Raw genomic sequence first — 110,092 nt, 5'->3', positions numbered from 1 at the left:
AGATCTCCGGCGTCGTCACCGTGGTGGTCAGGCCCTGCAATTCCAGCGGCAGGGTGTTGCGGCCGCCGATCGCCTGGCTGGTGCGGGCGAGTTCGTCGAACGACAGGGTGAAGCCGAACAGCGCGACGCCGACGAGCGCGGGCGCGAGGATCGGCACCACCACGTGGCGCAGCGTCTGCGGACCGCTGGCGCCGAGGTCGCGGGCGGCCTCCTCGTAGGCCGGGTCGAACCGGTTGAAGACCGCGAACATGATCAGCAGGCCGAAGGGCAGCGTCCAGGTCAGGTGCGCCCCCAGCGCCGAGGTGTAGAGGCCCATCAGCGTGCCGTGATCCTCCAGGACCCCCCAGCCGGTGGCGGCGGCGAGCGCCTTGATCGCATCGTCGAGGAGCCGGAACTCCAGCCCTATGCCCAGCGAGACCACGATCGAGGGCACGATCAGGCTCGACACCGCCAGGGCGAAGACGAGGCCGGCCCCCCGAAACCCCTTCCGGAAGGCGAGGCCGGCATAGAAGGCGATCGTCACGGTGAGCACCATCACCACGAGGCCGAGGGCCAGGGAGCGCCGCAGAGCCGCCCAGATGTCGACCACGCCGACGCCCTCCCACAGCTTGGCGAACCAGTGGGTCGACACGCCGTTCATCGGGAAGGTCAGGCCGCCGGAGGGCCCCTGGAAGCTCAGGGCCAGGATGGTCAGCGTCGGCCCGTAGAGGAACAGGACGTAGAGGGCGAAGACGCCGGCCAGGAGATAGAAGGCGAGGCCGCGGGGCCGGTCCATCGCTACAGCTCCCGCCGGAGGTCGATCATCCGGGTGAGTCCCAGGATCATCAGCAGCACGGCAGCCAAGAGCACCATGGCGTTAGCCGCGGCCGCCGGGAATTGCAGGTAGGCCATCTGCACCTGGATCACCTTGCCGACGCTGGCGATCTGCTGGCCGCCCATGACGCCGACGGTGACGAAGTCGCCCATCACCAGGGTCGTCACGAAGATCGTCCCGATGGCGATGCCGGGCTTGGCCAGCGGCAGGATCACGGTCCAGAGGATCTGCGCGCCGGACGCGCCGCCGTCGCGCGCCGCCTCGATCAGGCGCCGGTCGATCCGCGCGAGACTGTTGAAGATCGGCACGATCATGAACACCGTGTCGAGGTGCACGAAGGCCAGGACCACCGCGAAGTCGGAGTAGAGCAGGCCCTCGATCGGCGCGCGGATCAGCCCGAGGGCACGGAGCGTGTCGTTGACGAGGCCGTTGCGGCCGAGCAGCGGGATCCACGAGATCATGCGGATCACGTTCGAGGTCCAGAACGGGATCGTGCAGAGCAGGAACAGCCCCATCCGCACCGTGCCGGAGCGGATGTGGAAGGCCAGGAAGTAGGCGATGGCGAAGCCCAACGGCAGGGTGATCGCCAGCGTCAGCGCGACGAACTTCACCGTCGAGAGATAGGTGCGCAGCGTGGTGCAGAGGTCGGCGGACAGGCAGCCGTCGAAGACGTCGGCGTAGTTCTGCAGGGTCAGCGCCGGGATGATCTCGTACTCGTTGTACTCCCACAGCGAGACGATCCCGGTGAGCACCAGCGGCACCACCAGGAAGACGAGGAAGACGAGGGCCAGCGGCGCGGCCTGGAGATAGGCGAGGGTGCGCCGGCGCGGGCGGCCCGCAACGGTGGGCGCTGCGGTCCGCGCGGCGGTCTCGGCGGCGGGCAGGGCGAGATCGGTCATTGGATTCGCCCCACGCGCGCCGCCGCTTCCCTCCCCCTCTGCGGGCTCCGATGTTGACACATCGGCTTCCGCGAGGCGCACCGCGCCCCCTCTCCCGCACGGGAGAGGGGGCCCGCGTTCCATCCGGCAGCCGCGTGGCCGCGCAGAACGGGCGTCTCCGAGGGCCCGCGGAGGGAGAAGGACGGGGAGGGGGCGCCCACCGCCCTCACGCCGCGATGAACTCGTTCCACTTGCGCACCATGTAGGTGTTCTCGTCCATCACGGCGTTCCAGCAGGCGACCGCGCCCATCCGCGCGTCGAAGGAGCCGCCGTCGCGGGTGGCGCCGGCCTTCTCGATCAGGGTGCCGTCGGGACCGAGGATGTCCTTCTCGGCGGGCTTGCCCTCCATCCAGAAGGCCCATTCGTAGGGCTGCATGTTCGCCTGTGCGGTCTCCAGCACCGCCGAGTAGTAGCCCTGCCGGTTCAGGTAGGCCCCGGCCCAGCCGGACAGGAACCAGTTGATGAAATCGTAGGCGGCATCGAGCTTCTTGCCGCTCAGGGTCTTGGGGATGCCGAAGCCCGAGGCCCAGGCCCGGTAGCCTTCCTTCAACGGCTGATAGGTGCAGGGCACGCCCTGCGCGCGCACCTTCGTGACGGCGGGCGACCACATCGACTGGATCACCGTCTCGCCCGAGGCCATCAGGTTCACGGATTCGTTGAAATCCTGCCAGAAGGCGCGGAACTGGCCGGCGCGCTTGGCCTCGATCAGCACCTTGATGGTGCGGTCGATCTCAGGGCGCGTCATGTTGCCCTTGTCGCCATAGGTGTAGTCGCCGGAGGCCTCCACCACCATCGCGGCGTCCATGATGCCGATCGACGGGATGTTGAGGATCGAGGCCTTGCCCTTGAAGGCCGGGTTCAGGAGCTCCTTCCAGCTCGTCACCGGGATCTTGATCAGGTCCGGCCGGATGCCCAGCGTGTCGGCGTTGTAGACGGTGGGGATCAGCGAGATCCACTCGGTCTGTTCGCCGGCAAATTTTTTCGAATCCTGGCCCTCCAGATAGAAGACCTTCCGGGGGGCCGTGCCTTGGTCGCCGATCTTCCGGCCCCCCACCTCGCCCTTGGTGAAGATCGACGAGATCTTGTCGGCCAGTTTGATCCGTTTGGCGTCCATGCCCTGGAGGTTGCCGGAGGGCAGGATCTTCTTGAGGCTGAAATACTCGGTGTCGACCAGGTCGAAGGAATTCGGCTGGGTGACGACGCGCTTGGTCACCTCGTCGGTCACCACCGGTATGTACTCGATGGTGAGGCCCAGATCCTCCTTCACCTTCCTGGCGATGTCGGCGGACTGGTTCACCGCGGTGCCGAGGTAGCGCAGGGTCACCGGCTCGGCGGCGTGCACCGCCGGGAAGCCGGTGACCGGCGTCGCGGCCAGCGCGGCGGCCCCCTTCAGGAGCGTGCGCCGGCTCGGCTTCGAGAAAGCATCCATCGTCGTCTCCGTACCGGTTACGCGTCGAGGCGGTGGGCGGCGGCCGCGTCCCAGCCGACCGGAATCGTGTCGCCCGGGCGCAGCGGGCGGGCCGCGAAATCCGCGTCGCTGAGGATCGCCGTGAGGGCGGCGGGGCTCTCAGGCGCGCGCTCCAGCCCCTCTGCGTCGAGGCCGACATGGACGCTGGTGCCCTGGTACTCGACAGCCACCACCCGGGCCGGCCGCGCGGCGGGGCCGGCCTCGGCGCCGAGGCGCATCCGGTCCGCCCGCACGGCGATGAGCCCGTCGGGCAGGCGGATCACGTTGTGGCCGCCGATGAACCGGGCCACGAAGGCGGTGGCCGGCCGCTCGAACACGGTGCGCGGGTCGGCGGCCTGCTCGATCCGCCCGGCATTCATCACCACCACGAGGTCGGAGAGCGCCATCGCCTCCTCCTGGCTGTGGGTGACGTGGATGAAGGTGAGGCCCAGCTCGGTCTGGATCCGCTTCAGCCCGACCCGCATCCGCACCCGCAGGAACGGGTCGAGCGCCGAGAGCGGTTCGTCGAGGAGCAGCACCTTCGGGCCGGTGACGAGGGCGCGGGCGAGCGCGACGCGCTGCTGCTGGCCGCCGGAGAGCTGGGCCGGCAGGCGCCCGGCGAGGTGGCCCATCTGCACGAGGTCGAGCATCGCCATGGCCTTGGCCCGGCGCTCCGCCTTGCCGATTCCGCGCATCCGCAGGCTGAAGGCGACGTTGTCCCGCGCATCGAGATGCGGGAACAGGGCGTAGCTCTGGAACATCATGGCGGTGCCGCGCTCGGACGGCGCCGCGTCGCCCACCGCCTTCGGGCCGATCACCACGTCGCCCGCGCTGGCGCGCTCGTGGCCGCCGATCATCCGGAGCGTCGTGGTCTTGCCGCAGCCGGAGGGGCCGAGCAGGCAGCAATAGGCCCCGGACGGCACCTTCAGGTCGATGGCATCGACCGCGGTCGCCGCGCCGTAGCGCTTGGTCAGGCCGATCAGTTCGACATTCATGTGAGGCTCGCCTGCTTCCGGCGATGTGCAAGATACAAGAGTGGCACGATCACTCTTGAAGGCCGCGACACGCCCCCTCTCCCGTGCGGCAGAGGGGAGGGGTGAGGGACGAGAACGTTCAGGACGGGGCACACCCTTGCCGTGCGCGCCCTATCCGGACGCCGCACGCCCCTCACCCTGTCCCTCGCCCGCACGGGAGAGGGGACCCGCGCTCGATCCGGTCGACGCCGCGTCCGCAACATCGATTCCCCCTGTGTCGCCCGCCATCCGACACCGGAGAGCAAGCGGCGGGCCAAGGCTACGCCTCCCGCCGCTCGGCCGGATCGACCGCCCTGTCCAGCACCCGCCCGCGGCCCGGCTCGGACAGGACCCGGCCGTCCTCGGCGATGACCTGCCCGCCCGCGATGGTCATCACCGGCCAGCCGGTGACCTCGAACCCCTCCCAGGGCGTGTAGTCGGAGCCGTGGTGCAGATTCGCCTGGCGGATGGTCTCGCGCCGCTTCGGGTCCCAGAGGGTCAGGTCGGCGTCGAAGCCCGGGGCGATCGAGCCCTTGCGCGGGTAGAGTCCGTAGAGTTTCGCGTGGTTCGTGGCGGTGAGCGCGGCGAACTGGTTGAGGCTGATGCGCCCCTTCGAGACGCCCTCGGAGAAGAACACCGGCAGCCGCGTCTCGATGCCGGGGATGCCGTTCGGGATCCAGCGGAAGGAGGTCTTACCCCGCGGGTTCAGCTTGCCCTGCGGGTCGTCGTAGCGGAACGGGCAATGGTCGGACGAGACCACGTCGAAGATCCCGCGTCGGATCCCCGACCACACCGCCTCCTGGCTCTCGACATCCCGCGTCGGCGGCGAGCAGACGTATTTCGACCCCGCCATCGGGTCGTCCTGGCCGAGCCCCTTCATGTCTTCGGCCGTCAGGGTCAGGTATTGCGGGCAGGTCTCGGCCCGGATCTTCAGGCCCCGTCCCTGAGCCCAGGCGATCTGCTCGGTGGCCTCGCGGCCCGAGACGTGGACGATCACGATGGGCAGGTCGATCAGCTCGGCGTGGCTGATGGCCCGGTGGGCCGCCTCCCGCTCGACGATCTCGGGGCGCGACAGGGCGTGCCCATAGGGCCTGGTCTCGCCCGCCCGCTCCAGACGCTCGCTGAGGTAGCGGATCGCGTCGTAGCCCTCCGCGTGGACCATGACCCGGGCGCCCTGCCGCCGCGCGACGTGGAACACGTCGAGGAGCTGGCGGTCGTTCAGCACGAGGTCGTCGTAGGTCATGAAGACCTTGAACGAGGTGTAGCCGTCGGCGACCAAGGCCGGCAGCTCCTGGCCGAGCACCGCCTCGGTCGGGTCCGAGATGATCATGTGGATCGCCACGTCGACGTGGCACTGGCCCTCGGCCCTGGCCCGGTAGGCGTCGACCGCCCCGCGCAGGGAGGCGCCCCGGGGCTGGAGCGCGAAGGGCATCACGCAGGTGTTGCCGCCGGCCGCCGCCGCCCGGGTGGCGCTGGCGAAGTCGTCGGCCATGACGATGCCGGGGCCCGAATCCTGGGCGATGTGGACATGGCTGTCGATGCCGCCGGGCAGGACCAGCAGGCCGGAGGCGTCGATCACCCGGGCGGCGTCGGCGATGCCCTCGGCCACAGCCACGATCCGGCCGCCGCGCACGCCGACATCCGCCCGCACCGTGTCGCTCGCCGTGACCACGGTCCCGCCGCGGATCGCCAGGTCGAATTCGGGCATGATGCGCTCTCCTCCGCGCCCGCGGGCGCCTGTCGGGACGGGCGGATGCATCGTCCGCGCCGATTCGGACGATGCGAGGAGGGCACAGCCATCCGGCGGGGTCCAGAGCGTGGTCGGGGGATCCCAAAGGGCTCACCCCTTGGGCAGGGGTTCGGGGGCGGTGCCCCTGAGGCCCCAGGGCTCCGCCCTGGACCCGCGAAAGGTCACGGACCTTTCGAAACCAAGATTTGGGTTCGGAGATTCGAGGGCGCGGCGTCGTGGAACTGACGCCAGACCCGCCGCATGTGGCGGGCCGAGCCGAAGCCCGCGCGGTCGGCGACCTGCTCCAGGGCAAGGTCGGTCTGGGCGATCAGGTCCCGGGCCAGCGCGATCCGGGCGCGGTTGACCGCATCGGTCACCGTCATCCCGGCATGGACCCGGAACAGCCGGGCGAGGTTGCGCGGGCTCGCCCCGGCGAGGCGGCCGAGGATCTCGGGGGACCAGGCGCGGGCGGGTTCGGCGGTGATCGCGTCCTGGGCGCGGTGCACCACCGGGTGCAGGTGGCTGCGGCCTTCGAGCCAGGGTGAGAGCTGCGGGTCGTCGGGGCCGCGCCGCATGTAGACCACCAGGGTCCGGGCCGCCGCCAGCGCCGCGGCCGGGCCGGCCCATTCGGCGACGAGATGGAGCATCAGGTCCACGCCCGCGGTCACGCCGGCGCTGCTGAACCGGTCCCGGTCCTGCACGAACAGCCTGTTCTCCAGCACCCGCGCCTGCGGCGCCAGGGCGGCGAGCCGGGCGCAGCTCGCGTGATGGGTGGTGCAGGCATAGCCGTCGAACAGGCCGGCCCGGGCCGCCAGCAGCGTACCGTCGCAGACCGTCACCAGGGTGTGGCCCGGCCGGACCGCGCCGCGCAGCCAGTCGACGATCCGCGCTTCGGCGGCGCCCTCGTCCGGATCGGCCTCGCCGCCGAGCACCCGGGCCGACGCGCCCGGCACGAGCACCACGGTGCCCGGCGCGATCGCCTCCGGCAGCGGCTCGGTGCCGCCGAGATCCAGACCGATCGAGCAGCGGGTGCGCGCCTGCGGCGCCACGTAGCGCACCGAGAACGCGACCCGCTCCTGAGCCGCCCCGGCGATGCGCAGGACCTCGACCGGTCCCGCGAGGTCGAGCAGCAGGGTGCGCGGCGGCAAGACCACGAGGACCGGGATGCGCCGCGCCGTCCCGCTCATGCCGCGACCGGCAAGTCCCGACCGGCGAGCGCCTGCTCCACCGTGGCGATGCGGGCGAAGCGGTCCACCAGCACCAGCTCGGTGCGGGCCTTGATGTCGTCCGCCGTGAACCAGCGTCCGGACGGATGGGTCATCGCGAAGGTCAGCGTCGCCTCGGTGACGTAATCCACCTGCCAGCCGCTGTCGGAGGCGTGGCGGGTGGTGGTCTCGCAGCATTGCTCGGTGCGGATGCCGGACACGATCAGGCGCCGTATGCCCTGCTGCGTCAGCCAGCCGGGCAGGCCGCTATCGACCAGGGCACTGTGCCGACGCTTGTGGAAGATCGCCGTCGGCGCGATCACGATCGGCTCCAGGGTGCGGACATGGCCGGAGGCGGCGGCGAAGGGACCGCTCTCGGCGAGGTGGAAAATCTGCAGGATCGGAATCCGGCGCGCCGCGGCACCGTCGATGAGCGTCTGCAGGCGCTCGGTGAAGGGCGCGACATCGGCGTCGTTCCAGAAGGGCCTGTGCCGGAAGGATTCCTGGACATCGATGACCAGCAGCGCAACATCGGACATTTCGTGTCTCCCGCTCGGTGAAGCGAGCCGCAGGATTCCTCGGCTTGACCCTGGGCGAAAGAAACCGCGCTGCCAGCCAGCGGACATATCCGGCCAATCTCCGGCGAGCAGGAGCACCGCATGACGGACCATCCCAGGACGATCTTCGTGCTGACCGGGGCCGGCGTCTCGGCCGAGAGCGGGCTCGGCACGTTCCGGGACCGCGGCGGGATCTGGGCGCGGTTCGACCCGATGCGGCTCGCCACCCCGGAGGCCTACGCGGCCGACCCCGACACGGTGCTCGACTTCTACGACCATCGCCGCCGCGGCGCGGTCGCGGCCGAGCCGAACGCCGCGCATGTCGCTCTGGCGCAGGCCGAGGCGCGGCTCGCCGCGCGGGGCGGGCGGCTGTTCCTGTGCACGCAGAACGTCGACGACCTGCACGAGCGGGCCGGCTCGCAGGCGGTCACCCACATGCACGGCGAATTGCTCAAGGCGCGCTGCTGCGCCTGCGGTGCGGTCACGCCGTGGCGCGCCGACCTGAGCCGGGCCGATCACTGCCCCGCCTGCGGCGCGTCGGGCCGGATGCGGCCGGACGTGGTCTGGTTCGGCGAGATGCCGATGCACCTCGACGCGATCGAGGCTGCGCTGGCCGGGGCGGACCTGTTCGTGGCCGTGGGCACGTCGGGGGCGGTCTACCCGGCGGCGGGCTACGTCCGGCAGGCCCGGGCGCTCGGCATCCCGACCTGCGAGGTCAACCTGGAGCCGTCCGACAACGCCGACGCCTTCGACGAGGCCCGGTACGGGCCGGCGAGCGCCGCACTGCCGCGCTATCTGGCCGAACTCGGCCTCTAGGCGGGCCCGGGGGCGGCGGCGCGGGTCCATGAGGGTCCATGCGGGGACTCGGGACGGGCGACGGCCGGGTCCGACCGCGCGGCATTCGCGACCCGGTTTGCCAAGCTGTTGTGAGAACAGGATTTTTCGATCCGTGATCGCCCGGCTCCGGCCAGGATCAAAATCTTAAATGACGCGAATCACATCGGCGCGAGCTGTCAAGAACTGGTCGGGCAGTTGCCCACGGGTTACAACAGTCAAGCTCGGGATCGGCGTCGCGGCCTACCCGGGCGTTCGTTGAAGCCACAAGGGGAAGCAACTACCCATGCAGCACTTCACCGTAACCGACCGCGAGCGTGACACCGTCCTGGCGGCGCTGCGCTATTACCAGTTCTACCGGATGCAGGGTCATCCGTTCGATCCCCGCCAGGATCACCTGATCGACACCATCGCCGGCCGGGCCGGCGAGGCGCTGGACCTCGCCGAGATCGACGATCTCTGCGCCGGCCTGAACGGCAACCGGCACGCCCTCGCCGCCGCGGCGGCGGCCTAAGCACCTTCCGGGGCGGCCGAGGCCGTCCTCGACGACCCCGCGGCCGGCCCAGGGATGGGGCCGGAGGACGGGCCACCTCCGAGATGAGCGGGCTACCGCCGCCGGAGCGAATCCTCCTCACCGGGGCCGGGCTTCGCGCCCGCACGACACCCTGCCGACGCGCATCCGGGCCTGCCCGCAGCGCGTCGGTCCGACGGGCGGGGCCGCGCGGCGGCCCCCCCGAAAGGCCGGTTTCGCATCCCGTCGAAACGTGGCCTAACGGATGCGCGACGGCCGCAGAGCCGCGCCTTCCGGGAGCGCCGAGGCCGATGATGCGGACGGGTTCGGGATGGATCCGCCGCGGCGCGCTGCGGGGCGCCGGCCTCCTGCTCCTCGGGCTGGCGCCCGCCAAGGCCGCACCCGAGAGCGTCGCCACCGCGCTGGTCGTCTCGGTGGACGTGTCGCAATCCGTCGACGAATCCCGCTTCCGGCTCCAGATGGAGGGCATCGCGGAGGCCTTGGAAGATCCGTCGGTGATCGGCGCGATCACCGGCAATCCGGGTGGGATCCTGTTCGCGATGGTGACCTGGGCGGACCGGGCGAACCTCGCGGTCGGCTGGCGGCGGATCGCCAACCGCGTCGATGCTGCGGCGACCGCCGCCCTCGTCCGGGCCACGCCCCGGCAGGCCGGCGAGTTCACCTGCCTCGGCCAGATGTTCCGCACGGTGACCGACGCCGTGCTCCCGACGCTCCCGATCCCGGCCGAGCGCGTGGTGGTCGACGTCTCCGGCGACGGGATCGACAATTGCACCGACGCCGACAGCCTCGCGGAGGCGCATGCGGCGCTGCTCGCCACCGGCGCGACGGTCAACGGCCTGCCGATCCTGGTGCCGGGCGAGAACGACGTGGTCGGGGCCGGGGCCTATCGGGCGCCGGGCTACGGCCTGCTCCCGACCCCGCTGCCGCAGGAACGCACGAGCCTGGAGCAATGGTACCGCGCCCACGTCATCGGCGGCCCGGGGGCGTTCCTGCTGGCGGCCGCCGGCTACGGCGATTTCTCGCGGGCGTTGCGGCGGAAGTTCGTGATCGAGATCAGCGCGCTGGGCCGGTGAGGGCGGCAAAGCCAGCCAGGGCTCACGTCGAACCCTTCCCCTCATCCTCAGGTGACCGCGCAGCGGGCCTCAGGATGAGAGAGGTGGCTTGGATCGATGCGGGAGCGGCCAGCCTCGCGCATCGAACCCGTCAGCCCGTTTTATGAAGTGCCTCAGGGTGTCTTCTTCAACTGCTGCTCGACGCGGGACAGGGCCGCCTCGCAGCCCTTGGCGTCACCCTTCGAGTCGGCCGTGCGCGCCTCCTCGAGGGCGACCTGCGCCTGCTGGGCGGCATCCGCCCCCTGGCCGGCCTGGGCCGACTTCTCCGGCGGCGCCTCGGGGGATTCCTTCGCCCGCTGACCCTCCGTGCCGGTGACCCCCTCGCCGCCGCGCTTGGCGGCATTGCCCTGGCCGCTGGTCGAGGCGGAGATCGACTGCCTCATCTCGGACTGAACCCGCTTGGAAACGCTGTCGATCCGGTCGCCGCAGGGCGAGGCGAGGGCCGGGGCTGCCGTCAGGATCAGGGTCAGGCAGGCCGTCAGGGCGGGACGCATCATCGGGTCGGGTACTTTCCAAAAGAATGGGGCCGCAGGTTCCCCCTGCGGCCCCAACGTCTCGCGACGGGTGACGGTTCAGGCGCTCAGCTGATCGCGGATCGGCAATTGCCGGACCCGGCGGCCGGTGGCCGCGAAGATCGCGTTGGCGATCGCCGGCGCCACCGGCGGCACGCCGGGCTCGCCGACGCCGCCGAGCGGCCCGTCCCAATTGCCGGTCGGCACGAGGTGCACGCGGACCACCTTCGGGGCGGCGTCGATCCGGAGGACCTCGTAGCCGTCGAAGTTGTTCTGCACCGCCCGGCCCTGCTTGAAGGTGATCTCGGAGGTCAGGGCGAGCCCCATCCCCATGACCACGGCGCCTTCCATCTGCGAGCGGATGCGCTCCGGGTTCACCTGCGGCCCGCAATCGACCGCGATGTCGATCGCCTTCACCTTCACCTGGCCCTTGTCGTCGACCTCCACCTCGGCCGCCACCGCCGTGTAGGTGACGAAGCTGTAGTGGCCGGCGATGCCGAGGCCGGTGCCCTTGGGCATCTGCCGCCCCCAGCCCGCGCCCTTGGCGGCCGCCTCGATCACGCCGCGCAGGCGGCCGGTCTCGATCGGGTAGCGCTTCGGGTCCTCGCCGTAGTTCCAGACGTCGCCGATCTCGGTCGGGCTGATCTTGCGATCGGGTCCGATGAGGTCGAGCAGGTACTCCTTCGGCTCGCGGCCGGCGGCGTGCGCCAGCTCCGAGACGAAGGACTGGATCGCGAAGGCGTGCGGGATGTTCGACACCGAGCGGAACCAGCCGATGCGGACATGGGCGGCAGCCTCGGGGTTCTCCAGCCGCATGTTCGGGATGTTCAGCGGCGTGTTGACCAGCCCCATCCCGAGCTCGAATGGCAGCTCGTGCTTCGGATCGGGCGCGAAGATCGAGCCGATCGTCGGCGCCACCGAGCGGTGCAGCCACGCCACCGGCATGCCCTTGTCGTCGAGGCCGGCCTCCAGATGCTCCACCGAGATCGTGTGGTAGAAGCCGTGGTGCAGGTCGTCCTCGCGGGTCCAGGCGAGCTTCACCGGGGCGCCGCCCACGGCCTGCGAGCAGAGCGCCGCCTCGACCACGTAGTCGGGCTTCGACTTGCGCCCGAACCCGCCGCCGAGCAGCGTCACGTTCACCTTGACCTTGTCGTCGGGCAGCTTGAGCGCCTTCATCAGGCGGTCGTTGGCCGCCTGCGGACCCTGCGTGCAGGCCCAGGCCTCGCAGAACCCGTCCTTCACGCGGGCCACCGCGGCCGGGGGCTCCATCGGCGCCTGGGCGAGGTGGGGCACGAAGTACTCGGCCTCGACCTTGGTCTTGGCCTTGGCGAGGGCGCCGTCGACGTCGCCCTGCGTGCGCACGACCTTGCCGGGCTTGCGGGCCGCGGCCTCCAGCTCCTTGCGGAACGCGTCCGTGTCGTAGCCGGCGTTCGGACCGTCGTCCCAGGTGATCTTGAGGGCGTCCCGGGCCTTCAGGGCCGCCCAGGTGTTCTTGGCCACCACGGCGACGCCGCCGAGCGGCATGAACTCGGACGGGATCGTGCCGCCGTCGATCTTGAAGATCTTCACGACGCCCGGGACCTTCTTGGCCTCGCTGTCGTCGAAGGACTTCACCGTGCCGCCATAGACGGCCGGGCGCGCGACGACCGCGTAGAGCATCCCGTCGAGCTTGGTGTCGAGGCCGTAGACGGCCTTGCCGGTGGTGATGTCGAAATTGTCGATCAGCCCGACCTTGCCGGTGCCGATGTAGCGGAAGTCCTTGGGGTCCTTCAGCTTGACGTCGGTGGGCACCGGCAGCTCGGCGGCGGCCTGGGCCACGGCCCCGTAGCCGAGGGTGCGGCCCGACTTGGCGTGGGTCAGGGTGTGGTTGACCGCCGTCACCTCGGAGGCCGGCACGCCCCATTGCTTGGCCGCGGCCTGGATCAGCATCAGCCGCGCGGCGGCGCCGGCGTGGCGGAAGTGCTGGAAGAAGTGGCGGGTCGAGCGCGAGCCGTCGGTGTCCTGGTTGCCGAAGCGGGTCTCGTCACCCCAGGCCTGGACCACCTTCACCTTCGACCAGTCGGCCTCCAGCTCGTCGGCGACCGTGAAGGCCACCGAGGTCCGGATGCCCTGGCCCATGTCGGAACGGTGGTTGGTCACCGTGACGGTGCCGTCCGGCGCGATGGCGACGAAGATCTTCGGATCGTCGCGCCAGCCGTGCGGCATGCCGTCGGCGCCGAATTTTTGGGCCTTCTGCTCGGCGGTCTGGGTCTCGTCGGCTCGCGCCGGACGCAGCGAGAGGGCCAGAACGAGAGCGCCGGCGCCGCCGAGGATCCCGCGGCGGCTGACATTGTCGAGGGCCGGCTTGGTGCCGGCGGCGAGCTGGGCGCTCATCTTCGCGTCGTGGATCACAGGCGCTCTCCCTTGGTGGCGGGCGCCGGCTGGCCGGCAGCCTGATGGATCGCGGCGCGGATGCGCGGGTAGGTGCCGCAGCGGCAGATGTTGCCGCTCATCGTGTCGTCGATGTCCTGATCGGACGGCTTCGGCGTGTCCTTCAGGAGCGCGGCGGCCTGCATGATCTGGCCGCACTGGCAGAAGCCGCACTGGGCGACGTTCTGGTCGCGCCACGCCACCTGCACCGGGTGGTTGCCGTCCGGCGACAGCCCCTCGATGGTGACGACCTCCTGGCCGGCGGCGGCCGAGACCGGGGTGATGCAGGCACGGGTCGCCGTCCCGCCGAGATGGATGGTGCAGGCCCCGCAGAGCGAGACGCCGCAGCCGAACTTCGTGCCGGTGAGCCCGAGTTCGTCCCGCAGGTACCACAGTAGCGGCATGTCGGGGTCGCCGTCGAAGCTGCGCGCAGCCCCGTTCACGGTGAGTTTGATCATCGTTGCGTCCTGTCTGGCGGCGCCGGAGCGGCGATCAGTCGGGTCTGAGCCGGGCCGGAGGCCAAGGCCGGATTTGCCAGCTAACGTTCACCGATGCGGCCGGGCCGCCGGGCTAACGCTCAAGCTCAGAATAATAAGTATTCTAAATCAGGCCTCGGGCCGGGCGCAACGCAGGGACGCGGCCGGTCATCCGCGAGTGGTTGCGCTCAGGACATGCCGCGTGCGGCGGCGCACATCGTCAGGGCATGCGATCACAGGCAGCATGCCTCACGCGGGGCACGACGTGATCCACGACCGCGCGCACCCGGTGCGCGTGGCGTGCCGGGTGGCTTCGCTCCGCTCGCACAGGGAGCGCAGGGCCCTCGCTCCTCGAGACCTTGTCCGCGCCGATCGGACGCGCGTGGCCGTTCTACGGAATAGGAGAGCCGGCCCATGCCCGAGCTTTGCCCCCACCCGGGTGCCGGTCTCGTGGGCCGCGCTGACCTTGAGGTCGATGCCGGTCCTCTGCATCGCTAAGTGGACGGCCCGCAGCGCATCGACGCCGGCCCCGAAATTCTCGCACGGCTCTTCGGGCCGGCCGATCGTGAAGCGGCAGATCCCGTGCCCGTCCGTGTCTTCCGGCGCTCGAGCCGGACCCGCGCCAGGAATGTCCGCCACCGGCCCGCGGATCGTCAGGATGCGCGTGCCGATGACCATGGCGGCGTGGTCCTCACACCGTGACCTGCGTGCCCACCTCTACGACCCGCCCGGTGGGGATCTGGAAGAAGTCCGTGGCGTCGTTCGCGTTCTTGGCGAGGGTGATGAAGATCCGGTCCTGCCAGAGCGGCATGCCCGAATGCGCCGCCGGCCGGATCGAGCGGCGCGACAGGAAGAACGACGTCGCCATGATGTCGAACTTGAAGCCCTGGCGGCGCAGCAGCACCAGCGTCTTCGGGATGTTCGGCGTCTCCATGTAGCCGAACTTCATCACGACCCGGTAGAAATGCGGGCCCACCGGCTCGATCCGCACCTTGTCGGCCTCGTTGGAGCGGGGCGTGTCCACCGTCTCGACGGTGAGGATCACGTTCTTCTCGTGCAGCACCTTGTTGTGCTTGAGGTTGTGCAGGAGCGCGGCCGGGGCGATCTCGGGATCGCTCGTCAGGAACACCGCGGTGCCGCGCACGTGGTGGGGCGGGCTCTTCTCCAGCATGCCGACCAGTTCCACCAGCGGCACGTCGGTCTTGCGGGTCTTGTTGAACAGGATCGTGACGCCCCGCACCCAGGTCCACATCAGGATGATGAGGCCGCCGGCGAGCAGCAGCGGCACGTAGCCCCCTTCCACCACCTTGATCAGGTTGGACAGCAGAAACAGGAACTCCAGGACGATGAAGGGCAGCATCACGGCGGCCGCCGCCACCGGCGACCATTTCCACATGCGCCACATCACCAGGAAGGTCAGCGAGGCGGTGAGCAGCATCGTGCCGGTCACCGCTATGCCGTAGGCCGAGGCCAGCGACGAGGAGGTCTTGAACAGCACCGCCAGCAGGACGACGCCCACCATCAGCAGCCCGTTGATCTGCGGCAGATAGATCTGCCCGGCATGCGACTCGGAGGTATGGCGGATCTCCAGTCGCGGCAGCAGGCCGAGCTGGATCGCCTGCCGGGATAACGAGAAGGCGCCGGTGATCACCGCCTGGCTCGCCACCACGGTGGCGATCGTGGCGAGGATCACCATCGGCAGCAGGCCCCAGGCCGGCACCAGCTGGAAGAACGGGTCGGCGGTGTCGGGCTTCTCCAGTACCAGGGCCGCCTGCCCGAGATAGTTGAGGGCGAGCGCCGGGAAGACGAGGCCGATCCAGGCCAGCTGGATCGGCTTGCGGCCGAAATGGCCGAGATCGGCAAACAGGGCCTCGGCCCCGGTCACCGCCAGGAACACCGCGCCCAAGGCCACCAGCGCCCCGGTGCCATGGCCGAGCAGGTAGTTCACGGCGTGCCAGGGATTGACGGCGCGGAACACCTCCGGGTGCAGGCCGATATGCGGCAGTGCCGCCAGCGCCATGGCGAGGAACCACACGATGGTCACCGGCCCGAAGAAGGCCGCAACCTTGCCGGTGCCGCGGTTCTGCACGAGGAACAGCGCGACGATGATCACCACGGTGATCGGCAGCACGTAATCGTCGAGGGCGGGGGTGACGAGCTTCAGGCCCTCCACCGCCGAGAGCACCGAGATCGCCGGGGTGATCACCGCGTCGCCGTAGAACAGCGAGGCGCCCATCAATCCCAGCATGAACACGATGCGCGAGCCGCCCAGCGCCTTCCGGGCGAGCGCCATCAGCGAGAGGATGCCGCCCTCGCCGTTGTTGTCCATGCGCAGCAGGATCGCGACGTATTTCACGGTCACGATCATGAACAGCGCCCAGAGGATCAGCGAGACGGTGCCGATCACCTCCTCGGGCAGCAGGATGCCGTCGGTGCGGGCGGGGACCAGCGCCTCGCGGAAGGCGTAGAGCGGGCTGGTGCCGATATCCCCGTAGACGACGCCGACGGAGCCGACGAGGAGCGTCCAGAAGCCGGCATGGCCGTGGCGCGTCTCCGCCTTCTCGGGGGCATCGAGGGTGCCGGAGGTCGCCGGCCCGTGCATGGGCGTCTGGCCGGCCGTCTCGTCGGACGCCGCGGCGGCCTCCCGCGCGGCGTCGGGCGCTGCGGGCGCGGGCTGGGCTGCTACGCCGGGTGCGAAGTTGTGGCTCATGGGGATGTCGGAAGCTCGGGCGTGGCCGGCGCTTCGCGGTTCGGCTCAGGGGCCAGTCGGGGCCGGGCAGAACACGCGAACACTCCGCCGAACCGTGCGGGCCGGCCACCGGGCCGACCGCTCGCGGGATCGTGTGGCCTTGCTATCATGCCCTCGTGCGGCCGGAAACCGTGTGCCTCTGCGAAGATCGCGGAGCTGGGTCTCGGTGCGATTCAGGTCCGAATGCGATGCGCCGGAGGCGCGACACGCTCGCGCGCCGGCCCGATGCGCCTCCGGATCAAGCGCCTGAACCGACGCGGGTTCTTGTTTCCGGGCCCGCCCATGGAGCCCCGGAATGCCGGTGCGGCGGGAGGTGTCCTCTCGGGCGAGGACAGACTTCACCGAGCCGCGACGGGAGCGGGCCGGGGGTGTTTACCCCCGCACCGCGCCTCACTCGGCGGCGGTGCGCGTCCCGCCCTGCTGACCGAATCGGCGCTGGATGTAGTCGATCACGATCGTCTCGAAATCCTTGGCCAGCGTCGGGCCGCGCAGGGTCATGGCCTTCTTGCCGTCGATGAAGACCGGCGCGGTCGGGGTCTCGCCGGTGCCGGGCAGCGAGATGCCGATATCGGCGTGCTTCGATTCGCCCGGGCCGTTCACGATGCAGCCCATCACGGCGACGTTCAGCCCCTCGACGCCCGGATAGGACTTCTTCCACTCCGGCATGGAGGTAACGATCCAGTTCTGGATGTCCCGGGCGAGTTCCTGGAAGGTGGTCGAGGTCGTGCGACCGCAGCCCGGGCAGGCCGCCACCATCGGCACGAAGGTGCGGAACCCCATCGTCTGCAGGAGTTCCTGGCTGGCCTTGACCTCGACGGTCCGGTCGCCGCCGGGCTCTGGGGTGAGCGAGTAGCGGATCGTGTCGCCGATGCCCTCCTGGAGGAGCACGCCGATGGCGGCGGAGGCGGCCACGAGGCCCTTCGAGCCCATGCCGGCCTCGGTGAGGCCGAGATGGATCGCGTAATCCGAACGGCGCGCCACCTCGCGGTAGACGGCGATCAGGTCCTGCACGGCCGAGACCTTGGCCGAGAGGATGATCTTGTTCTGCGGCAGGCCGAGTTCCACGGCGCGGTCGGCCGAGCTGATCGCCGAGCGGACCATCGCCTCGCGCATCACCGCCCGGGCATCGATCGGCCGCGGCGCCTTGGCGTTCTCGTCCATCAGGTGGGTGAGCAGCTCGCCGTCGAGCGAGCCCCAGTTGGCGCCGATCCGCACGGTCTTGTTGTGCTTGATCGCCTGCTCGATGATCGCCGAGAACTGGGTATCCTTCTTGTCCTTGAAGCCGACGTTCCCGGGATTGATCCGGTACTTGGCGAGCGCCTCGGCGCAGGCCGGGTGGTCGGCGAGCAGCTTGTGGCCGATGTAGTGGAAGTCGCCCACCAGCGGGACGTGGACGCCGATCCGGTCGAGGCGCTCGCGGATCTTCGGCACCGCCGCCGCCGCCTCGTCCCGGTCGACCGTGATGCGCACAAGCTCCGAGCCGACCCGGGCGAGCTGGGCGACCTGCGCCACCGTGGCGTCGATGTCGGCCGTGTCGGTGTTGGTCATCGACTGGACGACGATCGGCGCGCCGCCGCCGACCGTGACCGCGCCTTCGCCCTCGCCGACCGTCACGCCGACGGTGCGGTGGCGCGGCGCGGGGCCGGCGATTTCCGGGCCGCCACCGGCCAGCGGGTTGTCGGCGGCAGGGCTTTCGGAACGGGTGGCTTCCATGACTTCCATCGTGGACCTTCGCGGGCGCGCCTCACGGGACGCCGGAGCCTGAGGGCTGCCGGGTCTGTCCCGGGACACGCTTCGCCGGAACTTCGGGGCTGTCGCGGGTTAGCTGCGGACGACCCGGCGCCGCGTCAAGCCGGCGCCACGCAGGACAGCATCGCGCATGACAGCATCGCGGCTGTCATGTCGTATCCGGGCGCGGATGTCGAGTTTGCTGCACGTCCGCGCGGCGTTTGCCTTCGGCGGCATCGGGATTTCGTCCGCCTCTGTTGCCGATTCGCTCGGGTCGGCGGGGGCGCGGGCCGCGGGCCGCGGGCACGGCCGACGGTTGATGCTGCAATGCAGCATCCCATCTAAGCGGCCGGACCAGGAGGCCGACATGAGCGAGCAATCCGGCGGCGAGCCGCACAATCCGGCCACCGCCGTCCCCGAGTCACCCGTCTCGGACGTGATCGAGGCGCAGTCCGCCCAGGGGTCGGGCCACGTGCTGGCCGGGCCCAAGGCCGAGAAGCCGGTGGCCCTGGCGCTGCAGGGCGGCGGTGCGCACGGCGCCTTCACCTGGGGCGTCCTCGATGCGCTGATCGAAGATGGGCGTCTGGGCTTCGAGGCGGTCACGGGGGCGAGCGCGGGAGCGATGAATGCCGTCGTCCTCGTGGATGGCTGGCTCAAGGGCGGCCCGGACGGAGCCCGCGAGGGTCTGGAGCGGTTCTGGCGCGAGGTCAGCCTCGACGGCGACCTGGGCCCGGCCCAGCGCAACTTCGTCAGCGGCCTGTTCAGCCTGTGGAAGGGCAATCCGGTGGCCGAGTTCTGGGCCAAGATGCTGGCGCCGAGCCCCTACGTGTCGAACCCGCTCAACATCAACCCGCTGCGCAAGGCGCTGGCCGAGCAGGTCGATTTCGACCGCCTGCGCGAGGCCGACACGGCGGGCCTGTTCGTCTCGGCCACCAATGTCTGGACGGGCAAGCTCGCGGTCTTCGAGCGTGAGCGGCTGACCGTCGATCACCTGATGGCTTCGGCCTGCCTGCCCACCGTCTTCCAGGCGGTGGAGATCGACGGCGTGCCTTATTGGGACGGCGGCTATCTCGGCAATCCGCCGCTCTACCCCCTGCATCGCGGCGCCCAGACCCGCGACATCGTGCTCGTGCAGATCAACCCCGTGGAGCGGCGGGAGACCCCGCGCACGGAAGCCGAGATCCGCGACCGGCTGAACGAGATCACCTTCAACGCCAACCTGATGCGGGAATTGCGGGCGATCGACTTCCTCGACGGGCTGATCGAGGAAGGCGTTCTCGGTCAGGGCCAGTATCGCCGGGTCCTGGTGCACCGCATCGACGGGACCGACGCATTGGAGGACTACAACGCCGCCTCCAAGCTCGACGCCCGCTGGACCGTCTTCAAGCGCCTGCGCGACAAGGGCCGCGCCGCCGCGCAAGCCTGGCTCGCGGAGAATTATGACGCAGTCGGCCGAGACTGTACGGTCGACCTGCAGCAGGCATATCAATGAGGTGATCCCCCGTCCGACCTGGCCCGTTGCGGCCGCGGGACGTCCGAGCCGGAGACCTGCCATGACGCTGCTGCGCCGCGAGGCTCTCATCCTGATCGGTGCCGGCCTTGCCGGCACCGCCCGCGCCGCCGAGGCCATGCGGGCCACGGACTTCGCCTTCGAGACGCCCGAGGGCGCGCCGATGCCGCTCTCGGCCTATGCGGGAAAGCCGATCCTGGTGGTCAACACCGCCACGGCCTGCGGCTATGCCGGGCAACTCTCCGGGCTCCAGACGCTCTGGACGCGGTTCGGCGACCGGGGGCTCACGGTCCTGGGCGTGCCCTCGCCGGATTTCGGCAATCAGGAGCCGCTGGACGGCCCGGCCATCGCGGAGGCTGCCCGGAAGAATCACGGCGTCACCTTTCCGCTCACCGCCAAGACCCGGGTGAAGATGCCGGGCGCCCACCCGTTCTATCGCTGGGCAGCGGCCGAGCGCCCGGCCGAGACGCCGCGCTGGAATTTTCACAAGTACTTGATCGCCCGGGACGGCACCCTGGCGGCGGCCTTCGCCACGCAGGTCGAGCCGACGGATCCGCGGGTGATCTCGGGCATCGCGGCAGCCCTCGATCAGGCCTGACATCCGAGACCCGGCCGACAGGCGGGATTAAAAGGCCGCTGCCTCGCGTTCACATCCCATGGCATCGGACAAGAACACGCGCCCGGACCTCCTCGACCTGATGGTGCCCCTGCGGCGCTACGCGCGTTCGCTGACCCGCGACGCGTTGCGGGCCGACGATCTCGTGCACGATACCCTGGTGCGGGCGCTGGAGATGCAGGGCACGCTCCGGCCCAACACCAATCTGCGCACCTGGATGATGACGGTGCTGCACAACGCCTTCATCGACGAGCAGCGCCGCCGGCAGGTCGAGGCCCGTCACGCCGACACGCTGGTGCGGATGACCGAGGACATGGCCCCGCCGGCCCAGGAGGGGCAGGTGCGCCTCGCCCAGATTCGGCAGGCGTTCCTCAAGCTGCCGGAGGAGCAGCGCGCCGCGCTCCATCTCGTCACGCTGGAAGGCATGGCCTACGCCGATGCGGCCGCCGTGCTGGGCATTCCGATCGGCACATTGATGTCCCGTCTCGGCCGCGGCCGGGCGGCCCTGCGGGCTTTCGAAGAGGGGACGCGGGCCGACCGGGCCTCCGGCGAAGGGGAGCCGTCCCGGGCACCCGAGACGCGCCGCGGGCCACCCTCAACCCTCCGGCTCGTCGTGTCCGACGAGCCGAAAAGCGGGTCCAACTGGCACCTCCGACGCGCCGTCGGCGAGAGCTGAGGACCGCGCCGACACAGGTCCGGCGCCCGCGGGCGCCGGTGCCGATTGAACGATTGCGACCGGCGGATCGCCTCCGGGCACGCTGGATTCGAGGACTTTCACGATGATCGATCCGATCACAGACGACGATCTCATCGCCTTCGTCGACGGGCAGATCGACCCGATGCGCCGTCTCGACGTCGAGGCCCATCTCGCGGCCAACCCCGAGGCCGCGGCCCGGGTGATGGCCGAGATGCACGATCGCGACGCCCTGCGGGCCTGTTTCGAGCGCGTTCCCGGCCCCGGGCCGGACCGGAACGTCGTTCTGGCGCGTCGCTTCGACCGGAATTTGCGCTGGCGCCGGGTCGCCTCGCGCCTGAAGCGGGCCGCGGCCATCGCGGTGCTCGTGGGGGCGGGCTGGCTCGCCCATGACGAGATCGGCCGCTTCGGCGTTCCCGACACCCAGGCGGCGACGCCGGACCCGGCCCTGATCGCGGATGCGCGCCAGGCCCGAGTCGTCGCGCAGCTGCGCAAGAGCATGGGCGGCCAAGCCGACGATCCGGTCTACGACCGGCCGCGCCTGCGCTCGGCGACGGGCATCGATCTCCCGGCCCTGCCGGATGGCTGGCGCGTCCGTGACATCCAGGTCTTCCCCGCCCGGCACGGCACCGGGATCGAGGTCGCCCTGGAGGCCGGTCGGTTCGGCGAGGCGTCGCTGTTCGCCACCCGCGGCATCCGCGGCGGTCCGACGACGCTCACCGGCTCGGATGACGGCGACGTCGTGTCGTGGAATGCCGGCGACACGGCCTACGCCCTAAGCGGCCCGCGGGACGACACGGATCTCCGGCAGGCGGCGCGCCTCCTCGGCGCGGCGATCCGCTGACGGCGTCCCGGCGGCACCCGGCCGGAGGGCGCTGACCCCGCCCCGGCCCCCTCGACAGGGCGCCCCGGCGGGTGCCAAAGATCGGCCATGCAGGCCGCGGATTCAGCACGGGACGATGACGGGCTCGCCGCCCTGTTCGAGGCCGCCCGGGCGGTGCGTGACCGGGCGCATGCGCCCTATTCCCGCTTCCCGGTCGGTGCGGCGCTCCGCGACGAGCGCGGCGTCATCCATGCCGGCTGCAACGTGGAGAACGCCGCCTACCCGGTCGGGACCTGCGCGGAGGCCGGAGCGATCGCCGCCATGGTGGCGGCCGGAGGCCGGCGCATCGCGGCGATCCTGGTCTGCGGCGACGGCGTCGGCCTGGTGACGCCCTGCGGTGCCTGCCGCCAGCGGATCCGCGAGTTCGCCGGACCGGACACGCCGATTCATGCCGCCGGACCGGGCGGCGTCGCCCGCAGCTTCACCTTGGCGGAGCTGCTGCCGGAATCCTTCGGCCCGGAGACGCTGGGTGAGTGAGGCGGCTGCCTGCGACGCCCTGCGCGACGCCGGTTTCGCAGGACCCTACGCCTGCGCAGTGGTCACCGGCACCGGCCTCGGCGGCATCGCCGCCGCCCTGACGGATGCCATCGTCGTCGACTACGCGGCGATTCCCGGTTTTCCGGGGCCGGGCGTCAGCGGTCACGGCGGCCGGCTGCACCGCGGTCGTCTCGCAGGTCGGCCGGTCCTGATCTTCGAGGGGCGGGCCCACGCCTACGAGCGCGGCGATCCGGCGGTGATGCGGGTGCCCCTCGCTTGCGCCCGGCACCTCGGCGCCCGGCGTCTGCTGCTCACCAACGCTTCCGGATCGCTGCGGCCTGGGACGGGGCCGGGCAGCCTCGTGCTGCTCGCCGACCACATCAACCTGTCCGGCCTGAACCCGCTGATCGGCGAGGCCAGCGACGCCCGGTTCGTGCCGATGACCGCGGCCTACGATCCGGATCTGCGGACGCGGCTGCGCGCGGCGGCGGCGGCCTGCGGCCTGCCCCTCGGGGAGGGGATCTACGCATGGTTCTCCGGCCCGAGCTTCGAGACGCCCGCGGAGGTCCGGATGGCCGGCATCCTGGGGGCCGACCTCGTGGGCATGTCCACGGTGCCCGAGGTGATCCTCGCCCGATTCCTCGACCTGCCGGTGGCGGCGGTCTCGGTGGTGACGAACCTCGCGGCCGGGATCGCCGGGGGCGCGCCGCACCACGCGGAGACGAAGGCGGTGGCGGCGCGGGCCGCGGAGGATCTCGGCCGCCTGATCCGGGCCTTCGTGGCCCATCTGCCCGATGGAGAGACCGCCGATGACTGAGTCCGAAGCCGGCGCGGTCGCCCGCCGGGCCCTGCCGCTCCTCGACCTCACCGATCTCGGCGAGACCTGCACCGAACCCAGGATCGACGCCCTCTGCCGGGACGCGAAGCGCGGCGGCGTCGCGGCGATCTGCGTCTGGCCGCGCTTCATCGAGCAGGGGGCGCGGGCGCTCGCGGGCACAGGCATCCGGATCGCCACGGTGATCAACTTCCCAGACGGTGGCGAGGATTGCGCCCGCGCCACCGACGACACCGCCGAGGCCCTGCGCGACGGGGCGGACGAGATCGACCTCGTCCTGCCCTACCGCGCCCTGTTGCGGGGCGAGGCGGCGATCGCCCGCGACATGGTGGAGGCGGTGCGCGACACCTGCGGCTCCGCGATCCTCAAGGTGATCCTGGAGACGGGCGAGATCGCCGATCCCGATCGGATCCGGGAGGCCAGCCGGATCGCCCTGGAGGCGGGCGCCGACTTCCTGAAGACCTCCACGGGCAAGAGCGCGGTCTCGGCGACGCCGGAGGCTGCCGAGGCGATGCTGGATGAGATCCAGGCGAGCGGCCGGCCCGCCGGCCTCAAGGTCTCCGGCGGCCTGCGCAGCATCGCCGACGCAGCCACCTACCTGGCTCTTGCCGACCGCCTCATGGGTCCCGCCTGGGTGAGCCCCAAGACCTTCCGGCTCGGGGCGAGCAGCCTGTTCGCGGCCTTGATCCAGGCCCGGGAGTCGTGAACGTGCGGCTGCCTCAGGAGACGATCCGGGCCAAGCGCGACGGCCTTCCCCTCGACCCGGAGGCGATCGACGCTTTCGTCCGTGGCCTCACCGACGGCACGGTGGGGGAGGGGCAGGCGGCGGCTTTCGCCATGGCGGTGTTCTTCCGCGGGCTTTCCCTTCCGGAGCGGGTGGCCCTGACCCGCGCGATGGCCGAGTCGGGCCGTGTCCTCGCCTGGGATCTGCCGGGGCCGGTCCTCGACAAGCACTCGACCGGCGGCGTCGGCGACGCGGTGAGCCTGCCGCTGGCGCCGATGGTCGCGGCCTGCGGCGGCTACGTGCCGATGATCTCGGGGCGCGGCCTCGGCCATACAGGCGGGACGCTGGACAAGCTCGGCAGTATTCCGGGCTATGACGCGACGCCCGGATTGGACGCGTTCCGCAGGGTCGTCCGGGACGTCGGCTGCGCGATCATCGGCCAGACCGCTGACCTCGCCCCGGCCGACCGGCGTCTCTACGCGATCCGCGACGTGACCGGCACGGTCGAGTCCCTCGACCTGATCACCGCCTCGATCCTGTCGAAGAAGCTCGCCGCCGGGCTCGACGGGCTGGTGATGGACGTCAAGCAGGGGGGCGGGGCCTTCATGGCGACGCTGCCGGAGGCGCGGGCCCTGGCCGAGAGCATCGTCACGGTGGCGGAGGGCGCCGGCCTGCGCACCGCCGCGCTGATCACCGACATGGATGCGCCGCTGGCCAGTGCGGCCGGCAACGCCGTCGAGGTCGCCTACGCGATCGCGTATCTGACAGGCGACCGCCGCGAGCCGCGCTTCCACGCGGTCACGCTGGCACTGGGAGCCGAGATGCTGGTCGTCGGCGGTCTGGCGCCGGACCGCGACAGCGCCGCCGAGCGACTGGAGCAGGCACTCGCGTCGGGCCGGGCGGCCGATTGCTTCGCCCGCATGGTCAAGGCTCTCGGCGGGCCGGGTGATCTGCTGGAGAGGCCGGCAACCTATCTGCCCGCGGCGCCGGTGCGGCGGCCGGTCCACCAGGAAGGGACCGTTGCGGCGGTCGCCACACGGGCTTTGGGCCTGGCGGTGATCGGGCTCGGTGGCGGGCGGACGCAGCCGGGGGACTCCATCGATCCGCGTGTGGGCTTCACGGATCTCGCCGGCCCCGGTGCGTCCGGTGGCCTGCTGGGGGTCGTCCACGCCGCCGATGAGGCCTCGGCGGATCGCGCGGAGGCTGCCTTGCGCACCGCCTACCGGATCGGCGACGCGCCGTCGGAGCGGCCGCCCGTCATCGAACGGGTGAGGGCGGCATGAGGGCCGGCATAAGGGCCGGCGCGCGCCCCGCCTGAGCGAGACGCACGCCGTCAGTGCTTACCAGCGGCCGTAGCCGTGGCGATGGCCCCAGCCGCCGTGATGGTGGTGACGCGGGCCGAAGCCATGGTTGCGCCAGCCGTAATGGCGTCCCCGTCCCCAGCCGCCATGATGATGATGGCGCGGACCGAAGCCATGGTGGCCCCAGCCGCCGTGACGGGGACCGTAGCCGTAGCCATACTGGACGGTGTGGATGTCCCCGCTGTCAGCCTGAAGCCCGGCGTCGAGGCTCAGCGGAGCGGCCATGGCCGGGGCCGCAAAGGCCAGCCCGCCGAAGGCAAGGGCGGCTGCAAAGCGGGTCCGTGCAGTCTTGGTGAACATCGGCGCTTTCCTGTTCCACGCCGGCCGCGTTGGCGCGTCCGGCCGTGTCTCAGGTATGTGCCTTTCAAGTTGACGCAAACGTGACCTGTTCGCTCAGGCCGTGTTCATGTCAGGGTCGGCGATAGACCCAGACCCGGGCCGGGGGCAGGTTCAGCCAGACCCGGTTGGAACGGTCGGCGGTATAGCTGCCGGCTTCGCAACGGGCCGGGATCGGCGGCACGACCGCGTAGGTGAACTGCACGAACGGAGCCCCCGGCCGCATCAGGTCGTGGGCGGTGTTGAGCAGGTCCAGCCGCTGCTCCAACGGCTTGGTGAACAGCGGCAGGCTCGAGATCGTGGCCGCCGCGGGCTGCGTCAGCACGTCCTGAAGGCTCGCCCGCATGTTGTAGGCATCGCCCTGAATGACCCGCACACCGGGGAAGCGGTGGGTCAGGAGGCGGCAGAAATCGGGATTGAATTCCACGAGGATCAGGCGCTCCGGCGCAACGCCGCGCCGGATCAGCGCTTCGGTCACGGGACCGGTGCCGGGGCCGAGTTCGACCACCGGTCCTTCCAGGCGCGGGTCGACATAGGCGGCCATGGTGCGCGCGAGCATCTTGCCCGACGGCGTCACCGCACCCGTGACGAGGGGCCGCTCGAGCCACGAACGCAGGAACCGAGCCTCGTCCTCCAGGGGGTCGCGCCGCGGCCCGAAAATCGCGCTCCTGCCGACAGGAGCCTTCGCGTTGGGACGGCGGAGCGGCGGCAAGTCCTGGATTCCTTGATGCCGAATGAGAATGAAAGGCTGAAGAACGGCGTTGTCTTACAGTCAAGGCGGCGCGTCGCCTAGGGGACCCAAGCCACGCCGGCCGCTTGCATAACGGGTCTTCCCAGGATTCGGATCCGGCTCACGGCCGGACCGCGCCCCCGAAGAAGTCCCGGACCTTCGAGAAGAAGCCGGCGGATTCGGGATGATTCTCCGGCGAGGCCGACTGATCGAACTCCTGGAGCAACTCGCGCTGGCGCTTGGTCAGGTTCTGCGGGGTCTCGACGAAGACCTGGATGTAGAGATCGCCGACCTCCCGCGAGCGGAGCACCGGCATGCCCTTGCCCTTGATGCGGAACTGCTTGGCGGTCTGCGTGCCCGCAGGGATGCGCACCTGCGTCTGCGAGCCGTCGATCACCGGCACGGTGATCTCGCCCGAGAGGGCGGCCGTCACCATCGAGATCGGCACCCGGCAGAACAGGTCGGCCCCGTCGCGCTGGAAGAATTCGTGCTGCTTGATCGACAGGAAGACGTAGAGGTCGCCGGCCGGCCCGCCGCGCAGGCCGCTCTCGCCCTCGCCGGCGAGCCGGATGCGCAGGCCGTCATCGACCCCCGCGGGCACGTTGATGGAGAGGGTGCGCTCGCGGTTGACGCGGCCCGCGCCCTGGCAGGACGTGCAGGGATCGTCGACGATCTCGCCGCGGCCGTGGCAGTTCGGACAGGTACGCTCGATGGCGAAGAAGCCCTGGGCGGCCCGGACGCGGCCGTAGCCCGCGCAGGTCGGGCAGGTCCGGGGCTTCGAGCCCGGCTTGGCGCCCGAGCCGTCACAGGCCTCACAGGTCACCGAGGTCGGGATCCGGATGGTCTCGGCCTTGCCGGTGAAGGCCTCCTCCAGGGTGATCTCGAGGTTGTAGCGCAGATCCGCCCCGCGCTCGCGGCCCGGTGTGCCGCCGCGCCCGCGCGCGCCGCCGCCGCCGCCGCGGCCGTCACCGAAGAAATTGTCGAAGATATCCGACATGAAGTCGCCGAACTCGTTGCCGAATCCGGGACCGCCGCCCCCGCCCTGGCTGAAGGCCGCGTGGCCGAACCGGTCGTAGGCGGCACGCTTCTGGCCGTCGGAGAGGCACTGATAGGCCTCGTTGATCTCCTTGAACTTGATCTCGGCGTCCTTGTCGCCGGGATTGCGGTCGGGATGAAAGGTCATCGCGAGCTTGCGGAAGGCGACCTTCATCTCGCTTTCCGTGGCGGTCTTGGTGACCCCCAGGATCTCGTAATAGTCCCGCTTCGACATCCCAACCCGTCTCCGGACAATCCATCCGCGCCCTGTCTCGGGGCGCGGCGCGGCCGCCTCGCAGGAGGCGTCCAGACGGCGCCGTGATCCCTGGACCCCGCCGCGCCGACGCCCGCCGCGGCGGGGCTTCGGGACGCGGGTTTGCGCAGGATGTGCGGACCGATGCACGTCGCGATTCGCGCTCTAGCACGGGCTGGCAGCCCGCGGCTCCGATCCGGGCGATATCCCGCGTCCTGCGGCGCCTGCGCAACAGCGCGTGTCAAGCAAAGGCGGGGCCGGATCGCTCCGGCCCCGCACGGTCGTCTCCGACCCGCGCCTCAGGCGCGCTTCTTCTGGTCCTTCTCGTCGACCTCCTGGAAGTCGGCGTCGATGACGTCGTCCTTCTTCTCGGAGGCCGCCTCGGCACCGGCGTCGGGGCCGGCCGCCTGATTGGCAGCGTACATGGCCTCGCCGAGCTTCATCGAGGCCTGCATCAGGTCCGTGGTGCGGGCCTTGATCGCCTCGACATCCTCACCCTCGAGGGCGGTCTTGAGCGCGGTCATCGCGGTCTCGATCGCGCCCTTGTCGGCGGCCGGGACCTTGTCGCCGTACTCGGTCACCGACTTCTCGGTGGCGTGGATCAGGCTCTCGCCCTGGTTCTTCACCTCGACCAGCTCGCGGCGCTTCTTGTCGGCCTCGGCATTCGCCTCGGCGTCCTTCACCATCCGGTCGATGTCGGCGTCCGACAGGCCGCCCGAGGCCTGGATGCGGATCTGGTGCTCCTTGTTGGTCGCCTTGTCCTTGGCCGTCACGTTGACGATGCCGTTGGCGTCGATGTCGAAGGTCACCTCGATCTGCGGCATGCCGCGGGGCGCCGGCGGGATGCCGACGAGGTCGAACTGGCCGAGCAGCTTGTTGTCGGCCGCCATCTCGCGCTCGCCCTGGAAGACCCGGATCGTGACGGCGTTCTGGTTGTCCTCCGCCGTCGAGAAGGTCTGGGACTTCTTGGTCGGGATCGTGGTGTTGCGGTCGATGAGCCGGGTAAACACGCCGCCCAGCGTCTCGATGCCCAGCGACAGCGGGGTCACGTCGAGGAGCAGGACGTCCTTGACGTCGCCCTGGAGGACGCCCGCCTGCACGGCGGCGCCGATGGCCACGACCTCATCCGGGTTGACGCCCTTGTGGGGCTCCTTGCCGAAGAAGGACTTCACCACCTCCTGGATCTTCGGCATGCGGATCATGCCGCCGACCAGCACCACCTCGTCGATCTCGGAGGCCGAGACGCCGGCATCCTTGAGCGCCTTGCGGCAGGGCTCGATCGTCCGCTGCACCAGATCGTCAACCAGCGACTCGAACTTCGCCCGGCTGAGCTTCAGCGCGAGGTGCTTCGGGCCGGTGTTGTCGGCGGTGATGTAGGGCAGGTTGATCTCGGTCTGGGTGGCCGAGGACAGCTCGATCTTGGCCTTCTCGGCCGCCTCCTTGAGGCGCTGGAGGGCAAGCTTGTCCTTGGTCAGGTCGATGCCCTGCTCCTTCTTGAACTCGGAGGTCAGGTATTCGACGATCCGGTTGTCGAAGTCCTCGCCGCCCAGGAAGGTGTCGCCGTTGGTGGACTTCACCTCGAACACGCCGTCGCCGATCTCGAGGATCGACACGTCGAAGGTGCCGCCGCCGAGGTCGTAGACCGCGATCGTGCCAGCCTTCTTCTTGTCGAGGCCGTAGGCGAGCGCCGCCGCGGTCGGCTCGTTGATGATGCGCAGAACCTCGAGGCCCGCGATCTTGCCGGCATCCTTGGTGGCCTGGCGCTGGGCGTCGTTGAAGTAGGCGGGGACGGTGATGACCGCCTGCGTCACCGGCTGGCCGAGATGGGCCTCCGCGGTCTCCTTCATCTTCTGCAGCGTGAAGGCGGAGATCTGCGACGGCGAATACTTCTTGCCGTCCGCCTCGACCCAGGCGTCGCCGTTGTCGCCGCGGGCGATCTTGTAGGGGACGAGGCCCTTGTCCTTCTGGGTCAGCGGATCGTCGTAGGTGCGGCCGATCAGCCGCTTGATGGCGAAGAACGTGCGCTCGGGGTTCGTGACCGCCTGGCGCTTGGCCGGCTGGCCGACGAGCCGCTCGCCGTCATCCGTGAAGGCGACGATCGACGGCGTGGTGCGCGCGCCTTCCGAATTCTCGATGACCTTGGGCTGCGTGCCATCCATCACGGCCACGCAGGAATTGGTGGTGCCCAGGTCGATGCCGATAACTTTACCCATGGCGGGATCCCTCTTTTCGTCGCGTTCAAGCAGACCGCCGAGCCCCGAAGCAGCTCGGCCCATGGCGGTGTACGGAGGTGATGTGAGTATGGGACCCGGGCCGGATCAAGGGCCGTGAACGGCTGAAACCCAGCGCGCAATCCCGCGTCGAGGGCGATATAAGAACCCCGTTCCGGGCTCGCAAGGCGAAGCCTGCGCGGCGGCATTCATCCCGCACAGGCGCGCCATATCCTTGTCATTCCGGCAGGATCTCGCCGCAGGGCCGCCCTCTGCCGGGCGGCGTGACTGCATTTTGTTGCTCCGCTGCCACGTCGGCGCCATCGACGCCGTGTTAACGCTTCGACAAGGGGTTGCGCGTGGCCCCGCCACTTCGTGTCCCCGTCGTAGAGTCCGATGCGCCCGATCCGCAGTCTCCTGCTCCCGATCCTGGCGGTCGCCGTCGCGGCGCCCGGGATGCTCGCCGCCCCTCCGGCGCAGGCCCAGAATTTCTTCGAGCGCCTGTTCGGCATCAAGCCGGAGCGGCCGCCGGTGCCGCCCCGCGGCCTCCCGGAGGCGCCGCCGGCTCCGGCCGCGCCGGGCGAGCCGGGCCCGTCCGCGGCCCCTGAGGCGCCCCGGCCCGCCCCTGCGCCGGCCCGCCCGATCGTTCTGAAGACGCCCTCCGAGGACGGCGTGATCGGCCAGGATCTGCAGCTCAACGGCCTGTCCGGAACCCTGAAGCTGGAACGGTCCGGCACCGCCGTCACGGCGCGGATCAAGCTGCCGGGGACCAAGATCTCGCAGCCGGCGGAATCGTGCACGGTTCCCCTCGCCGGCGGCAACCCGGTGACGCTCAGCGCCGAGGGCAAGCCCGAGGGCGTGCCGCGCTTCGAGGCGGCCGGGGCCGAGTGCCCGCTGCGCTTCGATGTGACCGAGGGCGGCGTCCTGGTCTCGAGCCTCGGTGCGGGCCCGATCTGTACCTTCTCGGCGGCGGATTGCGCCACGACGCCGGTGGGCCTCTGGGGGCCGGCCGCCGCCACCCTGATCCCGCGGGCCGGCGAGTTCGACACCGCCCGGGGCGTCGCCGACAAGGCTGTTCGGGACAATTACAAGCTGATGACCCAGCGCGCCCGGCGCGAGGACGTGCGGCCGATCGTCAGCGAGCAGGCGGCCTTCTCGTCGGATCGGGAGCAGCTCTGCCGCACCTATGCGCGGGAGGGCACGCACGGGTTCTGCCACCTGCGGGTGACGGAGAACCGCGCCCTGGCCCTGGCGACCCGGCTTGGCGCCAACACGGCGACGCCCACGGCCGCCGTCGCGCCGCGCAGGCCGCGTCCCAAGCCCGCCGTCGAAGGCATGAACCCGGACGCGGCCGGCGGCGGCGACGTGCTTCCGGAATAGGTGGAGGCGCGGCGCGCCGGCTCCGTCGGCCCGGCGCTCTGACGCCCGCGGCATCGCGAGCGCAGGGCAGCGGCTCAGGGCGGCAGGAGGCCGGACAGCCTGCGACCAGACAGCCTCAGACCGGACAGCCTGGGCCGGCGGGATTGCCCCGCTCGCAAGCACCGGGGCGCCGCAAATCTCCGAAGTCGGTGCCGATCAGGCCCGGCCGGCGGTCATCGACAGCATCGCCGGGTCGATGCCGTTGGCCCGCAGGGCGAGGTCGTACTTGGCGTCGAGGTCGGCGTTGAAGATCAGGGCCGGGTCGGCCGGGCAGTTGAGCCAGCCATTGGCCATGATCTCGCTCTCCAGCTGCCCCGCCTGCCAGCCGGCATAGCCCAACGCCAGCACGGCGCTCGCCGGCCCCTCGCCGCTGGCGATGGCGCGGAGTATCTCCACGGTCGCGGTCAGGCAGATTCCGTCGTCGATGATCAGTGTCGATTGCTGGATGTGGAAATCGTCGCTGTGGAGCACGAAGCCGCGCCGTCCCTCCACCGGACCGCCCATCAGGACCGGCATGTGGCCGACCCGCTCGCGCAGGCGAATCGCATCCGCCTCGGGCGCCACGTCGAGCTGGACCAGGAGGTCCGGCATGCTGATGTCGGTCGCCGCCTTGTTGACGATGATGCCCATCGCCCCGTCGGCGGAATGGGCGCAGACATAGATCACCGAACGGGCGAAGCGCTCGTCGGCCATGCCGGGCATGGCCACGAGAAATTGCCCGTCGAGGAAGTTCGGACCCGACAGCTCCGTCTGAAGCGGCGACGCGGCCTTGCCGGCCAGCGAAGACGCTGCCGACGGGGGATCGGGCCTGCGGTGCGGAGGGTGCGCCATGCCGTCCATGCTACGCCCCGTCTCCTGGTTGTCCAGCGGGCAATAGGGACGCAGCAAGCCTCCCCCAAGCTTGTGCGCGTCGCAATCCGTGTCCCGCAATGCCGTAGTCGGTCCGGGCCGCGGCCGGCGCGGTTGCGGCCGCGGCCCGATGGTCACGGCGGGTGTCGTGCCCTCTCCCGCTCTCGACGTTGGGGAGCAGAGGGCGCGGATCGAGCGGTCTCACAAGATCAAGCGCCTCGTCATCAAGCGCCTCGGCCCGTGCGTGTGGTTCAAGCCGGACTGGGCCGCATCCTCGACAGGCATCCCCTGCCACGCTAGGTCAGGCGCGCTGCTCACGCGTGCCATCCCAGCGCGCGACAACGAGGGACCCGCGATGATCCAGGTCGGCGACCACCTGCCCCAGGCCACCTTCCGGGTGATCGGCCCCGAGGGCCCGATCGCGCGCACCACCGACGACGTGTTCAAGGGCCGGCGCGTGGTCCTGATCGGCGTGCCGGGCGCGTTCACCCCCAGCTGCCACCGCAACCACCTGCCGGGCTTCGTCACCCACAAGGACGAGATCCTCGGACGCGGCGTCGATGCCATTGCGGTGACGAGCGTCAACGACGTGTTCGTGCTCGACGCGTGGTCGAAGGCGAGCGGCGCGGAAGGGCTGGAATTCCTGGCCGACGGCAACGCCGATTTCGCCAAGGCCATCGGCCTCGAGATGGACGGCACGGGTTTCGGCCTCGGGATGCGCTCGAAGCGCTACTCGATGCTGGTGGAGGACGGCGTCGTCCGGATCCTCAACGTCGAGGAGACGCCCTCGAAGGCGGAGGCCTCGGGCGCCGAGGCCCTGCTGAAGGTCCTCTGACCGCGCCGCGCTCCGCGGATCGGCCCTTTTAAGGCCACGATCCATCCGCTTGTGTCGCCGGGCTTTGCCCGGAGACCGGCCCCGAGGACCGCATGGCCTTCCTGAACGATCTGCCCATCGCCGAGCTGATCGCGAATTACGGTTACATCGCGATCTTCGTGATCATCACCCTCGAGAGCGCCGGCGTGCCATGCCCCGGCGAGACGGTGCTGATCTCGGCCGCCGTCTATGCGGGCAGCACCGGCAATTTGAATATCGGCCTGGTCATCGCCGCGGCCGCGGCGGCGGCGATCCTGGGCGACAATGTCGGCTATTGGGCGGGGCGGCGCTGGGGCATGCCGCTGCTCCTGCGCTACGGTCACCTCATCGCCCTCGATCACGGGCGGCTCAAGCTCGGCCAGTATCTGTTCCGCCGGCACGGCGGCAAGATCGTGTTCTTCGGCCGCTTCACCGCGATGCTGCGCGCCTACGCGGCCGTCCTCGCCGGGGTCAACCGTCTGGATGCCCGGCGCTTCTTCGCCTTCAACGCCCTCGGCGGCGTCGTCTGGGCCGGCAGCATGGGGATCGGCTCCTACTATTGCGGGCGCCAGATCGAGCACATCGTCGGCCCGGTCGGCCTGACCCTGCTGGCGCTCGTGGTGTTCGGAGGCCTGGCCCTCTGGCTGTTCGTGCGTCGGCACGAGGCGCGGCTGCTCAGCGAGGCGGAGACCGCCATCCCCGGGCCGCTTGCCTGACGACCGTCACGCCTCCGCGAGATCGTGCGCGTCGAGGGTGTCCAGCGCCTCGTGATGCATCAGGAGCACGCCGGTCGCCGTGGCGAGCCGGCGCGCGGCCGGGGTGAAGCCGGCATTGGAGACCACGGCGGCCCGGTCCCCGTCCCAGTAGCGCAGCGCCGCGGCCGCTTCCTGCACGGCGGCGTTGCCGACGGGCTTGCTCAGCCGCTTGCATTGCACCACGAGGCGCAGGCCGTCCTGCACCGCGACGATGTCGGCGCCCTGGTCGCCGCTCGCCGGCGTCCGGTGCGTCCGCCAGCCCGCCCGGGTCAGGCGCTCGGCGCAGTAGCGCTCGTAGTCCAGTCCGTCCCCCGGCGCCTCGTCCTCCTCCGGGAGGGCGACGGCCGCCGCCTCGGCCTCGATGATCGCCAGCATCCGCGCGTGCTCCACCTCGGCGAGGTCGGCGAAGCGGGGGCCGAGCTGCGGCAGGACGGTCCGGTCGAGAAAGTAGTCCCGCTCGCGCAGCCAGCCGTCCTCGATCCAGTTGCCGTAAGGATCGCAGTAGCTCTCCTGACGCCGCCGCAGTGCCAGCGTGTCGGCATGCGCCCGGGCGATCCGCCGCACCCGGGCACGGAAGCGGCGCTTGCGCCCGAGATGCCGGAGCAGGACCAGGACGAGGGCCAGGCCCGTCGCGGCCAGGGCCGGCCGGCCGTACCAAAGCTCGAACGGAAGGCCGATCACGGCCGTCCAGAACAGGCGGGCAACGGGATTGGGCTTGCCGGGCATCGGGTCTCTGAGGCGCTGACGGGCCCCTGACCCTCGCAAGCTTGGCTTGCCCGATGCCTAACCCGGATCCGAAAGCTGTGGACGCGGTCGGCGCGCCCTCAGCCCTTCCGCCGCTGGTGGCCGAGGCCCATGCTCTTGGCGAGACTGGAGCGCGCCGCGGCGTAGTTCGGCGCCACCATCGGATAATCGGGCGGAAGGCCCCATTTCGTCCGGTATTCCTCGGGCGTGAGGTTGTAGTGCGTGCGCAGATGGCGCTTGAGCGACTTGAACTTCTTGCCGTCCTCCAGACACACGATGAAGTCGGGCTGGACCGAGCGCCGGACCGGCACGGCCGGCCGCAATTCCTCCGTCTGCGTGATGGCCGGCTCGCCGAGACCGTGCAGCGTCGCGTGGATGGCCGCGATGAGCCCGGGCAGCTCCGGCGCAGGCACCGGATTGTTGCTCACGAAGGCCGACACGATGTCGACGGACAGCGCGAGATAGTCCGGTTGCCCTTCACCCGTGGCGTCCATCCCATAACCTCCTGTCGATCCCGGCTCGCCGCCAACCCGAGGTGCCGGCCGGAATCTGTCTCTGCTCAACCCGATACAGGGTAGTTAAGCAGCAGTTACTATGGTGGTGGGAATTTAATAGCAAGACCAATCTACACACGCCCACAACTGCCGTCTTGGAGTGGATAAAGCGCGCTGGATATTGGAAAAAAGGCAGTCGCCAACGATGCCGTCGGGGCGATCGTTCGGTGTCCCAATGTCGCGTGCCGCTCGGGCGTTGCAGGCGCGCCGGATCGCGCCATCTGAGGGAGCGGCGGGCGTTCCATGAGCCGTGCCCGATCGGACGAAGCGGGGGACCAGATGCGTGCCGGCACGAACGGCCTGCGGAAGCTCATCCCGTGACGGCGGCGCAGTGAGCCGCCGGTCATGAGCACTTACCGGTTCGACAAACTGTTGGCGCCCCGGTCGGTCGCCCTGGTGGGTGCGGTCGCCCGCGTGGGCTCACTGGGGCGCAGCGTGTTCGACAGCCTGCGCGCCGCGGGCTTTCCCGGCGCGATCCTGCCGGTCCAGCCCGATCAGGCGACGGTCGAGGGGCTGCCCTGCGTGCCCAGGGTCGCGGATCTCCCCGTCGCCCCCGATCTCGTTCTGATCGCGGTGCCGCCGCCGCGCGTGCCCGAGGTCGTCGCGCAGGCCGCCGCGATCGGCGCCGGGGCGGCGGTGATCCTCACCGCCCGGCTCGGGTCCGAGCCGGACGATCCCGGCCCGATCGCCCACCGGATCGCCCGCGCCCACGGCCTGCGCCTGCTCGGTCCCGACAGCGCCGGCCTCGCGGTGCCGGGTGCCAAGCTCAACGCCAGCCTGTTCGCCCATGCCCCCGCTTCCGGCGACCTCGCCCTCGTCTCGCAATCCGGCACGGTCGCGGCCGCCATCGTCGCCTGGGGCGCCCGCCACGGGACCGGCTTCTCGGCGGTTCTGTCGCTCGGCAGCGTCCTCGATATCGGCGTGGCCGATTGCCTCGACCACTTCGCTGCGGATTATCACACCCGCGCGATCCTGCTCTGCCTCGACAGGGTCGCGGATGCCCGCCGCTTCATGTCGGCCGCCCGGGCCGCCGCGCGGGCCAAGCCCGTCGTGGTGCTTCGGGCCGGCCGGCACCGCCCGGACACGCGCGCCGCCGCCACCCATACCGGCGCCCTGGCCCGTCCGGATGCGGTCTACGCGGCGGCGTTCCGGCGGGCGGGCCTGCTGGCCGTGCCGGACCTCGACGCGATGTTCTCTGCTGTGGAGACCCTGGGGCGCCAGCGGCCCTTCCCGGGCCACCGGCTGGCGATCGTGTCGAACGGCCGCGGCATCGGGCTGCTTGCCGCGGATTGGCTGATCGAGCGGGCCGGGACCCTGGCGGCGCCCGCCGAGGCGGACGGCCGCGCGCCGGGCAACCCTCTCGATCTCGGCATCGATGCCGCCGGGCCGGCCTTCTCCGCCGCACTGGCACCCCTGCTGACCGATCGGACGAGCGACGCCGTGCTGGCGATCCACGTGCCCACGATTCGTTCGGAGGCGGGCGCGGTGGCGCGTGCCATCGCCGAGACGGTCGAGACCGCCCGGGCCGGCCAATCCCGCAAGAAGCCCGTCTTCGCGGTCTCGCTGGGCGACGCGGAGGCGGGGCGCGAGACCTTCGCGCAGGCCGGGATCCCGCACTTCACCACCGATTCCGAGGCGATCGAGGGCTTTCTGCACCTCGTGCGCTACCGCGAGGCGCAGGACGATCTGATGCGCACGCCGGACTCGCTGCCGCGGGACTTCTCCCCCGACACGGCGCGGGCCCGCTCGATCGTCGCCGGGGCGCTGCAGCAGGGGGCCGCCTGGCTCGACCCGGTGGCGGTCAACGGCCTCTTGGAAGCCTACGGGATTCCGACCGTGCCGATCACGCTGGCGCCCGACAAGGATGCGGCGGCGGCGGCCGCGTGGCCGATCATCGCGGCGGGCGGAACGGTGGCGCTGAAGGTCGTCTCGCCGGACGTGGTGCACAAATCCGACATCGGCGGCGTCCATCTCGACCTGACCAGCGAGGCCGACGTGGCGGACGCGGCCCGCAGCATCCTGGCCCGCGCGCGCCGGGAGCGGCCGGATGCCCGGGTGACCGGTTTTGCCGTGCAGCCGATGGTCCGCCGCGGCCAGCGCCGCGAGCTGATCGCCGGGCTCGCCGAGGACGCGGTGTTCGGCCCGGTCGTGGTCTTCGGCCGGGGCGGCACCGCCGTGGAGGTGATCGACGACCGCGCCCTCGGCCTGCCGCCGCTGGACCTGACCCTCGCGCGCGACCTCATCGCCCGCACCCGGGTCGCGCGGCGCCTCGAAGCCTACCGCGACGTGCCCGCCGCCGATCTCGGGGCGATCGCGCTGACGCTGGTGAAGCTGTCCCAGCTCGCCGCCGACCTGCCGCAGGTGCGCGAACTCGACATCAACCCGCTTCTGGCCGACGAGACCGGCGTGCTCGCCCTCGACGCGCGGGTCCGGATCGGGCGCGCCGAGCGCGGAGCCGACGGACGCGGCCATCCGCGCTTCGCGATCCGGCCCTACCCGGCCGAATGGGTCCGGACGCTCAACCTCAAGGACCGGACGGTGCGGGTGCGGCCGGTGCGCCCGGAGGACGAGGGCCTGTTCCTGACCTTCTTCAAGGGACTCGACCCGGAGGATCTGCGGCTGCGGTTCTTCGGCCCGGTACGCGAGTTCAGCCACGCCTTCCTGGCGCGTCTGACGCAGCTCGACTACGCCCGCGCCATCGCCTTCGTGGCCACGGAGATCGAACCGGGCGGCGGCGAGCGCATGCTCGGCGCCGTCCGGCTGCATGCCGACGCCAACCATGAGAGCGGCGAGTACGCGATCGCGGTCGGCCGCGATGCCCGGGGGACCGGCCTCGCCTTCGCGTTGATGCGCCTCATGATCGATTGGGCGCAGTCCGAGGGCATCAGGCGGGTCGAGGGCACGGTGCTCGCCGAGAACCGGCCGATGCTGGCGGTGTGCCGCCGCCTCGGGTTCACGCAGGGGCGGGATCCCGACGACCCGGGTCTCGTGAAGGTGCACCTCGATCTCGCCGGCAGTTAGCGGCGGCGCGACGAGGCCGGACCCGACATCGGCCGTGCCGATGCCGGGAGGCGCGGCTCAGTGGCCGCTGTCGGTGGCGTTGCGGGTGGTCTCGTAGAGGAACCACGTGCGCTCCTCGGACTGGTCGATCCATTCCTCCAGCTGCGAGGTCGTCGCCACGTCGCCCGCCTCGTCGGTCACGCCGTGGAGCGTGCGCATGTTGGCGGTGAGGGCCTTGTTGTCGTCGCGCAGCTCCTTGAGCATGTCGAGGGGCGAGACATACTCGGCATCGTTGTCGGCCACGCGGGTCAGGCTCTTGGCCTGGCCGAGCGAGCGCAGCACCGTGCCGCCGATCTTGCGGGCGCGCTCATTCACGGCGTCGATGATCTCGAAGATCTGAGCGGCCTGCTCATCCAGCAGGAGGTGGTAATCGCGGAAGTGGGGTCCGCTCATGTGCCAGTGAAAGTTCTTGGTCTTGATGTAGAGGGCGAACAGGTCCGAACTCAGGATCGTCAGGCCCTCGGCGATCGTCCGCACGTCGTTCGGATCGAGGTCGGTCGGGGTGTTCAGCCGCGCGCTCTCGATGCGGCTGCTCGGCTTGGCCTTGGCCATGGTGGTCTCCAGTCTGATTCCGTGGCTCGGCGCGTCGCCCCGTCTCGCTGAAAACGGGCCGATGCGCGTTCCCTGAGCCAATGACGGGCCTGCCGGGAGGTTCCGGTGGACCGAGAATCGCATGGCTGGGTTGGGCTTAGCGGATAGGTTCGACAGATTCCAAACTATGGCGCTCGGCGGCCGAGCGGCCCACCGCGGGCTTCGCCGGGGTGGGTTTGACTGCGGCGGGCTTGGTCGCAGCGGCCCGCGCCGGGGCCGGCTTCGCGTCGTGGGCGGCGCCGGGCCGGGGCGCGGTCGGCGCGGCACCGGCGGAGGCCGGCTTCGCGGAGGCCGCGTCCGCACCCGGGGGTGCTGCGGGGGGGATCGCGCCGGTGGCGGCCGGTTCCGGAGCCGGCGTGTCGAGGGCGTAGATGTCGTCGCGGAAATGCGCCTTCCCGTCCGGCGTGGCGAAGCCGGTGAGATACACGAAGACGACCGGGACTGGCTTGGCGAGCTTGATGTCGCGGCGCTCGCCATCGGCGATCCCGGTTTCGATCTCGATCGGGCCCCAGTTGGTGCCCGGCCCGTTGGGCCCGTCCGTGCCCTGGAGCAGCCAGCCGACGAGTTCCTTCACCTGGCCCACCCGGACGCAGCCGTGGCTGTGGAACCGCACGCTGGCGGCGAAGAGGGATTTTGCCGGCGTATCGTGCATGTAGACGGCAAAGCGGTTTGGCATGTCGATCCGCACCTGACCCAGCGAATTGTCGAAGCCGGAATCCTGCCGCAACGTGTAATTGACCGCCTTCTCGCCGGCCCAGTCGATCCGGGTCGGATCGACCTCGCCCGAGGGGCCGAGGATCCGGATGTGGTTCTTGGCGAGATAGCCCGGATTCTTGCGCATCTGCGGGATGATCTCGTTCTTCACCACCGAGGCCGGGACGGTCCAGGTCGGATTGAAGTTGATGTCGGTGATCCGCGTCTCGACCGGCGGCGTGGCCTTGTCGGGGGAGCCGACCACCGCGACGTAGCGGCGCGCAACGGCGCCGTTCTCCACCGCCTCCACGGCGGCGGACGGGATGTTGACCACGACGTAGCGGTCGCCGAACGGGAATTTCGAGCCCATCAGCCGGGCCGCGGAGGCGGCGAGCTGGCGCTGGCGCACCGCAGCCGGCACGTTGAGCGCATTGATGGTGAGCCGGCCAAGTATGCCGCTGTCGGGGAGGCCGTGGCGCGCCTGGAACGCCGCGATCGCCGCCACCAGGGGCGGGTCGAGGCGGTCGTTCGGCGGGGCATCCGCCGGCAGGTCGCCGGTCAGCGTCAGATGGTGGCGCAGGGCGGGGATCGCCGGATTGCGTTCGCCGGGCTTGAGGCGCGCGAGGTCCTCGGGCAGCCGCTCCCAGCCGCCGGCCTCCGCGAAGGCCGCGTAGCGCTCGGCCGCCCGGAGGGTGTCGAGGAACGTCCGGGGGGTCAGCGTCGGGTTCGGGTCGGTGGAGACCTTGGCGTAGACCAGGGGGGCCGGCTCGCGGGATTTCTTGGCCGCCTCCTGAGGCTTGGCCTGCTGGGTTTTGATGTCCGACGACTTGGTGTCCTGAGCCTTGTTGTCCGGGGATTTGGCATCCTGGGCCTTGGCATCCTGCGCCTTCCCCTGCGCCGGGACAGGCTCCGGCGCGGCCTCGGCCGGCTTGGTTTCAGGGCGCTTGGCATCCGCCGCCTTGCCGGCCGTGCCCTTCGCCTCACCCTTCGCCTCCGGCATCCGGGGCTCCTGGCCCTTCGCGGCCTCCCCTGTGGCGGCGGGCGGCACCGCGACCGGCACGGCGAGCGGCGGCACCGGGCTGCCCTGCACCGCGCCGGCACCCTGCGCCAGGGCCACGGCTGGTGCGCCGAGGAGCGCCAGCAGCGACAGGCCCGCGCCCAGGGCGGCGTGCGGGCGGGCGTGACGGCGGGGCGGGACCGGGACCATACGCAACACTCCCGACGGCGCCCGAGACAGGGCGGTCGGGCAGGATCATGGACGGCCGTGGTTACCAATCTCCTCCGGTGTTGCCGGGGCCTTGAGTCCCGGATTCACCATCCGGACACTGGTCCAGCCGCTCAGCGTGCCGTGCGGATGTCCGTCCGCACGGAAAGGGCGCTTATGCTGGGCCCCTGACGCGACAGGAGATCGACCTCCGCCATGCCGGATTCCGGGTTACTGGTCCCGAAGACGATGCCCTACCTGCCTCAGCTCGACGGGGTGCGGGCGCTCGCCATCCTGATCGTGTTCGCGGCCCATTGCGGCTACAGCCACGTTGTGCCGGGCGGCTTCGGCGTCACCGTCTTCTTCTTCCTCAGCGGCTACCTGATCACCACGCTCCTGCGGATCGAGCGGGCGCAGACGGGCGCGGTGTCGCTCCCGGCCTTCTACCTCCGGCGCAGCCTGCGCATCCTGCCCCCGATGTACCTGACCCTGCTCGCCTCCGGCGCCCTCTACGGGGCGGGATGGCTGGACTGGATGCACGTCGAACCGGCGGCGATCCTCGGACAGGCGACGTTCCTGACCAACTATCCCGGCCTGTTCGGCACCGAGGCGGTGCTGCCGGTGCCGCTGTGGAGCCTCGCCATCGAGGAGCACTTCTACCTCGTCTTCCCGCTGGCCTTCGTGCTCTGGCTCGGGCGCCTCCGGCCGCGCCGTGCGGCTCTGGCCTGCCTGGGGCTCTGCGCGGTGGTGCTGGCGATCCGGTGCGAGAACGTCTGGCGGCTGCCGGATTACAGCCTGAACTACAGCTGGACCCACACGCGGATCGACGCGATCCTGTTCGGCTGCTGCCTCGGGTTGTGGAACAACCCGGTGGTCCCGGCCGACCGGGCGTGGCGCCCCACGGCCTGGCACGTCGCGGCCAGCCTCGCGGTGATCCTCGGAACCCTGGCGGTCCGCGAGCCCGCCTTCCGGGAGAGCCTGCGCTACACGCTCCAGAGCGCCGCCCTGTTCGTGCCCTTCGCGTACCTGCTGCACGGCGAGGGGCCTATGGTCCGGCTGCTCGCCAGCCGGCCGATGCGCCAGCTCGGGCTGTGGTCCTACAGCTTCTACCTCGCACACATGACCGTGGTGGCGCTGGTGCTGCACGTGAGGCCCGGGCTGCACGGCGTCGGGCTGATGCTGGCGGCCTTCCCGGTGACGCTGCTGTGGTGCTGGGGGATGTACGCGGTCGTCGAGCGCCCCTGTGCGCGCCTTCGCCGCCGGCTCCTCGCGGACCGGCCGCCGGAGCCGAGCCTGGCCGAGGACGGACGCCGGGCCGGCGTCACGCCCGCCTGAGCGTCTCGCGGGCGGCTTTGTGATCCGGCGCGGCCTCGAAGGCCGCCTTCATGGCGTGCCACAGGGGCTTGCGCCGGAACTGCGCGTCGAGGGGCAGGGCCCGCTGCGGCAGGCCATCCGGCCGCTTGCGGTAGGGATGGTCGTTCAGCCACGTGTCGGGGTCGTAGATGTCCCAGGTCAGGACGTCGAGGCAGGCGGGCTCGTCCAGCACCACGTCGAGGTAGCGCCGGGCGTAATCGGCCACCTTCCGGTCGCGGGTCGCCACGTCGGACGGGAAGGCGCGGTCGTCGATGTCGAGTTCGGTGATCGCGATGCCGAGCCCCATCTGGCCGATCTCCCGGAGGAAGCGCCGCAGCTGGCCCTGGTCGATCGGGATCGTGCTGGTGAGGTGCGACTGAAGCCCGAAGCGCCGGATCGGCACGCCGCGGGACCGCATCGCCTCCAGGCGGCGCAGGACCTTGGTGCGCTTGGCCTCCATCCAGGGCACGCCCTGCTCCACCGCGTCCTCGTTCCAGGTGCCGGCGGCCGCCGGGTCGGTCTCGTGCAGGATCCGGAACGCGAGGTCGACGTAGCCGGGGCCGATCGCGGCGAGCCAGGGCGAGTCGCGCAGGCCCCCGCCGCGGTCGGGATCGGCCTCGTTGCCGAAGATCTCGTTGACCACGTCCCAGGCGACGATTTGGCCCCGGTAGTGGCCGGCCACCGTCTCGATCCAGCGCCGCATGAAATCCTCGGCCTGGACGGCGCTCGCCCGGCCGAGCAGCGGGCCGACCCAGGGCGGCAGCGCCGCGTGCCAGACGAGCGTGTGGCCGCGCATGCGCTGGCCGTTTCCCCGCGCGAAGCGCAGGATCGCGTCGCCGCGGGCGAAGTCGGTCTTGCCGGGCGCGGGCAGGACCTCCTCCATCTTCATCTCGGTGCCGCAGACGAGGATGCCGCATTCCCGCGCCACCGCCTGCCGGTAGGCGGGCGTCGAATCGAAGCGGTGGAACGGGACCTCGCAGCCGTAGAGCAGGCCCTTGGCGGCCGCCGCGGCCTGGAGGCTGTCGCCCGACCAGGACGGACGGCCGAGGGGACCGAACCCCGCCGGGCCGGCCGCACGCGCCGCATGGGCGAGGCCGAGGGAGGCCGCACCGGCGAGGATCGACCGGCGGCTCGGGGGAGGGGGCATCCGGGTGCTTCGTTCCGAAGGGTGTCCGGTCACCCTAGCAGAAGCCGCCGCCGCGGCGATCCGCGGGTTCTGCCGGGTCGCGGGATCCGGCTCGAACTCGCCTTCCGTCCGGCTCGCCCCATCTGAAGGGCGCCACGCCTCCGAGGATCCGTAATGAGCCAGAACCCCGCGATCAGCCCCGGCCGCAGCGCGGTCGTCACCGGCGCTGCGAGCGGCATCGGGCTCGCCGCCGCGCAGGCCTTCGCGCGGGCCGGCATGAACGTCTGGCTCGCCGACCTGCCGGGGCCGGCCCTGGACGCGGCCCGCGCCGCCGTGGCCGAACTCGCCGCCGTCGAGGTCCGGGCCATACTCACCGACGTGTCGGATCGCGGGGCGGTGGAAGCCCTGGCGGCTGCCGTCGCCAAGGCCGGGCCGCCGGCCCTGGTGATGCTGAATGCCGGCATCGAGGCCGGTGGGAAACTGTTCTCCGACGCCGACACCTGGACGCGGATCCTGGGCACCAATCTCGGCGGCGTGGTCAACGGCATCCACGCCTTCGCGCCCGGCATGATCGCGGGCGGCAAGCCTGGGGCGATCATCGTCACCGGCTCGAAGCAGGGCATCACCACGCCGCCGGGCAACGCGCCCTACAACGTCTCGAAGGCGGGGGTGAAGGCGGTCACCGAGGCGCTCGCCCACGAGCTGCGCAACCGCGAAGGATGCCGGACCACCGCCCACCTGCTGATCCCGGGCTTCGTCTATACGGGCCTCACCAAGGCCCGGGGCGTCGCCGAGAAGCCCGCGGGAGCCTGTACGCCCGACGAGACCGTGGCCTTCATGCTGGAGCGGCTCGCCGCCGGCGACTTCTACATCCTCTGCCCCGACAACGAGACCACCCGGGCGCAGGACGCGAAGCGGATCGCCTGGGCGGCGGGCGACATCATCGAGAACCGGCCTGCCCTGTCGCGCTGGCACCCGGATTTTTCCGAAGGCTTCAAGCGGTACATGGAGGGGTGACCCATACGGCCTCGCTCGGCCCTGGGTCACTTCGCTCCGCTCGCGAAGACGGGGGAGCGAGACTCGACGCGTGGCTGCGCGCGGGTTGCCGCGTTCACCGTCCTTGCGAGCGCAGCGAAGCAATCCAGGGAGCCGCGACGCCGGACCTGTTCACGCGAGATCTGGATACAGGTCGTTCCAATCCGGATTCATCGCCTTGATCAGCGCGAGCTTTTTCTTCCGTGAGCCCGCCTTGATCTGCTTCTCGCGCGTGATGGCCTCATTCATCGTGGGATAGCGCTCATACCAGACGAGGCGCTTGCAATCGTAGCGGCTGGTGAAGCCCTGGAGCAGCGCCTCGCGATGCTCGTAGACCCCGCCGGGCGAGGTTGGATGTCACGCCGGTGTAGAGCGTCCCGTTGCGGCGGCTCGCCATGATGTAGACGGCCGGCTCACGCATCGTGCTGCCTTTCGGCGTCGGCGCGCGGCCCTGGGTTGCTTCGCCGTGCTCGCAAAGACGGAGCGTGACGTCATCGGGTTGCCCAAAGCTGTCGCGGCCGCGCCCCGGCCCGGGCAGCGCTGGTCCGCGCCCCGAGTCTGGCGAAGCCCTTGCACACGGGCTAGGTCAGTGCGACGCAGCCGCCGCACGAGACCAGCGCACGACAACCGGGAGCCGCACTTGGCCACGATCATTCCCGTCGCCTCCTTCGACTGCGTCGTGTTCGGCGCGACCGGCGATCTGACCGCGCGAAAGCTTCTGCCGGCCCTGTTCTACCGCTTCCGGGACGGGCAGATCCCGGAGACGAGCCGGATCATCGGTGCCTCGCGCTCGGAATTGTCCCTCGACGCCTTCCACGAGCATGCCCGCGACGCCCTGAAGCGTTTCGTCCCCGCCGCCGACCTGTCGGAGGACATGCTCCATCGCTTCCTCGACCACGTCGACTACGTCGCGGTCGACGGCGCCGGCGACAGCGGCTGGACGGACCTCGTGGCCAAGCTCGACGAGCGGCCCGACCAGGTCCGGCCCTACTACCTCGCCACCTCGCCCGACCTCTACGGCTCGATCTGCCGCAACCTCGCCGCCCACGGGCTCGTCGGCGAGAAGTCCCGCGTCGTGCTGGAGAAGCCGATCGGCAAGGACCTGAAATCGGCCCGGGCGATCAACGACGCGGTCGGCGAGGTCTTCCCCGAATCGCAGATCTTCCGGATCGACCACTATCTCGGCAAGGAGACGGTCCAGAACCTGCTCTCGCTCCGCTTCGCCAACACGATCTTCGAGCGGCTTTGGACCTCGGACGTGATCGACCACGTCCAGATCACGGTCGCCGAGACGGTGGGGGTCGAGGGCCGGGCCGGCTACTACGACACGTCGGGCGCGATGCGCGACATGCTGCAGAACCACATCCTGCAGCTCCTGTGCCTCACCGCCATGGAGAGCCCGCTCAACCTCGAGGCGAACTCGGTCCGCGACGAGAAATTGAAGGTGCTCCGCGCCCTCAAGCCGATCACCACGCACGATATCCAGAGCGTGACGGTGCGCGGCCAGTACGTGGCGGGCGCCGTCGACGGCAAGCCCGTCGAGGGCTACCTCTCCGAGCTCGGCCACGAGAGCCGGACCGAGACCTTCGTCGCCATGAAGGTCGAGATCCAGTCCGGCCGCTGGGCCGGCGTGCCGTTCTACCTGCGCACCGGCAAGCGCCTGCCCCGGAAGCTCTCGGAGATCGTGGTGCAATTCCGCGCCTCGCCGTTCTCGATCTTCCCCGAGGAGGCGTTCGGCCGCGAGCCGAACCGCCTCGTGATCCGCCTGCAGCCGCAGGAGGGCATGAAGCTCGAGGTGATGACCAAGGATCCGGGCCCCGGCGGCCTGCGCCTGCGTCCCACCGATCTCGACATCTCCTTCGAGGAGACCTTCAAGCAGCGCTATCCCGACGCCTACGAGCGCCTGCTGATGGACGTGGTCCGCGGCAACGCCACCCTGTTCATGCGCCGCGACGAGGTCGAGGCCGCCTGGGCCTGGGCGGACGGCGTGCTCAAGGCCTGGGCCGACCGGCCCGAGGCGCCCCGGCCCTACCCGGCGGGGAGCTGGGGGCCGACCGCCGCCATCGCGCTGATCGAGCGCGACGGCCGGACCTGGCACGAGGAACTGCGGTAACGACGGTCTTCGGCTTACGGCCAAGCTGCCTTGATACGGTCAAGCCAGATGTAAAATCTGTCTGCGCCGTCGGATACCGCCCCGCGAGAGGGCGGATACGGCGCAGCACGAGGGATCATCAATGCTGGACAATCATCACGACGCGGCCGCTCAGGCCGAGCGTCGCCTGGAGCGTTCGGTCGCCGCCGCCCTGCGCGTCATCGCCGCCGCCCATGTCGAGCGGCAGGCCCCGCCGGTCTCCGCCGCCCGTCGCCGCCTGAGCGAGGTCTACGGCGCCACCCGCCTGGCCCGCCGCCTGGAGCAGGAGCGCCGGACCGCCTGAGCGTTCGCGGCCCGAACCGTCGCGCCGCGCCCCGGTCGGAGCGGCGAGACCCGGCGTCGCGCTGCCCCGGGTCGCTTCGCGTCGCGCGCGATCACGGGGTTACAGGGCGGCGTCCCAGGTCTCGCTGAGGGGCGTCGTCCCGCGGACCAGCCGGGCGCGCAGCACGACGTCGCCCGCCGGCATCGGTTCCGGCGGGCGCCACTCGACATAGATCCGCCAGCCGCCGGTCTGCGGCACGAAGTTGGCCACCGGCTCGTGCATCGTGCCGGCACTGGCCGAGACCTCGGCGGTGACCGCCTCGTCGGCAGATTTCGGCAGGCCCGGACCCTCGAAATCGATCACGCAGAGCCGCCGCTGCGGGCTCGGCGGGGTGATGGGGCGCAGGCGTTCCGCGGACCCGAATCGCGTCGAGGTCACCCGGGCGAGGGCGGCGTCCGGGATCGCCGGCACGGGCTCCGCCCCCACCGTGGTCAGGCCGTAGGCGAGATGCAGCGGCGCGCCGGGCTGCGCCGGCGCCGCGGGCACGAAGGCCGCCACGATGTTGTCCATGTACTCTTCGCCCGACGGGATCTCGAAGAGCTGCACGGCGCCGTTCGCGAAGGCGCCCCCGGCGGGATCCGGGGCCACCCACAGGCCCGGACGCGCCTCGTGCCGCGCCTCGACGTCGAGATAGGCCGCGAAGGTCCGCTCCCGCTGCAGCAGCCCGAAGCCGGCGAGTGGCCGGGCCGCGAAGGCGGAGATCTGCGGCTGCTTGCGCCCGTTGACCAGGGGCCGCCAGATCCGGTCGACCCGCGCCGAATCGGCCCCGGCCGCGACGCAGAGGCCGTCGGAATCGTGGACCTGCGGCCGGAAATCGTCGAACGGCTTGGCCCCCCGCGCCCCGGGCCCGTTCTGCCCGTACAGGAACATGCTGGTGAGGGGGGCCAGCCCGAGCTTCGCGATCGACCGGCGTGGATGGAGCGCCGCGGTGACGGCGATCCGCGCCGGGTCTCCGGGGCTGATGGCGAACCGGAAGGCGCCTGCCACGCTCGGGCTGTCGAGCAGCGAGAGCACCGTCAGGGTGCGGGCTTCCGGTTCCGGTTCGCAGATCCAGTGGGCGACGAAGTCGGGAAATTCCTCGCCCTCCGGCGCGCCCGTGCCGATGGCGAGCCCCCGGGCCGAGAGCCCGTATTCCTGATGGGCCGCGCGCAGGCGGAAATAGGAGGCCCCCAGGAAGACGAGAAACTCCTCCTGGAAGCCCTTCGGTCGCCAAGCCGGCGTGTCCGGGAAGGCGTAGTGCAGGCGGAAGCCCGCGAAGCCGAGATCCGGCGCGAAGCTCTGGCCGGCGAGCCGCCGGCCCAGATCGAACAGGCGGGTCTCGTAGGGGATCGGGCGCGCCGGCCCGCGCCGCGGCTGGAGGTAGAGCGCCACGCGCTTGCGCTGCAGGAAGCCGCGGTGGAACAGCTGGGCGCTGAAATGGTCGCCGAGGTGCAGGCTCTCGGCCGGACGGAAGGTGATGGCGCGGTAGCCGTCGTAGTCGAGGGCGGCGAGCGCCGGCGGAAGATCCTCGGGCGGGGCGGCATAGGGGGCCGCGGCGAGACGTGCCGCCTCCGCCGACAGGGTTTCGAAGGTCATCGCGCCCCCCTGCGGCGGAAGCGCCGGCCCGGCCCACGTTCTGGACCCATTCAGATCAGCCGCGCTAGGTAGAACCGTGCCGGCAGCCGCGGCCAGAGCTGTTCGAAGAACGCGGCGTCGGGAGGGGGGATTGATCCGTTCGGCTTCCGGCGGTCTGCGCTGCCGGGTCGGCTCCGTGTCCTCACCCCGCACATCGGTATCCACGGTCATCGGTTCCCGGCCTCCGACGGCCGGGCGGCCGGCAGCCTTCCACGGTCGAGTTCCTCGCGCCATGTCCTCACGCGTCACCTCCTCCGCCGAGCGGTCGCACCGGAACGCGGATCCCGCCATACCCGATCCGTCGGACGCCGCATCCTGTCGCGAGGTCTGGACCGGCGCGGGCCGCGGCGCCCTGCGCGCCCGGCGCCTGGCCCTGGCCGTCCCGAGCCTCGGCACCGCCGGCGGTCTCGTGTGGCTCGCCGCGCTCGCCTATCCGGCGGGCGTCAGCCCGCTTGCCTGGGCGGTCCTGGTTCTGTTCGGCCTCGTGATGGGCTGGCAGGCCTTCGTCGCCTGCCAGTACGTCTACGGGTTCGTCGCTTCCCTCCTGGGCGACCGGGCGAAATCCGCGCTGGAGCGCCGCTCCGAAGCGGCGGGTGCCGGGCCGGCCGGGACCGGACGCACTGCCGCCGTGGTGGCGATCCACGCCGAGGACGCGGTCGCGGTGTTCGCCCGCCTGCGGGTGATGGCCCGCTCGCTGGCCCGTACCGACGCGCAGGGCATCGACATCTTCGTCCTCTCCGACACGCGGGACGGGGCGATCGCCGCCGTGGAGGAGCACGAATTCGCGCGCATCCAGGCCTGGGCGGCACAGGATCCGGCCCTGCCGCGGATCCGCTACCGGCGCCGGACGGAGAATCTCGGCCGCAAGGCCGGCAACATCGGCGAGTTCTGCCGCAGCTACGGTGGCGAATACGCCTTCATGATCGTGCTGGATGCCGACAGCCTGATGACCGGCGCGGCCATGACCCGGCTCGTCGGGCTGATGCAGGCGAGCCCCCGCACCGGCCTGATCCAGACCGTCTCCTACGCGGCCGGTCGCGACACGCTCTTCGCCCGCATCCAGCAATTCGCCGTCCGCCTCTACGCGCCGCTGGCCTTGCGCTGCCTGGAGACCTGGCAGGGGCCGGAGGGCAGCTACTGGGGGCACAACGCGATCCTGCGGATCGAGGCCTTCGCGGAGAATGCGCAGCTCCCGAAGCTCCCGGGCCGGGAGCCGCTGGGCGGCGAGATCCTATGCCACGACATCGTCGAGGGCGCGCTGATGGTCCGCGCCGGTTGGGAGGTGCGGCTCCTGCCCGAGATGGGCGGCACCTGGGAGGAGATGCCCACCAACCTCATCGACCTGCTCGGCCGCGAGCGCCGCTGGTGCCAGGGCAATCTCCAGCACCTGCGCGTACTGCCCTGGGCGGGCCTGCACGCGGCGAGCCGCTGGCATCTCCTGGTCGGGATCCTCTCCTACGGGATGCTGCCGCTCTGGATCGCCTTCCTCGGCCTCGCCGCGTGGCAGGCCGCCCGGACCGGCGATCTCGGCCTCCTGGCCTACGGGCTGACCGGGCAGGGCGCGGCCGCCCACGCCCTGGCCGCCCTCAGCCTCGCAATCCTGGCCCTGCCGAAGCTCCTCAGCCTCGTCCATGTTCTGGCATCGCCGGAGCGCCGGGCGGCCTTCGGCGGCACCCGGGCGCTGCTCGCGAGCGCCGCCCTGGAGCAGGCGGCGTGGGTGTTCCTGTGGCCGGTCCTGACCCTGTTCACCGCCGGGGCCGTGGTCTCGACCTTCTTCGGCCGGGTGGTGCGCTGGGAGACGCAGGATCGCGACGATCGGCAACTGTCCTGGGCGGAGGCCTTCCGGCTCCAGGCGGACGCCGTGGTGGTCGGCGGGCTGATGGTCTTCGCGCTGCTCCTCGTCGGGAACGCGTGGCTCGCCCTCTGGATGGCGCCGCTGGCCCTGGCGCTCCTCACGAGCCCGGCCCAGAGCGTCTGGACGAGCCGGGCCGATCTCGGCCGCGCCGCCCGGGCGCGCGGCCTGTTCCTGAACGCCGACGACACCGCGCAGGCGCCGGAGCTCGCCGAACTCGCCCAGCTCCGCGGCCTGCCCTCCGCACCGGCTCCGCTCCGGACGCTCCCCCGCGAGCCGGCCATCTGGCTCGCCGCCGACGAGGCCTGATCCGGGCGCCGGTCGCGGGCCGTCGGTCGAGCCGGCCCTCGCCGTCGTCGCGCGCAGCGAAGCGCCCCAGGCGCGCAGGGCTGAAGGACCTGCCACGCGGACGGGATTGCCTCTCTCGGCGCGCAAGGACGGTGGTGCCGGCGCCATCGACCGGAGACGGGATGCGAGCAGGCCTTCGCCGGCGGGGCGAAGGCACCGGACGCCGGGACCGTCGGCATTCATCCCGGGGCTACGGCCAAGCTGCCACAGTGTTGCCATCGAGTCACGGGCGGGCGGAACCGCCCGGGCGGGGCGGTTTCAGGCTTGGATTCGAGGCGCGAGCGTTTACCCCTTGGCGAGGATCGGCACGGCATCGTGCCCCGGTATTCGCCGCGTTCCCGCCATAGTCCGCGCCTGCCCCGAGAGGCTTTGATGCGTCGTTTTCTCCCCGCCCTGATCGGGCTTTTCGGCGTGGCCGCCTCCGCCGCGCCGGTTCTGGCCTACGAGATCGACCCGCTGACCCGCCAGCCCCTGAACGACGCGCTCACCGTGCGCGTGCGCCCGCAGGCCGTCGAGACGGTTGCGGTGCCGGTGGCGAACGCCTCGCTCAACCCCGCCGACCCGCTGAACGCCGACGCCGCGGTCCCGCAGATGTCGGCGATCCCGCGCGAGACGGTGGCCTATAACGGCCCCTACGGCGCCGGCACGATCGTCGTCTCCACCGCCGAGCGGCGGCTCTACTACGTGCTGGGCGGCGGTCAGGCCCTGCGCTACGGCGTCGGCGTCGGCCGGCCGGGCTTTACCTGGGGCGGCGTGCAGACCATCACGATGAAGCGCGAGTGGCCGGATTGGCGCCCGCCGTCGACCATGCTGAAGCGCCGGCCCGACCTGCCGCGCTACATGAAGGGCGGCCTCGAGAACCCGCTGGGCGCCCGCGCCATGTATCTCGGCGGCTCGATCTACCGGATCCACGGCTCCAATGAGCCGGAGACCATCGGCACCGCCGTCTCGTCGGGCTGCATCCGCATGACCAACGACGACGTGACGGACCTCTACACCCGCGCCAAGGTCGGCACGAAGGTCATCGTCCAGCGCTGAGGCGTTCGGACCTTTGGGAGGGGCCGGCCGTCACAGGTCGGCCCTTTCGCGTTCAGGCGCCCGACAGGGTCACCAGCGCGTCCGGGCGCTTCACCTCGATCTCCACGAAGGCGATCGGGTGGTCCGAGCCGTTCATCACGTCGTGCCGGATGCCGGCCGGGCGCATGTAGGATTGGCCGGCCGCGAGCGCCGTCTCGCTCACCGCCGTGCCGTCGTGGACGCGCAGGATCCCATCCATCAGCATCACCACGAAGTAGGGCCAGCCGTGCTCGTGCCAGCCGGTCACGGCGCCCGGCGGGAAGTCCCAGCGGGTGATGCGCACGGTGGCGTCGTCCTGCTGGACGGTCGGGACGGCTGGGATGGTGCAGGCGAAGGCCATGGCGGCTCCAAGGGAAGCGGTCGGTGTGCCGTCATGGCGATGCAAGGCTTCGGCCTACCGGGCGGCGCAGTGACCCACGCCGTCCTCGCGCACGCGGCGCGACGCCCCAGGGTGGCGCGGCTTCAGCCGCCGAGCCGCGGCGGCCGGTCGTCGCGGCATCCCGCGCCGGAAACGGTGCGGCGAGCAGCGTCCGCCGCGGCCCTCAATGGCACCCGCACGAACCCGAGCCGCAGCCCCCGCCGGACTTGACCGAAGCCTGCCGCGCCGTGTCGCGGTCGAGGCCGCGCTCGGCGAGTTCGCCGAGATAGGTGGTCCAGCGCGTCTCGTACTCGCGGCCGAGGGTGTGGAGGTAGCCCCAGCCATAGATGCCGGTGTCGTGCATGTCGTCGAAGCCGAGCTTCACCGCGTAGTTGCCGATCGGCTCCACCGCCAGGATCGCCACGGACCGCTTGCCGCCGATCACCTTGCGCTCCAGCGGTGAGTGGCCCTGCACCTCGGCCGAGGGGCTCGACACGCGCAGGTACTCGGCCGGCAGGGCGAAGCGCGCCCCGTCCTCGAAGGCGACGTTGAGCACCCGCCGATCGGCCGACAGGCGGATCTCAGTCGGCCACAGATCCTCGCTCACGGGTCACACTCCTCACGCAATCTGGGGCTGCGGCGCGGGACCTGCTTGCCCGCGACCGTCCGGGACATCATATGCCGGACGATGCTCGATGACAGCTCCCTGACGCCGCAGACGTCCGCGGTCGGCGTGCCCGCCGGGCCCGCCCCGCTGATCGACCCGTTCCAGCGGGCGATTTCGTATCTGCGCATCTCGGTGACGGATCGTTGCGATCTGCGCTGCGCCTACTGCATGTCCGAGCACATGCAGTTCCTGCCCAAGCGCGATCTGCTGACCCTGGAGGAGCTGGACCGGCTCTGCGGCGTGTTCATCGCCCGGGGCGTCCGCAAGCTCCGGATCACCGGCGGCGAGCCGCTGGTGCGGCGCGACATCATGCACCTGTTCCGCCGCCTCTCGCGCCACCTCGATTCCGGCGCGCTGGAGGAGCTGACGCTGACCACCAACGGCACGCAGCTCACGCGCTACGCGGACGAGCTGGCGAGCCTCGGCGTGCGCCGGATCAACGTCTCGCTGGACACCCTCGACCCCGACAAGTTCCGGGAGATCACCCGCCGGGGCGATCTCGCGGTGGTGCTCGACGGCATCGCGGCGGCGCGGGCCGCCGGGATGAAGGTCAAGATCAACGCGGTGGCGCTGCGCGACGTCAACGCCGACGAGATCCCCGACATGATCGCCTGGGCGCACGGCCTCGGCATGGACATGACGCTGATCGAGGTCATGCCGCTCGGCGAGATCGAGGCGGACAGGACCGACCAATTCCTCCCCCTGTCGGTGGCCCGGCAGCGCCTGGAGACCCGCTACACCCTCACGCCGCTGCCCGACCGCACCGGCGGCCCGGCGCGTTACGTGCGCGTCGAGGAGACCGGCGGGAAGCTCGGCTTCATCACGCCGCTGACCCATAATTTCTGCGAGAGCTGCAACCGGGTGCGGCTGACCTGCACCGGCCAGCTCTACATGTGCCTCGGTCAGGAGGATTCGGCCGATCTGCGGGCGGTGCTGCGCGCCTCCCAGGACGACGCGGTGCTGGCCGCGGCCGTGGTCGAGGCGATCACCCGCAAGCCCAAGGGCCACGACTTCGTCATTGAGCGCCAGCGCCCGGCCGCCGTGCCGCGGCATATGAGCGTGACGGGCGGCTGACAGACCAACCCCGGCGCCACGCGCGCCCTCTCCCGTGTGGGACAGGGAACCCGCGCTCGTCCCTCGAACGGTGTGGAGCCTGCCGGCGCAGGCCGTCGTTCGGCGACCTCACATTTCCTCGTCGGCGTAGCGTGCCTGTTGCCGCCCGCGCTGCCCGGAGCCCTTCCGCGGCGCCCCCGCGCTGATCCCCGCCACCAGATCGGCGATGTGGCGCAGCGTCTCCACCGACAGCGCCTTCTCGCCCTCGCCCCGGCCCTGCGGGATCAAGGCCTTGGCGAAGCCGAGCTTCTGGGCCTCCTTGAGCCGGGATCCGGCCTGGGCGACCGGCCGGATCGCCCCCGACAGGCCGATCTCGCCGAAATACACGGTCTCCGGCGGCAGCACCGCCCCCGACAGGGAGGAGACCAGGGCGGCCGCCACCGCCAGATCCGCCGCGGGCTCGGTGATGCGCAGGCCCCCCGCCACGTTCAGGTAGACGTCGTGGCTCCCGAGCCGGATGCCGCCATGGGCCTCCAGCACGGCGAGCACCATCGACAGCCGGTTCGGGTCCCAGCCGACCACGGCGCGCCGGGGCATGCCGAGTGACGATGGCGCCACCAGCGCCTGGATCTCCACCAGCAGCGGCCGGGTGCCTTCCATCCCTGCGAAGACCGCGGTGCCGGCCGCCTGATGGTCCCGGCCCGCCAGGAACAGGGCCGAGGGATTCGGCACCTCGCTGAGGCCCGCATCGGTCATCTCGAACACGCCGATCTCGTCGGTGGGCCCGAACCGGTTCTTCACGGCGCGCAGGATCCGGAAATGGTGGCCCTGGTCGCCCTCGAAGGACGCGACTGCGTCGACCATGTGCTCCACCACCCGGGGGCCGGCGATCTGCCCGTCCTTGGTGACGTGGCCGACCAGGATCACCGCCGTGCCGGTGGTCTTGGCGAAGCGGATCAGCGCCTGGGCCGAGGAGCGCACCTGGGTCACCGTGCCGGGGGCCGATTCCACCGTCTCGGTCCACATGGTCTGGATCGAGTCGATGATCGCCAGGGCCGGCGGCCGGCCCTGGCTCAGGGTCTCGACGATGTCCTCGACATTGGTCTCGGCGGCGAGCTGCACGGGGAGCGCGCTGAGCCCCAGCCGCTCCGCCCGCAGGCGCACCTGTCCCACCGCCTCCTCGCCCGAGATGTAGGCGACCCGCTCACCGGTCCCCGCCATGGCGGCGGAGGCCTGCATCAGCAGGGTCGACTTGCCGATGCCGGGATCGCCGCCGAGCAGGATCACCGAGCCGCGCACGAAGCCGCCACCGGTGACCCGGTCGAGCTCGCCGATCCCCGAGGGGATGCGCGGCGCCTCCTTGGCCTCGCCGGTCAGCCCCTCCAGCGGGAAGACCCGGCCGCGGTTGCGCGACGGCCGGGTCGCCGCCGGCCCGGACTGCCCGGGAGCCGAAGGCGCCTCCTCGACGATCGTGTTCCAGCCGTTGCAGGCCTCGCAGCGCCCGCGCCAGCGGTTGTAGACCGCCCCGCAGGACTGGCAGACGAAGGTCTGATGGATCTTGGCCATTCGAATCCGGGGCGCCGTCGGTCCGGCGGATCAGCGGGGAGGTGCGTCAGCCTACATAATCTCGAACATAACGAGAACCTAGCCCGGTCAGGATCTCGTAGCCGATCGTGCCGGCAGAGCGCCCGACCGCGTCGATGTCGAGGCTGTCGCCGATCAGCACCGCGGTTGCGCCGCGCGTCGCTGCGGGCGCCGCAGTGACGTCGAGGATGATGAGATCCATCGAGACGAGGCCGAGGATCGGGCAAGGCACGCCGCCGACCAGCGCCTGCCCGCGCCCGCTGATCGCCCGCGGGAACCCGTCGGCGTAGCCGAGGGAGAGCGTCGCGAGCCGGCTCGGCCGGGGCGCGGTCCAGCGGCCGTTATAGCCCGCGGTCGCTCCGACTGCGACGTCGCGTACCTGTGCGATCAGCGCCTCCAGCCGCACCACCGGGCGCATCGGGTTGGCGCCCCCCGGAATCGGGTTGCCGCCGAACAGGGCGTAGCCCGGCCGCAGGAGATCGTGCCGGGCCCCGTCGAGGAAGACGCCCGACGAGTTCGCCAGCGAGGCCCGGAGTTGCGGATACGCCGCCCGGACGCGGGCGAAATCGGCGATCTGCCGGGCGTTGACCGGATCCTCCGGCTTCTCGGCGCTGACGAAGTGGCTGAGGAGCAGGTCGATCCCGGCCGCGGTGATCCGCCCATCGCCCGCGAGATCGAGCGCTTCCGGCACGGGCAGGCCCAGACGGTTCATGCCGGTATCGACGTGGAGTGCCGCCGGCAGGCGGCCGGACGAGAGCGCCGCCCAGTCCGACAACTCCGCGATGCTGCCCAGCACCGGGCGCAGCTCGTGCGCCGCGAAGGCTTCCGCGGCGCCCGGTGGCAGACCGTTCAGGATGTAGATCGCCGCCTCGGGCAGGGCGGCACGGGCCGCGACCCCCTCCGACAGATGGGCGACGAAGAAGGTCCGGCAGCCGGCGGCCCACAGGGCCGGCCCGACGCGACCGATGCCGCAGCCGTAGGCGTCGGCCTTCACCACTGCGGCGCAGTCGGCGCCCGCGCCGCGGGCCGCCAGGAACCGCCAGTTGGCCACGATCGCCCCGAGGTCGATCGTGAGCCGGGCGCCGTGGGCGCCGATCTCCGTCACAGGTCCGGCCTCGGCCACGCAGACCGCCTCCATCCATTCGCCACCGGGGCTCCGGAAGCACAGACCGGACCCCAGGCCGGACCCATAGCACCGGTACGGCGCCCGGGTGGAGCCGGGCCCTCGGCGCGGCGGCTCGCGCCCTGGTGAACGGAGCGGCTGATGCAAGGACGGCACAGCGCGCGATCAGGCGGGCTCGCGAGGGTGACGGCCGAGATCCGGCTTGGTATAAATCCACCGCGGTCCGGGGGAGCCGCAGGTCGGACACGGCATCCCCGCGGGTACCAAAAAGTTTAACGATGCCGTTTACCGTCCTGGATCTCGCCGTGCTCGGCATCGTCGCGGTTTCCGCGCTGCTCGCGGCCGTGCGCGGCGTCACCCGCGAGGTGCTGGCGATCGTCGCCTGGGTTGCCGCCGCCGCGGTCGCCTGGACGCTCCATCCGATGCTGCTGCCGACCGTGAAGCAGCACGTGAACAGCGACACCGTCGCGCTGGTCGCCTCGATCGCGGCGATCTTCCTCGGCACCCTGATCATCGTGTCGATCATCACGGTCAAGATTTCCGACGTGGTGCTCGATTCGCGGATCGGCGCCGTCGACCGTTCCCTCGGCTTCCTGTTCGGCGCGGCCCGCGGCTTCCTGATCTGCGTGATCGGCTGGGTGTTCCTGTCCTGGCTGGTCCAGGGCAAGGTGCCGGACTGGGCCGCCCAGGCCCGCACGCGCCCGATGCTGGAGAAGTCCGGCGACGCCCTCGTGGCGCAGCTGCCCGAGAATCCGGAAGGCTTCCTCAAGCAGTTCAAGAAGCCGAAGGTCGCCACGCCGCCCAATGAGGCGGCCGACGCCCCGGCCGAGACCGACGCGGCGCCCCAGCGCCGGACCGAGACCGCGCCGACCCCGACGCGACGCTGATCTGCGGTATTCGCCGTAGGACTCGTCGTGCGGAACGCCTAGATAGCGGTTCCGGTGGTGCACGGATTGCTTCCGCGACGACCGGCGCGTCGGCCCTTCGCCGCCGGGATCTGTGAGTGATCGACCGCCTCATGTCACACGCCGCCGCCTCCACCGACGCTTTCAATTTCGATCTCGATGGCGACACGCTCCGGGAGGAGTGCGGCGTCTTCGGCATCTTCGGCCATCCGGAGGCCTCGGCCATCGTCGCGCTGGGGCTGCACGCCCTTCAGCACCGCGGCCAGGAGGCGGCCGGCATCGTCTCCTTCGACGGCTCGGTGTTCCACTCCGAGCGGCGCCCCGGCCTCGTGGGTGATTCCTTCTCGGACGGCGACACCATCGCCCGCCTGAAGGGCCGCGCCGCCATCGGGCACGTGCGCTACTCGACCACCGGCGGGACGATCCTGCGCAACGTCCAGCCGCTCTTCGCGGAGCTCGCCAGCGGCGGGCTGGCAGTCGCCCATAACGGCAATCTCACCAACGCCCTGTCGATCCGCCGCGACCTCGTCCGCGACGGTGCGATCACCCAGTCGACTTCCGACACCGAGGTGATCCTCCACCTCGCGGCCCGCTCCCGGAAGCCGCGGATCATCGAGCGCTTCATCGACGCCCTGCAGGCGATCCAGGGCGCCTACGCGATCGTGGCGCTCACCAACAAGAAGTTGATCGGTGCCCGCGACCCGCTGGGCATCCGCCCGCTGGTGCTGGGCGAGCTGGACGGCCGCTACATGCTGGCCTCCGAGACCTGCGCACTGGACATCATCGGCGCCCGGTTCGTCCGCGACATCGAGAACGGCGAGATCGTGGTGATCTCCGAGGAGGGGATCGAATCGATCCGCTTCGCCGACGCCGTGCCGATGCGGCCCTGCATCTTCGAATACATCTACTTCGCCCGGCCGGACTCGGTGGTGAACGGCAAGAGCGTCTACGGGGTGCGCAAGGCGATCGGCCGGGAACTGGCCCGCGAAGCCGCCGTCACGGCCGACATCGTCGTGCCGGTGCCGGATTCCGGCGTCCCGGCGGCACTTGGCTTCTCGCAGGAGACCGGGATTCCCTTCGAGATGGGGATCATCCGCAACCATTATGTCGGGCGGACCTTCATCCAGCCGACCCAGTCGGTGCGCGAACTCGGCGTGCGGATGAAGCACTCGGCCAACCGCGCGGCGATCGAGGGCAAGAGCATCGTCCTCGTGGACGACAGCCTCGTGCGCGGCACGACCTCGGTGAAGATCGTCCGGATGATGCGCGAGGCCGGGGCCGCCGAGGTGCATTTCCGGATCGCCTCGCCGCCGATCACCTACCCGGATTTCTACGGGATCGACACGCCCGAGCGGGAGAAGCTGCTCGCCGCGACCCACGATCTCGAGGCGATGCGCAAGTATATCGGCGCGGATTCGCTCGCCTTCCTGTCGATCCCCGGCCTGTACCGGGCGATGGGCGAGGAGGCCCGGAACGCCGCCTGCCCGCAATACACCGACCATTGCTTCACGGGCGACTACCCGACCGGCCTCACGGACCTCTCCATCGCCGGCCCGAAGCGCTTCGCCATGCTGGCCGAGGCGGATTGACGGATCTGCGGATTCCGTGCGCGGACGGGCATCCCCCGCGGGCGTAAATGCGCTAGGTCCTCTCCATGGCTGAGTCTCAGAAACCCCTGGAAGGCCGCGTCGCGGTCGTCACCGGCGCGTCCCGCGGCATCGGGCGCGCTGCCGCCCTGGCGCTCGCCGGCGCCGGCGCCCACGTGATTGCGGTGGCGCGCACCGTCGGCGCCCTGGAAGAGCTGGACGACGGCGTGCGGGCGGCCGGCTCCAGCGCCACCCTCGTGCCGTTCGACCTCGCCGATTACGACGCGATCGACCGCCTCGGCGCGGCGATCAACGAGCGCTGGAAGCGCCTCGACATCCTGATCGCCAATGCCGGCATCCTCGGCGCGCTCATGCCCATCGGCCACATCACCCCGAAGATCTGGGGGCAGGTGATGGACGTGAACGTCACCGCCAACTGGCGCCTGATCCGCTCCCTCGATCCGCTGCTGCGCATGTCGGATGCCGGGCGGGCGATCTTCGTCTCCTCGGGGGCGGCCTCGAAGTGCCGGCCCTACTGGGGACCCTACTCGGTGTCGAAGGCGGCACTGGAGGCCCTGGTGCGGACTTACGCGGCCGAGAACGAGAGCACGGCGATCCGGGCCATGCTGCTCAATCCCGGACCCCTGCGGACCGGCATGCGCCGCTCGGCCATGCCCGGGGAGGACCCCGAGACCCTCAAGACGCCCGAGGACCTCGCCCCCCATTTCGTGCGGCTCGCCGCGCCGGACTGGGCCGAGACCGGCAAGCTCTACGATTTCCCCACCGACCGGGTGCTGAGTTTCCGCGCACCTGAATGAGCCGGTACCCTGTTATTCGAACACGCACCCCACCGCCTCCCTCATCCTGAGGTCCCGGAGCGCAGCGGAGGCCTCGAAGGCGGGCTCCACAGGTCGCGCGATCCCTGGACCCCGCCTGCGAGGCCCGCTCGCGCGGGCACCTCAGGATGAGGGGGGATGGGGGAGGCCTGATCTTCCTGTCTGAGTTGCTTCCCATGATCGACGTCCGCTGCATCTGTGCGATCGGCCTGCGCGGCCAGCTCGGCCTCAACGGCCAGCTGCCCTGGGAGGGCAACACCGATCCGCTGTTCGTGGAGGACGTGACGCGTTTCTTCGCGCTGACCATGGGCCATGTCCTGATCGCCGGGCCGAAGACGGTGGCCTCGGTGCCCGAATTCGCCTTCAAGGACCGCACCATCGACGTGATCCGCAGCCACGAGGATCCGGAGGCGGTGCTCAAGCGCTATCCCGGCCGGCGGATCTTCGTCGGCGGCGGGATCGCGGTGTGGAACGTCTACGCCAAGTACATCCAGAACTGGGACATCACCCGCCTGCCCTACGACGGCGAGGCCGACCGCTGGTTCGATCCCGCCTGGCTGGTGGGCGGACCGCTGCGCGCGGCCTGAACGGCACCTTCCCGTGAGCCGGCGCGTTGGCCGCGCACGCGTCGCGTTTCCGGAGGCCACGATGAGCGCCCACAGCTACCGCTTCGGCATCGAGGAGGAATACTTCCTGGCCGATGCCGAGACCCGTGGGACACCGCGCGGCGACCTCGCCGCCTTCCACGCGCGGGTGAAGGCGGAACTCCCCGAGACGGGACGCGAATTGGTCGCCGCACAGGTCGAGGTCTGCACCCCGCCGCTCACCGACGCGAGCGCCGCCCGGGCGAATCTCGGCGGCCAGCGGGCCCGGCTCGCCGGCATCGCCGCGGAGAATGGGCTGGCGCTCCTCGCCTGCGGCACGCATCCCCTCGCGCGCTGGTCGCGCCAGACCGCCACGGACGGCGAACGCTACAAGGGCATCCTGTCGGATGTCGGCATCGCCGCCCGGCGGGCCCTGATCTGCGGGATGCATGTCCATGTCGAGGTGCCGGACCCGGAGGCCCGCATCGATCTCATGAACCGGCTGCTGCCGTTCCAGCCGCTGCTGCTCGCCCTCTCGGCCTCCTCGCCGTTCTGGCAGGGCGAGGCGACGGGGCTCAAGGCGTACCGGCTCAGCGTCTTCGGCGAGCTGCCCCGCACCGGCCTGCCGGAGCTTTTTTCCGATGCCGCCGCCCATGCGCGGTTCGTCGCCATCATGACCCGCTCGGGCGCCATCGCCGATGCGAGCTTCCTGTGGTGGTCGCTGCGCCCCTCGATCAAGTTCCCGACGCTGGAATTGCGCATCGCCGATGCCTGCACGCGGCTCGACGATTCGCTGTGCGTCGCCGCCCTGTTCCGCTGCCTCGTGCGCCTGTGCGTGCGCCGGCCCGACCTCCATGCCGATCTCGACGGCGTCTCGCGGGCGCTGGCCTCCGAGAACCTCTGGCGCGCCCAGCATAGCGGCGTGGCCGCGGCGCTGATCGACGAGGCGCGGGGCGACGCCGTCCCGTTCCCGGAGGCGCTGGAGGCGGTGCTCGCCCTCGTGGCCGAGGATGCGGACGCCCTCGGCTGTGCAGCGGACGTGGCCCGGGCCCGGTCGATCGTGGCCGAGGGGACCAGCGCGGACGGGCAGATCGCGGCTTTCGAGGCCGCGCTGTCCGAGGGCAAGGACGAGCGCTCCGCGCTGGCGGCGGCGGTGGACTGGATCGCCGACGCGGCGCGGTAGAGCGGGCCCCGTCCGCCCGCCGCATCCTGAGGTGCGGGAATGCAACGCAGGCCTCGACGGGGACCCCCGCCCGGCCGCGGCTGGATCAGCCCTTGTCGAACGGATTCTGCGAGGTCCGCAAGCTCAGGCGGATCGGTGTGCCCGGCAGGTCGAAGGCCTCGCGCAGGCCGTTCACGAGGTAGCGCGTGTAGGATTTCGGCAGGGCGTTGAGCTGGTTGCCGAACAGCGCGAAATGCGGCGGCCGGCTCTTCACCTGCGTGGCGTAGCGGATCTTGATCCGCCGGCCCGACACCGCCGGCGGCGGGTTGCGGGACGTCGCCTCGTTCAGCCAGTCGTTGATGCGCGAGGTCGAGATCCGCCGGTCCCAGACCTCGGAGGCCTGCACCACCGCCTGCATCAGCTTGTCGACGCCGTCGCCGGCCAGCCCCGAGAGCGGCACGACCGCGACGCCGCGCACCTGCGGCAGCAGCCGGGTGCAATCCTCGCGCAGCTGCTTCAGCAGGCCCGGCTGGTCGGCCACGAGGTCCCATTTGTTGAGGCCGATCACCAGGGCGCGGCCCTCGCTCTCGACGAGGTCGACGATGGTCAGATCCTGCTTCTCGAAGGGGATCGTGGCATCGAGGAGCACCACCACCACCTCGGCGAAGCGCACGGCGCGCAAGCCGTCCGAGACCGCGAGCTTCTCCAGCTTGTCGTCGATCCGGGCGCGGCGGCGCATCCCGGCGGTGTCGTGCAGCTTGATCCGCCGCCCGCGCCATTCCCAATCGAGGGAGATCGAGTCGCGGGTGATGCCGGCCTCGGGGCCGACGAGCAGCCGGTCCTCGCCGAGCATGCGGTTGATCAGCGTCGACTTGCCGGCATTCGGGCGACCGACAATGGCGACCTTGAGAGACCGGCCGCCAGGGGCGTCCGTGTCGTCCTCCTCGTCCTCGTCCTCGTCGCGCTGGGGCAGGGCGCCCTTGAGCGCCTCGTGCAGCTCGCCCAGGCCCTCGCCATGCTCGGCGGAGAACGGGATCGGGTCGCCGAGCCCGAGGGTGAAGGCCTCGTAGGCCCCGGCGAGCCCGGCCCCGCCCTCGGCCTTGTTGGCGATCAGGATCACCGGGCAGCCGGCCCGGCGCACCAGTTCGGCGAAGGGCTGGTCGGCCGGCAGCACGCCGGCGCGGGCGTCGATCACGAACAGCACTACGTCGGCGGCGAGGATCGCCGCCTCGGTCTGCATCCGCATCCGGCCCGTGAGGGTCGCGGCGTCGGCCTCCTCCAGGCCGGCGGTGTCGATCACCCGGAACTGGAGGCCGCCGAAGGTGACGTCGCCCTCGCGCCGGTCGCGGGTGACGCCCGGGCGGTCGTCGACCAGCGCGAGCTTCTTGCCCACGAGGCGGTTGAACAGGGTCGACTTGCCGACGTTCGGCCTCCCGACGATCGCGACGGTCGGCATATCCATGGTGGTTCTCGAAACAGTCCGAACAGAAATCAGCGCGTGATCGGCGGGGGCGGGGCAGCGGGCTCGGGCTTGGCCTCGGTCACCGTCACGGGGCCGCCCGCGACGATCGCCGCGTAGACCTCGATCCGATCCCGCAGGTTCCGCGGGGTATCAGGATCGGCCACGATCTGGTCGAACCAGCGTCCGGCCTCCTCGTAATCGCCCTTCTTCAAGGCGGCGAGGCCCAGCATCTCCCGGGCGGTGTGGCGGAACGGGGTGCCGGCGGCCAGGCCCTGGAGGTTGGCCAGCGCCGGATCCGGGTTCGGCCCGTCGAGGCGCAGCAGGGCCGCGCGCAGGCGCGCGAGGTCGCGCAGGCCGTCGCCCAGGCCGGTATCGTCGGCGAGCTTGTCGAACTCCGCGGCGCCTGCCGCGGCGTCGCGCTTGCCGGTCTCGGCCGCCGCCCGGAACCGGGCGAGCAGGCGGTAGCCCGCCGGGCCCTGCGCCTCCAGGGCGTCGAAGGCCTTGTCGGCCTCCGCGACCTTGCCGTCCTTGGCGAGGCGGTTGGCGTCGTCGAACTGCACCGAGGCCACCTCGGCCGCCGCGCGCTGCTGGGCCTGCCAGTAGCGCCAGCCCGCGACGCCCGCCACCACGAGCACGGCGAGCGCGATGATCACGCCGCTGTAGCGCTTCCAGATCTGAAGGATCCGGTCGCGGCGGTAATCCTCGTCGACCTCGCGAAGGAACTCGTTGTTCTCGGCCATTCTATCCCGGCCCGCATGATTTCAGCGGACCACCTCGTCTCGTTCGGGCCCCGCGCCTAACACACGGGCGCGGGGTTGGCGACAGGCAGTGTCTCAGGCGGCGCCCGGCCAGACCGGCACGCCGATCACCGGATAGTGCAAATAGCGGGCGAAAACGAACCACGCGGCCGTCCCGATCACCAGAGCCAGGATGTCGTTGCGCCAGCCCTGCGGGGCCACCGCCGGCCCGCCATGCTGAGCCGCGACCGCCCCCGGGGCGAGAGCCCGGCGCTTGGCGCTGATCCGCGCCGCCACCGCCCAGGCGAGGAAGCCGCCGAACAGCAGCATCGAGCCGAGATCGCCGTTGGCCAGGAGGTGCGCGGTGGCCCAGATCTTCACGGCGAGCAGCATCGGGTGCTTGGCCTTGGCGCGGATATGGCCCGGCAGGTAGGCGGCGGCGAGGCACACGAAGGCGAGCCAGACCAGCGTCAGGGCGAGGTGGCGCGTCCAGACCGGCGGATCCCAGACCGGGATGTAGCCGGCGAGGCGGTAATCGTGGAAGCCGATGCCGATCAGCACCAGCCCGAGCAGCGACAGGGCGATGTAGCCGAGCTTGTAGCGGCCCTCGCCGATCCGGTCGACGATCGCGGCGCGCCGGGTGCGGGCCATCGAGAAGGCATGCGTGCCGAGAAACAGCACCAGCCCGAGGATCAGGAGAACCATAGGAGACTTTCAGTCGGGCCGCACGGCCGGCGGCAAGCACTCTGTAATGGTTCTCAAGCGAATCTCCGCCTGTTTGTCCAGGCGCGGCCGGGACGCAGCCGGATGGCGACTATGGGCTGGGCGGATCGGGTGTCCGGGATGCGACGCGGCGGTACCACGCTGCGATCGCGCGGGTTTGAGCAGCCGGCGCCGCGCAGTCTCCCTCCCTCCTCTGCGGGGGAGGGCGTCACGGTTGTCAGCCCGGGTCGGGCGAGGGGAGCCCCGTTTCCGGAGGGACCGCCACCTGCGCTGAAGTCCGCACCGTCGCGCCGCCGCGCTCCCCGCCCGCTTCACAGAAAACCCTCCCCCGCAGAAGGGTGTGGGAGGGCGGTGCGCCTTGGGCGCGTGGCGCTGCTGGTCCTGATCCCCTTCGCAACCCCCGCCTCCGCCGATCCCCCGCTCTCGGCCCTGACCCTGGTCGGGCCGCCGACGGAGATCTTCAAGGCCGGCCGCGATGCCTGCGACGGCGCCGACGTCCCCGACGCGCCGGCCCGCGCCTTCCGCGACGCCGCGGGCGCGGTGGCGCTCTACGGGATGCATTACCGCAACCGGGCGCTGCGCGGCCCGGATCTCGGCCAGCTCAAGCTCGACTGCACGGTGGTGCTCGATTCGGGTGAGAAATCCGATCCTGCGGCCTACGACGACCGCTCCTGGATCACCGCCACCTGGACCGAGGACGGCGCCCGCGTGGCCGCACTCCTCCACCACGAGTACCAAGCCAACGAGCATCCGGGCCGCTGTCCGGCGGCCACCTACATGGCCTGCTGGTACAACACGATCACGGCCGCCACCTCGACGGATGGCGGCCGCAGCTTCAAGCGGCAGAGTCCGCCCGTGGTGGTCGCCGGAGCCCCGTTCCGGCAGGAGATCGACCAGGGCCGCCACCGCGGGTTCTTCAATCCGTCGAACATCGTCGCGGACGGGAGATGGCGGTACTTCCTCGCCTCGACCACCGGCTGGATCCGGCCCGGCAGCGACCAGGAATCCGGGATCTGCCTGTTCCGCAGCGACGATCCGGCCGATCCGACGCGCTGGCGCGCCTGGACCGGAACCGGTTTCACCGCCGCCTTCCCGGACCCCTACCGCGCCGCCCGCCCGAACACGGCGACCTGCCGGCCGGTCGGGCCGTTCCCGGGCCCGGTCGGAGCCGTCGTCCGGCACCGCGGCTCGGGCGCCTGGATCGCCGTGTTCATGGCCAAGGCGGCCGAGGGTTACCCGCAATCCGGCTTCTACTGGACCACCTCCCGCGACCTGATCACCTGGGACAGCCCGCGCCTGCTCCTCGCGGGCGCAACCCTCTACGACGACCCGTGCGCGGCCACGGCGCCGCTCATCGCCTATCCGTCGCTGCTCGATCCGGACGCGCGGGGCCGCAATTTCGACGATGTCGGAGACCGGGCGCTGCTCACTTACGCGCGCCTGCGCACGGAGGGCTGCACGATCACCTCCGACCGGGACCTGCTGCGCCGCCCGGTGGCGATCCACGTCTGGCCCTGATCGCGCTTGACCGGGATGCGGCCGCCGCGCCACTCAGGGCCTGAGAGGTTCGCATGGACGCGCAAGCCGATACGCCGATTCGCGATGCCGCCGCGCTGCGCGGGCAGTTCGGGCCCGTCGGACCGCTCGCCGCCCGCAAGGTGCTGGACCACATCGACGATTACGGCCGCCGCTTCATCGCGCTGGCGCCGTTCCTGGTGGTGGCGAGCGCGGACAAGGCCGGCCAGGTCGACGCCAGTCCCCGGGGCGATGCGCCGGGCTTCGTCGCCGTGGCGGATTCCCGGACCCTGGTGATCCCGGACCGGCGCGGCAACAACCGCATCGACACGTTCCTCAATCTGCTCGAGAGCCCGGGCGTCGGACTGATCTTCCTCGTGCCGGGGATCGACGAGACCTTCCGGGTGAACGGGACCGCCGCGCTGACGCAGGACGCCGCGCTGCTCGAGCCCATGCGCGCCCAGGGCAAGGTGCCGGCCGCGGGGCTCGTCGTGCAGGTGCGCGAGGCGTTCTTCCATTGCGGCAAGGCGATGATCCGCTCCGGGCTCTGGGATCCGGCGCGCCATGTCGCGCGCGACACCTTCCCGAGCCTGGGACGCATCCTGTCCGATCAGACCGCGGCCGCCGACGTGGCGGAGGCCGAGGCCACCATCGCCGACGCCTACCGGACGCGGCTCTACTGACCGGATTGGCCGAGCGCTCGTGCGTCGGATGCGACGGAGCGCACCGGCTGGCCGATCCGCTGGCAGACCACCGTGCCGAGGGTCACGCTCAGCATCAGGGCGGTGCCCGAGAGCAGCATCGTGGTTGCCCGGGCATAGGCACGGCCGACATGGATCAGCAGGCAGCCGGATGCGAAGATCGCGAAGGCCGGGAGCAGATGCTGCACGGGCGACGTCCTCTCTGGCTGCGGACGGACTGTCCGGGGTGCGGGGACCGAGGACCATCGTCAGCGCGCGGCGTGAAAACGCGGTTAATGTCGCGTATAGCTGTCGTCGGAGTGGACCGGCCGGAGAGGATCCCGCATGCCGCATTCGAGGGTTCCGGAGGCCGAGATCGGGACGGTCGGGACGGCGTCGGCCGACGCCCGCGACACGGCGCTTCTGGGCGCGGGTGCCATCGGCGCCGGGACGGTCGGGGCGTCAGCGCTGGGTGCGCTGGCCCTCGGGGCCGCGGCGCTCGGCGTCGTCGCGGTGGGCGCCTTCGTGATCGGACGCCTTTCGGTGGGGCGGGCCCGGGTCGGCTCCCTGGAGATCGGCGCGCTGGAGATCGACACGCTCACGGTGCGGTCTCTGCGGATGCCCGACCGGGATCCGGGTTGAGGCACGGTATGAGTCTCCGGGCGGCCCATCGGCGCCGCGCGGATAGCGAGGAGGGGAGCGATGACCGATCGGAAGCCGCCCTTTCGGCCCGCGGATGCGGTCGATGTCCTCGGTGAGGTCGAGGGTGATTTCGTCCTGCCGCTCTGCCTGCCGGGATCCAACCTGCTGATCGGCGAGGATCTCGCCATGCTGGTCCTCAGCACGATCCACGGGCAGCGGGTCGGCCTGCCGCTCAGCCCCCAGGGCGTGGCCGACCTTCACACGGTCCTGGGCGAGGCCCTGCGGCTGCTGCAGGCGCGCGAGCGCGGGCCGGTGCAGTAGCTTCGGCCCGTCGCCGGGGCGGCGAAAGGCTTCGTTGAGGCGGCCGGGATAGACAGGTCCCGGACCCTCTCCGTGGCGGCCGATGCGCGCTCCGTTGCTTCTCCTGCTGCTGACCTGCGCGGCTCCCGCGCAGGCCCGGCCCGCGACCTTTCTGGCGGTGCATGCGCTCGGCATGGCGTCCCTGCCGCCGGTTCCCCCGGTTGCCGCGCCGGCGCCGGCCGTCGCCGATGCGCGAGCCCGCTTCCTGCCGCTCATCGCCCGCGAGGCCGCCGGCACCGGCCTGCCGCTCGCGGTCGCCGACGCCGTCGCGCGGATCGAGAGCGGCTACGATCCCACCGTGGTCGGCAGCGTCGGCGAGGTCGGTCTGATGCAGGTCCGGCCCACCACCGCGGCGATGCTCGGCTTCCGGGGCACCGTCGCCGAGCTGGCGGCCCCGGAGATCAACGTTCGCTACGGCGTACGCTATCTCGCCGAAGCCTGGCGCCGGGCCGACGGCGACCTCTGCCGCGCCCTGATGAAGTACCGGGCGGGACACGGGTCGGAGGTGATCTCGCCCCTGTCGCAGCTCTACTGCGCCCGCGCCCAGGCGATCCTGGCCGATCCCGAAGCGCGCCTCGTCCGGGCAAGCGCCCGCCCGGCCGTCCCGTTCCGCCTCGCCGACAAGCAGGGGCGCCCCGTCCACCGGACGCGCGCGGTCGCCGAGCCGACGCCGCCGCTCTCGTTCTGGGAGGCGCACCGCGCACGGATCGCCCGGCTCAACGCCGCCGTGCTGGCGCGCTGGCGGGCCCGCGGCGTGACGGCCGCCCCCACAGGCCATCCCTCCGGCGAGCCGGCGGGCGGGTAGGGCGGATCAGTCCTCGGCCCCGTCCGACCGCGCCCCCCGGGCGACCTCGCGCATGGCGGCATCCGGCAACGGGCGCTGGAGCCGGAGCGCCTCCGCGGTGGGCGCCTTGAGCCAGGTCGCCCATTCCTCCGGTTGCGTGAGCAGCACCGGCATCGCCTTGGGATGGACCGGCCCGACGACGCCGTTCGCCTCCGTGGTCAGGAAGGCGAACAGCCGGTGCTCCGCGGCGACCCGGTCCGGGTTCTCGCGCTTCGTCCCCCGCACGCCCGTCCAGGGCCGCCAGATCCCCGCGAAGGCGAAGAGCGGCCGATCCTCGTCGAGGGCGAACCAGACCGGCGTCTTGCGCGGCTTGGTGTCGGCGTACTCGCTGAAGGCGGTGACCGGCACGAGGCAGCGATGGGCGACCCCGAGCCAGGGTCGCCAGTGCGGGCTCGCGACGTTGCGCACGTTGGTGATCGGATGCTCGCCGAACGCCTTCGGCCCCGGCATGCCCCAGCGCATCATCGCGAGGTCCCGTCCGGCGGTGCCGTTCAGGACCACCGGCGCCAGCTGGTCGGGAAAGATAGCCGGCAACGGCGGAAGGTTTCCGGTGCGGTCCTCCGCGATCGCGAAGGCCCGGCGCAGATCCGCGGGGCCGGTCCGCAGGCTGTAGAGGTTGCACATGGGCGTCCCGGACGGTTGTTGGGCACGGCGCCGGCTCTACACGCTTCCGGGATGCCGCGCCCAGCCGGGCCTACTTGGATACGCCCCAGCCGATCGGCGGCCGGAGCGCGCCGCCTCAGTTCAGGTGGAACACCACCTTCACGCAGCCGTCCTTCTTGTCGCGGAAGGCCTTGTAGAGGTCCGGCCCGTCCGCGAGGTCGTGCGAACGGTGGGTGATCAGGGAGGTCATGTCGATCTTGCCCTCTTGGATCAGCTTGGTCAGCGGCTCGAGATAGCGCTTCACATGGGTCTGGCCGCTCTTGAGGGTCAGGCCCTTCTGGACGATTGAGCCCATATTGACCGGGATCGGTCCGCCATAGACGCCGGGCACCGAGACGATCCCACAGGGCCGGACCGCCTTGATGGCTTCGGCGAGCGCGTAGGGCCGCTCGGTGGCGGTCAGCTTCTCCTGGACGGCGGAGAGCACGCCGGTGAGGCCGCCATGGCCGGCACTCGCCTCCATGCCGACGCAGTCGATCACGCCGTCGGCACCCTGGCCCTTGGTGATCTCCTTGATTCGCTCGAACACGTCCTCGTTCATGAAGTCGATGATGTCGGTGGCGCCGGCCTTCCGGGCGAGGGCGATGCGCTCGGGCACGGTCTCGATGGCGATGATCCGCTCGGCCCCCATGATCTTCGCCGACTGGATCGCGAAGATGCCGACCGGGCCGGCGCCCCAGACCGCGATCGTCTCGCCGCCCTGGATCTCGCAATGCTCCGCGCCCTGCCAGCCGGTGGGCAGGATGTCGGTGAGGAACAGGACGGATTCGTCGTCCATGCCCTCCGGCACCTTCATGGGCGCGACGTCGGCCATCGGCACACGGACATACTCGGCCTGGCCACCGGCATAGCCGCCGGTCAGGTGCGAGTATCCGAACAGGCCGGCCGTCGTGTAGCCGAACTGCGCGGCCGCCATCTCGGCGTTGCGGTTTGAGCGCTCGCAGACCGAGTAATTGCCGAGCTTGCACTGGCGGCATGCGCCGCAGTTGATGTTGAAGGGCACGACGATCCGATCGCCCTTTTTGAACTTGGTGAAGCCGGTCCCGACCTCCACGACCTCGCCCATGAATTCGTGGCCGAGGACGTCGCCGCTCTTCATGGTCGGCATCTGGCCGTCCATCAGGTGCAGGTCCGAGCCGCAGATCGCGCAGCTCGTGACCTTGATGATCACGTCGCGGGAATCCTCGATGACCGGGTCCGGGACCGTGTCGCAGCGGATATCGTTGCGGCCGTGCCAGCACAGTGCCTTCATCGCGAGGATCTCCGGAGACTTTCGGGAATGCGGCCGGCTCGGCCGCCTTCCGGGTAAAGCCGTCGGCGGTACGGCCAAGTTCCCCGGGATCGCGTTTGGGAATCGCCTCGCCGACAGCCGAACCCTCGGGCCGCCAGCCGCAGCGTTGTGGCCATGACAGGTTCAGGGCCGTCGATCTCAGGCTGGGCGGGGCTGCTGGACCGGCTCAGGACGAGAGGTTTACAAATGTTTCACGTGAAACAGCGGTGTTCACCGCCCTTTTACGGTCCGGGACGGTGCCAGGTCTGCCTGCCTCAGGCGATCCCGTCGATGCCGATGGGGAGCTGCTCCGGACCGCGCAGGGACGCGCCCGGGCGATAGGGGGGCGGATCCTGCGGCAGACGCGGGGCGATCAGGCGGCGGCTCAGCGCCACCAGGGCGATCTCGGCCTCGATCCGCGCCAGAGGCGCGCCGACGCAATAATGCAGGCCGCCGCCGAAGCCGAAATGCTCGATATCGGACCGGTCCGGATCGAAGCGGTCGGGGGCGTCGAACCGGGCCGGATCGCGGTTCGCGGCGGCGAAGAGCAGGATGACGGGCGCGCCCTTCGGGATCGTCTCGCCGGCCACCGTGATCGCGCCGAGGGCCTTGCGGGTCCGGAAATGCACCGGCGGTTCGTAGCGCAGAACCTCCTCGATCAGGCGGGGGGCACGTTCGGGATCGGCGCGGAGCCGCTCCAGCTGCTGGGGATGCCGGAGCAGGGTCAGCATGGCGTTGGTGATGAGGTTCACGGTGGTTTCGTGGCCTGCCACCAGCAGAAGGACCGCCGTCGACAGGAGATCGAAATCGCTCAGCTGCTTGCGGCCGTCCGGACCGGGCGCGGCCAGACCGCTCAGCATGTCGTCGGTCGGGCGCCGCCGTTTCTCGCGGATGAGGTCGCGCATATAGGCGGCGATCTCGTCGAAGGCCCCGACGATCTTGCGGCGGGTCGCGTCGTCGTGGCGCGCGTCCGGCTCCACCGCGGTGGCGAGCTGCGTCGCCCAGGCCTGGAACCGCGGCTCGTCCTCGCGCGGAACGCCGAGCAATTCGCAGATCACCGTCACCGGCAGGGGATAGGAGAGATCGCTGACGAGGCAGACCTCCCGGCGTCCCCGACATGTATCGATCAGGGCGTCCACCTCGCGGGCGATCCTTGGCCGCAGGGCCTGCACGCGCGCGATCGAGAATTCCCGCATGACGAGGCTGCGCAGCCGGTCATGGTCCGGCGGGTCGCGGAAGATGAACGGTCGGTGCGTGGCGCTGATGCGGTTCTTGATCGGATTGAGGATCAGGTCCTTGAGCGGGTTGCCGGTGCGCGGACGCCGGGGCGGCGGCAGATCCTCGGAACTGAGCCGCGGATCGAACAGCAATCCGCGGATCGCCGCGTGCGTGGAGACGACGTAGCTGCCGTCGCGTTGGCGGGAGACCGGCCGCTGCCGCAACCGGGCATAGAGCGGGTACGGATCGGCTCGGTTTGCCGGATCCATCACGGCGGCGAACAATGCGTCGTCAGACATCGACGGTCTCGGTGGATGGGCGCGCCGGGGCGGCTTGGCGCGGAGACGGGAAGCCCGGGGCGGCGGTCTGAACGCGCGGCTGGTCGGTGGCGTCGATGATCGGCGGGAAGGCGGCGCCGGCCGTGATCGCCTCCGCGTAGGCGGGCAGCCAGCGGGCCTGATCGAACGAGACGGCCGCGATGCTGCGCCCGGCCCGGCCGTACACGGCGAGAAAGCGCCGGGAGGACCGAGACCCCTGCACCACCGCGACGGAATCGGCGCCCTCGGGAAGCCCGATCACCTTGATGTTGATCCCGAACTGGCTCGACCAGAAGGCCGGCAGGTGCGCGTAGGGGCGCTGGTCGCCGGGGCCGGCCAGCATGTTGCGCGCGGCGTGGGCCGCCTGCTCGACGGCGTTGCCCCAGTGCTCCACCGCGATCAGGCGATCGCCGTAGAGCGGGATCGGCCACCGGGCGACGTCGCCAGCGGCGTAGATGTCCGGGCAGGGCGCCCCGTCGGCGTCGAGGACCCGGCAGGCCGCGTCGCAGGTCACCCCGCCGGCATCCGCCTTCAGGCCCGCGCCCCGCAGCCAGCCTGTCGCCCGGGTCGCCCCCAGGGCCGCGATGACGAGGTTGGTCTCGATCGTGCTGCCGTCGGCCAGTCGGGCCCGTGCCACATGCCCCGCCGCATCGCCCTCGAAGGCGTGCACCATCGTGTTGGGCCGGAACGCCGCGCCGGCGTCGCGCAGGCACGACGCGATCACCCCGCCGACGAAGCTTCCCAGGCCTCGAGCCAGGGGCGCCGGATTCGGATCCACGAGGGTCACGGGCATGCCGAGATCGCGCAGGCACGACGCCGCCTCGCAGCCGATCAAGCCGCCGCCCACGATGAGCACTTGGCGCGGGCGCGAAACCAGGGCCTCCCGGAGAGCCGCGGCATCGTCGCGCCCACGCAGGGTGAAGAGACCGGCGAGCCCGCCGCCGGTCTCGGCCGGCCAGGGCCGGGCCTCGGCGCCGGTGGCGATGAGGAGGGCCTCGTAGGCCAGGACCGACCCGTCGGCGAGCCGAAGGGTGCGGGCCGCCCGATCGAGGGAAATGGCCGGGCTTCCGAGGCGCCAGCGGGCGTGGAGGTCGGTCAGTTCCGGCAGCCGGGTGGCGTCGGCGGCGAGTTCCCCGGCGAGCACGTGCTTCGACAGGGGCGGGCGGTCGTAGGGGCGGTGCGGCTCGGCGCCGACCAGGGTGAGCGGGCCGTCATGGCCGCCCCGCCGCAGCGCCTCGGCGCCGCGCAGACCGGCGAGGGATGCCCCGACCACGACGATGCCGGCGGGTTCGGGGGTCACGGGGCGTCTCCGTCATCGGGGCCGGCCTGGAGGCTGATGGCGCGGACCGGGCAGGCCTCGACGGCCCGCTCGACGGCGCCGCGCCGGTCGGCCGGCGGCGCAGGATCGTAGAACAGAATCTCATGGCCGCGGATGGCGAAGGCCTCCGGTGCGGCGTAGCAGCACTGGGCGTAGCCCTGGCAGCGGTTGAGGTCGACGACGACCCGGAGCGCCCCGGCGCCGGCGGCCGGCTTCATGCCGACCTCGCGAGACGGCCTGCGCCGCCGGCACCTGACCGTGCGAGGTCGTCCACCGCCGTCAGGATGGAGGCCATGGCGTCCCGGGCCGCGAAGGCGTCCCGCAGCGCCCCGGCGCGCGTCCGGAAGCCGGGCTCGTCGAGCACGCGCCCCACCGCGGCGCCGATGGCCTCCGGGCTCGGTGCGTTGGTCCCGAGGTTGATCCCGACGCCGGACCAGCCGATGCGCGCGTTCACCTCGGCCTTGTCCTCGGTCAGGCCGGCCGACACGATCGGCACGCCGGCGGCGAGGGCCTGCGAGACGCTCCCATAGCCGCCGTTGGTGACGAGCACGCTCACCCGCGGCAGCAAGTCCCGGAACGGCAGGAAGCACGACACCCGGGCGTTGGCCGGGACCGGACCCGTCAGCGCGTCCACGGGACGGCCGCCGGTGGTGGCCAGGACCAGCAGATCGTCCCGGTCGGCCAGGGCCGAGAGGGTCGGCTCGACCAGCTCGCCGAAATCGGCGTTGGCCAGCGTCCCCTGGGTGACCAGCACGACGGGCCGGCCCGCCGCGTTCGCCTGTTCCAGCTCGGGCCACCAGTCCGGAAGCGGCGCGGGCGGCGTCGGCGGCTGGAGCAGGCCGATGAAGCGGAGGCCGGAGGGCAGGGTGCCGTAATCGTACTCGAAGCCCGGCACGGTCGGCTGCAGGAACAGGTCCGGCAGGATCACGATGGAATGCGGCAGCGAGGCCGGCAGCGGCGGCAGGCCGAGCCGCGCGAGCGTCGCGTCGGTATAGGCCCGCACCGGGTTGACGAAGGCCGCGTCCATGCCGGCCTTGAGGGTGGCATAGCGGACCAAATCGTCCCGGTCGCGGGCCGGGGGCAGGCCGAGGCCCACGGGCGCGTGGTCGGGCCGGTCGAGGAACAGGAAGCTGACGTTGACGGTCACGATGGGCGGCCGCGGCGCGGTATCGAGGAGCAGCGGCAGCACCCCGAGGAACATGCTGCCGGCCAGGATCACGTCGGGGGCCTCGGCGGCGATCAGCGCCCGCAGGGCGGCGGCCTGGACCGGCATGGGATCCACGAAGCGGCGCTCGAATTCCCGGCGGTAGCGCTCCGGGCCGGCGGGCAGTTCGGTCTCGCGGTACGCGGCCGCATGATGGTCTGCGTAGGGCGTGAACCGCAGACCCGCCGCCTCCACCTTCGGCCGGAAGGCCGGGTCGGTGAGAACGAGGATGTCGTCCCCCCGGGCGGCAGCCGTCCGCCCGATGGCGAGGAGCGGGTTCACGTGGCCGGTGAGCGGCGTCGCGGCGATCAGGATCTTCATCACGGCCTCTTCGAGCGCAGCCGGTCGAGCCGGCGGCGCTTCGGATCAGGGTGCCGGCGCCTTCATGCGCAGCGGCCCCGTGGCCCCCGACGCGCCGGACTCACAGGGGGAATCGCAGCCGGGCCTGCGCAGTTACACAACCGGAGGGTGCTTCGTGCGGCACCGCACCATCGCACCCGGCCGAACAACCGCGCAAGATCCGAATGTCGGATGCCACGAGGCGCGCGCGGCCTGTCCATGGCAGGGGCGCACCGGCCGTGGCGGCCGTCCTCGGCGGACCGGAAAGCCGTCAGTCGACCACGACCACCCGGTTCGGCAACTCGTCCGGGTCGCCCGGCTCCGCGGGGAGATGTTCCGCCAGGCAGGCGCCGACACGCTCGACCGCCGCCGTCAGGCCATCCTCGACGGCGCCGCGACCGAGGGCCGGGACCAGCTCGGCGAGGATCCCGTCCCAGGCGGTGGGCGGGATCTCCCGGAGGACGCCGAGATCGGTGACGATCTCCGCGTGCCGCTCGGCGAGCGACAGGTAGAGCAGTACGCCGGTGCGGCGGCGCGTCAGGCTCAGGCCCCGGGACCAGAAGGCCCGGCGGGCGGCCTCCCGGGCGCGGGCCCGGCGCAGCTGGCGCGGCACGAGGGCCATGCGCAGCCGCTCGTTCTGGCTTGCGACGAGGATCGCGGCCACGAGGGCCGCCTGCGCCAGCAGGATCGACGCGGCGCTCCAGGCCGTCAGGGCGATCAGCGGCCAGGGCAGGAGCAGCGCCGCCGCCAGGGTCGCGAGCAGGATCACGGAGCGATAGGCGCCGGCGCGCCGGCTGACCATCACGACGATCTCGCCGGATGTCCCGGCTTCCGCCCGGGCCACCGCGCGGGCGAGTCGCGCCCGCGCCTCCAGCGTCAGAACATCCGCGCGTCTACCAGTCACCGGAGGCTCCTCCGCCGCCCGACGAGCCGCCGCCGCCGGAAAAACCACCGTCGAAGCCCCCCGACGATCCGCTGTCCGAGAAGCCGCCGCCCCATCCGCCCGAGCCGGGGCCCGGCAGGATGACGAGGCCGCCGCCCCGCCCCATCCTTCCGCTCCGGCTCATGCGCCAAGCGACGAAGAGCACGATCAGGAACAGGGCGATGAAGACCGCGACCTGGGCGGGATCGACCTCGTCGGCCCGCACCTGCGGCTTGCGTTGCCATTCCTGCGCGTCGCCCGACAGGATCGACAGGATGCCGTCGACGCCGGCATTGAGGCCGCCGAAATAATCGCCGGTCTTGAAGCGCGGGGTGATGGCGCTGGCGATGATGACCTTGGACAGGGCGTCGGTCAGCGCCCCCTCCAGGCCGTAGCCGACCTCGATCCGGACCTTCCGCTCGCTCGGCGCCACGAGCAGCAGGACGCCGTTGTTGGTCTTGGCCTGCCCGAGCTTCCAGTCCCGGAACAGGCGGTTGGCGTAATCCTCGACGGTCGTGCCCTGCAGGTTCGGAACCGTTGCAACGACCACTTGGTCCGAGGTCTTGTCCTCGTGCGCCTTCAGCTTGGCGTCGAGCGTGCCGCGCTGCTCCGGGGTGAGGATGCCGGCCGCGTCGACCACGCGGCCGGTCAGCGCCGGGAAGGTCAGCTCGGCCGCCCACGCCCCGATCGCGGAGACCGTCAGGCAGGCTGCCAGGACGGCGAGCGACAGGGCGAGGCGCGCCCGGACGGGCATGGTCCGACCCATGGTCCGCCCCATGGTCCGCCCCCGGTGCCGCACCCTAGAACTTCACGTTCGGCGGCCGGTCGGCGTTCGGCGTCGCCGTGAAGGTCTCCATCGGCTTGGCGTCGGGATACAGGATCGCCGCGATCCAGCGGCCCGGGATCGTGCGCACCTCGGTGTTGTAGGCCTGGACGGCGGTGATGTAGTCGCGCCGCGCCACCGCGATGCGGTTCTCCGTGCCCTCGAGCTGGGATTGCAGGGCGAGGAAGTTCTGGTTCGACTTGAGGTCGGGATACTTCTCCACCGTCACCAGCAGGCGGCCGAGCGCCCCAGAGAGCTGGTTCTGGGCGTCCTGATACTCCTTGAACTTCTGAGGATCGCTGACCGTGGAGGCGTCGACCTTCACGCTGGAGGCCTTGGCGCGGGCCTCGGTGACCCCGATCAGCACGTCCTTCTCCTGCTGGGCGTAGCCCTTCACGGTCTCGACGAGGTTGGGGATCAGGTCGGCCCGGCGCTGGTACTGGTTCTGCACCTCGCTCCAGGCGGATTTGGCCTGCTCCTGCAGCGTCGGCACCCGGTTGACGGCCCCGCAGCCGGAGAGGCCCGCGGCCACCAGGATCACCGAGAGCACGCCGAAAAGGCGCGCCGCAGGCGATGTCCGGCGCCCCGCACCGGCCGTCAGCGTCGTTCCCATATCGTCCCCCATCTGCCGGCCGAGACTCGGCCGCTTGATCACGAACACGAGAGATAAGCGCCGGAACCGCCAAGGTAAGGTCCCCGCGTCCTCGGCCTTGTAGGATTGTGGTGTTGCCCGGTAAGGGCGTCGGCAACGGACCGGGTCGGCGCACGTTCGGACCCTCGGGTCGATCATTGGGTCGATCATCGGGTGGACCCATCGGCGCGGCGCCGCGGAGACCGGGAATGGATGCAGCACTCGCCGATCACGTCCGGGCCGCCAGCGCCGCCGCGCGGCGCCACGCCCTGGCGTACCGGCCGCCCTCCGGCAAGGACGCGCTGCCCTGGTCGATCATCGAGGCGTTCGACGCCCGGGTCCGCGGCCACCTCGCCCGCGACCCGCGGATCGAGGACGAACGCGACCGGGTCCTGATCGCCGCGGTGAAGCTTGCCGAGACGCCGGTCGAGGAGGGCGAGGAGAGCATCGCCGAGGCGCGCGCCCATCTCGTCGATGCGATCGACTACCTGGAACAGGCGGTGCTGCGGCTCGGTCTCGTCAACCGGGAGGGGGCCAAGGCCGGTCTCGGCACCTACGGCCAGCCGGTCGGATCCCGCGACTGACGGCACGCCTGACCGAGCCGTCACCGGATGTCCGCCGACCTGCCCGCGGCCGCAACCCTCAGCCGCCTCGACCTGAAGACCCTCCGGCTGTTCGCGGCCATCTGCGCAGAGGGGACGCTGAACGGCGCGGCCCGCCGGGCGGCGATCGCGCCCTCGGCGGTGAGCAAGCGCCTCGCCGAGCTGGAGCACGCGCTGGGCTGCACCCTGCTCACCCGCGAGCCGCGCGGCATGCGGCTCACGCCGGCGGGCGAGACCCTGCTGCACCACACCCGCCGGATGCTGGCGAGCGCCGAGCAGATCGCCCTGGAACTCGCCGAGCACGCCCGGGGCGTGCGCGGCTTCGTGCGGGTGCTCGCCAACCTCTCGGCCATCGTGGAATTCCTGCCCGAGGACCTGCAGGCCTTCCTGGCGGCGCAGGCCGGGATCCGGGTCGACCTCGAGGAGCGCCCGAGCGGTGGCGTCGTGGCCGGCGTCGAGGAGGGACTCGCCGATCTCGGCCTCTGTGCCGACAACACCGACACCCGCAGCCTCACCGCCTACCCGTACCGGAGCGACCGCCTCGTCCTGGTGATGCCCGTCGGGCATCCGTTGAGCCGCCGCAGCGCCGTCGCCCTGGCCGATACCCTCGACTACGACCATGTCGGGCTGCACGCGGAGAGTTCGATCTACGCCGCCCTGCGCGACGAGGCCCGGCGCCTCGGCCGGCCCCTGCGTCTGCGCATGCACGTCCCGAGCTTCGACGCCATCTGCCGGATGGCGCAGGTCGGCCTGGGTCTCGGGACCGTCCCAGAACATGTCTACGCCCTGCTCGGACCGCCGATGCGGCTCGCCGCGGTGCCGCTCACCGATCCCTGGGCGGCGCGCACGCTGCGCCTCGTGGTCCGGCCCGGACCGGTATCCCCGGCGGCGACGCTCCTCTTGGACCATCTCCGGGCCGCCGGGCGCTGAGTCTGCGTTCTCCGCTCGCGAACGCACGATGATGCATGGCGTTTGGACTTCGCGGCGGGAACGGCCGTATTTTCAAGGCAACCAAAGATGGAGGAAAGCCGTGTCCGGTCCGCTCAGCGGTATCCGCGTTCTCGAGCTTGGTCAGCTGATCGCCGCGCCCTTCGCCACGCGGCTGATGGCCGAATTCGGCGCGGAGGTCATCAAGGTCGAACCCCCGGGTGAGGGTGATCCCCTCCGGAAGTGGCGCAAGATGCACGAGGGCACCTCGCTCTGGTGGTACCTGCAGTCGCGCAACAAGAAGTCGATCGCGGTCAATCTGAAGTCTCCGGACGGTCTCGACATCGTCAAGCAGCTCGCCAAGAGCGCCGATGTCGTGGTCGAGAACTTTCGGCCCGGCGGTCTGGAAAAGCTCGGGCTGGGCTGGGACGTGCTCTCAGCGCTCAACCCCAACCTCGTGATGGTCCGCATCTCGGGCTACGGCCAGACCGGGCCCTACCGCGACCGGCCCGGCTTCGGCGCCATCGGCGAGTCGATGGGCGGCATCCGCTTCACCACCGGTAGCCCGGAGGCTCCGCCGGCGCGGGTCGGCGTCAGCATCGGCGACACCCTGGCCTCGCTCCACGGCGTCATCGGCGCGCTGATGGCTCTGCTGCGGGTCAAGACCGGACAGGGCGCGGGCCAGGTCATCGACGTCTCGCTCGTCGAGAGCGTGTTCAACGTGATGGAGAGCCTCGTTCCCGAATACGACCTGCTGGGCGAGGTCCGCACCCGCACCGGCGGCGCCCTGCCGGGCATCACCCCGTCGAACACCTATCCGACGCGGGACGGCGGCTACGTGGTCATCGCCGGCAACAGCGACCCGATCTTCCGCCGCCTGATGACGGCGATCGGCCGGCCCGACCTCGCCGACGACCCGGCGCTCCGCAACAACGAGGGCCGCTCGCAGCAATCCGCGATGCTCGACGGCACCATCGCCGACTGGTCGAAGACCAAGACCGTCGAGGAGGCGCTCGCCGTCCTCGACGCCGCCGACGTGCCGGCCGGCCGGATCTACTCGGTGGCCGACATCGTGGCCGATCCGCACTACCAGGCGCGCGACATGATCCTGCAGGCGGAACTGCCCGGCGGGACCGCGGTGAAGATGCCCGGCATCGTGCCGAAGCTCTCCGACACGCCCGGCGAGGTCCGCTGGCAGGGGCCGGCGCTGGGCGCCCACACCGATTCCGTGCTCGCCGAGCTCGGTCTCGACCCGGCGCGCATCGCCGCGCTGCGCGAGAAGGGAGCCGTGGCATGAGCGGCGACACGCTGATCGTCCAGGAGGTCGCCACCCGCGACGGCTTCCAGATCGAGCCGGTCTTCGTGCCGACGGCGGAAAAGATCCGCCTGATCGACGCCCTGGCGGCGGCCGGCTTCAGCCGGATCGAGGTCTCGTCCTTCGTCTCGCCCAAGGCGGTGCCGGCGCTCGCCGACGCAGCCGAGGTCTTTTCCGGGATTCGGCGCCGGCCCGGGACCGTTTACGTCGCCCTGGTGCCGAACCCGAAGGGCGCCGAGCGGGCGCTCGCCGCCAAGGTCGACGAGATCAACCTCGTCGCCTCCGTGAGCGAGACCCACAATCGCGCCAACATGGGCATGAGCCCGGCCGACTCGATCGCCGGCTTCGCCCGGATCATGGATTCGGTGCGCGGCGCCCCGGTCAGCACCAACGCCACGGTGGCGACCGCCTTCGGCTGCCCGTTCGAGGGCGACCAGCCGGTCGACAAGGTCGTCGCGCAAGTGGAGCGCTACCTGTCCCTCGGCATCGACGGGGTGACGCTGGCCGACACCACCGGCATGGCCAATCCCCGGCAGGTGGGCCGCCTCGTCGCGCGGGTCCTGCCGCTGGTCGGCCCCGGGCGCCTGACGCTCCATTTCCACAACACCCGCGGCCTCGGCCTCGCCAACGTGCTGGCTGCCTACGACGCGGGCGCCCGCCGCTTCGACGCGGCGCTCGGGGGCCTCGGCGGCTGCCCGTTCGCGCCCGGCGCCACCGGCAACATCTGCACCGAGGACCTCGTCAGCATGGCCCACGAGATGGGCGTGCCGACGGGCCTCGACCTTCCGGCGCTGATCGGCCTGTCGCGGGATCTGCCCCGCCTCGTCGGCCACGACGTGCCCGGCCAGGTCGCCAAGGCTGGACGCCCCTGCGATCTCCACCCGGCGCCGGCCAAGGCCGCCTGAGAGTGCGTTGACCCTGCGGCCGCGATCCCGCGCCACGCGAGGGAGATCCTGGTCGCGCCCTCATCCTGAGGTGCCGGAGCACAGCGGAGGCCTCGAAGGAGGTCTTCAGGCATCGCGCTTCGGACTCGAGGGCTCCTTCGAGACGGCTTCGCCGCACCTCAGGATGAGGGCGCGGGTTGGAGGAGCCCAGTCGAACAGGCTCTGAGCTCACCCGGGGCAAGCCGCCCGTCCGAAGGCGGCGCCCCCCACCACGTGTCCGAAAACAACAACACGGAGGAAACCATGACCGCAGCCCTGTCGGGTTCGCCGGCCGCCGTCGAGGCCGGTGCGGTGACGGAGACGAGCGTCGTCCGCAAGGTCGCGTGGCGGCTCATGCCGCTGATCATGATCTGCTACATGTTCGCGTTCTTCGACCGCATCAACATCAGCTTCGCCAAGTTCCAGCTCCAGAGCGACCTCGGCTTCAGCAACGTCGCCTACGGGCTCGGTGCGAGCATGTTCGTCGTCGGCTACGTGATCTTCGAGGTGCCCTCGAACCTGATGCTGTACCGGGTCGGGGCGCGCCGCTGGATCGCCCGGATCATGATCTCCTGGGGCATCGCCACCGCGCTGATGATCTTCATCCGCAGCGAGTGGCACTTCTACGCCCTGCGCTTCGTGATCGGCGCCATGGAGGCGGGTTTCGCGCCGGGCATCCTCTACTACCTGACCCTGTGGTTCCCGGCCTCGCATCGCGGGCGGATCACCAGCTTCATGTTCGTGGCCTCGGCCTTCTCGGGCATCTTCGGCGCGCCGGTGGCGGGCCTCATCCTCGGCGGCCTCAACGGCGTCGGCGGCCTTGCCGGCTGGCAATGGCTGTTCCTGGCGGGCGGCCTGCCCTGCCTCGTCCTCGGCCTGCTCGTGCTGACGCGCCTCGACGACCGGATCGCCGACGCCCGCTGGCTCTCGGAGCCCGAGAAGGCGCTCCTGTCCAGCCGCATCGCCCACCACAACCGCGAGATCGGCGACCATTCGCTCCTCGGGGCGATCCGGCAGCCGGGCTTCCTGATGATCGCGCTGATCTACTTCCTGCTCCAGATCGGCTCGTATGGCCTCAACTTCTGGGGGCCGGACCTGATCAAGACCGCGAGCGGCGGCCAGGCGGCCTCGGTGGGCTTCCTCACGGCGATTCCCTACATCTGCGGCGCGATCAGCATGGTCGTGATCGGGCGTCTCTCCGACGCCTCTGGCGAGCGGCCGAAATTCGTCGCGGGCCTCGCCATCACGGCGGCGCTCGGCTTCTTCGGCGCCGGCCTGTTCGACAAGCACATCGTGCCGCTGATGTTCGCCCTGGCCCTGCTGGGCGCCGGCATCGTCGCCTCGATCCCGACCTTCTGGACGCTGCCGGCCAAGCTCGTCACCGGCGTCGGCGCGGCGGGCGGGATCGCGCTGATCAACACGCTGGGCCAGTTCGGCGGCATCGTCAGCCCGGTGATGGTCGGCTGGGTGAAGGACCTGACCGGCTCGACGACGCCGGCCCTGTACGGCATCGGGGTGCTCTGCCTCGTCGCCGCCGGGCTCGCGCTCTTCGCCATGCCGGCGAGCCTGCGCCGGAGCGACAAGGCGCCCTGATCCGGCCGCATCGGGCGTCCCGGGCCGACGGGCTACGGGACGCCCACCAGGGCCGCCTGCCGATACGCGCGGGGCGCTGCCTCGTAGCGCCCCTTGAAGCGGCGGGCGAAGTGGGCTTGGCCGGCGAAGCCGCAGCCATAGGCGAGCAGGCCGATCGACAGGTGCGCGCAGGCCGGATCGGCCAGCCGCCGGGCGGCGGTTTTCAGATGGGCCTCGGCGCGCTGGACCACGACGCTGCCGTTGACGGGCTGGGGCACCTCCCGGGCCAGCCGCTTCGAGAGACCGGCGATGATCAAGTCGATGCCGATCTCCGTCATGCGCGCGGCTGCGGCTGCCCCGAGACGGTCGCGGATACGGATCAGCTCGCTGAAGACGCTCATTGCCAGGCTTGCGGATGCGCGATCGGTGCCGACGGTCAGGGCCGTGTAGAGCCGGGCCGGTCCGAGCCGCGCTTCAGACGGTCGCGCGGCACATCCAGGATCCGGCGACTGTCCGTCTCCGTCATCACCACCAGCGGCTGACGATCGACCACGACGAGGGAACCGACCTCCGCGCGTTCCCGCTTGGCCGCAAAGGGCTCTGCTCGGAGCGTCGGAAGCTCGACCGTCATGAGGGGGGCGGAGATGATCTCCCGCCGCCGTCGGACGCTGTCCTGCGGTGGAAGACCGACGGTTGAGAACAGAGTCTGCACGGATCGATCCCCGCGACGCCGGGATGGGGGCAGAGAGCGGTCGGCTGCGGGACGTCGTCGGGCGGAGCAGATCCCGCACGGCCGTGCCCGGACCCGGCAGACGGCACCGGTGAACCGTCCCGGGCTGGAGCCCGACAGGCGGCTGCCGACGCCGAAAACGGGTTCGGATGCCGATCTTCGCGGCCGAAAACAGTGAATGCCGCGGTAACCAATTCGAGGATCGGTCGCCCTGCGCGACGGATCAAAAAACCTCGCGCTCACGGACAAACCCCGGCCCGCTCATATTGTATATTATCTGCAACCTCAAGAATTGGTGCGATATCAACTTGAGGTAGCAATTCTCCGGCCTTCGATCCGGCACCCTGATCCGCGTCCGCGGTCCCGGTTCACCCCGACCTGCAGTCGTGGATCAGGCGCATGGTGCCGGGCCTTTCAATGGTGATGTCTCCTATGGATAACCTCAGCGCAGCCCGTTCAACGTTCATGTTGGAGAAGGTCGGCGCCATCGTCGCCGCCTACGTCTCGCGCAACGCGATCGACGTCGGGGCCCTGCCGGCTCTCATCGACCAAGTGCATTCGGCGATCGCAGTCCTCCGCCGCGACCCGTCGGGTTCGAGGGCAGGCGGCCTGAGCCAGGAGCAGGTCGACGCCTCGATCCAGGAAGCGGGCCTGATCAGCTTCATCGACGGCCGCGCCTACCAGACCCTGAAGCGCCACCTGACCGCCCACGGCCTCACGCCCGAGCGCTACCGGGCCAAGTACGGCCTGCCGGCCGATTACCCGATGGTCGCCCCGGGCTATGCGGCCCGGCGTTCCGAGATCGCCCGGGCGATCCAGCTCGGCCACAAGGCGGGGTGAGTGATGGTGCCCGCCTCGTCCCCGGGTCCCGCCCGGACCCACAAGCCTCCCCCCGGGGCGGCCTCGAAGGATGCGCTGTACCGCATCGCCGGGATTCTCGACGTGCCGGTGGCGAGCTTCTTCCCGGATGCCGACCGGCCCGACGCGGCCATCGCCCAGGCGGCCGACCTCGTCTCGGCGTTCGTGGCGATCGAGAATCCGGCCGCGCGCCGGACCTGCCTGGCCTTCGTGCGGGCGATGGCGGGTTCCTGAGGGGGCCGACGGAAGCCGGAGACCGGGCTGCTCCCCATGGGATGACGCCCGGTCTCCGGCCAGCCGGCCAGACGCCGGATCAGAACATGTGGCGCAGGAGGTAGAACAGCACGGCCGCGAGGGTGATCGCCGCCGGCAGGGTCAGGATCCAGGCGAGTGCCATGTTGCGCACGGTGGCCATCTGCAGGCCCGAGCCGTTGGCCGCCATCGTCCCGGCGACACCGGATGACAGGATGTGGGTGGTCGAGACCGGCAGGCCGTAGAGTTCGGCCAGCCCGATCGTGCCGGCCGCGACGATCTCCGCCGAGGCACCCTGCGCGTAGGTCAGGTGGGTCTTGCCGATCTTCTCGCCCACCGTGACGACGATGCGTTTCCAGCCGACCATGGTGCCGAGGCCGAGGGCGAGGGCGACGCAGACCTTGACCCAGCCCGGGATGTAGCGCGTGCCGTCGTTGAGCAGGCCCGCGTAGCGCTTGAGGGTCGCCTTGTCGGCCTCCGAGAGATCGGCCCCGGAGCCCGGCAGCACGCGCACCGCGTCGGCGGCGAGGTACATGTCGCTGCGCAGGTTCTGGGTCTGGGCGGCCGGCACCGTGCGGATCGCGCCGTAATTCTTCACGCTGGCGGCAATGTCGTTCGCGAGCGCCGCCAGCGCGGCGTAGACGGGCGGCGCGTTCAGGTCCTTCGTCTTCAGCGCTTCCGTCACGGTCCGGCGCGCGGCGGCGGCGTCCGGCACCTCCGCGCCGGGCGCCTGGGCGGAGAACACCGCGCCCGCCGCCGTCGAAGCCTGCACGAAGGCGGGCGTCGTGTCGTCCGCCATGGTGCGGTTGAGCGCGTAGGCGGTGGGGGCGGCGCCGATCAGGATCAGCATGATCAGGCCCATGCCCTTCTGCCCGTCGTTGCCACCGTGGAAGAACGAGACCAGCGTGCAGGTGAGGATCAGCAGGCCGCGGATCCACAGGGGCGGCGGCGCTTCGCCCTTCGGCGCCGCGTAGAGGTCCTTGCGGCGCACCGCGAATTTCAGGGCGAGCAGCAGCAGCGCCGCCAGCACGAAGCCGCAGACCGGCGAGAACAGCAGCGCCTTGAAGACGTTGAGGGCCTGGCTCCAGTCGACGCCCGCGGTGCCGTCGCCGCCGTTCATCAGCTGATTGGCGAGGCCGACGCCGAGCACCGAGCCGATCAGCGCGTGGGACGAGGAATTGGGCAGCCCGAACGCCCAGGTTCCGAGGTTCCAGAGGATCGCCGCCAGCAGCAGCGCGAAGATCATCGCGTAGCCCGCATGCGAGCCGACATTGAGGATCAGTTCCACCGGCAGCAGCGTCACGATGGCGTAGGCCACGGCGCCCGAGGAGAGCATCACGCCGAGGAAGTTGAAGACGCCCGACCAGATCACCGCGACGAGCGGCGGCATCGAGTGGGTGTAGATCACCGTGGCGACCGCATTGGCGGTGTCGTGGAAGCCGTTCACGAACTCGAAGGCGAGGGCGATCAGCAAGGCGAGGCCGAGCAGCGCGAAGGCGCCGTAGGCGAGGGGCGCCTCGCCGACGGCGTTCATGTCCGCGATCAGGCTCACCACCGCGTAGCCGAGGCCCGCCACCAGCACGAGGAGGAAGGCGACCACCCCGCCGAGATGCAGTCCGTGGTCGAGGCGCGGGGCCCCTACCTGCCGGCCTGCGACCGCCCCCGACGGCGCCACGGCGGAATCGGACATGAACCCTCGCGCGGAATCATTCGTGATGGTGAGCCGGGATTAAAATGTGCCCGTGACGGTCGGGTGACGTCGATCCCGCGTCCAGCCTCGCGCAACGGCATCCGGCCGAAGCGATTTGCGGGATTTCGTCCCGTCCCCAGTGTCCGGGCCGTCCCAGTGTTCGGGCCGCCGAGGATGGGCGGTCTGTGCCAGGCCCGTTGCGATGACGGACGGCCATCGCCCCGATCCTCATGTCATGACGGCACGCGCTGCAAGGTTAAGACGAAGATGAGTCATGATATGATTTGCGCCGGCAAAGTTTTGATCCTGTTGCTGGCAGGATACAAATGTAATCTTTTAGATTTGTGACTGGATTATGACGAAGGCGAGCGCGTAGAGTTCGCTAAATCTCCGGCTCGCAGGCTGAATCGCCGCGCGCTTTGGGGGTTGGCATGACATTTCGATATGGCGTCTCGATCGTGGCGTTGGCGGTCGCTGCCTTCGGACCGGGCGCGCAGGCACAGACGGCCAACACGACCGCTTCGGACGTCAATGTCCTCAATCTGCTGGCGCCGTACCTGACGCTCAACACGACGGCGACCGGTCAGCAGACGCTGCAGCTCAACCTGGCGCAGTCGATCGCGATCAACAACGCCGCGGGGCTCGCCCAGCAGCAGCTCGCGATCAGCGACAAGAACCTGCTGGGCTCGGCGCGCAACGACCTGTCCTCGGCCGGGCTCGGGACATACGGCGTGGCTGCAAATCTCGCGGGCGGCCTGCCGGCCCAGACGCCGATCAACGGCATCGTTCCGCAGCAGCTCGTCGGCGGCCTGGGTGCCCAGCTCGGCCCGATCTACCAGCGCGGGGTCGAGCAGGGCGCGAGCGGACCCCTGGGCAGCGTGGTCAATCTGCTGGCCGGTGCCTACGGTTTCACAGGCAACAACCTGGGCGTCGCCAAGAACTACTATGCCAACGGCGCGGCCAACAATCCGAGCGTGACCCCGGCCAACTACGTGGCGGTGCCGGCCGTGGCGCCGGCGGGCTACAGCCTGCCCACCGCCAACGGGCTGCCGAACACGACCAACAGCGTCTACGACCTCGCCTACGGCGTGACCAACACGCAAGCCGGCCAGGATGTCTACGGTTCCTCGCGGCCCGTCCAGGCGGCGCCGGCCCGGTTCAACACCTTCGACCCGACCGCGCTCAACGGCATCGCCACGAACCCGTCCTTTCCGAGCGGGCACACCACCTACGCGTTCACCGACGGCATCCTGCTCGCGATGCTGGTGCCGCAGCAATACCAGAGCATGCTGGCCCGGGCGGCCGACTACGCCAACAGCCGCATCGTCCTGGGCGTGCACTACCCCCTGGACATCATCGGCGGACGGGCGCTCGCCACCTACGACCTCGCCCAGGCCTTCACCAACCCGGCCTATATCAACAACGCCGCGGTGACTGGCACGGCGATCAACCTGCCCGCCCAGTTCGTGGCGGCCCAGAGCCAGCTGCAGGCCTACCTCGCCGCCCAGTGCGGCAACACCGTCGCCGCCTGCGCGGGCAGCGCCGCCAACGCGGCCGGGAATCCCTACGTTCCGTCGGCCGGCAACCAGGCTGCCTACCAGCAACGCCTCACCTACGGCCTGCCGACCCTCAGCTTCGCCCAGGCGCCCCGCGAGGCCGCTCCCGCCGGCGGGCCGGACGCCTCGATCCTGCTCGCGCCGCTCTACGGCGGATCGACCGCCGCCGCGCGGACCCTCGCGCCCACCGGCGGCCTCTACGGCCAGCTCGCCACCAGCACGATCAACCAGATCCTGGTCAACACCGAGACCAACGCGCTGTCCGCCTTCTACGGCAGCCCCCTCAGCTACTGGAGCCGCCTCGACCTCTATGCGGCCGCCGGGTATTTCGGGAACGTCACCGGCACCCTGCGCATGGACGCCACCGACCGCCTCGGCATCGATGTCGGCATCGGACAGGGCGGCGCGCTCTATGCCAACGGCACCATCGCGGGGACTGTCTTCGTGGGCGCCGGCGGCCTGCTCGGCGGCTCCGGCAAGGTGGGCGGGATCGGCGCGCTCTCGGGGGGCACGGTGGCGCCCGGCAACTCCATCGGCACGCTCACCGTCGCCGGCAATGCCGCCTTCGCGGCCGGCTCGACCTACCGGGTCGAGGCCAACGCCGCCGGACAGGCCGACCGCATCGCCGCCACCGGCAGCGCCACCCTGTCGGGCGGCACCGTCCAGGTGCTGGCCGCCTCGGGCGCCTACAACCCGCGCACCACCTACACGATCCTCTCCGCCGCCGGCGGCGTCTCGGGCCAGTTCGCCGGCGTGACCGCGAACCTCGCCTTCCTCAGCCCGGGCCTGCGCTACCGGACCGACGCGGTCGACCTGACCCTCACCCGCAACGACGTGCCGTTCGCCGCGTCAGCCACCAGCCGCAACGGCATGGCGGCGGCCAACGCCGTCCAGGCGGCCGGCCCGGGCCGGCTCTTCGACGCGGCGGTCGCCTTCACCACGGCCGAGGCCGGCAACGCCTTCCGGGCGCTGGCGGGCGACATCCACGCCGGCACCGTGTCCACCGCCTACGAGACCGCGTTCTTCGTGCGCGAGGCGGTGCTCGACCGCCTGCGCTGGGGCAGCCCCGGCACCGGCCTCGATTACGGCACCCTGCCGGCCGCCTACGCGGCCGACCTGCCGGGGCGCCAGCCGGTGGTGGCGGGCGTGCCGGTGCGGACCCTCGACCCGCAGGTGTTCGGGCTCTGGGGCCAGGGCTTCGGCGCCTTCGGCACGGCCGAGGGCGGCGGCAACGCGTTCAACCTCGACCGGCAGATCGCCGGCTTCGCGGCGGGCGCGGATGTCCGCGTGTCGAACGGGCTGCGCGTCGGCGTGGTCGGCGGCTACACGGAGGCGTATCTCGACAGCGCCGGCCGGTCCGGCGGCACGAGCCGGGCGGAGAGCGCCACGCTCAAGAGCGGCTTCGGCGGCCTGTATGGCGGCTATGAGGTCGGGCCGTTGTCGGTGCGGCTGGGAGCGCTCTACGCCGGGACCGACACGCGCACCCGGCGGGCGGTGCTGTACGGGCTGTCGGACACGCTGAGCGGCCATGGCGGCGGCTATACGGTGCAGGGCTTCGGCGAGATCGGCTGGAGGATCGCGCTCGGCCAGCCGGCTCCGGCGGCTCTGGTGTCGAGGGACGGCGTCGCGGTGCCGGTGCCGCCGGCGGCCTCCTACGTCGAGCCGTTCGTCGGCGGGGCGTATGTCGGCATCCGGCGGGACGCCTTCGCGGAGACCGGGGGCGCGGCGGCGCTGGCGAGCGTCGCGCGGGACTACGATCTGGGCGCGGCGACCGTGGGGGTGCGGGCGCAGACGGGCCTGGAGCTGGGGCTGGGTCTTCCGGTGACGCTGCGCGGTCTGGTCGGCTACCGGCGGGCGTTCGGCGACGTGGTGCCGACGGCCCTGCTGCGGTTCGGCACGGGCCCGGCCTTCCTGAGCGCGGGCGTGCCGATCGACCGGGCCGCGCTGGTGGCGCAGGTCGGGCTCGATCTGGCGGTGGCGCCGAACGCGAGCCTGGGCGTGGCCTATACCGGCCAGACCGGCGCCCGCGCCCAGGATCAGGCCGTGAAGGGCACCTTCACCCTCCGGTTCTGAACACGCCGGACGACGTCGCCTCTGTCACACGCCTGACGCGGTCCGGCCGCTAGCGGACCGGACCGCTCGCTTCATCGATCGAGGGATCCGCATGCTTGACGCCACGGTGCCGGCCCTGTCCCTCGGCGCGCTTCTGGCCCTCGTCCAGATCGTCAGCATCGGCGTCGCGGGCCGGCGCCTCGGCCGGAGCCACGGGCCGTCGCGGTTTCCGGACGGCGCGCCCGTCTCCGTGGTCCGTCCGCTTCACGGGATCGAGGCTTACAGCGAGGAGATGCTCACCCGGAGCTTCCGCCTCGACTACCCGTCCTACGAGCTGATCTTCTGCGTGGCCGACCCCGGGGACCCGATCGTGCCGATGGTCCGGCGGCTGATCGCGGCCCATCCGCGCGTGCCCGCCCGCCTGATCCTCGGCGACGAGCGCCTCTGCGAGAATCCGAAGCTCAACAATTGCCTGCGGGGCTGGCGGGCCGCCGCCCACGACTGGGTGGTGCTCGCCGATTCCAACGTGGCCATGCCGCCGGACTACCTCCAGCGGCTCCAGGCGGCGTGGCGGGACGATACCGGCCTCGTCTGCTCGACCCCCGCCGGGGCGCGCCCGGGCAGCTTCATGGCCGAGGTGGAATGCGCCTTCCTGAACACCCTGCAGGCCCGCTGGCAATACGCCGCCGAGGCGTTCGGGCTGGGCTTCGCGCAGGGCAAGAGCATGCTGTGGCACAAGCCCTTTCTGGAGGCGCAGGGCGGCCTGCAGGCGCTCGCGGCCGAGATCGCCGAGGACGCGGCCGCCACCAAGCTCGTCCGGGCCGCCGGCAAGCGGGTCCACCTCGTGGCGAGCCCGTTCGAGCAGCCGCTCGGGCCGCGCGGCTTCCAGGAGGTCTGGGCGCGGCAGCTGCGCTGGGCGCGCCTGCGCCGCGTGACCTTCCCGCTGTTCTTCGCTCCCGAGATCGGCAGCGGTGTCCTGTTGCCGGCGCTTCTCATCGCCCTCTGGGCCGGCAGCCTCACGGGCCTCGTCGGCGCTGCCGGCCTCGCCGGCCTGTGCTATGCCGCCGAGCACCGGCTCGCGATCCGCGCGGGCTGGCACCGTTCGCCCCGCCTGCTGGCGGCCTTCCTGGTGCGCGACGCCCTGATCCCGGCGATCTGGCTCGGCGCCTGGATGCAGAGCGCCATCGTGTGGCGGGGCAACGCCATGGACGTGCGCCCCCGGCGGGCCGCCGAGGCGCGTCCCTACGCGCCGACGGCCTGACGGCGGCCGACGATCGGAGGCCGAAAGGTGTCGCGCCGCTACGCTCTCTACTGCCTGCCCGCCCCGGGTTCCCGGCTGGAGGCCTTCGGCCGGTCCGTCCTCGGCACCGACCCCGTCTCGGGGGCGTCGGTCCCGCACCCGGAGGGCTTGAGCGACCTCGCCGCCGTCACGGCGGGGGCCCGGATCTACGGGTTCCACGCCACCCTCAAGGCGCCGCTGCGCCTCGCGGCGGGCACCACGGAGGCGGATCTCGTCGCCGCCACCCGTGACCTCGCGGCCGCGCACCCGCCGGTGGCGGTGGGCCCGCTCCGGGTCGCCGCCCTCGGGCCGTTCCTCGCCCTCGTGCCGGAAGCTCCCCCGCCGGAGCTGGGGCTCTTCGCCGCCGAGTGCGTCGCCGCCCTCGACCCGTTCCGTGCGCCGCTCACCGAGGCCGAGCGCGCCAAGCGCCGCCCGGAGCGCCTCGACCCGCGCGGGCGGGCGCTGCTGGCGCGCTGGGGCTACCCGTACGTGTTCGAGGCCTTCCGCTTCCACATGACCCTGACCGACGCCCTGCCGGAGGCGGAGCGCGAAGCCTGGCACCGGCGCCTGTCCGAGGCCTACGCCGCCGCGGGGCCGGAGCCCCTTGTGATCGACGCCGTGTGCCTCCTGACCCAGGACGGGTCCGGCCCGTTCCGGCTCCTGGCGCGCCTGCCCTTCGGAGAGCCCCGTGGTTGACCGTCCCCTCGGACTCGAACCCGCACGCGATCCCAGCGCCCGGGTCGTGGATTGCCGCCTCGGCCACTACACGGAGGTCGGCGCGCGAACCCGCCTCACCGAGACGATCCTCGACGATTATTCCTACATCGGTCAGGATTGCGAGGTGATCTACACGACCATCGGCAAGTTCTGCTCGATCGCCGCCAGCGTGCGGATCAATCCCGGCAACCACCCGATGGAGCGCGCGTCGCAGGCGCATTTCACCTACCGGGCACGAGCCTACTGGCCGGAGGAGTCCGACGAGCCCGCCTTCTTCGACCGGCGCCGGGCGAGCCCGGTGGCGATCGGCCACGATGTCTGGATCGGCCACGGCGTCGTTGTCCTGCCCGGCCGCACCATCGGCACCGGCGCCGTGGTCGGCGCGGGCGCCATCGTCACCCGCGACGTCGAACCCTACACGATCGTTGTCGGCAATCCCGCCAAACCGGTCCGGCGCCGCTTCCCCGAGGCCATCGCCGAACGTCTGATGCGCCTGGCATGGTGGGACTGGGATCACGAACGGCTGCGCCGGGCGCTTCCGGATTTCCGCGGCCTGCCCATCGAAGCATTCCTCGAACGCTATGAAGTTTAAGCCGGCTATCAAAATGTAAGAATTGCGCCGGCAAACATAATCGATCTGTATTCGTCATCCAATCGTCGTGAAATCGGCGTTTACCTGCGGCCATTCCCCGGCGGATGGTGGCATGCTGGTTATCGAGGATCTCACGCGCCAGTACGGCGACCGGCGCGCCGTCGACGGCGTGTCGCTCCGGATCGAGCCCGGCAGCTTCGTCGGCGTGATCGGCCGGTCGGGCGCCGGCAAGTCGACGCTGCTGCGCCTGATCAACCGGCTGGCGGACCCGAGTTCGGGGCGCATTCTCCACGACGGCCGTGAGGTCACCACCCTGCGGGGCCGCGACCTGCGCGAATGGCGGACCCGCTGCGCCATGATCTTCCAGCAGTTCAACCTCGTCGGCCGCCTCGACGTGATGACCAACGTGCTGATGGGCCGGCTCAGCCACGTGCCGAGCTACCGTTCCCTGCTGCGGCAATGGTCCGCCGAAGACCGGGCCATGGCGCTCGCCGCCCTGGAGAGCTTCGACATGGGCGAGTTCGCCGGCCAGCGCGCCGACGGCCTGTCGGGCGGGCAGCAGCAGCGGGTCGCCATCGCCCGCGCCCTCGTGCAGGAGCCCGAGATCCTGCTCGCCGACGAGCCGGTGGCCTCCCTCGACCCGCGCAACACCCGGCTCGTGATGGACGCGCTGGCCGAGGTGAACCGGCGCTACGGCATCACGGTGCTGTGCAACCTGCATTCCCTCGACCTCGCGCGCGCCTATTGCGACCGCCTCGTGGGACTCGCGGCCGGGCGGGTCGTGTTCGAGGGCGGACCGTTCGACCTCACCGAGGACGTGGCGCGCCGGCTCTACGGCCTGGAGGCCGGCGAGGTGCTGGACGATTCCGCGCAGCGCGAGGCGGAGCAGCGGGCCGCGATGCCCGGCCGGCCCGGTCTCGTGCCGGCGCGGCCGGTCCGCGAGGCCGCCCTCGGCGCCTGATCCGGGCCATCCAAGCCCCAACAACCATTCGGGAAACGCCCGACCGGCCTCCGGCCGGCCGAACTTCCTGCCCTACGCCGTCACGAAGGACGACACGATGATCACCCGACGCACTCTCGCCGGCGCCGCCGCGGCTCTCGCCCTCCTCGGCCTGCCGGCCGCCGCCCAGGACTGGAAGGCCCAGTATCCGGAGCTGACGCTCGGCGTGATCCCGGCCGAGAACGCCTCGGGCACCGCCGACCGCTGGGCGCCGCTCACCGCCTACCTGACCAAGACGCTCGGCGTGCCGGTGAAGCTGCGGGTGGCGAGCGACTACGCCGCCGTGATCGAGGGCCAGCGGGCCGGCAACATCCAGATCGCGTGGTACGGACCGGCCTCCTTCGCGCGGGCCGTGATGACCGGCGTGAAGATCGAGCCGATCGTCAACCAGAAGCACGAGACCGGCGCCTCGGGCTACTATTCGGTGGTCTACGTTCTGGCCTCCAGCCCCTACAAGACCGTCGAGGATCTCAAGGGCAAGAACCTCGCCCTGGTCGATCCGAACTCCACCTCCGGCAACCAGGCGCCGCGCTTCTTCCTGAAGCGGGCCGGCTACGACGTGGAGAAGTTCTTCGGCAAGACCTTCTACGCGGGCAGCCACGAGAACGCCGTGCTGGCGCTCACCCAGGGCACGGCCGACGCCGCCGCCAACCTGTGGAATTCCGAGACCGACACGATGGTCACCCGCATGGCCGCCAAGGGCATGCTCAAGAAGCCAGATGGCACGCCGATGCAGCAATCGGACTTCCGGGTCGTGTTCAAGTCCGACTTCCTGCCGGAGGGGCCCTTCGCCATGCTGACGAGCCTGCCGGACGACCTGAAGGCCAGGATCCGGGACGCCTTCGTGGCCCTGCCGAAGGCCGACAAGGCCGCCTTCGACCGTCTCTCCGACGGCAAGGACCAGGATCTGACGCCGGTGACCCTCAAGGATTATCAGCCGATCATCGACATGCTGCGGTTCAACGACGAGCAGCGCCGGAAGTCCTGATCCGGGCCCGCCCGCCTTGCGCGGTCTGACACCCCTGTCGCCGGAGCGGGAAGCCGCCCTCTCCGGCCTCTACGCGGCGGCGACCGGCGCTGCGCGCCGCCGCACGCTGGCGGGCTTCGCCCTTGTGGCGGCGCTCGCCCTGGTCGCCGGCTTGGTCGCCGAGGTGCGGCCGCTGGTCTTCGCCGAGAACATCGGCAAGTTCACCGCCTACATCCAGCAGATCCTGCCGCCGATCAGCCTCGAGCACCCGCTCGAAGACGTCCGCAGCTGGTACTGGGGCCTGCCCAAATGGCTGGGCCTGCTGGGCGAGACCCTGCTCATGGCCTATCTCGGGACGCTGCTCGGGGGGCTCGCGGGCTTCGCCCTCAGCTTCGTGGCCGCTGCCAACCTCGTGCGGTCGCGCCTGCTGCGCGTCGGCGCCAAGCGCCTCCTGGAATTGTGCCGCACCGTCCCCGAGGTGGTGTTCGCCCTGATCTTCGTGATCGCCTTCGGACTCGGCCCGATGGTGGGCGTGCTCGCCATCGCGATCCACACCACGGGGGCGCTCGGCAAGCTGTTCTCCGAGGTGGTCGAGAACATCGACATGCGGCCCGTCGAGGGCCTGTCGGCCTCGGGCGCCACCTGGGTCCAGACGGTGCGCTTCGCGGTGCTGCCGCAGGTGCTGTCGAACTTCGCCTCCTACGCGCTGCTGCGCTTCGAGATCAACGTGCGCGGGGCCGGGGTGATGGGCTTCGTCGGCGCCGGCGGCATCGGCCAGGAATTCCTCGTGGCGATCCGCAATTTCTACTACGCGGACGTGAGCGCGATCCTCGTGCTGATCATCCTGACCGTGTTCTGCATCGACCTCGCCACCGAGCGGGTCCGTCACCGCCTGATCGGCGCGGAGCAGGCCCGATGAGCCCGCGTCCCGAGGCCCTGCGGGCGGCGGCCCGGGCCGACCTCGCCCGCCTGCGCGCGCGCTACCCCGCGCAGTTCCGCACCGACTGGCCGGGGCGGGCGCGGCTCGCCGCCCTGCTCGCCGTCCTGATCGGGCTCGCGGCGTTCGGCTACTGGCGCCTCGACTTCTCGATGGCGCGGATCCTCCACGGGCTCGGGCGGCTCGGTACCTTCGCGGTGCTGATGCTGCCGCCGTCCCCGGAGGGCCAGTTCTGGACCTTCCTGCACGCGCTGGGCGAGACCCTGGGCATCGCCTTCCTGGGCACGCTGACGGCGGCGGTCTTCGCCTTCCCGGTGGCGTTCCTGGCGGCCCGGAACGTCGTGCCCAACCCCTTCGCGCGGTTCGCCGTCCGCCGCGGCCTCGACGTGATGCGCTCGGTGGACGTGCTGATCTGGGCGCTGATCTGGATCAACGTCGTGGGCCTGGGCCCCTTCGCGGGGGCGCTCGCCATCGCGTGCTCGGATTTTGGGGCGCTCGGAAAGCTGTTCTCCGAGGCGATCGAGACCTGCGACAAGCGTGCCGGCGAGGGCGTCGTCGCCTCGGGCGGCTCGCGCCTGCACCGCATCCGCTTCGGGCTGATCCCCGGGGTCCTGCCGGTGCTGGCGAGCCAGGTCCTGTACTTCTTCGAGTCGAACACCCGGTCGGCGACGATCATCGGCATCGTCGGTGCCGGGGGCATCGGTCAGTACCTCACCGAGTTGATCCGCGTGCTGGAGCTGCAGCAGGTCGCCTTCCTGGTGCTGATGATCCTCGTCACCGTGGCGGCGATCGACTGGGTCTCGACCCGCCTGCGCCGGGCGATCATCGGGCCGGCGGCGCGCTGAGCCGGCGGCCCGATCACCCGCCGATCACCAGCTCCACCCGGTCGGCGGCGAACAGGGTGCGGTTCGCCTGGATCGGCACGCCGGCGGGATCGATGTTGACGCTCGACACCACCAGAACGACCCGCCCCGGGGCGATGTCGAGGCGCTGCGCCTCCGCGGAATCGGCCGGCCGGGCGCGGATGCGCGTCGAGAGCCGGGTATAGTCGTGCAGGCCGCAGGCCGCGAAAGCCCGGGTGATCGAGCCGCGCTCGGCATAGGCCTCGGCGAAGCCCGCGAAGCGCGGCAGCGGCAGCCAGGTCAGCGCCGTCGAGAGCGGGGCGTCATCCGCCCGGTGGACCGTCAGCAGCTCCAGGATCGGCGCGCCGGGGGCGAGGGCCAGGGCTGCCGCCTGCTCGGGCCCGGCCGGGACCGTAGTCGAGGCGACGAGGTCGCCCCAGGCCTCGCGTCCGGCCCCGGCGACGATCTCGGAGAACCGCGTGCGCGGCCCGATCGGGTAGGCGAGGGGTGCCTCCTCCACGAAGGTGCCCCGGCCCTGGCTGGCGCGCACGAGCCCGCCCTCGGCGAGCGCCGCGAGGGCACGTCGCACGGTGTGCCGGTTCACGGCGAAGCGCGCCGCCAGGGCGGCCTCGGCGGGCAGCTGCTGTCCCGGCGGATAGCGCCCCGCCGCGATCTCGGCCGTCAGCGCGTCGGCGATCTGTCGCCACGCCGTCAGACCCTCGCCCCGGACGAGGCCGGGTGCCTGCTCCTGCGCATCCATCCTGTCATCCAAACTTCATTTGTGCGGCGCACGCCAGTTGTCTATACACCTATACAACTGAGCGACGGAGGGATTCGCGATGACGACGAGCCCGAGACATCCGGCATCCGAGGGGGAGATCGGGGCGCGCCAGGCCGTGATGGCGCTCTGTGCCGAGGCGAGCCGCACGGACCTGGAGGCGGCCCTGTCGGTCCTCGACACCCCGGCCGCCGCGGATCTCCGGCCGCCGGAGACGGGGCTCGTGATGGCCTCAGGCCGGATCGGCGGCGACGGGCGCCCGTTCAACCTCGGCGAGGTCAGCGTGACCCGGGCCGCCATCCGCCTCGCGGACGGTCCGGCCGGCTTCGCCTACCATCTCGGCCGCGACCGCACGAAGGCGCGGCTCGCCGCGATCCTCGACGCCCTCTGGCAGGACCCGAACCGGCGCGCCCGGGTCGAGGCCGCCCTGGCGCCCGCCGCCCGGCGGCTCGCGGCGGACCGGCAGCAGGCGGCCCGGCGCACGGCGGCCACCCGGGTCGACTTCCTGACCCTCGCCCGCGGAGACGATTGAGCATGCTCGCCCCCGGCTTCGCCGATCCGGTCCACGACGCGCAGGGCACCTTCCGCGCCGTGATGGACGCCCTCGCCCGCCCCGGGCTCGTCCGGCCGCTCGCCCCGTTCCTCGCGCCGCCCGCGCCGCTCACGCCGGAACTGGCCGCCGTCGCACTGGCGCTCACCGACGCCGACACGCCGGTCTGGCTGGATCCGGCCCTCGCCGAAGCCGCGGACGTCGCGGCCTACCTCCGCTTTCACACCGGCGCGCCGCTCACCGACGATCCGGCCCGGGCCGCCTTCGCGCTGGTCCGCGAGTCTCGGCGCTGCCCGCCGCTGGGCCGGTTCGCCCTCGGCACGCCGGCCTACCCCGACACCTCCACCACCCTGGTGCTCGCCCTCGACACGATCACGGACGGGCAGGGGCTGAGCCTCTCCGGCCCGGGCGTCCGGGGCACGGTCCGGGTCGCGCCGGGACCTCTGCCGGACGGCTTCGCGGCGCAGCTCGCCGAGAACCGCGCCGACTTTCCGCTGGGCGTCGACCTGATCCTCACCGCGCCCGGCCGCGTGGCCGGTCTGCCGCGCTCCACGACGGTCACGGAGGCCTGACCCATGTACGTGGCCGTAAAGGGCGGCGAGGCCGCCATCGACAACGCCCATCGGCTCCTCGCCGAGGCCCGCCGGGGCGACCCCGCCGTTCCGGAACTCTCCGTGGCGCAGATCCGCGAGCAGATGGCGCTGCTCGTCGACCGGGTGATGACCGAGGGCTCGCTCTACGATCCGGACCTCGCGGCCCTGGCGCTCAAGCAGGCGCGCGGCGACGTGGTCGAGGCGGTGTTCCTGGTCCGCGCCTACCGGACCACGCTGCCCCGCTTCGGTGCCTCCGCGCCGGTCGACACCGGCACCATGGCGGTCGAGCGCCGGGTCTCCGCGACCTTCAAGGACCTGCCCGGCGGGCAGGTGCTCGGGCCGACCTTCGACTACACCCACCGGCTCGTCGACTTCGCGCTCGCGGCGGATACCGCCTCCGAGCCCGCCGCCGAGGCCGAGCCGCGCGCCGATGCCGGAACCTGCCCGCGGGTCACCGACCTGCTGGCCCAGGACGGGCTGATCGAGGCCTCGCCGCCGGACGACGGCGCCCCCGTGGGCGACCTCACCCGCGAGCCCGTGGATTACCCCGCCGACCGGGCCCTGCGCCTCCAGGCGCTCGCCCGGGGCGACGAGGGCTTCGTGCTCGGCCTCGCCTACTCGACGCAGCGCGGCTACGGCCGTACCCACCCGTTCGTCGGCGAGATCCGGGTCGGCGCGGTGGCGGTGGAGTTCGTGCCCGAGGAGCTGGGCTTCGCGGTCCCGCTCGGCCGGGTGCGGCTCACCGAGTGCCAGATGGTCAACCAGTTCAAGGGCTCGGGCGCGGCCGCGCCCCAGTTCACCCGCGGCTACGGGCTGAGCTTCGGGCAGAGCGAGCGCAAGGCCATGGCAATGGCCCTGGTGGACCGGGCGCTGCGCGCGGAGGAGCTCGGCGAGCCGGTGGCGAGCCCCGCCCAGGACCAGGAATTCGTGCTGGCCCATTGCGACAGCCTCCAGGCGACGGGCTTCGTCGAGCACCTGAAGCTCCCCCACTACGTCGACTTCCAGGCCGAGCTGGAGCTGGTCCGGCGCCTGCGCGCCGAGTTCGAGCGCAAGACCGAGACCGTCGAGATGCAGGAGGCCGCCGAATGAGCGCGACAGGGATGTCCCCCTTCCTTGGTGGCTCCGCTTCCCGGGAGCTTCCGGGCCGCGCGCCGGATGACGCGCAGGTTCCCTCTCCCGAACGGGAGAGTGGGCTCGTCGCGTCCGTCCTCGACGCGGCAGGAAACGCGCGCGGCTCCGGCTACAACTTCGCCTATCTCGACGAGGGCACGAAGCGGATGATCCGCCGCGCCATCCTCAAGGCCATCGCGGTGCCGGGCTACCAGGTGCCCTTCGCCTCCCGCGAGATGCCGATGCCCTACGGCTGGGGCACCGGCGGCGTGCAGGTCACGGCGGCGATCCTCGGGCAATCGGACGTGCTCAAGGTCATCGACCAGGGGGCCGACGACACCACCAACGCGGTCTCGATCCGCCGCTTCTTCGCCAAGACCTCCGGGGTGGCCACCACCACCCGCACGACGGAGGCGACGGTGATCCAGACCCGCCACCGCATCCCCGAGACGCCGCTCACCGAGGGGCAGATTCTGGTCTATCAGGTGCCGATCCCCGAGCCCCTGCGCTTTCTCGAGCCCCGCGAGACCGAGACGCGCCAGCTCCACGCGCTGGCCGAGTACGGCGCCATGCACGTCAAGCTCTACGAGGACATCAGCCGCCACGGGCACATCGCCACCACCTACGCGTACCCGGTGGAGGTCGCCGGCCGCTACGTGATGGACCCGTCGCCGACGCCGAAATTCGACAATCCCAAGATGGACGACTGCCCGGCGCTCCAGCTCTTCGGCGCGGGCCGCGAGCGGCGGATCTACGCGGTGCCCCCCTACACGCGGGTGCGCAGCCTCGATTTCGAGGATTACCCGTTCCGCGTGCAGGAATTCACGCAGCCCTGCGCCCTGTGCGGCGCCCGCGGCCACTACCTCGACGAGGTGGTCACCGACGATTCCGGAGGCCGGATGTTCATCTGCTCCGACACCGACATCTGCGAGACCCGTGTCGCGGAGGCGGCCCGATGAGCGCGCCGCTCCTCTCCGCCCACGGCCTGACCAAGGCCTACGGCAACCGGCTCGCCTGCGCGGGCATCGACCTCGACATCACCGAGGGCGAGGTGCTGGCCATCGTGGGCGAGTCCGGCTCGGGCAAGTCGACGCTCCTGTCGCTGCTCGCCGGCGAGCTGGCGCCCGATTCGGGTGAGGTCCGCTACCGGATGCGCGATGGGCAGACCCGCAGCCTCGCCGATCTCGGACCCGCCGCGCTGCGCCGGCTGATGCGCACCGACTGGGGCTTCGTCCGGCAGGACGCCCGCAAGGGCCTGCGCATGGCGGTCTCGGCCGGCGGCAATGTCGGCGAGCGGCTGATGGGCATGGGCGAGCGCCATTACGGCCGGATCCGCGGCCAGGCGCTGGACTGGCTCGGCCGGGTCGAGATCGAGGCCGGCCGGGTGGACGACCCGCCCAGCCAGTTCTCCGGCGGCATGCGCCAGCGCCTCCAGATCGCCCGCAACCTCGTCACCGGGCCGCGCCTCGTGCTGATGGACGAGCCGACCTCCGGCCTCGACGTCTCGGTCCAGGCCCGGCTCCTCGACCTGATCCGGCGCCTCTCGGCCGAACTCGGCCTCGCGGTGATCATCGTGACCCACGACCTCGCGGTGGCGCGGCTGCTCTCGCACCGGATCGCCGTGATGCGGGCCGGCCGGGTGATCGAGACCGGCCTTACCGACCGGGTGCTCGACGATCCCGAGCACGCCTACACCCAGCTCCTCGTCGCCTCGGTGCTCGCCGCATGACTGCGCTTCTGACCTTCCAGGACGTCGCCAAGAGCTTCACCCTGCACCTGCGCGGCGGGATCGTCCTGCCGGTGGTGGGCGGCGTGAGCCTCGTGGTCGAGCCCGGCGAGTGCGTGGTGCTCGGCGGCCCCTCGGGGGCGGGCAAGTCCTCGCTCCTGAAGATGGCCTACGGCAATTACCGCTGCGATGCCGGCGCCATCCGGGTCCGCGACGGCGAGGCGGTGGTGGACGTCGTCCGGGCCGATCCGCGAGTGGTCTGGGCGCTGCGGGCGCGGGTCATCGCCTACGTGTCGCAGTTCCTGCGGGTGATCCCGCGGGTCCCGGCCCTCGACGTGGTCGAGGCCGCCGGCCGCGAGGGCGGGTTGTCCGAAGAGGCGGCCCGCGCCCGGGCCAAGGACCTCCTCGCCCGGCTCAACCTGCCCGAGCGGCTCTGGGGCCTGCCGCCCGCGACCTTCTCGGGAGGCGAGCAGCAGCGGGTCAACATCGCCCGGGGCCTGATCGCCGACCGGCCGCTCCTGCTCCTCGACGAGCCGACCGCCTCCCTGGACGCGCAGAACCGCGCCGTGGTGGCCGACCTCGTGCGCGAGAAGCTGAAGGCCGGCGCCGGCGTGCTCGGCATCTTCCACGACAGCGAGATGCGCGACGCTGTGGCGACCCGGGTGGTCGATGTCACCCGCTTCGCGCCGCAAGCCCGGGCAGCCTGAGGAATTCACGATGGACGACTTCATCCTCGAGAACGCGACCCTGGTCCTGCCCGACCGGGTGCAGCGCGGCTGGCTCGCCGTCTCCGACGGGGCGATCATCGAGATCGGCGAGGGCCGGGCGCCCGCGCGCGGCCTCGATTGCGGCGGCGATTACCTGATCCCCGGGCTGATCGAGCTGCACACCGACCATCTGGAGAGCCACTACGCGCCGCGCCCCAAGGTCCGCTGGCATCCGCTCGGCGCGGTGCTCGCCTACGACGCGCAGATCACCGCCTCGGGCATCACCACGGTGTTCGATTCGCTCCGCGCCGGCAGCGACCCGGACGGCAGCGGCCTCGGCTCCGAGCTGGAGCAGCTCGCCGGCGCCATCGCCGCCGCGCGGGCCGGCGACCTGTTCCGGGCCGAGCACTTCACGCATCTGCGCTGCGAATTGCCCTCCACGGATGTGCTCGACACGGTGGCGACCTTCACGGCCCGCTACCCGGTGGGGCTGATCTCGCTCATGGACCACACCCCCGGCCAGCGGCAGTTCCGCGACATGGAGAAGTACTACACCTACGCCACGCGCGGCGGCCGTCCCATGGAGGAGATCCGCGCCAACACCGAGCGCAAGATCCGCGACGGTCGGTCGCTGAATGCGAAGAACCGGCCGGCCCTGGTCCAGTTCGCCCGCGAGATGGGGATCCCGCTGGCGAGCCACGACGACACCACCCTGGCGGATGTCGACCTCGCGGTCGGCGAAGGCGTGCGGCTGGCCGAGTTTCCCACCACCCTGGAGGCGGCCGAGGCCGCGCACCGCCAGGGCATCACCGTGATGATGGGCGCGCCGAACCTGATCCGCGGCGGCTCGCATTCCGGCAACGTCGCCGCCCTGGCGCTGGCCGAGGCCGGGCACCTCGACATCCTCTCGTCGGACTACGTGCCGGCGAGCCTCTTGATGGCGGCCTTCCTGCTGCCCGAGCAGGCACCGTCGATAACGCTGCCCGAGGCGCTGGCCACCGTCACGGCGAATCCCGCCCGCGCCACCGGGCTCACCGACCGAGGCGCCCTGGCGCCCGGGCTGCGGGCCGATCTCGTGCGCGTGCAGCGGGCCGAGGGCGTGCCGGTCGTCCGCGAGGTCTGGCGCGCCGGCCGGCGGGTCGCCTGATGCCGGGCTGCCTCGTCCTCGTGGTCGGCCCGAGCGGCGCCGGCAAGGACACGCTGATCCGGCTGGCCCGGGCGGCCCTCGCGGACGATCCGCGCTACGTCTTCCCGCGGCGTCTCGTGACCCGGCCACCCTCGGCGGACGAGGACAACGACGAGATCGACGAGGCTGCCTTCGCGGATGGCTGCGCGGCCGGCCGCTTCACCTTGAGCTGGCGCGCCCATGGCCTCGGCTACGCCCTCCCGGCGGAGGCTGGAAGGCGCGCCGCCGACGGTCAGGTTGTGATCTGCAACGTCTCGCGCCGCGTCGTCGCGGAGGCACGAAGGACCTGCCCGCGGGTGAGCGTCGTCGAAGTCACCGCGCCGCCCGAGATCCTGGCGCAGCGTATCGCCGCCCGGGGCCGGCCGCAGGACGGCGACCTCGCCGTGCGTCTCGCCCGGGAGGGCGACGTCGTCGCGGATCTGACGATCCTCAACACCGGCTCCCCGGGCGACGCCGCGTCGCAACTCGTCGCGCATCTGCGCGCCTGCTGACGGGACATCTTCGTCCCACGCCGGGTGCGACGGCCGGGTCGCGGCGGCTGATGCCCCGATCGCGCTGGAGCAACGAAAAAGGGCGGGTGCCGATATCGGCACCCGCCTATGTTGGTCTCGGCCGGAGAAGTCCCGGCGCCGTCGGTCTCAGAGGCCGCCGAACTTGTAGTTGAAGCCGGCGCGAACGATGCTGCCCTCGGTGCGGAAGCGCGAGATGTACGCGCCGTTGCCGACACCCGGGACCGCGCCGACGAGCACGTTCTGGCTGCCGAGGTCGTAGTGCAGGTATTCGGCCTTCACCGTGATGGCGTCGTACTTGATGCCGATGTAGCGGCCGAGCGCGAAGGTGTTCAGGAAGCTGTCGGTGGGCAGGGCGAACTCGATGCCGCCGCCGTAGGCGTAGCCGACCTTGAAGTCGTCGTAGCGGCCGGCGAACTGCAGGCGGCCGCCCGGGGTGTAGAAGTTGGCGTCGTGGAACACGTTGCCGTAGGCGAGGCCGCCCATCCCGTAGACCAGGACGCGGTCGAAGGCGTAGCCGACGCGGCCCGTGAGGGTGCCGAGCCAGTCGAGGCTCTGGCGGAACTGGCTGATGTTCGGCGGGCCGCCGGCGACGTTACCGGTGCCGAGGACGACGCGGTTCTTGGTGATGTCGGTCCAGTCGATGCTGTTGGCGAGACCGACGACGATGCCGGAGCCCGGCGTGAACTGGTAGTTGTAGCCGGCGGTGCCGCCGATGTTGGCGAAGCCGTCCTGCGTGGTCGAGGTCAGGAAGGGACGGCGGCCGAGGGCCACATTGGTGGCGTTGCCCGGCTGGACGCCGACCGTGGTGATGCGCTCACGATCCGTGAAGGTGTAGGCGGACTCGAGACCGGCGTAGAAGCCCGTCCAGGTGAAGACCGGCACCGGCGTGAAGACCGGCGGCGGCGCGGCCCGGCGCGGCAGGTCGGCGGCCGAAGCGGCCGTCGTGACCAGCGCCGTCGCGGCGGTGGCGAGGAGGAACTTCTTCATCATGGCGGGGGGTCCGAGGTGATGCGTTGTTGTCCCCACTTAAGCTCGGCCGCACGGATCCCGCTATGCCCGCGAAGCCACACTGTGGCGCGAAAGCGGCGTGGATACTGCCTGTGATTGATGTTTCGGCGTTCAAGACTCATGGCCGCGGCTTGACAGCAGAGCCGGTCGTCGGGCGCCCGCGCGCCGCGGAGCTTGATCCCTGGCGGCCGACCCTCTAAGCGGACCGCGTTTTTCGCCCCTGTCCGAGCTTCGGGGCGGCTGACCAGGATTCGGGGCCCTTGTGTGGTCCCCGCCGCAGGAATGGGAATCATGGGCAAGGAAAAGTTCTCCCGCACCAAGCCGCACTGCAACATTGGCACGATTGGTCACGTTGACCACGGCAAGACGTCGTTGACGGCGGCGATCACGAAGGTTCTGGCGGAGACGGGCGGGGCGACGTTCACGGCCTACGACCAGATCGACAAGGCTCCGGAGGAGAAGGCGCGCGGGATCACGATCTCGACGGCGCACGTGGAGTACGAGACGCAGAACCGTCACTACGCGCACGTGGATTGCCCCGGGCACGCCGACTACGTGAAGAACATGATCACGGGCGCGGCGCAGATGGACGGCGCGATCCTGGTGGTGTCGGCGGCCGACGGCCCGATGCCGCAGACCCGCGAGCACATCCTTCTGGCGCGCCAGGTCGGCGTTCCGGCGCTGGTGGTGTTCCTCAACAAGGTCGACATGGTCGACGACGAGGAGCTCCTGGAGCTGGTCGAGCTGGAGGTGCGCGAGCTCCTGTCGAAGTACGACTTCCCCGGCGACGACATCCCGATCACCAAGGGCTCGGCGCTGATGGCGCTTGAGGACAAGGAGCCGAAGATCGGCAAGGAGGCGGTGCTGGCGCTGATGGCGACGGTGGATGCCTACATCCCGCAGCCGGAGCGCCCGATCGACCTGCCGTTCCTGATGCCGATCGAGGACGTGTTCTCGATCTCGGGCCGCGGCACGGTGGTGACGGGTCGCGTCGAGCGCGGCATCGTCAAGGTCGGCGAGACGGTGGAGATCGTCGGCATCCGCGACACGCAGACCACGACGGTCACGGGCGTGGAGATGTTCCGCAAGCTGCTCGACCAGGGCCAGGCGGGCGACAACGTCGGCGTGCTGCTGCGCGGCACGAAGCGCGAGGACGTGGAGCGCGGCCAGGTCGTGTGCAAGCCGGGTTCGGTGAAGCCGCACGCCAAGTTCAAGGCCGAGGCCTACATCCTGACCAAGGAAGAGGGCGGCCGCCACACGCCGTTCTTCACCAACTACCGGCCGCAGTTCTACTTCCGCACCACCGACGTGACCGGGATCGTGACGCTGCCCGAGGGCACCGAGATGGTGATGCCGGGCGACAACGTGACCATGGACGTGGCGCTGATCGTGCCGGTGGCCATGGAGGAGAAGCTGCGCTTCGCCATCCGCGAGGGCGGCCGCACCGTCGGTGCCGGCGTCGTCGCCGCCATCAACGATTGAGCTCAAGCAGGGCCGGCGCGTCGCGACAGACGATGCGCCGGTCCCGCGCCGTCAGCCGGCGGATGGTCCGTGGTCATCTCTAGACCACGGGGGTGCGTCAGGGCTCAGGCTATCGACTTCGATGTGACTCGCGCCGGCCTCCGTCTTGACGGGGTGCCGGCGTTGTTTTGTCTTGTCTCCGCCTTGTCTTGGGGGAGGCTCGGATGTTCGGAGATTCCGCTCGGTGGGCCGCGCGATTGCTGGCCCTGATCTGTGCCGGCTCCGTGTTCCTGCCGGTCGGCGCGCGGGCAGACAACCTGAGCGACGGCCGCTTTCGCGACGCGGTGATCAAGCAGATCCGGATCCGTCGACCGGACGTGGCGATCGACCTCAATGCCGATCCGGCGCAGCTCGGCATCGGCACCCAGACGCTCGATCTCACCAACCTCCACCAGCATGTCCGCGGCCTCACCGAGGCCGAGCGCCGGCGGGAGGTCGACGAATTCCTCGGCCTCGCCTTCGCCAAGGCCGGCCCTGCGCCGGAGCCGGCGGATTTCGCGGCGATCAAGGGCCGCCTGCGCGTGTAGCTGGTGCCGGATGAGATCCTTCAGCAGAACCCGCAACTCGCGCATCGCCGGTTTTCCGAGACGCTGCACGTCGTCTGCGTGCTCGACGAGTCCAGGCGCCACCAGTACGTCACCCGCGAGATGATCGCCGGCTGGCATGTCGATCCGGCCGTGGTGGAAGCCACGGCGGTGCGGAACCTCGCGGGGGCCTCCAAGGATGAGCCGTTCCAGCTCGTCGTCGCGGACCGCACGCCCGTCGCCGCCCTCGCCAGGGAGGACGACAATTACGCCCTCGCGCGTTTGCTCGTGCCGGACTGGCTCGAGGAGATCCGCAAGGCGCTGAAGGCCGACGGCATCACGCTGACCGGGCCGACCCGCAATCTGCTCATGGCGTGGCCCGCCGACAGCCCTGCGCGGCGCGAGCTGGCCGCAGAGGCCACCACGCAGATGCGCGCCGGCCCCTACGGCCGCAGCGACGAGCTGTTCCGCTTCGACCGGGGCGGACTCCGGCCCCTGACCGCCGCCGAGCGGGCGGATCACGGCCGGTGATGCGCGGCGATCGGCGGCGAACCTCTTGCAAGCCGCGCCGCGATGAGGCATTGGGCGGTGCGCTAGGAGTGTAGCTCAACTGGTCAGAGCGCCGGTCTCCAAAACCGGAGGTTGCGGGTTCGAGTCCCTCCACTCCTGCCAGACATTCAGCCCGATCCCGCGCGGTGGCCCGGTCGACAAGCCGGGGGAGTTGCGCTAGAGCGGGCGCAATCCGAGATCTGAAGCGACCGTCGGTGCGGGCCCATCCAGGTCCTCGGCGCCGACATTCGCATTCCCGGATGCGGTCTCTGCCTCGGGGCCGAACACGCACAGATACTGGCGCCATGGCATCGAACGAAGCGACCAAGAAGGTGGACCTGGTGCGCGGCGCAGCCCGCGGTCCCGCGAATCCGCCGCCGGCCCGGCCGGCGACGCCGAACCGGGCGCCGCAGAAGCGTGCCACGCCGGGCGAGTTCATCGCGCAGGTTCGCGACGAGGCCCGCAAGGTCACGTGGCCGACCCGCCGGGAGACCACGATCACGACGATCATGGTCTTCGTGATGGTCGTGGCCGCGAGCCTGTTCTTCACGGTCGTGGATCAGGCCCTGCGCTTCCTGGTCGGCCTGATTTTGGGCGTCTGAGTCGGAGGCGTACGAGGGCGGCTCGCCGCCGATCGGGGGAGACCCCGCGGACTTGTCGGAGTTGAACGGAACCGTGTCGAAGCGCTGGTACATCGTCCACGCCTACTCGAACTTCGAGAACAAGGTCGCCCAGTCCATCAAGGATCAGGCGGCTCAGCGCGGGCTGACCGAGCTGTTCGACGAGGTGATGGTCCCGACCGAGAAGGTCGTGGAGGTCCGCCGCGGCCGGAAGGTCGATGCCGAGCGTAAGTTCTTCCCCGGCTACGTGCTGGTGAAGTGCGACCTCACCGACGAGGTCTACCACCTCATCAAGAACACCCCGAAGGTCACGGGCTTCCTCGGCGCCGACAAGTCGAAGCCGGTTCCGATCCCCGACGCCGAGGCCGAGCGGATCAAGGGCCAGGTCGCCGAGGGTGTCGACCGGCCGAAGCCCTCGATCTCCTTCGAGATCGGCGAGACCGTCCGGGTCGCCGACGGTCCGTTCGCCAGCTTCAACGGCACCGTCGAGGAAATCGACGACGCCCGCTCCCGCCTCAAGGTGGCCGTGTCGATCTTCGGCCGCGCGACGCCGGTGGAGCTCGAATACGCCCAGGTCGAGAAGGCCTGAGCCTCCTGATTTCGGCGGCCCTGAGGCCGCCGCGTCCTTCCGGCCGTCGCTGTGCGGCGGCCGCGAACTTGCCCCATCCTTCTGAGGCTGGGGCATCATCCGCGGGAGATCCGCCCGGCCTCGCCTCCGGGATCCACGGCTCGCACCGCGACCTGCAACCGTCCGACCCGCCGCGCTTCAGGCCGCGTGGGGGCGGATTCTCATTGGGAGCAGTCCCATGGCGAAGAAGATCACGGGCTACGTGAAGCTTCAGGTCCCGGCCGGCGCCGCCAACCCGTCGCCGCCGATCGGTCCCGCGCTCGGTCAGCGCGGCCTCAACATCATGGAATTCTGCAAGGCCTTCAACGCGAAGACCGCGCAGATGGAGAAGGGCACCCCGATCCCGGTGATCATCACCGCGTATCAGGATCGGTCCTTCACCTTCGAGATGAAGCAGCCCCCGGTCACCTTCTTCCTGAAGAAGGCAGTCGGCCTGAAGCTCGGCAAGAAGCCGGCCTCCGGTTCCAAGACCCCGGGCAAGGGCCCGACCGTCGGCAAGATCTCCGAGGCGCAGCTGCGCGAGATCGCCGAGAAGAAGATGCCCGACCTCAACTGCGACTCGATCGAGTCGGCCGTTGCCATGATCCGCGGCTCCGCCCGGGCCATGGGCCTCGAAGTGACGGCCTGAGGGAGGATAGCATGGCTAAGGAAGGCAAGCGCATCCGCGCCGCCCGCGAGGGCATCGAGGTCACCAAGCTCTATCCCCTCGACGAGGCGATCAAGCTGGTGAAGGAGCGGGCGACCGCGAAGTTCGACGAGACCGTCGAGGTCTCCATGAACCTCGGCGTCGATCCCCGCCACGCCGACCAGATGGTCCGCGGCGTCTGCAATCTGCCGAACGGCTCCGGCCGGACGGTGCGCGTGGCGGTCTTCGCCCGCGGCGCGAAGGCGGACGACGCCAAGGCCGCTGGTGCCGACATCGTCGGCGCCGAGGACTTGCTGGAGATCGTGCAGAGCGGCAAGATCGAGTTCGATCGCTGCATCGCGACCCCGGACATGATGCCGCTGGTCGGCCGTCTCGGTAAGGTGCTGGGCCCGCGCGGCCTGATGCCGAACCCGAAGGTCGGCACCGTCACCATGGACGTGAAGGGCGCCGTCGCCGGCGCCAAGGGCGGCTCGGTGGAGTTCCGCGTCGAGAAGGCCGGCATCGTCCATGCCGGCGTCGGCAAGGTCTCGTTCGACGCCGACAAGCTCGTCGAGAACATCAAGGCCTTCGCGGACGCCGTCGCCAAGGCGAAGCCCGCGGGCGCCAAGGGCACCTACGTCCAGCGCATCGCCGTCACCTCGACGATGGGCCCGGGCGTGAAGGTCGAGCCGAACACGGTTCTGACCGCCTGAGGCAAGGCATAGCGTCTACGCTGCGGAGCGCCCGGCCGGAAACGGCCGGGCGTTTTCCGTTGCGGGCATGCGGACCGAGCCGCCGTCCCGCCTCGACAGTCTGGCGAGCCGCCGGAACGGCACGCTCGACGCGGGCTCGGCGACCGATCCGGCGCATCGCGTGGGTACCTTGCCGGGTAACGCCCCGGATTACGGCGTGACCATGCTGGTCCCGTCCGAGGCCCGTCGGCGGATCTGATCGGCGGGGCCGAATCGCGGCGATTCTCGTGCTGGATCCCGGATCGCATATCGCTGACGCGCCCTGTGCCCGGGAAGGGCCGGTGAGAAATAAACCCGCACCCCTGTCCCGGACGGGTGAAGCGGATCCTATCCGGTACCCGGCACGCGACAGGCCGCGACAGCGGCGCCGTTCTCCTTCACGCCATTCTTAACGGCAGAGGGGGCGCCAACGCGCGCGGCTGTGCTAGATAGGCCGACATGCGATGCACCCTGACGGTCACCTCCAAGCGACGCATCCTGTGCGTCTTTCCCGCCTACACGCCGTCCTTCGGGACGTTCTCCCACGCCTACCCGCTGATGGGCGGGGTGAAGGCGTTCATGCCGCCGCAGGGGCTGCTGCTGATCGCGGCCTACATGCCGGAGGCGTGGGAATGCAGATTCATCGATGAGAATATCCGCCGCGCGAGCCCGGCCGAGTTCGCCTGGGCCGACGCGGTGTTCGTTTCCGGCATGCACATCCAGGAACCGCAGATCCACGACATCCGCGACCGTGCCCGGGCCGCCGGCAAGGTCACGGTCCTGGGCGGTCCCTCGGTCTCCGGCGCGCCGGAGAAATACGGCGACTTCGACTATCTCCATGTCGGCGAGATCGGCGACGCCACCGACCAGCTCGTCGCACGCCTCGACGCCGATGTCGCGCCCCCGCCCGCCCAGGTGGTGCTGGAGACGAAGGACCGGCTCGCGCTCGCCGACTTCCCGGCCCCGGCCTACGACCACGCACCGCTCAAGCGCTATCTGATCGGCTCGCTGCAATTCTCCTCGGGCTGCCCCTATCGCTGCGAGTTCTGCGACATCCCGCAGCTCTA

Annotated in this window: 109 protein-coding genes, 1 tRNA gene and 1 pseudogene (2 of these 111 cut by a window edge); 65 read left to right on the top strand and 46 right to left on the bottom strand. The window is 71.1% G+C overall.

Features of this window, described 5'->3' with window-relative positions:
* From P9K36_RS22640 to P9K36_RS22610, 7 genes are all read right to left on the bottom strand, one after another.
* Positions 1-775 carry the 5' portion of an ABC transporter permease gene (locus tag P9K36_RS22640; RefSeq protein ID WP_278306032.1) on the bottom strand. 116 nt of this gene lie to the left of the window's left edge, so the window shows 775 of its 891 coding nt (coding positions 1-775); it begins with the start codon at positions 773-775; the stop codon falls past the left edge of the window.
* A 2-nt stretch (positions 776-777) separates the two neighbouring features.
* Positions 778-1,713, bottom strand: a complete 936-nt coding sequence (locus tag P9K36_RS22635) for an ABC transporter permease (RefSeq protein WP_075380879.1) — start codon at positions 1,711-1,713, stop codon at positions 778-780.
* Between the two features lie 205 nt (positions 1,714-1,918).
* Positions 1,919-3,181, bottom strand: a complete 1,263-nt coding sequence (locus P9K36_RS22630) for an extracellular solute-binding protein (protein ID WP_043352222.1) — start codon at positions 3,179-3,181, stop codon at positions 1,919-1,921.
* A gap of 17 nt (positions 3,182-3,198) precedes the next feature.
* A complete protein-coding gene (locus P9K36_RS22625; protein ID WP_278306031.1) occupies positions 3,199-4,194 on the bottom strand; it encodes an ABC transporter ATP-binding protein in 996 nt (331 codons plus the stop codon).
* 298 nt (positions 4,195-4,492) lie between these two features.
* Positions 4,493-5,920 carry a dihydropyrimidinase gene (gene hydA, locus P9K36_RS22620; protein ID WP_043352212.1) on the bottom strand — a complete coding sequence of 476 codons (1,428 nt, stop codon included), beginning with the start codon at positions 5,918-5,920 and terminating at the stop codon, positions 4,493-4,495.
* A 203-nt stretch (positions 5,921-6,123) separates the two neighbouring features.
* Positions 6,124-7,128, bottom strand: a complete 1,005-nt coding sequence (locus P9K36_RS22615; RefSeq protein ID WP_053609114.1) for a helix-turn-helix domain-containing protein — start codon at positions 7,126-7,128, stop codon at positions 6,124-6,126.
* Complete coding sequence (locus P9K36_RS22610) at positions 7,125-7,685, bottom strand: isochorismatase family protein (protein WP_278306030.1); 561 nt, start codon at positions 7,683-7,685, stop codon at positions 7,125-7,127. Before P9K36_RS22610 ends, P9K36_RS22615 begins: the two co-directional genes overlap by 4 nt.
* 120 nt (positions 7,686-7,805) lie before the next feature.
* Here P9K36_RS22610 and P9K36_RS22605 point away from each other — a divergent pair, with 120 nt between their 5' ends.
* The 3 genes from P9K36_RS22605 to P9K36_RS22595 all read left to right on the top strand — a co-directional run bounded on the left by P9K36_RS22605 (position 7,806) and on the right by P9K36_RS22595 (position 10,142).
* Complete coding sequence (locus P9K36_RS22605; RefSeq protein ID WP_053609116.1) at positions 7,806-8,519, top strand: NAD-dependent deacylase; 714 nt, start codon at positions 7,806-7,808, stop codon at positions 8,517-8,519.
* A gap of 304 nt (positions 8,520-8,823) precedes the next feature.
* Positions 8,824-9,051 carry a hypothetical protein gene (locus P9K36_RS22600; RefSeq protein WP_043352204.1) on the top strand — a complete coding sequence of 76 codons (228 nt, stop codon included), beginning with the start codon at positions 8,824-8,826 and terminating at the stop codon, positions 9,049-9,051.
* A gap of 311 nt (positions 9,052-9,362) precedes the next feature.
* Positions 9,363-10,142 (top strand): DUF1194 domain-containing protein, encoded by a 780-nt coding sequence (locus P9K36_RS22595; RefSeq protein WP_043385316.1) that lies wholly within the window; start codon positions 9,363-9,365, stop codon positions 10,140-10,142.
* 152 nt (positions 10,143-10,294) lie between these two features.
* Here the strand turns inward: P9K36_RS22595 and P9K36_RS22590 are convergent, their stop codons facing one another.
* The 5 genes from P9K36_RS22590 to ispG all read right to left on the bottom strand — a co-directional run bounded on the left by P9K36_RS22590 (position 10,295) and on the right by ispG (position 18,040).
* Complete coding sequence (locus P9K36_RS22590; RefSeq protein WP_043352202.1) at positions 10,295-10,678, bottom strand: hypothetical protein; 384 nt, start codon at positions 10,676-10,678, stop codon at positions 10,295-10,297.
* A gap of 75 nt (positions 10,679-10,753) precedes the next feature.
* Positions 10,754-13,084: a xanthine dehydrogenase family protein molybdopterin-binding subunit gene (locus P9K36_RS22585; RefSeq protein ID WP_278306029.1), complete on the bottom strand. Its 2,331-nt coding sequence runs from the start codon at positions 13,082-13,084 to the stop codon at positions 10,754-10,756.
* On the bottom strand, positions 13,081-13,560 hold the full coding sequence (locus P9K36_RS22580; RefSeq protein ID WP_043385201.1) for a (2Fe-2S)-binding protein: 480 nt from the start codon (positions 13,558-13,560) through the stop codon (positions 13,081-13,083). Before P9K36_RS22580 ends, P9K36_RS22585 begins: the two co-directional genes overlap by 4 nt.
* A 709-nt stretch (positions 13,561-14,269) precedes the next feature.
* Positions 14,270-16,288, bottom strand: a complete 2,019-nt coding sequence (locus tag P9K36_RS22575) for a potassium transporter Kup (RefSeq protein WP_053609118.1) — start codon at positions 16,286-16,288, stop codon at positions 14,270-14,272.
* 429 nt (positions 16,289-16,717) lie between these two features.
* Positions 16,718-18,040: a flavodoxin-dependent (E)-4-hydroxy-3-methylbut-2-enyl-diphosphate synthase gene (ispG, locus tag P9K36_RS22570; RefSeq protein WP_170861860.1), complete on the bottom strand. Its 1,323-nt coding sequence runs from the start codon at positions 18,038-18,040 to the stop codon at positions 16,718-16,720.
* A 382-nt stretch (positions 18,041-18,422) separates the two neighbouring features.
* Between ispG and P9K36_RS22565 the strand changes: the two genes are divergently transcribed.
* The 8 genes from P9K36_RS22565 (at position 18,423) to deoA (ending at position 25,077) form a co-directional block, all read left to right on the top strand.
* Positions 18,423-19,547, top strand: a complete 1,125-nt coding sequence (locus P9K36_RS22565; protein ID WP_179697213.1) for a patatin-like phospholipase family protein — start codon at positions 18,423-18,425, stop codon at positions 19,545-19,547.
* 61 nt (positions 19,548-19,608) lie between these two features.
* Positions 19,609-20,163 carry a glutathione peroxidase gene (locus P9K36_RS22560; protein WP_043347523.1) on the top strand — a complete coding sequence of 185 codons (555 nt, stop codon included), beginning with the start codon at positions 19,609-19,611 and terminating at the stop codon, positions 20,161-20,163.
* A gap of 58 nt (positions 20,164-20,221) precedes the next feature.
* On the top strand, positions 20,222-20,857 hold the full coding sequence (locus P9K36_RS22555; RefSeq protein ID WP_043759186.1) for a sigma-70 family RNA polymerase sigma factor: 636 nt from the start codon (positions 20,222-20,224) through the stop codon (positions 20,855-20,857).
* Positions 20,858-20,960: 103 nt separating this feature from the next.
* Positions 20,961-21,719 carry an anti-sigma factor gene (locus P9K36_RS22550; protein ID WP_043385215.1) on the top strand — a complete coding sequence of 253 codons (759 nt, stop codon included), beginning with the start codon at positions 20,961-20,963 and terminating at the stop codon, positions 21,717-21,719.
* A gap of 87 nt (positions 21,720-21,806) precedes the next feature.
* The gene (locus P9K36_RS22545) at positions 21,807-22,235 is read left to right on the top strand and encodes a cytidine deaminase (RefSeq protein ID WP_051045123.1); all 429 of its coding nucleotides are present in this window, start codon (positions 21,807-21,809) and stop codon (positions 22,233-22,235) included.
* Positions 22,228-23,052 (top strand): purine-nucleoside phosphorylase, encoded by an 825-nt coding sequence (locus P9K36_RS22540; protein WP_278306028.1) that lies wholly within the window; start codon positions 22,228-22,230, stop codon positions 23,050-23,052. Before P9K36_RS22545 ends, P9K36_RS22540 begins: the two co-directional genes overlap by 8 nt.
* Complete coding sequence (gene deoC, locus P9K36_RS22535) at positions 23,045-23,776, top strand: deoxyribose-phosphate aldolase (RefSeq protein WP_278306027.1); 732 nt, start codon at positions 23,045-23,047, stop codon at positions 23,774-23,776. Before P9K36_RS22540 ends, deoC begins: the two co-directional genes overlap by 8 nt.
* Positions 23,777-23,778: 2 nt before the next feature.
* Entirely contained in the window at positions 23,779-25,077 is a 1,299-nt protein-coding gene (gene deoA / locus P9K36_RS22530; RefSeq protein ID WP_278306026.1) for a thymidine phosphorylase, read from the top strand.
* A 57-nt stretch (positions 25,078-25,134) separates the two neighbouring features.
* Here deoA and P9K36_RS22525 read toward each other — a convergent pair whose 3' ends face one another.
* From P9K36_RS22525 to dnaK, 4 genes are all read right to left on the bottom strand, one after another.
* Complete coding sequence (locus P9K36_RS22525) at positions 25,135-25,455, bottom strand: hypothetical protein (protein ID WP_043357856.1); 321 nt, start codon at positions 25,453-25,455, stop codon at positions 25,135-25,137.
* Positions 25,456-25,564: 109 nt separating this feature from the next.
* Positions 25,565-26,203, bottom strand: a complete 639-nt coding sequence (locus P9K36_RS22520; protein WP_043357854.1) for a phospholipid methyltransferase — start codon at positions 26,201-26,203, stop codon at positions 25,565-25,567.
* Positions 26,204-26,342: 139 nt separating this feature from the next.
* Complete coding sequence (gene dnaJ, locus P9K36_RS22515; RefSeq protein WP_043357852.1) at positions 26,343-27,491, bottom strand: molecular chaperone DnaJ; 1,149 nt, start codon at positions 27,489-27,491, stop codon at positions 26,343-26,345.
* A 317-nt stretch (positions 27,492-27,808) separates the two neighbouring features.
* Entirely contained in the window at positions 27,809-29,722 is a 1,914-nt protein-coding gene (gene dnaK, locus P9K36_RS22510) for a molecular chaperone DnaK (protein ID WP_043357850.1), read from the bottom strand.
* A gap of 393 nt (positions 29,723-30,115) precedes the next feature.
* Between dnaK and P9K36_RS22505 the strand changes: the two genes are divergently transcribed.
* Complete coding sequence (locus tag P9K36_RS22505; protein ID WP_182593194.1) at positions 30,116-31,099, top strand: hypothetical protein; 984 nt, start codon at positions 30,116-30,118, stop codon at positions 31,097-31,099.
* A gap of 195 nt (positions 31,100-31,294) precedes the next feature.
* On the opposite strand, the gene P9K36_RS22500 is transcribed toward P9K36_RS22505, so the two are convergent.
* Complete coding sequence (locus tag P9K36_RS22500; protein WP_236953005.1) at positions 31,295-31,840, bottom strand: YqgE/AlgH family protein; 546 nt, start codon at positions 31,838-31,840, stop codon at positions 31,295-31,297.
* Positions 31,841-32,342: 502 nt separating this feature from the next.
* Between P9K36_RS22500 and P9K36_RS22495 the strand changes: the two genes are divergently transcribed.
* Both P9K36_RS22495 and P9K36_RS22490 read left to right on the top strand, forming a co-directional pair.
* Positions 32,343-32,822 carry a peroxiredoxin gene (locus P9K36_RS22495; protein ID WP_043357846.1) on the top strand — a complete coding sequence of 160 codons (480 nt, stop codon included), beginning with the start codon at positions 32,343-32,345 and terminating at the stop codon, positions 32,820-32,822.
* 92 nt (positions 32,823-32,914) lie between these two features.
* Entirely contained in the window at positions 32,915-33,556 is a 642-nt protein-coding gene (locus tag P9K36_RS22490; RefSeq protein WP_043385228.1) for a DedA family protein, read from the top strand.
* Between the two features lie 6 nt (positions 33,557-33,562).
* Here the strand turns inward: P9K36_RS22490 and P9K36_RS22485 are convergent, their stop codons facing one another.
* Positions 33,563-34,321, bottom strand: a complete 759-nt coding sequence (locus P9K36_RS22485; protein WP_278306025.1) for a restriction endonuclease — start codon at positions 34,319-34,321, stop codon at positions 33,563-33,565.
* Between the two features lie 98 nt (positions 34,322-34,419).
* Positions 34,420-34,833 (bottom strand): MucR family transcriptional regulator, encoded by a 414-nt coding sequence (locus P9K36_RS22480; protein WP_278306024.1) that lies wholly within the window; start codon positions 34,831-34,833, stop codon positions 34,420-34,422.
* A 405-nt stretch (positions 34,834-35,238) separates the two neighbouring features.
* On the opposite strand from P9K36_RS22480, the gene P9K36_RS22475 reads away from it, so the two are divergent.
* Positions 35,239-37,914, top strand: coding sequence for a bifunctional acetate--CoA ligase family protein/GNAT family N-acetyltransferase (locus tag P9K36_RS22475; protein ID WP_278306023.1), 2,676 nt, complete (start codon positions 35,239-35,241; stop codon positions 37,912-37,914).
* A gap of 57 nt (positions 37,915-37,971) precedes the next feature.
* On the opposite strand, the gene P9K36_RS22470 is transcribed toward P9K36_RS22475, so the two are convergent.
* The gene (locus P9K36_RS22470; protein WP_043385237.1) at positions 37,972-38,505 is read right to left on the bottom strand and encodes a DNA starvation/stationary phase protection protein; all 534 of its coding nucleotides are present in this window, start codon (positions 38,503-38,505) and stop codon (positions 37,972-37,974) included.
* Positions 38,506-38,641: 136 nt separating this feature from the next.
* Positions 38,642-40,444, bottom strand: a complete 1,803-nt coding sequence (locus P9K36_RS22465) for a L,D-transpeptidase family protein (protein ID WP_278306022.1) — start codon at positions 40,442-40,444, stop codon at positions 38,642-38,644.
* A gap of 246 nt (positions 40,445-40,690) precedes the next feature.
* Here P9K36_RS22465 and P9K36_RS22460 point away from each other — a divergent pair, with 246 nt between their 5' ends.
* Positions 40,691-41,776, top strand: coding sequence for an acyltransferase (locus P9K36_RS22460; RefSeq protein ID WP_278306021.1), 1,086 nt, complete (start codon positions 40,691-40,693; stop codon positions 41,774-41,776).
* Here P9K36_RS22460 and P9K36_RS22455 read toward each other — a convergent pair.
* Positions 41,763-42,941 carry an endo-1,4-beta-xylanase gene (locus P9K36_RS22455; protein ID WP_075380863.1) on the bottom strand — a complete coding sequence of 393 codons (1,179 nt, stop codon included), beginning with the start codon at positions 42,939-42,941 and terminating at the stop codon, positions 41,763-41,765. The genes P9K36_RS22460 and P9K36_RS22455 overlap by 14 nt on opposite strands.
* Positions 42,942-43,094: 153 nt before the next feature.
* Between P9K36_RS22455 and P9K36_RS22450 the strand changes: the two genes are divergently transcribed.
* Positions 43,095-43,937 (top strand): SDR family NAD(P)-dependent oxidoreductase, encoded by an 843-nt coding sequence (locus P9K36_RS22450; RefSeq protein WP_278306020.1) that lies wholly within the window; start codon positions 43,095-43,097, stop codon positions 43,935-43,937.
* A gap of 150 nt (positions 43,938-44,087) precedes the next feature.
* On the opposite strand, the pseudogene P9K36_RS22445 reads toward P9K36_RS22450, so the two are convergent.
* Positions 44,088-44,376 (bottom strand): annotated as a pseudogene (locus P9K36_RS22445) (GIY-YIG nuclease family protein).
* A 219-nt stretch (positions 44,377-44,595) separates the two neighbouring features.
* Between P9K36_RS22445 and zwf the strand changes: the two are divergent.
* Both zwf and P9K36_RS22435 read left to right on the top strand, forming a co-directional pair.
* Entirely contained in the window at positions 44,596-46,068 is a 1,473-nt protein-coding gene (gene zwf, locus P9K36_RS22440) for a glucose-6-phosphate dehydrogenase (RefSeq protein WP_278306019.1), read from the top strand.
* Between the two features lie 121 nt (positions 46,069-46,189).
* Complete coding sequence (locus tag P9K36_RS22435; RefSeq protein WP_043357814.1) at positions 46,190-46,390, top strand: hypothetical protein; 201 nt, start codon at positions 46,190-46,192, stop codon at positions 46,388-46,390.
* 99 nt (positions 46,391-46,489) lie between these two features.
* Here the strand turns inward: P9K36_RS22435 and P9K36_RS22430 are convergent, their stop codons facing one another.
* Positions 46,490-48,004 (bottom strand): glucan biosynthesis protein, encoded by a 1,515-nt coding sequence (locus tag P9K36_RS22430; RefSeq protein ID WP_053609124.1) that lies wholly within the window; start codon positions 48,002-48,004, stop codon positions 46,490-46,492.
* A gap of 271 nt (positions 48,005-48,275) precedes the next feature.
* Between P9K36_RS22430 and mdoH the strand changes: the two genes are divergently transcribed.
* Positions 48,276-50,204, top strand: a complete 1,929-nt coding sequence (gene mdoH / locus P9K36_RS22425; protein ID WP_053609125.1) for a glucans biosynthesis glucosyltransferase MdoH — start codon at positions 48,276-48,278, stop codon at positions 50,202-50,204.
* Between the two features lie 411 nt (positions 50,205-50,615).
* Positions 50,616-51,281 carry a L,D-transpeptidase gene (locus tag P9K36_RS22420; RefSeq protein WP_043385259.1) on the top strand — a complete coding sequence of 222 codons (666 nt, stop codon included), beginning with the start codon at positions 50,616-50,618 and terminating at the stop codon, positions 51,279-51,281.
* 52 nt (positions 51,282-51,333) lie between these two features.
* Here P9K36_RS22420 and P9K36_RS22415 read toward each other — a convergent pair whose 3' ends face one another.
* On the bottom strand, positions 51,334-51,660 hold the full coding sequence (locus P9K36_RS22415; protein ID WP_053609126.1) for a cupin domain-containing protein: 327 nt from the start codon (positions 51,658-51,660) through the stop codon (positions 51,334-51,336).
* A gap of 202 nt (positions 51,661-51,862) precedes the next feature.
* Positions 51,863-52,285 carry a DUF971 domain-containing protein gene (locus P9K36_RS22410; protein WP_043357798.1) on the bottom strand — a complete coding sequence of 141 codons (423 nt, stop codon included), beginning with the start codon at positions 52,283-52,285 and terminating at the stop codon, positions 51,863-51,865.
* Between the two features lie 81 nt (positions 52,286-52,366).
* Between P9K36_RS22410 and moaA the strand changes: the two genes are divergently transcribed.
* Entirely contained in the window at positions 52,367-53,419 is a 1,053-nt protein-coding gene (moaA, locus tag P9K36_RS22405) for a GTP 3',8-cyclase MoaA (RefSeq protein WP_043357795.1), read from the top strand.
* A 108-nt stretch (positions 53,420-53,527) separates the two neighbouring features.
* Here the strand turns inward: moaA and radA are convergent, their stop codons facing one another.
* On the bottom strand, positions 53,528-54,964 hold the full coding sequence (radA, locus tag P9K36_RS22400) for a DNA repair protein RadA (RefSeq protein ID WP_043385270.1): 1,437 nt from the start codon (positions 54,962-54,964) through the stop codon (positions 53,528-53,530).
* A gap of 46 nt (positions 54,965-55,010) precedes the next feature.
* Positions 55,011-56,120 carry an alanine racemase gene (gene alr, locus P9K36_RS22395; RefSeq protein WP_278306018.1) on the bottom strand — a complete coding sequence of 370 codons (1,110 nt, stop codon included), beginning with the start codon at positions 56,118-56,120 and terminating at the stop codon, positions 55,011-55,013.
* 263 nt (positions 56,121-56,383) lie between these two features.
* On the opposite strand from alr, the gene P9K36_RS22390 reads away from it, so the two are divergent.
* From P9K36_RS22390 to P9K36_RS22370, 5 genes are all read left to right on the top strand, one after another.
* A complete protein-coding gene (locus P9K36_RS22390) occupies positions 56,384-56,992 on the top strand; it encodes a CvpA family protein (RefSeq protein WP_043357783.1) in 609 nt (202 codons plus the stop codon).
* A 131-nt stretch (positions 56,993-57,123) separates the two neighbouring features.
* Positions 57,124-58,599: an amidophosphoribosyltransferase gene (purF, locus tag P9K36_RS22385; RefSeq protein ID WP_043357788.1), complete on the top strand. Its 1,476-nt coding sequence runs from the start codon at positions 57,124-57,126 to the stop codon at positions 58,597-58,599.
* 65 nt (positions 58,600-58,664) lie between these two features.
* On the top strand, positions 58,665-59,414 hold the full coding sequence (locus tag P9K36_RS22380; RefSeq protein WP_053609128.1) for an SDR family NAD(P)-dependent oxidoreductase: 750 nt from the start codon (positions 58,665-58,667) through the stop codon (positions 59,412-59,414).
* A 194-nt stretch (positions 59,415-59,608) separates the two neighbouring features.
* Positions 59,609-60,019 (top strand): dihydrofolate reductase, encoded by a 411-nt coding sequence (locus P9K36_RS22375; protein WP_043385327.1) that lies wholly within the window; start codon positions 59,609-59,611, stop codon positions 60,017-60,019.
* 61 nt (positions 60,020-60,080) lie between these two features.
* Positions 60,081-61,199 carry a carboxylate-amine ligase gene (locus tag P9K36_RS22370; protein WP_043385278.1) on the top strand — a complete coding sequence of 373 codons (1,119 nt, stop codon included), beginning with the start codon at positions 60,081-60,083 and terminating at the stop codon, positions 61,197-61,199.
* 85 nt (positions 61,200-61,284) lie between these two features.
* Here the strand turns inward: P9K36_RS22370 and der are convergent, their stop codons facing one another.
* The 3 genes from der to P9K36_RS22355 form a co-directional block, all read right to left on the bottom strand.
* A complete protein-coding gene (der, locus tag P9K36_RS22365) occupies positions 61,285-62,640 on the bottom strand; it encodes a ribosome biogenesis GTPase Der (protein ID WP_053609129.1) in 1,356 nt (451 codons plus the stop codon).
* 29 nt (positions 62,641-62,669) lie between these two features.
* Positions 62,670-63,380 (bottom strand): tetratricopeptide repeat protein, encoded by a 711-nt coding sequence (locus P9K36_RS22360; RefSeq protein WP_043357771.1) that lies wholly within the window; start codon positions 63,378-63,380, stop codon positions 62,670-62,672.
* Between the two features lie 93 nt (positions 63,381-63,473).
* A complete protein-coding gene (locus tag P9K36_RS22355) occupies positions 63,474-64,082 on the bottom strand; it encodes an NnrU family protein (protein WP_053609130.1) in 609 nt (202 codons plus the stop codon).
* Positions 64,083-64,451: 369 nt separating this feature from the next.
* Here P9K36_RS22355 and P9K36_RS22350 point away from each other — a divergent pair, with 369 nt between their 5' ends.
* Positions 64,452-65,618 (top strand): hypothetical protein, encoded by a 1,167-nt coding sequence (locus P9K36_RS22350; protein WP_347568043.1) that lies wholly within the window; start codon positions 64,452-64,454, stop codon positions 65,616-65,618.
* 53 nt (positions 65,619-65,671) lie between these two features.
* Entirely contained in the window at positions 65,672-66,298 is a 627-nt protein-coding gene (locus P9K36_RS22345) for an MSMEG_1061 family FMN-dependent PPOX-type flavoprotein (RefSeq protein WP_278306017.1), read from the top strand.
* Here P9K36_RS22345 and P9K36_RS22340 read toward each other — a convergent pair.
* The gene (locus P9K36_RS22340; protein WP_043357763.1) at positions 66,292-66,504 is read right to left on the bottom strand and encodes a hypothetical protein; all 213 of its coding nucleotides are present in this window, start codon (positions 66,502-66,504) and stop codon (positions 66,292-66,294) included. The genes P9K36_RS22345 and P9K36_RS22340 overlap by 7 nt on opposite strands.
* A gap of 136 nt (positions 66,505-66,640) precedes the next feature.
* Between P9K36_RS22340 and P9K36_RS22335 the strand changes: the two genes are divergently transcribed.
* The 3 genes from P9K36_RS22335 (at position 66,641) to P9K36_RS22325 (ending at position 68,102) form a co-directional block, all read left to right on the top strand.
* The gene (locus tag P9K36_RS22335) at positions 66,641-66,937 is read left to right on the top strand and encodes a hypothetical protein (RefSeq protein ID WP_278306016.1); all 297 of its coding nucleotides are present in this window, start codon (positions 66,641-66,643) and stop codon (positions 66,935-66,937) included.
* A 60-nt stretch (positions 66,938-66,997) separates the two neighbouring features.
* Positions 66,998-67,258, top strand: coding sequence for a hypothetical protein (locus P9K36_RS22330; RefSeq protein WP_043357761.1), 261 nt, complete (start codon positions 66,998-67,000; stop codon positions 67,256-67,258).
* A gap of 82 nt (positions 67,259-67,340) precedes the next feature.
* Entirely contained in the window at positions 67,341-68,102 is a 762-nt protein-coding gene (locus P9K36_RS22325; protein WP_043759151.1) for a transglycosylase SLT domain-containing protein, read from the top strand.
* 6 nt (positions 68,103-68,108) lie between these two features.
* Here the strand turns inward: P9K36_RS22325 and P9K36_RS22320 are convergent, their stop codons facing one another.
* From P9K36_RS22320 to P9K36_RS22280, 9 genes are all read right to left on the bottom strand, one after another.
* Positions 68,109-68,765, bottom strand: a complete 657-nt coding sequence (locus P9K36_RS22320; RefSeq protein ID WP_278306015.1) for an SOS response-associated peptidase — start codon at positions 68,763-68,765, stop codon at positions 68,109-68,111.
* A gap of 115 nt (positions 68,766-68,880) precedes the next feature.
* The gene (locus tag P9K36_RS22315) at positions 68,881-70,056 is read right to left on the bottom strand and encodes a zinc-dependent alcohol dehydrogenase (RefSeq protein ID WP_182593183.1); all 1,176 of its coding nucleotides are present in this window, start codon (positions 70,054-70,056) and stop codon (positions 68,881-68,883) included.
* 293 nt (positions 70,057-70,349) lie between these two features.
* The gene (locus P9K36_RS22310) at positions 70,350-71,591 is read right to left on the bottom strand and encodes a cytochrome P450 (RefSeq protein ID WP_278306014.1); all 1,242 of its coding nucleotides are present in this window, start codon (positions 71,589-71,591) and stop codon (positions 70,350-70,352) included.
* A complete protein-coding gene (locus P9K36_RS22305; RefSeq protein ID WP_278306013.1) occupies positions 71,584-72,909 on the bottom strand; it encodes an FAD-dependent oxidoreductase in 1,326 nt (441 codons plus the stop codon). The genes P9K36_RS22310 and P9K36_RS22305 overlap by 8 nt, the downstream gene beginning before the upstream one ends.
* The gene (locus P9K36_RS22300) at positions 72,906-73,145 is read right to left on the bottom strand and encodes a ferredoxin (RefSeq protein WP_043385300.1); all 240 of its coding nucleotides are present in this window, start codon (positions 73,143-73,145) and stop codon (positions 72,906-72,908) included. The genes P9K36_RS22305 and P9K36_RS22300 overlap by 4 nt, the downstream gene beginning before the upstream one ends.
* Entirely contained in the window at positions 73,142-74,452 is a 1,311-nt protein-coding gene (locus tag P9K36_RS22295) for a glycosyltransferase (protein ID WP_278306012.1), read from the bottom strand. The genes P9K36_RS22300 and P9K36_RS22295 overlap by 4 nt, the downstream gene beginning before the upstream one ends.
* A gap of 289 nt (positions 74,453-74,741) precedes the next feature.
* A complete protein-coding gene (locus P9K36_RS22290; protein WP_278306011.1) occupies positions 74,742-75,374 on the bottom strand; it encodes a TPM domain-containing protein in 633 nt (210 codons plus the stop codon).
* Positions 75,364-76,146, bottom strand: a complete 783-nt coding sequence (locus P9K36_RS22285; RefSeq protein ID WP_251982339.1) for a TPM domain-containing protein — start codon at positions 76,144-76,146, stop codon at positions 75,364-75,366. The genes P9K36_RS22290 and P9K36_RS22285 overlap by 11 nt, the downstream gene beginning before the upstream one ends.
* A gap of 46 nt (positions 76,147-76,192) precedes the next feature.
* Positions 76,193-76,828, bottom strand: coding sequence for a LemA family protein (locus P9K36_RS22280; RefSeq protein WP_043352562.1), 636 nt, complete (start codon positions 76,826-76,828; stop codon positions 76,193-76,195).
* Positions 76,829-77,055: 227 nt separating this feature from the next.
* Here P9K36_RS22280 and P9K36_RS22275 point away from each other — a divergent pair, with 227 nt between their 5' ends.
* From P9K36_RS22275 to P9K36_RS22255, 5 genes are all read left to right on the top strand, one after another.
* Positions 77,056-77,430, top strand: a complete 375-nt coding sequence (locus P9K36_RS22275; RefSeq protein WP_274926739.1) for a hypothetical protein — start codon at positions 77,056-77,058, stop codon at positions 77,428-77,430.
* A gap of 27 nt (positions 77,431-77,457) precedes the next feature.
* The gene (locus P9K36_RS22270) at positions 77,458-78,378 is read left to right on the top strand and encodes a LysR substrate-binding domain-containing protein (protein ID WP_278306010.1); all 921 of its coding nucleotides are present in this window, start codon (positions 77,458-77,460) and stop codon (positions 78,376-78,378) included.
* A gap of 100 nt (positions 78,379-78,478) precedes the next feature.
* Positions 78,479-79,672, top strand: coding sequence for a CaiB/BaiF CoA-transferase family protein (locus P9K36_RS22265; RefSeq protein ID WP_043352553.1), 1,194 nt, complete (start codon positions 78,479-78,481; stop codon positions 79,670-79,672).
* Positions 79,669-80,595 (top strand): hydroxymethylglutaryl-CoA lyase, encoded by a 927-nt coding sequence (locus P9K36_RS22260; RefSeq protein WP_043352552.1) that lies wholly within the window; start codon positions 79,669-79,671, stop codon positions 80,593-80,595. The genes P9K36_RS22265 and P9K36_RS22260 overlap by 4 nt, the downstream gene beginning before the upstream one ends.
* A gap of 282 nt (positions 80,596-80,877) precedes the next feature.
* Positions 80,878-82,206: an MFS transporter gene (locus P9K36_RS22255; protein WP_278306009.1), complete on the top strand. Its 1,329-nt coding sequence runs from the start codon at positions 80,878-80,880 to the stop codon at positions 82,204-82,206.
* Between the two features lie 32 nt (positions 82,207-82,238).
* Here P9K36_RS22255 and P9K36_RS22250 read toward each other — a convergent pair whose 3' ends face one another.
* Positions 82,239-82,586, bottom strand: coding sequence for a helix-turn-helix domain-containing protein (locus tag P9K36_RS22250; RefSeq protein ID WP_278306008.1), 348 nt, complete (start codon positions 82,584-82,586; stop codon positions 82,239-82,241).
* Positions 82,587-82,621: 35 nt separating this feature from the next.
* Positions 82,622-82,897 (bottom strand): hypothetical protein, encoded by a 276-nt coding sequence (locus P9K36_RS22245; RefSeq protein ID WP_278306007.1) that lies wholly within the window; start codon positions 82,895-82,897, stop codon positions 82,622-82,624.
* A gap of 483 nt (positions 82,898-83,380) precedes the next feature.
* On the opposite strand from P9K36_RS22245, the gene P9K36_RS22240 reads away from it, so the two are divergent.
* Together P9K36_RS22240 and P9K36_RS22235 are read left to right on the top strand one after the other, a co-directional pair.
* Positions 83,381-83,755: a MucR family transcriptional regulator gene (locus P9K36_RS22240; protein WP_278306006.1), complete on the top strand. Its 375-nt coding sequence runs from the start codon at positions 83,381-83,383 to the stop codon at positions 83,753-83,755.
* Between the two features lie 3 nt (positions 83,756-83,758).
* Complete coding sequence (locus P9K36_RS22235) at positions 83,759-84,007, top strand: hypothetical protein (RefSeq protein WP_043385309.1); 249 nt, start codon at positions 83,759-83,761, stop codon at positions 84,005-84,007.
* 79 nt (positions 84,008-84,086) lie between these two features.
* Here P9K36_RS22235 and P9K36_RS22230 read toward each other — a convergent pair whose 3' ends face one another.
* Positions 84,087-85,715 carry an inorganic phosphate transporter gene (locus P9K36_RS22230; RefSeq protein WP_278306005.1) on the bottom strand — a complete coding sequence of 543 codons (1,629 nt, stop codon included), beginning with the start codon at positions 85,713-85,715 and terminating at the stop codon, positions 84,087-84,089.
* Between the two features lie 431 nt (positions 85,716-86,146).
* On the opposite strand from P9K36_RS22230, the gene P9K36_RS22225 reads away from it, so the two are divergent.
* The 8 genes from P9K36_RS22225 (at position 86,147) to phnE (P9K36_RS22190) (ending at position 95,660) form a co-directional block, all read left to right on the top strand.
* Positions 86,147-89,344, top strand: a complete 3,198-nt coding sequence (locus P9K36_RS22225; RefSeq protein WP_278306004.1) for an autotransporter domain-containing protein — start codon at positions 86,147-86,149, stop codon at positions 89,342-89,344.
* Between the two features lie 91 nt (positions 89,345-89,435).
* Entirely contained in the window at positions 89,436-90,584 is a 1,149-nt protein-coding gene (locus P9K36_RS22220) for a glycosyltransferase (RefSeq protein WP_278306003.1), read from the top strand.
* Positions 90,585-90,611: 27 nt separating this feature from the next.
* On the top strand, positions 90,612-91,298 hold the full coding sequence (locus tag P9K36_RS22215; RefSeq protein WP_278306002.1) for a DUF1045 domain-containing protein: 687 nt from the start codon (positions 90,612-90,614) through the stop codon (positions 91,296-91,298).
* A complete protein-coding gene (locus P9K36_RS22210; RefSeq protein WP_182593174.1) occupies positions 91,291-91,911 on the top strand; it encodes a chloramphenicol acetyltransferase in 621 nt (206 codons plus the stop codon). Before P9K36_RS22215 ends, P9K36_RS22210 begins: the two co-directional genes overlap by 8 nt.
* A gap of 112 nt (positions 91,912-92,023) precedes the next feature.
* Positions 92,024-92,872, top strand: coding sequence for a phosphonate ABC transporter ATP-binding protein (gene phnC / locus P9K36_RS22205; RefSeq protein WP_043387936.1), 849 nt, complete (start codon positions 92,024-92,026; stop codon positions 92,870-92,872).
* A 97-nt stretch (positions 92,873-92,969) separates the two neighbouring features.
* Positions 92,970-93,899, top strand: a complete 930-nt coding sequence (gene phnD, locus P9K36_RS22200; RefSeq protein ID WP_182593172.1) for a phosphonate ABC transporter substrate-binding protein — start codon at positions 92,970-92,972, stop codon at positions 93,897-93,899.
* Positions 93,900-93,915: 16 nt separating this feature from the next.
* On the top strand, positions 93,916-94,797 hold the full coding sequence (gene phnE, locus P9K36_RS22195; protein WP_043355022.1) for a phosphonate ABC transporter, permease protein PhnE: 882 nt from the start codon (positions 93,916-93,918) through the stop codon (positions 94,795-94,797).
* The gene (gene phnE / locus P9K36_RS22190) at positions 94,794-95,660 is read left to right on the top strand and encodes a phosphonate ABC transporter, permease protein PhnE (RefSeq protein ID WP_075380846.1); all 867 of its coding nucleotides are present in this window, start codon (positions 94,794-94,796) and stop codon (positions 95,658-95,660) included. The genes phnE (P9K36_RS22195) and phnE (P9K36_RS22190) overlap by 4 nt, the downstream gene beginning before the upstream one ends.
* A gap of 13 nt (positions 95,661-95,673) precedes the next feature.
* Here the strand turns inward: phnE (P9K36_RS22190) and phnF are convergent, their stop codons facing one another.
* Complete coding sequence (phnF, locus tag P9K36_RS22185) at positions 95,674-96,417, bottom strand: phosphonate metabolism transcriptional regulator PhnF (RefSeq protein WP_043387929.1); 744 nt, start codon at positions 96,415-96,417, stop codon at positions 95,674-95,676.
* Positions 96,418-96,496: 79 nt separating this feature from the next.
* Between phnF and phnG the strand changes: the two genes are divergently transcribed.
* The 8 genes from phnG (at position 96,497) to phnN (ending at position 102,798) form a co-directional block, all read left to right on the top strand.
* Complete coding sequence (gene phnG / locus P9K36_RS22180) at positions 96,497-96,967, top strand: phosphonate C-P lyase system protein PhnG (RefSeq protein WP_179697191.1); 471 nt, start codon at positions 96,497-96,499, stop codon at positions 96,965-96,967.
* Positions 96,968-96,969: 2 nt separating this feature from the next.
* Complete coding sequence (gene phnH, locus P9K36_RS22175) at positions 96,970-97,557, top strand: phosphonate C-P lyase system protein PhnH (RefSeq protein WP_274926746.1); 588 nt, start codon at positions 96,970-96,972, stop codon at positions 97,555-97,557.
* Between the two features lie 3 nt (positions 97,558-97,560).
* A complete protein-coding gene (locus P9K36_RS22170) occupies positions 97,561-98,667 on the top strand; it encodes a carbon-phosphorus lyase complex subunit PhnI (RefSeq protein ID WP_043387925.1) in 1,107 nt (368 codons plus the stop codon).
* A 188-nt stretch (positions 98,668-98,855) separates the two neighbouring features.
* Positions 98,856-99,647 carry an alpha-D-ribose 1-methylphosphonate 5-phosphate C-P-lyase PhnJ gene (locus tag P9K36_RS22165; protein ID WP_278307321.1) on the top strand — a complete coding sequence of 264 codons (792 nt, stop codon included), beginning with the start codon at positions 98,856-98,858 and terminating at the stop codon, positions 99,645-99,647.
* Positions 99,644-100,417 (top strand): phosphonate C-P lyase system protein PhnK, encoded by a 774-nt coding sequence (gene phnK, locus P9K36_RS22160; protein ID WP_278306001.1) that lies wholly within the window; start codon positions 99,644-99,646, stop codon positions 100,415-100,417. Before P9K36_RS22165 ends, phnK begins: the two co-directional genes overlap by 4 nt.
* The gene (gene phnL, locus P9K36_RS22155) at positions 100,414-101,121 is read left to right on the top strand and encodes a phosphonate C-P lyase system protein PhnL (RefSeq protein ID WP_043387921.1); all 708 of its coding nucleotides are present in this window, start codon (positions 100,414-100,416) and stop codon (positions 101,119-101,121) included. The genes phnK and phnL overlap by 4 nt, the downstream gene beginning before the upstream one ends.
* Before the next feature lie 10 nt (positions 101,122-101,131).
* Positions 101,132-102,268 carry an alpha-D-ribose 1-methylphosphonate 5-triphosphate diphosphatase gene (locus tag P9K36_RS22150; RefSeq protein WP_043351241.1) on the top strand — a complete coding sequence of 379 codons (1,137 nt, stop codon included), beginning with the start codon at positions 101,132-101,134 and terminating at the stop codon, positions 102,266-102,268.
* Complete coding sequence (phnN, locus tag P9K36_RS22145) at positions 102,268-102,798, top strand: phosphonate metabolism protein/1,5-bisphosphokinase (PRPP-forming) PhnN (RefSeq protein WP_278306000.1); 531 nt, start codon at positions 102,268-102,270, stop codon at positions 102,796-102,798. The genes P9K36_RS22150 and phnN overlap by 1 nt, the downstream gene beginning before the upstream one ends.
* Positions 102,799-102,945: 147 nt before the next feature.
* Here phnN and P9K36_RS22140 read toward each other — a convergent pair whose 3' ends face one another.
* Positions 102,946-103,809, bottom strand: coding sequence for a porin (locus P9K36_RS22140; RefSeq protein WP_043351243.1), 864 nt, complete (start codon positions 103,807-103,809; stop codon positions 102,946-102,948).
* Between the two features lie 309 nt (positions 103,810-104,118).
* Between P9K36_RS22140 and tuf the strand changes: the two genes are divergently transcribed.
* The 10 genes from tuf to P9K36_RS22090 form a co-directional block, all read left to right on the top strand.
* Positions 104,119-105,309 carry an elongation factor Tu gene (gene tuf, locus P9K36_RS22135; protein WP_043348276.1) on the top strand — a complete coding sequence of 397 codons (1,191 nt, stop codon included), beginning with the start codon at positions 104,119-104,121 and terminating at the stop codon, positions 105,307-105,309.
* Between the two features lie 203 nt (positions 105,310-105,512).
* Positions 105,513-105,875 (top strand): hypothetical protein, encoded by a 363-nt coding sequence (locus tag P9K36_RS22130; protein WP_278305998.1) that lies wholly within the window; start codon positions 105,513-105,515, stop codon positions 105,873-105,875.
* A gap of 3 nt (positions 105,876-105,878) precedes the next feature.
* The gene (locus P9K36_RS22125) at positions 105,879-106,403 is read left to right on the top strand and encodes a hypothetical protein (RefSeq protein WP_278305997.1); all 525 of its coding nucleotides are present in this window, start codon (positions 105,879-105,881) and stop codon (positions 106,401-106,403) included.
* 64 nt (positions 106,404-106,467) lie between these two features.
* A tRNA-Trp gene (locus P9K36_RS22120) sits at positions 106,468-106,544 on the top strand.
* A gap of 182 nt (positions 106,545-106,726) precedes the next feature.
* Positions 106,727-107,023 (top strand): preprotein translocase subunit SecE, encoded by a 297-nt coding sequence (gene secE / locus P9K36_RS22115; RefSeq protein WP_043348282.1) that lies wholly within the window; start codon positions 106,727-106,729, stop codon positions 107,021-107,023.
* A 73-nt stretch (positions 107,024-107,096) separates the two neighbouring features.
* Positions 107,097-107,630, top strand: a complete 534-nt coding sequence (gene nusG / locus P9K36_RS22110; RefSeq protein ID WP_012320778.1) for a transcription termination/antitermination protein NusG — start codon at positions 107,097-107,099, stop codon at positions 107,628-107,630.
* A 217-nt stretch (positions 107,631-107,847) separates the two neighbouring features.
* On the top strand, positions 107,848-108,297 hold the full coding sequence (gene rplK / locus P9K36_RS22105) for a 50S ribosomal protein L11 (protein ID WP_043348285.1): 450 nt from the start codon (positions 107,848-107,850) through the stop codon (positions 108,295-108,297).
* Between the two features lie 11 nt (positions 108,298-108,308).
* Positions 108,309-109,007 (top strand): 50S ribosomal protein L1, encoded by a 699-nt coding sequence (gene rplA / locus P9K36_RS22100; RefSeq protein WP_043348287.1) that lies wholly within the window; start codon positions 108,309-108,311, stop codon positions 109,005-109,007.
* 67 nt (positions 109,008-109,074) lie between these two features.
* A complete protein-coding gene (locus P9K36_RS22095; RefSeq protein ID WP_278305996.1) occupies positions 109,075-109,245 on the top strand; it encodes a hypothetical protein in 171 nt (56 codons plus the stop codon).
* A gap of 239 nt (positions 109,246-109,484) precedes the next feature.
* Positions 109,485-110,092, top strand: partial view of a B12-binding domain-containing radical SAM protein gene (locus tag P9K36_RS22090; protein WP_043348289.1) — the beginning only. The gene runs 1,036 nt beyond the window's last position; the window shows 608 of its 1,644 coding nt (coding positions 1-608); the start codon lies at positions 109,485-109,487; its stop codon lies off the right edge, out of view.

The organism is Methylobacterium sp. 391_Methyba4 (assembly GCF_029691625.1).
Lineage (GTDB): Bacteria > Pseudomonadota > Alphaproteobacteria > Rhizobiales > Beijerinckiaceae > Methylobacterium > Methylobacterium fujisawaense.
The sequence above is the reverse complement of the archived record's forward strand: the minus strand, read 5'-3'. Positions and strand labels throughout refer to the sequence as shown.

Excerpts from the sequence above, each read along its gene's own strand:
- phnE (WP_075380846.1), top strand. The coding sequence starts at position 94,794 with ATGAGCCCGCGTCCCGAGGCCCTGCGGGCGGCGGCCCGGGCCGACCTC.
- P9K36_RS22150 (WP_043351241.1), top strand. The coding sequence starts at position 101,132 with ATGGACGACTTCATCCTCGAGAACGCGACCCTGGTCCTGCCCGACCGG.
- P9K36_RS22495 (WP_043357846.1), top strand. The coding sequence starts at position 32,343 with ATGATCCAGGTCGGCGACCACCTGCCCCAGGCCACCTTCCGGGTGATC.
- P9K36_RS22550 (WP_043385215.1), top strand. The coding sequence starts at position 20,961 with ATGATCGATCCGATCACAGACGACGATCTCATCGCCTTCGTCGACGGG.
- P9K36_RS22450 (WP_278306020.1), top strand. The coding sequence starts at position 43,095 with ATGAGCCAGAACCCCGCGATCAGCCCCGGCCGCAGCGCGGTCGTCACC.
- P9K36_RS22170 (WP_043387925.1), top strand. The coding sequence starts at position 97,561 with ATGTACGTGGCCGTAAAGGGCGGCGAGGCCGCCATCGACAACGCCCAT.
- P9K36_RS22225 (WP_278306004.1), top strand. The coding sequence starts at position 86,147 with ATGACATTTCGATATGGCGTCTCGATCGTGGCGTTGGCGGTCGCTGCC.
- dnaK (WP_043357850.1), bottom strand. The coding sequence starts at position 29,722 with ATGGGTAAAGTTATCGGCATCGACCTGGGCACCACCAATTCCTGCGTG.
- P9K36_RS22435 (WP_043357814.1), top strand. The coding sequence starts at position 46,190 with ATGCTGGACAATCATCACGACGCGGCCGCTCAGGCCGAGCGTCGCCTG.
- moaA (WP_043357795.1), top strand. The coding sequence starts at position 52,367 with ATGCTCGATGACAGCTCCCTGACGCCGCAGACGTCCGCGGTCGGCGTG.
- P9K36_RS22600 (WP_043352204.1), top strand. The coding sequence starts at position 8,824 with ATGCAGCACTTCACCGTAACCGACCGCGAGCGTGACACCGTCCTGGCG.
- P9K36_RS22630 (WP_043352222.1), bottom strand. The coding sequence starts at position 3,181 with ATGGATGCTTTCTCGAAGCCGAGCCGGCGCACGCTCCTGAAGGGGGCC.
- P9K36_RS22345 (WP_278306017.1), top strand. The coding sequence starts at position 65,672 with ATGGACGCGCAAGCCGATACGCCGATTCGCGATGCCGCCGCGCTGCGC.
- P9K36_RS22555 (WP_043759186.1), top strand. The coding sequence starts at position 20,222 with ATGGCATCGGACAAGAACACGCGCCCGGACCTCCTCGACCTGATGGTG.
- P9K36_RS22140 (WP_043351243.1), bottom strand. The coding sequence starts at position 103,809 with ATGATGAAGAAGTTCCTCCTCGCCACCGCCGCGACGGCGCTGGTCACG.
- P9K36_RS22635 (WP_075380879.1), bottom strand. The coding sequence starts at position 1,713 with ATGACCGATCTCGCCCTGCCCGCCGCCGAGACCGCCGCGCGGACCGCA.
- phnK (WP_278306001.1), top strand. The coding sequence starts at position 99,644 with ATGAGCGCGCCGCTCCTCTCCGCCCACGGCCTGACCAAGGCCTACGGC.
- dnaJ (WP_043357852.1), bottom strand. The coding sequence starts at position 27,491 with ATGTCGAAGCGGGACTATTACGAGATCCTGGGGGTCACCAAGACCGCC.
- P9K36_RS22605 (WP_053609116.1), top strand. The coding sequence starts at position 7,806 with ATGACGGACCATCCCAGGACGATCTTCGTGCTGACCGGGGCCGGCGTC.
- der (WP_053609129.1), bottom strand. The coding sequence starts at position 62,640 with ATGGATATGCCGACCGTCGCGATCGTCGGGAGGCCGAACGTCGGCAAG.
- P9K36_RS22255 (WP_278306009.1), top strand. The coding sequence starts at position 80,878 with ATGACCGCAGCCCTGTCGGGTTCGCCGGCCGCCGTCGAGGCCGGTGCG.
- P9K36_RS22165 (WP_278307321.1), top strand. The coding sequence starts at position 98,856 with ATGATCCGCCGCGCCATCCTCAAGGCCATCGCGGTGCCGGGCTACCAG.
- P9K36_RS22430 (WP_053609124.1), bottom strand. The coding sequence starts at position 48,004 with ATGACCTTCGAAACCCTGTCGGCGGAGGCGGCACGTCTCGCCGCGGCC.
- P9K36_RS22310 (WP_278306014.1), bottom strand. The coding sequence starts at position 71,591 with ATGTCTGACGACGCATTGTTCGCCGCCGTGATGGATCCGGCAAACCGA.
- phnG (WP_179697191.1), top strand. The coding sequence starts at position 96,497 with ATGACGACGAGCCCGAGACATCCGGCATCCGAGGGGGAGATCGGGGCG.
- phnC (WP_043387936.1), top strand. The coding sequence starts at position 92,024 with ATGCTGGTTATCGAGGATCTCACGCGCCAGTACGGCGACCGGCGCGCC.
- P9K36_RS22335 (WP_278306016.1), top strand. The coding sequence starts at position 66,641 with ATGCCGCATTCGAGGGTTCCGGAGGCCGAGATCGGGACGGTCGGGACG.
- P9K36_RS22320 (WP_278306015.1), bottom strand. The coding sequence starts at position 68,765 with ATGTGCAACCTCTACAGCCTGCGGACCGGCCCCGCGGATCTGCGCCGG.
- P9K36_RS22415 (WP_053609126.1), bottom strand. The coding sequence starts at position 51,660 with ATGGCCTTCGCCTGCACCATCCCAGCCGTCCCGACCGTCCAGCAGGAC.
- P9K36_RS22375 (WP_043385327.1), top strand. The coding sequence starts at position 59,609 with ATGATCGACGTCCGCTGCATCTGTGCGATCGGCCTGCGCGGCCAGCTC.
- P9K36_RS22275 (WP_274926739.1), top strand. The coding sequence starts at position 77,056 with ATGGATGCAGCACTCGCCGATCACGTCCGGGCCGCCAGCGCCGCCGCG.
- alr (WP_278306018.1), bottom strand. The coding sequence starts at position 56,120 with ATGGAGGCGGTCTGCGTGGCCGAGGCCGGACCTGTGACGGAGATCGGC.
- P9K36_RS22325 (WP_043759151.1), top strand. The coding sequence starts at position 67,341 with ATGCGCGCTCCGTTGCTTCTCCTGCTGCTGACCTGCGCGGCTCCCGCG.
- P9K36_RS22360 (WP_043357771.1), bottom strand. The coding sequence starts at position 63,380 with ATGGCCGAGAACAACGAGTTCCTTCGCGAGGTCGACGAGGATTACCGC.
- P9K36_RS22420 (WP_043385259.1), top strand. The coding sequence starts at position 50,616 with ATGCGTCGTTTTCTCCCCGCCCTGATCGGGCTTTTCGGCGTGGCCGCC.
- P9K36_RS22300 (WP_043385300.1), bottom strand. The coding sequence starts at position 73,145 with ATGAAGCCGGCCGCCGGCGCCGGGGCGCTCCGGGTCGTCGTCGACCTC.
- rplK (WP_043348285.1), top strand. The coding sequence starts at position 107,848 with ATGGCGAAGAAGATCACGGGCTACGTGAAGCTTCAGGTCCCGGCCGGC.
- P9K36_RS22545 (WP_051045123.1), top strand. The coding sequence starts at position 21,807 with ATGCAGGCCGCGGATTCAGCACGGGACGATGACGGGCTCGCCGCCCTG.
- P9K36_RS22295 (WP_278306012.1), bottom strand. The coding sequence starts at position 74,452 with ATGAAGATCCTGATCGCCGCGACGCCGCTCACCGGCCACGTGAACCCG.
- P9K36_RS22595 (WP_043385316.1), top strand. The coding sequence starts at position 9,363 with ATGCGGACGGGTTCGGGATGGATCCGCCGCGGCGCGCTGCGGGGCGCC.
- secE (WP_043348282.1), top strand. The coding sequence starts at position 106,727 with ATGGCATCGAACGAAGCGACCAAGAAGGTGGACCTGGTGCGCGGCGCA.
- P9K36_RS22485 (WP_278306025.1), bottom strand. The coding sequence starts at position 34,321 with ATGCCCGGCAAGCCCAATCCCGTTGCCCGCCTGTTCTGGACGGCCGTG.
- P9K36_RS22330 (WP_043357761.1), top strand. The coding sequence starts at position 66,998 with ATGACCGATCGGAAGCCGCCCTTTCGGCCCGCGGATGCGGTCGATGTC.
- hydA (WP_043352212.1), bottom strand. The coding sequence starts at position 5,920 with ATGCCCGAATTCGACCTGGCGATCCGCGGCGGGACCGTGGTCACGGCG.
- P9K36_RS22130 (WP_278305998.1), top strand. The coding sequence starts at position 105,513 with ATGTTCGGAGATTCCGCTCGGTGGGCCGCGCGATTGCTGGCCCTGATC.
- P9K36_RS22470 (WP_043385237.1), bottom strand. The coding sequence starts at position 38,505 with ATGGCCAAGGCCAAGCCGAGCAGCCGCATCGAGAGCGCGCGGCTGAAC.
- P9K36_RS22505 (WP_182593194.1), top strand. The coding sequence starts at position 30,116 with ATGCGCCCGATCCGCAGTCTCCTGCTCCCGATCCTGGCGGTCGCCGTC.
- phnN (WP_278306000.1), top strand. The coding sequence starts at position 102,268 with ATGCCGGGCTGCCTCGTCCTCGTGGTCGGCCCGAGCGGCGCCGGCAAG.
- P9K36_RS22250 (WP_278306008.1), bottom strand. The coding sequence starts at position 82,586 with ATGAGCGTCTTCAGCGAGCTGATCCGTATCCGCGACCGTCTCGGGGCA.
- P9K36_RS22525 (WP_043357856.1), bottom strand. The coding sequence starts at position 25,455 with ATGTTCACCAAGACTGCACGGACCCGCTTTGCAGCCGCCCTTGCCTTC.
- P9K36_RS22465 (WP_278306022.1), bottom strand. The coding sequence starts at position 40,444 with ATGGTCCCGGTCCCGCCCCGCCGTCACGCCCGCCCGCACGCCGCCCTG.
- tuf (WP_043348276.1), top strand. The coding sequence starts at position 104,119 with ATGGGCAAGGAAAAGTTCTCCCGCACCAAGCCGCACTGCAACATTGGC.
- P9K36_RS22610 (WP_278306030.1), bottom strand. The coding sequence starts at position 7,685 with ATGTCCGATGTTGCGCTGCTGGTCATCGATGTCCAGGAATCCTTCCGG.
- rplA (WP_043348287.1), top strand. The coding sequence starts at position 108,309 with ATGGCTAAGGAAGGCAAGCGCATCCGCGCCGCCCGCGAGGGCATCGAG.
- phnD (WP_182593172.1), top strand. The coding sequence starts at position 92,970 with ATGATCACCCGACGCACTCTCGCCGGCGCCGCCGCGGCTCTCGCCCTC.
- P9K36_RS22625 (WP_278306031.1), bottom strand. The coding sequence starts at position 4,194 with ATGAATGTCGAACTGATCGGCCTGACCAAGCGCTACGGCGCGGCGACC.
- P9K36_RS22500 (WP_236953005.1), bottom strand. The coding sequence starts at position 31,840 with ATGCCCGGCATGGCCGACGAGCGCTTCGCCCGTTCGGTGATCTATGTC.
- phnL (WP_043387921.1), top strand. The coding sequence starts at position 100,414 with ATGACTGCGCTTCTGACCTTCCAGGACGTCGCCAAGAGCTTCACCCTG.
- P9K36_RS22230 (WP_278306005.1), bottom strand. The coding sequence starts at position 85,715 with ATGTCCGATTCCGCCGTGGCGCCGTCGGGGGCGGTCGCAGGCCGGCAG.
- radA (WP_043385270.1), bottom strand. The coding sequence starts at position 54,964 with ATGGCCAAGATCCATCAGACCTTCGTCTGCCAGTCCTGCGGGGCGGTC.
- deoC (WP_278306027.1), top strand. The coding sequence starts at position 23,045 with ATGACTGAGTCCGAAGCCGGCGCGGTCGCCCGCCGGGCCCTGCCGCTC.
- P9K36_RS22390 (WP_043357783.1), top strand. The coding sequence starts at position 56,384 with ATGCCGTTTACCGTCCTGGATCTCGCCGTGCTCGGCATCGTCGCGGTT.
- P9K36_RS22565 (WP_179697213.1), top strand. The coding sequence starts at position 18,423 with ATGAGCGAGCAATCCGGCGGCGAGCCGCACAATCCGGCCACCGCCGTC.
- phnF (WP_043387929.1), bottom strand. The coding sequence starts at position 96,417 with ATGGATGCGCAGGAGCAGGCACCCGGCCTCGTCCGGGGCGAGGGTCTG.
- P9K36_RS22560 (WP_043347523.1), top strand. The coding sequence starts at position 19,609 with ATGACGCTGCTGCGCCGCGAGGCTCTCATCCTGATCGGTGCCGGCCTT.
- P9K36_RS22315 (WP_182593183.1), bottom strand. The coding sequence starts at position 70,056 with ATGAAGGCACTGTGCTGGCACGGCCGCAACGATATCCGCTGCGACACG.
- P9K36_RS22235 (WP_043385309.1), top strand. The coding sequence starts at position 83,759 with ATGGTGCCCGCCTCGTCCCCGGGTCCCGCCCGGACCCACAAGCCTCCC.
- P9K36_RS22475 (WP_278306023.1), top strand. The coding sequence starts at position 35,239 with ATGAGCACTTACCGGTTCGACAAACTGTTGGCGCCCCGGTCGGTCGCC.
- P9K36_RS22590 (WP_043352202.1), bottom strand. The coding sequence starts at position 10,678 with ATGATGCGTCCCGCCCTGACGGCCTGCCTGACCCTGATCCTGACGGCA.
- mdoH (WP_053609125.1), top strand. The coding sequence starts at position 48,276 with ATGTCCTCACGCGTCACCTCCTCCGCCGAGCGGTCGCACCGGAACGCG.
- P9K36_RS22480 (WP_278306024.1), bottom strand. The coding sequence starts at position 34,833 with ATGGACGCCACGGGTGAAGGGCAACCGGACTATCTCGCGCTGTCCGTC.
- P9K36_RS22615 (WP_053609114.1), bottom strand. The coding sequence starts at position 7,128 with ATGAGCGGGACGGCGCGGCGCATCCCGGTCCTCGTGGTCTTGCCGCCG.
- P9K36_RS22270 (WP_278306010.1), top strand. The coding sequence starts at position 77,458 with ATGTCCGCCGACCTGCCCGCGGCCGCAACCCTCAGCCGCCTCGACCTG.
- P9K36_RS22285 (WP_251982339.1), bottom strand. The coding sequence starts at position 76,146 with ATGCCCGTCCGGGCGCGCCTCGCCCTGTCGCTCGCCGTCCTGGCAGCC.
- P9K36_RS22095 (WP_278305996.1), top strand. The coding sequence starts at position 109,075 with ATGCGGACCGAGCCGCCGTCCCGCCTCGACAGTCTGGCGAGCCGCCGG.
- phnH (WP_274926746.1), top strand. The coding sequence starts at position 96,970 with ATGCTCGCCCCCGGCTTCGCCGATCCGGTCCACGACGCGCAGGGCACC.
- P9K36_RS22280 (WP_043352562.1), bottom strand. The coding sequence starts at position 76,828 with ATGGGAACGACGCTGACGGCCGGTGCGGGGCGCCGGACATCGCCTGCG.
- P9K36_RS22490 (WP_043385228.1), top strand. The coding sequence starts at position 32,915 with ATGGCCTTCCTGAACGATCTGCCCATCGCCGAGCTGATCGCGAATTAC.
- P9K36_RS22380 (WP_053609128.1), top strand. The coding sequence starts at position 58,665 with ATGGCTGAGTCTCAGAAACCCCTGGAAGGCCGCGTCGCGGTCGTCACC.
- P9K36_RS22575 (WP_053609118.1), bottom strand. The coding sequence starts at position 16,288 with ATGAGCCACAACTTCGCACCCGGCGTAGCAGCCCAGCCCGCGCCCGCA.
- P9K36_RS22580 (WP_043385201.1), bottom strand. The coding sequence starts at position 13,560 with ATGATCAAACTCACCGTGAACGGGGCTGCGCGCAGCTTCGACGGCGAC.
- P9K36_RS22370 (WP_043385278.1), top strand. The coding sequence starts at position 60,081 with ATGAGCGCCCACAGCTACCGCTTCGGCATCGAGGAGGAATACTTCCTG.
- P9K36_RS22260 (WP_043352552.1), top strand. The coding sequence starts at position 79,669 with ATGAGCGGCGACACGCTGATCGTCCAGGAGGTCGCCACCCGCGACGGC.
- P9K36_RS22355 (WP_053609130.1), bottom strand. The coding sequence starts at position 64,082 with ATGGTTCTCCTGATCCTCGGGCTGGTGCTGTTTCTCGGCACGCATGCC.
- P9K36_RS22240 (WP_278306006.1), top strand. The coding sequence starts at position 83,381 with ATGTTGGAGAAGGTCGGCGCCATCGTCGCCGCCTACGTCTCGCGCAAC.
- purF (WP_043357788.1), top strand. The coding sequence starts at position 57,124 with ATGTCACACGCCGCCGCCTCCACCGACGCTTTCAATTTCGATCTCGAT.
- ispG (WP_170861860.1), bottom strand. The coding sequence starts at position 18,040 with ATGGAAGCCACCCGTTCCGAAAGCCCTGCCGCCGACAACCCGCTGGCC.
- P9K36_RS22220 (WP_278306003.1), top strand. The coding sequence starts at position 89,436 with ATGCTTGACGCCACGGTGCCGGCCCTGTCCCTCGGCGCGCTTCTGGCC.
- P9K36_RS22460 (WP_278306021.1), top strand. The coding sequence starts at position 40,691 with ATGCCCTACCTGCCTCAGCTCGACGGGGTGCGGGCGCTCGCCATCCTG.
- P9K36_RS22455 (WP_075380863.1), bottom strand. The coding sequence starts at position 42,941 with ATGCCCCCTCCCCCGAGCCGCCGGTCGATCCTCGCCGGTGCGGCCTCC.